Genomic DNA, 109,883 nt, shown 5'->3' on the forward strand with positions numbered 1-109,883 from the left:
GACGCTCGCCGGGTTGGCCGCCTTGTCGGTGGAGATGTTGACGAACTCGGCGACGTCCCGGCACGCCTCCAGCACGTTGATCGTGCCCAGGATGTTGGTCTTGATGGCCTCGCCGGGATGGCGCTGGAGCAGCGTCAGGTGCTTCAGCGCGGCGGCGTGGAACACCACGTCGGGCTGCCGGTCGGCGACCACCCGGGCGATGCCCTCGGCGTCGCGGATGTCGGCCAGGATCAGCTCCGGCCCGTCCAGCAGCGCCCGCCCGTGCAGCGACATCTGCAGCGCGTGCAGCGCCGACTCGTCCCGGTCGAGCATCATCAGCTCGTCCGGCTCGCAGCGGGCGATCTGCCGGCACAGCTCCGAGCCGATCGAGCCGCCCGCGCCGGTCACGAGCACCCGCCGGCCGGCCAGCCCGCCCCGCTCCACGCTCAGCTCCGCCACCCGGTGCGCCCGGCCCAGCAGATCGGTGAGCTGGACGTCGCGTACGTCGGTGGCGGCGACCGGCCGGTCGAGCAGCTCGCGCACCGGCGGCAGCACCTTGAACGCCGCGCCGGCCTCCAGGGTGCGGGTGCGCACGTCGCGCAGCAGCTGCCGGTCCGAGCCGCTCATCGAGAAGATGACCATGTTCGCCCCGGTGGCCCGGACGGCGTCGCCGACCTGCTCGCGGCCGCCCAGCACGCGCAGCCCTTCCAGCCGCAGGCCGCGGCTGTCGGGCGCGTCGTCGAGCAGGCCGACCGGCCGGTAGCTGCTGTCGGGATCCTGCAACAGCACCCGGACGAGCCGCTCGCTGGCGGCGTCCACCCCGTAGACCAGGCAGCGCTCGGCGTGCCGTGCGGCCGGTGGCCGGCGGTCGGCGCGCGCCCGCCAGAGCCCGCGGGCGGCCGCCATCACCACCAGCGCCACCGCGCCGCCGACGAGCGGCGTGCTGGCCGGGACCGGATGCCGCGTCCACGGCATCACGGCGAGGGCGCCGACGGCCGCGACGATCGCGACGGTGACGGCCAGCCCTTGCGCGTCGCCGGAGCTGCCGATCGGGTACCGGCCGTAGATCCGGGAGCGGAGCAGCGTGAGCGCGGCGTACAGCGCGGCGCAGGCCAGCGCCAGGCCGAGCGTACGGGCGGTGGCGGCGGCGGTCAGGTCGAACTCGTACCGGGTCCAGGCGGCGCCGAGAAAACCTCCGCACCACGCGGCCGTGTCCAGCGTTAACAGGGAAAGGGTGGCGGCGCGGTGGGTGATCCGGCGGTGCGGTCGCACTGCTGTGCTGGCTTCACGATCCATGGGCTGCCCTCTGTGTCCTATCCGGATTGAAAGGATTAGACCTTCTGTGCCTGTTCGGTCGTTTACATTCGTCCAGTCACGTAACGTCGTGAATAGGCGATTCGATCCTGGCACGGGTACTGGGGTTTTTAGGGGGCTTTCGTGCAGTTTCATCGGCAGACCGGCGTGTCGCGAGGGAGGGCGTGATGGACGTTCTCGGCTACCTGCGCCTGGTCCGACGCCACTGGTGGATCGTGTTGGTGACGGTGATGCTCGCCCTGGGCACCGCCGCGCTGGTGACGGTCCGGACAGCGCCTCGGTACGAGGCCTCGGTGACGTTCTTCGTCACCACGCCCAGCCAGGGGGTCACCGACGCCTACCAGGGCAGCCTCTTCCTCCAGCAGCGGGTGAAGTCCTACGGTGACCTGCTCACCAGCGACCGGCTGGCGCAGAGCGTGGTGGCCGACGCGCCGCTCGGCCTCACCGCCGACCAGGTGCGCAACCGGATCCGTACCGCCAGCACCACCGGCACGGTCCTGCTCAAGGCGACGATCACCGACACCGACCAGACCCGGGCGCTGAAGACCACCGAGACGCTCGCGACGAAGTTCACCGAGCTGGTGCGCAAGGTGGAGACGCCGCCGGACGGCAAGGCCCCGCCGATCAAGATCGAGGTCGTCAGCGGTCCCCGGGTGACGTCCAACCCGGTCTCCCCGCAGCCCACGCGTAATCTCGTCATGGGCGGTCTGCTGGGCCTGCTGCTCGGCGCCGCGCTGGCCGTGCTGCGCGGGCTGGCCGACGTCCGGATGCGCGACGGCGTCGCGCTGCAACGGGTGACCGGCAGTCCGCTGCTCGGCGAGATCCCGTACGAGACCGGCGCGAAGGCGGCGCCGCTGATCGTCGGCGCGGCGGCCACCTCCGCCCGGGCCGAGGCGGTCCGCAAACTGCGCACCAACCTGCGCTTCGTGGACGTGCACGAACCGGCCCGGGTCATCGCGGTGACGAGCGCGCTGCAGGGCGAGGGGAAGACCACGATGGCCTGCAACACCGCCATCGCGCTGGCCGAGGCGGGCTGGCGGGTCCTGCTCATCGACGCCGACCTGCGCCGCCCGAAGGTGGCCGACTACCTCGGCCTCGACGGCGGCGTCGGCCTCACCGACGTGCTGGTCGGCGACGTCCAGGTCGGCGACGTGGTGCAGCGCTGGGGTGAGAAGTCCCTGCTGGTGCTGCCCAGTGGCGCGACCCCGCCCAACCCGAGCGAGCTGCTCGGCTCGAAGTCCATGGCGGACCTGCTGGTGGCGCTGCGGGACTCGGCGGACATCGTGGTGATCGACACCGCTCCGCTGCTGGCCGTCACCGACGGCGTGGTGGTGGCCGTGCAGGCCGACGGCGCGCTCCTGGTCACCCAGCAGGGCCGGACCTCGCGCAGCCAGGTGGCGGCGGCGGCGAACGCGCTCAGCTCGGTCTCGGTGCGCCTGCTCGGCTGCGTGCTCAACATGGCCAAGGTGGCCAAGTCGGACGCCTATCAGTACGAGGCGTACAAGGTGGTCCTGCCGCCGGCCGCGCCCTCGGTGCCGGCCGACCGGGCCGGCTCCCGCCGGGGCGCCAAGGCCGTCAAGGGCGACCGGACGCAGGAACTCACCCGGCTGTCGCGATGAGCGCGAGCACGGGGCGGATCGACCGCTCGATCTCCTCCGCGCACCGCCGGAAGTCGGCCGGCGAGCCGCCGATCGGGTCGCGCAGGTCGTCCACGTCGGGGGCGGCGGGTTGCAGCCGCCCCCGGGCGCGGACGGCGGCCGACACCGCCGCCCGCAGCGGCGTGCCCGCCTCCGCCTCGCCCGCCCGGGCCTCGGTGGCCAGCCGGGCGAACTGCCGGAGCGTGAACGTCCGGGCCAGCGTGGCCGGGGCCATCGCGGTGCAGGCCGAGCGCTGGCGGCGGGTCGCGGTCAGCACCAGCGCCGCGCCGGTCAGGTGCTCGGGGCGCAGCCGCCGGGTGCGGAAGGCCGCCGGGTCCGCGCCGGTCCGGGCGGCCACCTCGACCGCGTACGGGTGCATCGCGGCCCCGTCGATCGCGTCGGTGCCCGCGCTGGCGACCGCCAGCGGCAGGCCGGCCAGCATCCGGCGGGCGATGAACTCCGCCATCGGTGACCGGCACATGTTCGCGTGGCAGACGAAGAGGACCTCGTCGACCATCTGCACCCCTCTCGTCGGCACGGTCGCGGCGCAGAGTGCCGCGACGGCGTTCTTCCGGCGGTCGCGGCCGGACGCAGAGGGGTTGCCGGAATCGTACGCGTCGCGCCGCGCGCCCGTGCGGCAAGCCGCGCCGGGAGCGTGGACATGAGGATCGGCATCCTGTCCTACCACTTCCCGCCGGAGCCGGCGTTCGTCCCGGGCAGCCTGGCCGAGGAGCTGGTCGCCCGGGGCCACGACGTGCGGGTGCTCACCGGGTTCCCGGACTACCCGGGTGGCCACGTCTATCCCGGCTGGCGGCAGCGCTGGCGGCACCAGACGCACAGCGAGCGGCTGACCGTACGCCGGGTGCCCCGGTACGCCGGGGGCGACGGCTCTCCCCGCAGCCGTACCGCGAGCTGGCTCTCCTTCGCCGGCAGCGCCGCGCTCGCCGGGCCGGGCCTGCTGCGCGGCGTCGACGCGCTCTACGTCTTCGGTCACCCGGCGGTCACGTTCGCGGCGTCCGGGCTGCTGCGGCTGCTCGGCCGTACGCCCACAGTCCTGCACGTGCAGGACGTCTGGGCCGAGCACGAGCCGGACCCGGAGCGGAGCCGTCGGGAACCGGCCCGGCTGGAGGCCGCCACGCGCCGGCTCTACCGGGAGGCGGCGCTGGTGGCGGTCAGCTCGCCGTCCATGGGAGATCTGGTTCGCGCCCGCGGGGTCGAACCGGCGCGGGTGCGCACGGTGCTCAACTGGACCGACGAGCGCATCTTCCGCCCGACCCAGGCGGGTCCGGCCGTCCGTCGGATGGTCCGCCGGGACGACCGCTGCGTGGTGATGCACGCCGGGACGATCGGCGCGCGCCAGGGCCTGGAGACGGCGGTCCGCGCGGCGGCGGCGCTCGGTGACCGGATGGACCTGGTGCTGGTCGGCTCCGGCCCGCAGGAGCGGCGGGTGCGGGGGCTCGCCGCCGACCTCGGCGCGGACAACGTCCGGTTCGTGGAGCGGCGGTCCGCCGTGGACATGCCGCAGCTCTACGCGGCCGCGGACTATCAGCTCGTCGCGCAGCGCGACCGGCCCGAGCTGCGGGGGACCGTGCCCGCCAAGCTCCAGGCCGCGCTCTCCTGTGCCGCGCCGGTGGTCGCCTCCGCCGGTGGGGAGACGGCGGAGCTGGTCGAGCGGGCCCGTGCCGGGCTGTCCTGCCCGCCGGAGGACTGGGCCGCGCTCGCCGACCGCTTCTGGCTGGCCGCCGCCATCCCGGTGGCCGCCCGGATCGACATGGGCAGGCGGGGCCGGGGCGTGTACCTGCGGGAGATGTCGATGCGGGCCGGCGTGGACCGGATCGAGGCCCTGCTGCACGAGGCGGCGGGCATGGCGCCGAGCCGAGGAAAACTCGCAGAAGCGATGTAAAGCACCAGAGTGGCTGAACAGCCCACTTACTTGCGCTTTTCCATGTTAGAAAGCAACTCGATTGCGGAAAGTGTCTTATTCGTCCCGTAGGAGGATTCTGTGTCCGGACCCGGTCCTTCGCCCGGCCGGCGGCGGCGCTCGCGGGGGCGCCGGCGCGCCCGGGTCCGCCGGATCCTGCTGACCGGGCTGGTCGTCGTCTCGGTCCTGCTCAGCGCCGGCGGCTGGGTCGCGTTCCGGGGTTGGCAGGCCCGCGCCCACCTGGTCAACGCCGCCGGGCTGGCCAAGGAGCTCAGCGCCCAGGTGCTCGACGGCGACGTGGCCCGGGCGCAGCGCACGCTCGCCGCGTTGCAGGAGCAGGCGGCCGCCGCGCGCGGCGCGACCGGGGACCCGGTCTGGTGGGCCGGCCAGCAGACCCCGTACGCGGGGGACAACCTGGCGGCGGTGCGGCAGATCTCGGTGGCGGTGGACGACCTGGGCCGGCTCGCGTTCCCCACGCTGCTGCGGGTCGACCTCGCCTCGCTGGTGCCCAAGCAGGGCCGGCTGGACCTGGCCCGCCTGCGCGCGGTCTCGGCCGAGGTCGCGGCGGCCGACCAGGCGGTCCGGACCACCGCCGAGCGGTTGCGGCGGGTGCCGGTGGACGGCCTCGTGGCGCAGGTGCGCGACGCGGTCACCGCGCTGCGCGCGGAGCTGGACAAACTGGGCGAGCTGACCTCGGCGGCGGATCGGGGCGCGCGGCTGCTGCCGCCGCTGCTCGGCGCGGACGGGCCACGCAGTTACCTGCTCGTCTCGCAGAATCCGGCCGAGCTGCGTGCCACCGGCGGCATGTTCGGCGCGTACGCGGTGCTGCGGGCCGAGGGCGGCCGGGTCCGCCTGGTGAAGCAGGGCAGCTCGTCGGACCTGCGGTTCTTCGACCCACCACTCAAGATCGGCGCCGAGGCGAAGCGGCTCTGGGGCGACCTGCCGGGCATCTTTCCGGCGGACGTGAACCTCAGCCCGGACTTCCCGGCCGCCGCCGCGCTCTACCGGGACATGGTGCGCCGCCGTACCGACATCACTGTGGACGGCGTGCTGGCGGTGGACCCCGTGGTCCTGTCGTACCTGCTCGGCGTGGTCGGCCCGGTGAAGGTGCCGGACGGGCCGTCGCTGGCCGCCGCCACCGCCGTACGGACGCTGTTGAGTGACTCGTACCGGGACCTGGACACGAAGGACCAGGACGTGTTCTTCGCCCGGGCCGCATCCGGCGTGTTCGACACGTTGTTCACCAAGACGGTCGACCCTCGGTCTCTTTTGACCGTTTTTAGCCGTTCCATCAATGAACGTCGGATATTGTTCTGGAGTGTCCGATCCGATGAGCAGCGCGCGCTGGCCGACACCCGGCTGGCGGGTCAGCTCCCGGAGAAGGACACCGTGCCGACTGTCGGCGTGTTCCTCAACGACGGCAGCGGCGCGAAGCTCGGTTACTACCTCAGGTTCTCGGCCACCGTGACGGTCGGCGAATGCCATCCGGACGGGCGCCGCGAGCTGCGGCTGAAGGTCACGGTGCACTCCACCGCCCCGAAGTCGGGCCTGACCAAGTCGGTGACCGGGCTGGCCCTGTCCGGCGACAAGTACACCGCACGCACCTTCGTCTCCGTGCACACGCCCACCGGGGGCGCCGTCCTCACCGGGCGGCTCGACGGACGGGACACCGCGATGGGCAGCGGCACCGACGGCCGCCGCCAGGTGGCGGTGGCGAAGGTCGAGACCGGCCCCGGGCAGACCCGGACGCTCGACGTCACGGTGCTCACCGGCCAGACCGGCGCCGGGACGGCCGAGCTGGTGCACACGCCAACCGTCACCCCATGGACCACCCAAGTAGTCAACGCACCAAGCTGTGAACAGTAGGAGGGAAACCATCATGCGGCTATCCCGCATCATCATGGCGCTCACGGTGGGCCTGGCCGTAGCGGCCGTGCCGACCGCGGCCGGGGCGGCGCAGCCGCAGCCCCCGGTCTACCCGCCAAACGGCGCGTCGCTGACCGTCTCACCGACCACCATCCGGCTCGGCGAGACGTTCACCCTGCGGGGTTCGGGCTTCGCGCCGAACGAGACGGTCCGCATCGACGTGGCGATCTCGGGCCTGCCCGTGGCCGCCCCGGCCGAGGGGACCGCGCGGCGCAGCGACGGCAGCACGGTGGCGATGGCGCCTGTCGCCTACACGCCCAACCGGGCCCAGCCGCAGCCCGCGCCGACCACGTTCACCGTGACGGCCGACGCCAGCGGCAACTTCACCGTCCCCTACCGCCCGACCCGGCCGGGCCGCTACACGTTCACCGCCACCGGTCTGACGTCGGGTCTGATCGCCAGCGCCACCGGCACCGTCCTGCCGCCGAGGCCGACCAAGTCCCCGCACCACGGCGGGCTGCCGGTGACCGGTGACAGCATCGGCGCGCCGCTGAAGCTCGGTGGGGGCCTCGCCGCCGCCGGTGCGGTGCTGCTGCTGGCCTCCATGGCCTGGCGTCGCCGTCGCCTCGGCTGATCCGAGGTGTGCCGGGGACGACCCGGCTCGATCGTGAGTGCCCGCCGGACGCGTCCGGCGGGCACTCACGTGTCCCGGCGCCGGGACAGAATGAGCCATGGACGCGACACCGTGGACCGACCGGACCGGCCTGCTCACGCTGCCCGGGGGCGCCACCGTCCGCGGGCGCCGGGTCGCCGAGCCCGCCTCGCCCGCCGACTTCGCCCTGCTGCTGGCGCCCGGCCCCGAGCCGAAGTGGCCGGTCCGGCGCGTCCGCTGGCCCGACTTCTGGATCCCGGCCGACCGCGCCGACGCGCTCGACGCGCTGCGGGAGGCGTGGCGGCGCGCGTACGCCGGACAACGCGTCGAGGTGGCCTGCCACGGCGGCGTGGGGCGCACCGGCACCGCGCTCGCCGCGCTCGCCGTACTGGACGGGCTGCCGCCCGCGCGGGCGGTCGCCTGGGTCCGGTCCCGCTACCACCGGCGGGCGGTGGAGACGCCGTGGCAACGATGGTGGTTGCACGGCGTCCGCTGACCCGCGGCCGGTCACCGAGCGGGGCCGGGTGATCAGCGCCGCGTCACCGACCCGGTGAGCCATCCGAACCTGATCAACAAGCTCGGTATGGTGCCTTCTCATGAGAGCCCGGGTCCTGGCCGCCGTCACCGCCGTCACCCTGCTCGCCGCCGGGACACCCGTACCGGCATCGGCCGCCCCCGGGCCGGCCCCCGCGCCCGGCGCCACCGCGCCCTGCCCCCGGCTGCCCGCGCCGAAGGTGAGCCGGCCACCCCGCCCGACACCGCCGGCCACGACGCCCGACCAGGCGGCCGTGGGCGGGGCGGCGCTGGCCGCCCCCGGGCTGGTCACGCCGCCGGGCAGTCCCGCGCCACCGGCGGTCACCGCCACCACCTGGCTGGTGGCGGACCTGGACACCGGCGCCGTCCTGGGCGCGTGCGGGCCGCACGTCCCCGGCACCCCGGCCAGCACCCAGAAGCTGCTGCTGGCCGCCACCATGCTGAGCCGGCTGGACCCCAAGCAGGTCGCCGTCGCCACCCGCGCCGACCTGGACATCGAGCCGGGCAGCTCGGCCGTCGGGCTGCTCGTCGGCGGCCGCTACAGCGTGGAGACGCTCTGGCTGGGCCTGATCCTGCAGTCCGGCAACGACGCGGCGAACATGCTGGCCCGCCTCGGCGCCGGCAGCACGCAGGCCGGCGTCGCCGAGATGAACACCGAGGCCCGGCGGCTCGGCGCCGGCCAGACCCACGCCGTCACGCCGTCCGGGCTGGACGGTCCCGGGCAGTTCACCAGCGCGTACGACCTGGCGCTGATCGCGCGGGCGTGCTTCGCCGACGACGCTTTCCGCCGGTACGCGCTCACCGAACGCACGCAGATCCCGGCCCAGCCGGCCCTGAAGAAGGGCGGGTTCCAGATCCAGAATGAGAACCAGCTGATCTACCGCTATCCCGGCGCGCTCGGCGGCAAGACCGGCTTCACCGAGCTGGCCCGGCACAGCTACGTCGGCGCCGCGCAACGCGACGGACGCCGTCTCGTGGTGACGCTGCTCGGCGCCGAGGCCCGCCCGGTGCGCGGCTGGCAGCAGGGCGCCCAGTTGCTCGACTGGGGCTTCGGGCTGCCCCGGGAGGCCTCGGTCGGCCGGCTGGTGGAGCCGGGCGAGCGGGACGCCGAGGCGGCGCAACCCCGGCAGGCGGCGGCCGCCGAGCCGAAACGTACCGCCGCCCCGCCGTGGCGTGGACCGGCCGGGACGGCGCTGCAACGCATCGGCGACGGGGACTGGCGGATGATCGTGCCGGTCGCCGCGCTGCTGGCGCTCACGGTGGGCGGGGTGGCGGCGGTTCTCGCCGCCCGCCGGAACCGCCGGGTGGGTGTGCTCGCCGCCCGCCGGAGCCGCACTCGCCGCCGCGGACGCCGTCGCGCCTGACGCTTTGTCGGTACGGACGCTGCGGTGCCGGCCTGTCGCGGCGCGCGGAACGCCGCCCGGCGGACCGTCGAGCCTACCGCGGTACCCGGGAGCCGGGGCCCGAATCCCGGAGCCGGTGACCCGTTCGGGTCGGCGTGGCTAGCGTCCGGGGCATGAGGACCTGGGGACCCTTCGTGGCGCTGGCCGCTGCCCTGCTGGTGCCGGTGTCGGCGACACCCGCCGTGGCGGGCGTCCGCACGCCCGCACGCCGGCTGCCGTCCGCGCCGCCCTGCCCGAACGTGCCGCCCCCGGCGACCCGGCCGCCGCAGCCGCCACCCGCGCCCGACCCGGCCGCGCGGGCGGTCGGTGGCGCGGCGCTGGACACCGCCGGGCTGGTCGTCCCGCCCGCGTCGTCCGTGCCGCCGGCGGTGACCGCCACCTCCTGGGTGGTCGCCGACCTCGACAGCGGCGCGGTGCTCGGCGGCTGCGGCCCGCACGAGTACGGCGTGCCCGCGAGCGTCCAGAAGCTGCTGCTGGCGGCCACGATGCTGCCCCGGCTGGACCCGAACCGGGAGGTCACCGTGACCGCCGGGGACCTCGCGGTGGAACCCGGCAGCTCGGCGGTCGGACTGGTCGAGGGCGGGCGGTACCGGATCGAGACGATCTGGCTCGGCCTGCTGCTGCGCTCCGGCAACGAGGCGGCGAACGCGCTGGCCCGCCTCGGCGGCGGACCGGACGGGCTGACCGGCGGGGTACGGGCGATGAACGAGGAGGCGCACCGGCTCGGCGCCCGGCAGACCCACGCGGTCACCCCGTCCGGGCTGGACGGTCCGGGCCAGTTCACCAGCGCGTACGACCTGGCGCTGATCGCGCGGGCGTGCTTCGCGAACCCGGCCTTCCGCCGGTACGCCGCCACCCGCACGGCGCAGATACCGGCCCAGCCGACGCTGCGGAAGAAGGCGTTCGCGATCTCCAACGACAACATGCTGCTGGACCAGTACCCGGGCGCGATCGGCGGCAAGACCGGCTTCACCGACCTGGCCCGGCACACGTACGTCGGCGCCGCCGAACGCGGCGGGCGGCGGCTCGTGGTCACGCTGCTCGGCGCCGAGGTGACCACCCAGCGGGGCTGGCAGCAGGGCGCCGCGTTGCTGGACTGGGGCTTCACGCAGCCCCGGGACGCCTCGGTCGGGCGGCTGGTCGAGCCGGGTGAGCTGGACCGTACCGCGCCACCGGCGGGCGGCGGGGCGTCGGCCCTGGCCGGGCACGCCGACCTGCGCGGCGGCGCGGCGGGCCCCGGCACTGCGCCCGGCGCCGGTGTCACCGTGGCGGTGGGCGCGGTGCTGACGGCCGGGGGAGCGCTGCTGCTGGCCCGGCGTCGCCGGCACGCCGCGGCGGCGGCCGCCGCCATGTCGACCGGGCCGGTTCTGCGCGAGCCGGAAATTCCGGAACAGGACTGAAAAGGAGTGGTCCGGGTCAGCGGCAGGCGGGCCCCGCGGTGCTGTCGCGCACCACGAGTTCGGTGGCCAGCTCGACCCGGGGCGAGTCGATCTCCTCGCCCTGGGCCAGCCGCAGCACGGTACGCGCGGCGAGCCGGCCCATCTCCACGAGCGGCTGGCGCACGGTGGTCAGCGGCGGGGAGGCCCACCGCGCCTCGGGCAGGTCGTCGAAGCCCACCACGCTCACGTCGTCGCAGACCCGCAGGCCGCGCCGGCGCACCGCCTCGTACACCCCGAACGCCATCTGGTCGCTGGCCGCGAAGATGGCCGTCGGCGGGTCGTCGAGGTCGAGCAGCGCGCCACCGGCGGTGAAGCCGGAGGCGTGGTAGAAGTCGCCGGGCTGCACCAGCCGGTCGTCGGCGGCCACACCGGCGGCGGCCAGCGCGGCGCGGTAGCCGTCCAGCCGGGCCCGGCTGCACAGCAGGTGCGGCGGGCCGGCAACGAAACCGATGCGGCGGTGGCCGAGCTTGAGCAGGTGCTCGGTGGCGGCCAGGCCGCCGGTCCAGTTGGTGGCGCCGATCGCCGGCACGTCCGTGGCGGCCACGCCGGCGGCCGGGTCGACCACCACCACCGGCACGTTGAGGCGGCGCAACTGGGCCTGCACCGCCGCGCTCAGGTGCGAGGTCACCACGATCACGCCGTCCGACGCGCGGGCGCGCAGGTTGTGCAGCCACTGCCGGGTGGAGCTGGACTCGCGGTGGATCGCGGAGACGACGGTGCCCACGCCGGCGGCGTGGCTGACGTCCTCGACACCGCGGATGATCTCCACGGCCCAGGGACTGTCCAGGTCGTTGAAGACCAGGTCGACCAGATCCGCCCGGCGCACCGTACGGCTGCCCCGGCGCCGGTAGCCGTGGTGGCGCAGCAGCTCCTCGACCCGCTCCCGGGTGTCCGGCGCGACGTCGGACCGCCCGTTGAGCACTCGCGACACGGTCGGGACCGAGACGCCGGCCTCCCGTGCGATCGCGGTGATGGTCACCCTGCGCTCGTCGTCCGCGCTCACCCGTGTTCCCTTCGCCGGCTGCCGGAACCGACCGGTAGACCGTCCCGCCCCACGCACATCTTGCCGTACGCCGAGCCCTTGACGACAGGCCGGACCGGCCCTAGCGTTCGCACGAGTTGCGGAAACTTTCCGGAAATGCCCCCGTCATCTCCCGACGGCTCGCCGTCCACCCCCGACGAACGACGAGGAAAACCGAGGCGTGTTCACCGACCTGACCGAGGCCGAACTCCGTACCTACCGCAGCGACCTGCACGAGCCGCCGGACTTCGACGCTTTCTGGGCTGACACTCTGGCACAGGCGCGCTCGTGCGGCGACCCCGTGTCGGCGACCCCGCTGCCGACCCCGCTGATCGGCGTCGACGTCTTCGACGTGACCTTCCCGGGCTTCGCCGGCCAGCCGATCCGCGCGTGGCTGCGGGTGCCGCGCGGCGCGTCCGGCCCGCTGCCCACGATCGTGCAGTACGTCGGGTACGGCGGCGGGCGCGGCCACGCGCTGGAGAACCTGCTCTGGTCCGCCGCCGGGTTCGCCCACCTCCAGATGGACACGCGCGGCCAGGGCTCCGGGTGGAGCCGGGGCGACACCCCGGACGTGGCCGCCGCCGGGCCGCAGGCGCCGGGCATGGCCACCCGCGGCATCGAGGACCCGAACAGGTACTACTACCGACGTTTCCTCACCGACGCGGTCCGCGCCGTGGACGCCGCGCGCGAGCTGCCGGCCGTCGACCCGGACCGGATCGCCGTACTCGGTCACAGCCAGGGCGGGGCCGCCGCGCTCGCCGCCGCCGCGCTGGCGCCGTCGGTACGCGCGGCGGTGGCGTACGTGCCGTTCCTCTGCGACATCCCGCGCGCGATCACGATCACCGACACCGCGCCGTTCCGGGAGATCCGGGACTACCTCGCCGTGCACCGGGACCTCGAGGAGCAGGCGCTGCGCACGCTCGGCTACGTCGACGGCGTCGCGTTCGCCCGCCGCGCCACGGCGCCCGCCCGGTTCTCCGTCGCGCTGATGGACGACATCGTCCCGCCGTCCACGGTCTACGCCGCCTACCACGACTACCGCGGCGACAAGGACCTGACGGTGTGGCGGTTCAACGGCCACGAGGCGGGCGGCATCGACGACGACGCCGCCGCTGTCGACTTCCTCCGTACCACGCTGGGCGGCTGACCACCGGTTCCGCCGATGCCGGCCCGCCGGGGCTGGTAGACACGGCGGGTGGGCACCGGCAGACGCGCGACGGCGGTCCTCGCCGTGGCGGCCACGCTGCTCGCCGCCGCCTGCCAGCGGCCGTCCCCGTCGCCGTCGCCGTCCGCGCCGCCGTCACCCACCCCGACCGGGCCGAGCGCGCCGGCGGACATCGTGGACCTGAGCGCCGTCGACGCCACCGTCCGCACCGACATCCGGTACGCGGGCCCGCACAACTTCGTCGGCCGCCCGATCGACGGGTACGCCGAACCACGCTGCCTGCTCACCCGGCCCGCCGCGCAGGCGCTGCACCGGGTGCAGACCGCCGCGCTCGCCGGCGGGCACAGCCTCAAGGTGTACGACTGCTACCGGCCGCAGCGCGCGGCGGACGACTTCGTCGCCTGGGCGAAACTCCCCGGCGACCAGCTGATGAAAGGCGAGTTCTACCCCGCCGTGCCCAAGGACCGGCTGTTCGCCGACGGGTACATCGGCGCGCCCACCGCGCACAGCCGGGGCAGCACCGTCGACCTGACCCTGGTGCCGGTGTCCGGGCCGACGCAGGCCGCGTACACGCCGGGCCAGCCGCTGGTGCCCTGCACCGACCCGGCCGGCCGCCGCTTCGCCGACGACTCGATCGACATGGGCACCGGGTTCGACTGCTTCGACCCGCGCGCCCACACCGCCGACGCGCGGATCAGCGACACCGCCCGGACCAACCGGGACCTGCTGCGCCGGCTGATGTCCGCGCAGGGCTTCGAGAACTATCCGCTGGAGTGGTGGCACTACCGGTACGTCGACGAGCCGTACCCGGACACCTGGTTCGACTTCCCGGTGGCCGGCTCGTCACTGCGGTGACGCGGTCGTTCCACCAAGATCGATCGCAGCTAGGCTGGGCGTTCATGGAGACCGAACGGATCGGACCGCCGCTGCTCGGCGGGGAGCGGGAGTCACTGCGCGCGTTCCTCGACTTCCACCGGGCCACGCTGGCCCTCAAGTGCGAGGGGCTGACCGACGAGCAGTTGCGCAGGCCGGCGTCCCCGCCGTCCACGCTGTCCCTGCTCGGCCTGGTCCGGCACATGGCGGAGGTGGAGCGCACCTGGTTCCGCCGGGTCATCGCCGCCGAGGACGTGCCGCTGGTGTGGTCGGACAGCGGCGACTTCCAGCAGGCGTACGACGCCCGCGACGCCGACGTGGCGGAGGCGTTCGCGGCGTGGCGGCGGGAGATCGAGCACGCCCGGCGCATCGAGCGGGAGGCCGCCTCGCTCGACGTGACAGGTCACCAGGCCCGCTGGGGCGAGGACGTGTCGCTGCGCCTGGTCATGCTGCACATGCTGCACGAGTACGCCCGGCACAACGGGCACGCCGACCTCATCCGGGAGGCGATCGACGGCGCCGTCGGCGTCTGAGCCCGCCGGTCAGCGCCCGCGCAGCGGCAGCCAGGCCAGCACGTCGGAGATGCGCGCGTCCCAGTACGCCCAGTCGTGGTCACCCGGACCGAAGTCGACGGTGACCGGCACGTCGCGCTTCCGGGCCGCGTCGAGGAACCGCAGGTTGTCCTCGTACAGGAAGTCCTCGGTGCCGCAGGCGACGTAGAGCGCCGGCCGGTCGTTGCCGGAGCGCTCCAGCAGCCCCACCGTGTCGTCGTCGGCGGGCACCGGGTCGTCGCCCCAGACCGTGTGCCACACCGCCGGGTCGACCGGGTGGGTCGGATGGTGGCGGCGGCGGGTCACGTCCAGCGCCCCGGACAGGCTGGCGGCCGCCGCGAACCGCTCCGGCCGGCGCAGCGCCCACTTCACCGCGCCGTAGCCGCCCATCGACAGGCCCGCGACGAACGTGTCCTCCCGCCGGTCGGACAGCCGGAACAACGACCGGCACACCTCGGGCAACTCCTCGCTGAGGAACGTCCAGTAGCGGTTGCCGTGCGCCTCGTCGCAGTAGAAGCTGCGCTGCGCCTGCGGCATCACCACGGCCAGTCCCAGCGGCGCCACGTACCGCTCGATCGACGTGCGGCGGGTCCACACCGTGTCGTCGTCGGTCAGGCCGTGCAGCAGGTAGAGCACCGGCGGGTCACCGTCCGCGCCGGAACCCGCCATGCCGATCCCGGCGGCGCCCCGGTCGGGCAGCAGCACCGTCATCGAGGTACCCACGCCGAGCGCCTCGGAGAAGAAGTCACACCGGATGTGCGCCATGAGGCGGCAGCGTACCCCGCAGGGGTTCGATGAGGGCGTTCCTATTGCCCCGGGACGGTCGTACGGGAAAGGATGGCCGTGCGTGCCGGTAACACACCCGTAACCTGCGCGCTGCTGGTCTCTGTCACAAGGAAGTGGGAGTCAGGCATGAGCGACGTGTCCGCCGCACTGGGTGTGCGCCTCTACCCGGACCTGGTCGAGCCGGGCGGTCTCGCGCCCGCGCTCGTGGCGACCGCCGCTGCGCACCAGCTCGACGTCGGCGAGGTCACCGCGCCCGAGCAGGGGCGCAGCCGCTTCACCTGCGCCGAGATGACCTCCCCCCGGGGCGTGGTCTGCGTGAGCCTCGGTTCCCAGGCCCGCTACTTCATGATCGACCTGCGGGTGGACGGCGACGTCCAGGCCCGCGGTGACGCCACCGACCTGCTCCAGGTCGCGCAGGTGGCGGCCGCCTGGCGCGCCGGCATCACGCTCGCCGAGCTGACCGCGCGTTACCCGTTCATGGAGGAGATGCGCCGCCACCCGGTCGCCCACGCCGGTTGAGGCCGGGCACCTTCGCCCCTGCCCGATCCAGGCCGACCGCCGCTCCCGGACGCTCGGCCTCGTCATACGCGAGATCGAGATGTCCGTCCGGGAGCGACGGCGATCCGATGGACGGGCGCTGTCGCGCGCGGACTACACGGCGACGGCGGTGAGCCCGGCCAACATGCTCCGATATGCAGTGGGGTGGACGATCGGAATGCCGTACTGGCGGGCCTTCTTGGCCTTCCCCGACATGGTGTCCGGATCGGCGGCGATCAGCAGGCGGGTCTTCTTCGTGATGTTGCTACCGACATCGAGACCCGCAGTCCGGGCCTCCTCCTCCCACTTCTCCCGTGCCGGCTCCATCGCGCCGGTGAAAACAACGACGTCACCAGGCTGAAGCCGCCATTCGCCACCCCGGCGCTGTCCGGGGATGACGGTCGGCGCTGCCGCCAGGGCCTTGTCGACGTCCGATCGTCCGAGACCGAGCAGCCCTGATACCAGATCCAGGTCCCGGCGCTCAGCCGGGGTCAGAATGCCGTCTTCGAGCGCTATCTGAGCAAGGCTCGCAAGGTAGGTCAGATGCAAGTGCTCGACGTCGACGCGGGCGAGCCCGAGCGACTCGGCGGTGGCCACGAGCGCATCGGCCTCGGTGGCGGAGATGTGGCGGTCAAGGAGCGCTTGGTCGAGGACATCCAAGTAGGCGTCTCCTTGCGGCTCGTGCAGCCGTGGCAGCCGGTCGACAAGGCGGGCCAGAAAGTGCTGTTCACGCTCGCCGGGGGCGCGTCGTAGAACGGCCTTCACTGGCTGCGCATTGATCGCTGGCCAGGGCGCTCGGACGGCAGCCGCTACAGCAGCATTCCACGGGGGCGGACTACCGGCTGCCGCAAGGTAGTGAGTCAGGAGTTGAGCGGCGGCGCGGGCGTCGTGCAGCGCCGAATGTGCCTGATGCGCCGGCAGCCCAGCCGCATGGCAGCAGTCGCGCAGGCTGCGGCCGGCTGAGGGCAGGAAATGCGATGCCAACTGCATCGTGCAGAGGCCGGCGGTGTGTCGGATCGGTGTGCGGATCCCTGCTCGTTCGTACTCGGAGTCGAGAAAGGGGGCGTCGAAATGAAAGTTGTGGGCGACGAGGACCCGGCCGCGCAGCATCGTGGCGAGGTGTCCGGCCACCTGATCGAAGCGCGGTGCGCGTCGTGCTTCTGCTGCCGAGATCCCGTGAATGGCCTGCGTTCCGAGATCGCGGTCGGGGTTGATCAGGCTGCACCACTCGTCAGTGATACGGCCGTTCTCGTCGAGCTGGACGACTGCCACTTCGACGATCCGGTCATGCCAGCTCGTCCGAAGACCAGTGGTTTCAAGGTCGATGACTGCGTACACGTCGCCCCCTACACCGACACCAGGGATGAGCTGCCCACGGCCTTACGCAGTTCAGCCAGCCATCGCGGCGGCAACGGCTGAGGGTCTCCCAACGAGCGCAAGTAGGTCCGGCGGTACCGGGCCTGCTCGGTGTCTTGCCACAGTTGCGCGGTTCTGGCGACGGCCGCGGCCAGCGTCAGAGCTGTGCCAGCGACAGGTGACGCCGCTGTGGACTGGGCGCGGGAGGCCCAGGCGATCAGTTCCTGCTGTTCCGGGACCTCGGTGGGCCACGCGAGAGGTGCCAGTTTGGACTTGGTGCGCGCCCTTTGCTGTTCGACCGCAGCGGAGTAGGCGGCTCTGTGCTCGCTGATCTCTGCCAGGAGTTCAGGGAGGACGAGAATGTGTGCCCGGAGATCGGAGAGCGTTTCGGCGGGCAGAAACTCGGCGAATCTCGCCAGGACGCCCTCAATGGTTTTACTGTCCCAGTCGACGACACATCGGCCCTGCAGCATCGACATGATCCGGATCAACCGCTCGGGCTCGCGTTCGACCTCGTCGAACCGTTCCACCCATGCTCCACCGGCGCGCCCTGTGGGGCTGAGGCGCCACATCGCCATTGCGTCACGGCCGTCCGTGTCGCGACCAACGGCGAGAACTGTATGACCGCGAGCGCCAGGCACGTAGTCAACCGGTATGGACAGCTCGTTTTCCGATGCCTCCAAGCCGAAGCTCCTTGTCAGGTTCCAATTGTTGACAGCGAAAGGATCAAGCTAGTCGGCGGCCGTGATATCGAGACTCGGCCATTCGGTCCATTCGACTGCCCGAATCGGGCGACGGCCTCGCACCGCTGTCCACCTCGCCAGTCCTTGCCAGGGGAATCGCCCCAGGTCGGCCGGCGCAGCGTGTACCGCAATTCGTGTTGCGGCCCATGGGAAGCGGCCGTACGGTGAGCGGGCAACGTCGATCTGGTCCACCAGGGGAGCCCACCGTGTCGCAGCAGAACCGCACCCGCGCCGAGCGGCAAGCGCCGCGCGCCGGTGCCCTGCTGCCCGAACCGGGCACGGGCCGGGAACGGCAGTGGCAACCAGGGTGGTGGCGCGTCTAGCGCCGGCGCGACGATCCGCGCGAACCGCCCGTCCCGAGACCGGAGCCGGGCGGTTCTCCGTTTCCGGGGCAGCTCCGCCGACGGCGTACGCCGTCCTGGGCCGTTGGAGCAACTGGCAGCTCACCCGGCTCTCAACCGGGAGGCTACGGGTTCGAGTCCCGTACGGCCTACGTCAGACGGAAACGAGCAAGGAGACGACGATGGGTTTCACCCCGCTGGCCGGTACCCGGGCGCCGGTCCGGGTCTGGACCGACCCGTACACGATCGAGGCGCAGGCGGCCCGGCAGCTGCGCAACATCGGCGCGCTGCCGTGGGTGCAGGGTGTCGCGGTGATGCCGGACGTGCACTTCGGCAAGGGCGCCACTGTCGGCTCGGTGATCGCGATGCGGCAGGCTGTGTCGCCGGCCGCGGTCGGCGTCGACATCGGCTGCGGCATGTCCGCGGTGCGGACCTCGCTGACCGCCGCCGACCTGCCCGACGACCTCGCGCCGCTGCGCTCGGCGATCGAGGCGGCGATTCCGGTCGGCTTCGCGATGCGCGACGACGCTGTCGACCCGCGCCGGGTCCGTGGCCTGGAGCAGGCGGGCTGGGACGAATTCTGGCGGCGGTTCGGCACGCTGGACCGGAAGGTGGCCCAGCTTCAGACGCGGGCGCAGCGTCAGCTGGGCACGCTCGGCGGCGGCAACCACTTCATCGAGGTCTGCCTGGAGCAGGGTGGCCCGGACGACGGCCGGGTCTGGCTGATGCTGCACTCCGGTTCCCGCAACATCGGCAAGGAGCTGGCCGAGCGGCACATGGCGGTGGCGCGCGGGCTGCCGCACAACACCGACCTGCCGGACCGGGACCTCGCGGTGTTCCTCGCCGGCACGCCGGAGATGGACGCGTACCGGCGGGACCTGTGGTGGGCGCAGGAGTACGCCCGTCGCAACCGGGCGGTCATGCTCGCCCTGCTGAGCCAGGTGGTCCGGGACGCGTTCCCGCACGTCGGCTACGACGAGCCGATCTCCTGCCACCACAACTACGTGGCGGAGGAGAGCTACGACGGAATGGACGTGCTGGTGACCCGCAAGGGCGCGATCCGGGCCGGCAAGGGGGACCTGGGCATCATTCCCGGCTCGATGGGGACCGGCTCGTACATCGTGCGCGGCAAGGGCAACGTCGACGCGTACTGCTCGGCGTCGCACGGGGCCGGGCGGCGGATGTCGCGGGGGCAGGCGAAGCGGACGTACAGCACGGCGGATCTGGCCGCGCAGACCGCCGGTGTGGAGTGCCGCAAGGACGCCGGTGTGGTCGACGAGATTCCCGGCGCGTACAAGGACATCACCGAGGTGATGGCGCAGCAGAACGACCTGGTCGAGGTGGTCGCCCACCTCAAGCAGGTCGTCTGCGTGAAGGGCTGAGCGGCAGGGCCGGCGTCGAGGGGGGCGCCGGCCCTACCGGGTACGCCGGGCGACGCGTACGCCGATGGCGACCGCGCCGATGACGAGCAGCGCGGACAGGAGTTGGAGGCCGGGGGAGTCGTCGGCCTCGCCGTACACGAAGCCGGCGACGCCGAGCGCGACGGCGAGCAGGGCCACGGCGGCGAGCAGGTATCTCATGGTTCCTCCTCGTCGGGGACCCATTCGAGCAGGTCGCCGGGCTGGCAGTCGAGCACCCGGCACATGGCCTCCAGGGTGCTGAACCGGACGGCCTTGGCACGGCCGTTCTTGAGCACGGCGACGTTGGCCGGGGTGAGCCCGACGCGCTCGGCGAACTCGCCGACGCTCATCTTGCGCTTGGCCAGTTCGACGTCGATGCGCACGACGATCGGCATCAGATCACCGCTTCCATGTCGGTGCGCAGCGTGGTGGCCTGGCGCAACAGTGCGCGCAGCACGACCATCAGCAGCCCCAGCACGCTGACGCCGGTGACCAGCAGGAACAGCAGCAGCGGCAGTCCGGGGTCGTCGGCGTTGAAGCCGACGTAGAGGAACACGCCGACGAGCACCGCCCAGGCGGCGGCGACCGCCCAGACGATCCCGTCGACCCAGCCCAGGGACGCCTCGGTGAAGATGCGGTCGCGCTTGACCAGGGTGAGCAGCTGCCAGGTGCAGACGATCACCACCTGCACGCACAGCACCCAGAAGATCGTCACCGCGGTGGCGGGCCATCGCAGGTACGCCATGTCCGGGTCTTCCCGGGCCATGTGGGCGAACTGGCCGGGCAGCGACATGGTCTGGAACAGCACCAGGATCGCGAACAGCAGGACCAGGAAGGCGCGGAGTGGTGTCACCGCGCGCTGAGCAGTAAGCATGCATCGACTATCGCGCGGAACCTATCGAAAGTCAATCGGTATCGCTCGCGCGGCGGCCGACGGCGTAGCGGACGTGCACCGCGTACCGCGAGTGGTGCACCGCGCGGATCTCCAGATCGATGTCCCGGTCGAAGCCCTCGAAGAGCCGCTTCCCGCCACCGAGGATCACCGGCGCGGTGGACAGGCCCAGCTCGTCGACCACGCCGGCCGCGAGCGCCTGCCGGATCACGTCCGCGCCCCCGCCGATGACCACCGCGCCGTCACCGGCCGTACGCCGGGCCGCCGCCAGCGCCGCGTCGAACCCGTCGACCATGAGGAAACCGGCGCTCGGGTCGGGCTGGTCGGCGGTGTGGTGGGTGAGCACGACCAGAGGCGCCTGGAACGGGTTCCGGCCGCCCCAGGCGCCGGCGGCGTCGTACATGCCCCGGCCGCACAGCGCGGCGCCGACGCCCGCCAGCAGCTCGTCGAAGTACGCGCGGTCCTCGCCGGTCATGCCGGTGCCGGGTTCACGTGGCGAGTCGTACGTCCACGGCCCGCCCATCACCCAGTGGTGCAGCCGCTCGCCGCCGACGCCGAGCCCTTGGCCGGGGTGGTCGTCCGGACCGGTGACGTAGCCGTCCAGGGACACGGTGACGAACGCCCGCACCCGGCCCCGCGCTTCGCTGGTGCTCATGTTTCCTCCCGGAGATCGGAGAACAACGACTCCGGGAAGACCGCCCTCGTGCGCCGGACTCATCGCCGTCTTCGGTCCGGCGTCAGCCGTACACCGGGTGTTCGGCCTGGAACGCCAGCCGGCGGTCCGCGCCCGCGGCCAGCTCGGCGAGCACGTCGTCCAGCTCCAGGAACGTCTGCCAGCGCTCCTGGCCGGTGATGGCGGCCAGCCGGTCGACCACGAGCTGCTCCAGATCGGTGACCCGGCGGCCCTTCCACACCTTGTCGGCGAGGCTGACCAGCAGGTCCTCCAGCTGCACACCGGGGGAGTGCCAGGCGGCGTGGGTGACGGCGAAGCGGGCCCGCTCCTCGGGTACGCCGAAGCGCAGCAGCAACTGGTAGCCCGCCTCCTCGTGCGCGGAGCCCGGGCCGGTCAGCTCGGCGGGATGCTCGACCTTGCCGAAGTCGTGCACCGCGGCGCCGAACAGCACCGCCTGCCTGTCGAACGGCACCGCGGCGAACCGGTCGGCGAACGCGGCGGTCAGGTGCCAGGCGACGTCGTGCACCAGCCGCAGGTGTGCGCCCAGGCGCGGCGGGGCGGCGACGGCGGCCAGCAGTTCGACCGCGACGCCGGGCAGCGGGAGCAGCGGCGGGTCACCCGGCTCGGTGAGGGCGCGGCGCAGGGCGTCAGAGGTCATCGGAGCGAGCGTACCGGTCCTCGCCGCTCTCACCGGCGGTGATGGCCGAGCAGCCGAACGTGAAGCGGCCGCTCGTCCGATTCCGGTCGATCGATCCACTCGCGAGGGTGAGGGCCACGTCTCTCACGGGGGTTGTCGAATGACAGCAATGAATCGTCGTGCCCTGCTGCGTACCGCCGCGCTGACCGGGGTCGCGGCCGCGACCGGGCTGGCCGCCACGTCCACCGCCGGGGCCGCCACGTCCACCGCCGGGGCCGCCGCGCCCGCCGCCGAGGCGGTCAACGGGCCGTGGCTGGTCAGCGTCGGGTGGGGTGTGCTCCAGGTCGACCCGGGCCGCACCACTCCACGGGAGCTGCTGCCGAACGGGGACCACGCCAAGACCTCGCCGGACGGCCGGTACGTGGCCTGGGTCAACACGGCCCGCTCGGGCGACGGCTCGCTGGAGCCGTTCGTGGCGGTGTACGACCGGACCACCGGCCAGAAGCGCACGCTGCTCGCCGACCCGTTCGGCGTCCACTACGGCGCGCCGACCTGGTCGCCGGACGGCACCGAGATCGCCCTGGTCACCGGCGAGAACAACGACCGGCTGATCGCTGTCGACGTCGCCACCGGCGCCACCCGCGTGCTGATCCAGGGGCACCCCATGGCCGACCCGGACTGGTCCCGGGACGGCTCCATGATCGCCCTGCGGTGGCACAGCCGTTCGGAGGGCCCGCAACTGCGCGTGCTCGAACTGGCGACCGGCACGGCGCGGCGGCTCTACACGCCCGGGGCGCCGGGCGAGCTCTTCGGCTCGCCGGTCTTCATGCCCGACTCCGGGCGCGTGGTGTTCCGCACCGACCGCTGGTATCCCGACCTGGAGTCCAGCAACCACTCGCTGGCGTCGGTGCGGATCGGAGGCACCGGCCTGAAGAGGCTCACCGGCGAACCCCGGTTCTACCTGTCGCCGGTGTTCTCCCCGGACGGCCGGTACTGCGCCGCGCTGTCGGTCCCGCCGGAGAACGAGTACCCCGACGGCGGCAACATCATTGTGTCCACCAGCGGCTTCGGCGAGCAGTGGTGGATCCCCGGCGACGAGTACGACGACAGCACCCGGCTGGACTGGGCGCGCGCGCTCTGACGCCCGCCCCCACGCCCGGCGGTGCGGATGTGCGCGCCGCCGGGCGCGACCGGTGCGAGGCTTGGTGCGGACGCCGCCGACGGGGCCGGAGTCCGCTGTGGAGGGATGATGGCCGAGCCGCCGACCGGGACGTCGTCGCACCGCGCGCTGGCGCACGGCCGGCACGCCAACCACCGCCGGTACCACGACGGCGCGGAGGTCGACGGGTACGTCGACGACCCGTACCACCGGGTGCGCCGCGCCGTCGCGGCCCGGCTGATGGCCGAGGGGGTGACCGGCGGCGGGCCGGTGCTGGAACTGGGCTGCGGGCCGCGCGGCATGCTCGACCCCGACGCGCTGCCCGGCCCGCTCGTGCTCGCCGACATGGCCGAGGCGGCGCTGGGCACGGCCCGCGCGGTGACCGGCGGCCGGGCGCTGCCGGTCTGCCTGGACGCCACCCGCGGGCTGCCGTTCCGCGCCGGCAGCTTCGCCGGGCTTCTCGCCGGGGAGCTGATCGAGCACGTGTACGACCCCCTGGCGCTGCTGCGGGAGTGTCACCGGGTGCTGGCGCCGGACGGGCTGCTGGTGCTCACCACGCCGAATCTGGCGCCGGTGCAGGACCGGCTGGCGTTCCTCGCCGGCCGGGCGCCGCGCCAGGTGGACCCGCTGCACCCCTATCTGTGGCTGCACATCCGCCCGTTCACCGCCTCGCTGCTGCGCCGGACGCTGCGCCGGGCCGGGTTCACGCCGGTGGCCCTGCACTCCAACGAGGTCGGCTGGCGGCTGCCCGGCGGGCGGTGGGTGGCCTCGCGCCGGCTGGCCCGCGCCGCGCCCGGGCTCGGCGGCTCCCTGATCTGCGCCGCCCGCCGGCAGGGCGGGCCGCCACCGGCCGGAAACAGGGTGTGATGGCGATATTGACAGCGGGCTATCATGGAGGTTCCGTCGTCGACCGGGGGATGTCATGACGCGCCTGCTCGCCTGGGTCGTGACCAATCTCGACGCGTTCATCGGCCTGGTGCTGGCGCTCACGGTGTCCGTGCTCGGCCTGACCAACGCGGTCGACCAGGAGGTCGTCAACAGCGCGATCCTGCTGGTCCTGGGTCTGCTCGCACAGGCGATGCTGCGCGACCGGCTGCGCCGGCGCACCACCGAGCGGGAGGTCCGCCAGGTCATCTCGGACACCCGCGACCGGCTGACCGACCTGGTGCCGCAGATGCAGGAGATCACCGGCCCGGAAGGCGCGCTGAACCGGGCCCGCGAGGCCATCGACAGCGTGTCCATGGTGCGGGTCCTGCACGGCAGCGAGGTCGGGCAGGCGCTCGCCGACGCGCGGCGGCACACCGACCAGTGGAGCTTCAAGGGCGGCACCGGCACCTTCCTGCGCGCGGTCACGCTGCCGGACTGCCTGGAACACGCCCGGCGGCGCAACGCCACGCTCACCGTCGCGATCGAGATCATCGACCCGACCGACGAGGAGGTCTGCGAGCGGTACGCGCGGTTCCGGCGCAGCCTCGACCCGGACGCGCCGGGCGAGCCGTGGACCGTCGACCGCACCCGCAAGGAGTCCTACGCGACGGTGCTGGCCGCCTGCTGGCACCTGCAACGCTCCGGCCTGCTCACCGTCGACGTCCGGCTCTCCGCGCAGATGACCACGTTCCGCTACGACCTCTCCTCCTCCTGCGTCGTCATCACCCAGGAGAACCCGCAGACGCCCGCGCTGCGCATCGACCGCGGCGAGGTCTACTACAACCGCTTCAACATCGAGCTGGACTACAGCCGCCGGCAGAGCCGGCGCGTGCCGATCGAGGCCGCGGCCCAGGTCAAGCTCGACGACGAGCCGTCGGTCGAGCAGGTACGGCGGTTGTTCGCCGCGCTCGGCCTCACGCTGCCCCGCTCCTTCGGCGACCGCGAGGTGGCCGACATCATCGGCAAAGCCGTCCAGGCGAGGAATCCGTACTCATGACCAGTTACACCGACCTCGAACGGGAGATCGACCGGGGCACCCGGCCGGAGCTCCTACGCGGCTGGGTGCTGGACGTGCTCGACGACGTCGCCGAGGGGCGGCGCCCGCTGCGCGCGGTCCGGCACCCGCTCGGCTTCACCTGCCTGCCGGTCGAACGCGACGGCCCCGACGGCGTCTGCGTGCACGCCTGGCCCGCCGACCCGCCGCAGGTGCGCCCGACCACCTCCACCATGCACTCGCACAGCTGGGACCTGCTCAGCCACGTGCTGCACGGCACCGTCCGCAACGAGCTGATCGAGGTCGACGACGCGCCCGCCGACCCGTCCTGGCGGGTCTACGAAGTGCGCAGCCTCGGCGAGGTGGACGAGATGGCCGCCACCGACCGGCTGGTCACCGCGATGACCGCCACTGTGGAGACGCACTCGGCCGGCGACTCGTACGCGCTGCGCGCCGGCGGCTTCCACACCTCGGAGGTCGACGCCGGTGAACCGGCGGTGACAGTGGCGCTCGGCCGGACCACTCCCGGCACGTGCGACCTGAGCCTCGGCGCGGTGGACGGGCACAGCCACCGGGTACGCCGGGACCGATGCGACGCGGCCGAGACCGCGCGGATGGCGCGGGCGATCGCGCGACTTGTGGCACGGGGCTGACTGGCTGGAGGAGCCATGGACGTGGAGCCGAGCAGAGGCGGGCCCGACCTGCGCGAGGCGCACCGGTTCGCGGTGGAGGCCGCCCAGGCGGCGGGCCGGCTGCTGCGCCGGGGCACCCGGAGGGAGGTGCACGCCCGGGCCAAGAACGACACCGGCGACCTGGTCACCGACCTCGACCTGGCGGCCGAGCGGCTGATCGTCGACCGGATCCGGGCCCGCTGGCCGGAGCACGGCGTGATCGCCGAGGAGGGCGGCGAGTACGCCCCGGACACCGCCTTCGCGTGGCTTGTCGACCCGCTCGACGGTACCAACAACGTGGCGATCGGGCTGCCCGCGTACGTGGTCGGGATCGCCCTGTGCGACAACGGCTCGCCGGTGCTCGGCGTGGTCCACGACCCGGTCGCCGGCCGTACCTGGTCGGCGGTGCGGGGCCGGGGCGCGTTCGTGCACACCTCCGGACCGGCCGCCCGTCCGCTGCGCGCCGCGCACCGGCCGGTGCCGGCCGCGCCGGTGCTGGCCTGGACCCAGGGGCACGAGGTACGCCGGGACGACAGCACCGCCCGCGCGCTGAAGGTGGTGCTCGACACGACCGCCCGCCGGGTGCTGCAACTGTGGGCGCCGCTGCTGTCCTGGGTGATGCTGGCCCGCGGCGACATCGACGGCATCGTCGGCTACCGGCCCGAGGCGGTCGACCTGCCCGCCGGGATGCTGCTCGCCGCCGAGGCCGGCATGGCGGTACGCGCGCTCGACGGCGGCACGTTCGACGACAGGTACGGCTGCCCCGCGGACCGGCGCAGTTTCGTGGCCGGGCCGCCGGAGACCATCGACCGGCTGGTCAAGCTGGTCACCGCGGCACAGTGGATCGAGCCGCAGGTGCGCCGCCTCACCCCGGTCAGCCTCGGCTCGGTCGGCTGGTGAGGCGCGATCCGCTAGCCTCGGCCGGATGGCCGCCAGACAGCTCAAGCTCGGGCTCCGGGTCCGCGACCTGGACCGCTCCCACCGGCTCTACCGGCGACTCGGCTTCAAGGAGATCCCGAACGCCGAGCAGACGAACCTGCGCTACCTGACCTTCGGTCACACCTGGCTGATCCTGTCCGACCTGCACCGCCACGGCCACCACAACGCGCAGCGGGAACGCGACGTCAAGGCCGGGCCGCCGGGGCTCGGTGTCGTGCTCACCGTGCCCACCGCGGACCTGGACGCCACGTACGCGCTGTGGTGCGACGAGGGGCTGCCGGTCACGCTCGAACCCGAGGACGTGGGCTGGGCGCGGATCTTCTACGGGCTCGACCCGGACGGCTACGAGGTGATGTTCGAGCAGTTCCGTCCGGCGTCGCGCTCCGCCGACGCCTGACGGGCGTCGCGGCGGGTCAGGGCCTTGACGCCGTCCGGGCGGCCAGGAAGTCCGCCCAGGTCCGCACGCCTCTCGCGGCGCCCGGCCGGGCCAGGTTCACGCCCTGGCGGTACGCCCGGCCGGCCCGCCCGGGGATGCGGACCGGCAGTCGCGCACGGCGCTTCCCGGTGGCCGCCAGGTAGCCGGTCAGCAGCTCACCGATCCCGTACGTGTGCGGCCCGGCCAGATCCGGCACCAGCCCGGCGGGCGCGCCCAGCGTCAGCTCGGCCAGCCGCGCCGCGACCTCGGCGGCGTCGACCGGCTGCAACCGCAGCCCGCCCGGCACCGGCGTCACCGGCAGCCGGGTCATCGCCGTCAGCATGGTCAGCACCAGGTCGTGCGCCTGCGCGGCGCGCAGCACCGTCCACGGGACGCCGGAGTCCGCCACCGCGCGTTCGGCGTCGAGCTTGGACCGCATCCAGGCCAGCGGCACCCGGTCGGCGCCGGTCACCGAGATGTGCACCAGATGCGTCACCCCGGCCCGGCGTGCGGCCCGGACCAGGTGGGCGGCGGCACGGTCGTCGCCCTTCGCGCCGCCGGCCAGGTGCAGCACCGTGCGCACGCCGCGCAGGGCGGGGCCGAGGTCGGCGCCGCTGAGCAGGTCGGCGGTCACGTGGGTGACGCCGTCGCCGGACCGCCCGCCGCGCCGGCTGAGCACCCGCACGGGGTGCCCGGCGGCGCGCAGCAGCGGTACGACGTGCCGGCCGATAGTGCCGGTGCCGCCGGTGACCAGGATGTGTGGGTTCATCGTCTTTCCCTCCGTCGCCTGTGCTGTCACGTCGACCCGCGCCGACCCGTCGACGTGACAGGTGTGACGGTGGTCACCTCCGGTCACCTCGGTCGGTCGTGGCGGGTCGAGACGACGTGCGGGAGGGGAGGCTCAGGTGATGGACCACGGGCTGGCGGAGCGGTTCGAGCGGGAGCGGCCGCGGCTGCGCGCGGTGGCCTACCGGCTGCTCGGCTCGCTCACCGACGCCGAGGACGCCGTGCAGGAGACCTGGCTGCGGCTGGCCCGTACCGACGCCGCCACGGTGGACAACCTGGACGCCTGGCTCACCACTGTGGTCGCCCGGGTCAGCCTGAACACGCTGCGGTCCCGCGTCGCCCGACGGGAGGACTCCCTCGACGTCCGCCTGCCCGACCCGGTGGTGGACACCGGCGCCGACGACCCGGCGCACGCCGCGGTCCTCGCCGACTCGGTGGGGCTGGCGCTGCTCGTGGTTCTGGACACGCTGAGCCCGGCCGAGCGGCTCGCGTTCGTGCTGCACGACATGTTCGGCGTGCCGTTCGACGAGATCGGCCCGCTCGTCGACCGCTCACCGGCAGCGGCCCGGCAGCTCGCCAGCCGGGCCCGCCGCCGGGTACGCGGACAGGCGCCCACGCCCGATCCCGACCTGACCCGGCAGCGGGCGGTGGTGGACGCATTCCTCGCCGCCGCCCGCGACGGCGACCTCGACGCGCTGATCGCGGTGCTGCACCCGGACGTGGTGCTGCGTTCCGACGCGGGGACCGCCCGCGCCCGCCACACGGTCGTGCTCACCGGCGCGACGACTGTGGCGGCGCAGGCCACCACGTTCGGGCGGCTGTTCCCGCACGCCCGGCCGGTGCTGGTCAACGGCGCCGCCGGGGTGCTGGTGAGCGCCGGGGACCGTCCGCTGTCGGTGATGGCGTTCACCGTCACCGGCGGGCGGATCGCCGCCGTGGACGTGATCGCCGACCCGCGCCGGCTGGCCGCGCTCGGTCTCGCCGGCTGACCCGGAGCCGTCTCAGTCGACCAGAACCAGGTTGGCCATGTCGACCACCGGCCGGAAACCCAGCCCGGCATAGAGCCGGTTCGACACCGGGTTGGCCTGGTCGGTGAACAGGCACACGCGCGCGCCCTCTGCCGTGAGCAGCCGGCACACCTCGGCTACCGCGTTGCCGGCCCAGCCGCGCCCACGCTGCTCGGGTGGCGTGTAGACCGGCCCGATCCGGGCCACGCCGAACGACGGCGGGTTGGCGGCGGTCAGGTGCACCGGGACGCCCGACCCGTCGGTCCAGAACCAGACCCGCCCGTCCCGGATGCGGCGCAGCAACTCGGCGCGGTCGGGCGTCTCGTGTGCGCTGGTGCCGGGCGGGCGGCCCGCCTGCTCGTCGGCGTCGGCCGTGAACGCGCCGAACCACGCGGCGACCAGGTCGACCTCGTCGGGCCCGGCGGCCCGCAGCGCGCCGGGCACCGGGGCCGGTGGCGCCAACTGGTCCAGCACGTGCAGCCGGGTGTGCTGGCCGACCTCGACCCGGCCGCCGTCGAGGCGTGCGACCTCGTCGGCGCAGGCGCGCGCGGCGGGCAGCGCGCCGTTGACCGCGCGGATCCGTTCGCCGCGCCGGTGCCACGCACGGGCCAGCGCCACGGCGGCCTCCGGCGGCATCGGCAGCAGGAACGCCGGCCGCGGCGGGAACGGCGCGGTACGCATCGCGGCGCCCACCACCGCGCCGGAGGCGTCCCGCACCACCAGCCACCAGTCGTCCTCGGGCAGCGCGACGCCCTCGGCGCGGCGGGCTGCCATCCGGCGCGTGACGCTGGCGACGACGGTGTTGATCACCGGGTCGGCGGCCAGGTACGCCTCGGCGGCGGCGAGGAACTCGTCCGGGTCGGTGCAGAAGTGCAGGGTGGGCGCGGCGGTCATGCGGGCACCGTAGTCACTGCCCTCGGCCGGGTCGTAGCGGTTTTCCCGCCCCCTGCTCAGGGGGCGATGCGCAGCCGGCGGATGTGGGTGTCGTCGTACTCCTCGAACCGGAACCGCAGCCCGGCGAACGGGCTGCCGGGGAAGTCGCCGCTGATCGTCGCCGTCACCACCGTGCCGGCCGGCGTCTGCTCGACGTCGGTGATCTCGTACGACACCAGCGGCGTGCCGCTGCGCCAGGCGCGGATCTCCGCGATCCCGCGGTGGGTGCGGCCCTCGTCCTCGACCACCGCGTCGTCGGCGAACAGCGCCAGGTAGGGCTCCTTGTCGGCCTGGCCGGCGAGCGCGAAGTAGCGGCGGACGATCTCGGGCGGGTTGCTCATGGGCGCGATGCTAGGCGCCGGGACCGACAAGAAGCGCCGTGACGGTGGCGGCGGTGGCCAGCACGGCGAGCACGGCGCTGGTCGCCACGAACCGGCCCAGCGGCACGGCCACCCCGGCGGCCCGGCAGCGCTCGTACCAGATCAGTGTCGCCAGCGACGCCCACGGCGTGGCCAGCGGACCCACGTTCGTACCGATCAGCAGCGCCAGCAACTGGGTGTGCCGGTCGGCCGCGATGACCGCCTCGCCGGCCAGGTACGCGGGCAGGTTGTTCACCACGTTGCTGAACAGCGCGCCGACCGCGCCCGCCCGCAGCGCGCCCTCCGCGCCCGGGTCGGTGCCGATGAGCGTGCCCATCACGGTGTCCAGGCCGAACCGGCCGATGGTCTGCACCACCAGGAACAGCCCGGTCACGAAGACCAGCAGCCGCCACGGCACCAGCGCGAGCCGCAGCCGGTGCCGGGCCCGCACCGCGAAGCCGGCGACCAGGATCGCGGCGGCCACCCCGGAGGCGACGCCGATCTCGACCCCGGCGAGGATCCCGGCGACGAACAGCAGGCAGGCGGCGAGCGCGGTGCGGTAGAGCGCCCGGTCCGGCGGCACGTACGGCGGCGGCGGGTCGAACGGGTCGGCCCCGGCGCGCGCGGGACGCCAGTACCACCACCACAGCAGCAGCGCGGTCACCGCCACGGCGACGAGCTGCGGCCACCACATCCGGGCCGCCCACGGCACCGGGTCCAGGTCGACCCGGTCACTGGCCAGGATGTTCGTCAGGTTGGACACCGGCAGCAGCAGGCTCGCCGTGTTCGCCAGCCACACGGTGGTCATGGCCAGCGGCGTCGGCGGCACGTTCAGCGCCCGGGCCAGCGCGATCATCACCGGCGTGAGCAGGACCGCCGTGGTGTCCAGGTTGAGCGCGATGGTGGTCACCGAGGCGAAGCCGACACAGAGCCAGAACAGGGCCCGGAAGCTGCCCCGCGCGGTCACCGCTACCCGGGTCGCGAGCGCGTCGAACACCCCGGCCACAGCGGTCAGCTCGGCCAGCACCACCACCGTGCCGAGGAAGATCAGGATGGGGACGATCCGCCGCATGGTCGCCTCGGCGTCGGCGCGGGGCAGCAGTCCGGTGAGCACGCACACCAGCCCGACCACGGCCAGCCCGACAGCGATCCAGTCCAGCACGTGCAGGCGGCCCCAGCGGGAACGGTCGGGCACGGCGTTCGGCGGATCGCCGGGGGTCTCCACGAGTGATGATCCTCGCACACGGTGGTGCGGGCGCAGGAGCCCGACGCGGTCGCGATCCGGGCTGCCGAGGGTGTCGATCTGTTGACCGTCGGTGGCCATAATGACCATGTGGCTGTAGGCGCGCACCCCACCCGGTCCGACCGCCCCATCGACTTCTTCATCAGTTACTCCCCGGCCGACGAACGCTGGGCGACGTGGCTGGCGTGGGAGTTCGAGGCGGCCGGTTACCGCACGCTGCTGCAGGCGTGGGACTTCGTGGCCGGCACCAACTTCATCGACTTCATGGACCGTGGCGTCCGTGAGGCCGAGGTGGTGGTGGCGGTACTGTCCGAACGCTACCTGCACTCCACCTACGGCAAGCTGGAGTGGCAGGCCGCGCTGCGCGCCGACCCGGACGGCACCGGCAACAAGCTCGTCACGGTACGCGTCGAGGACTGCCCGATCGACGGGCTGCTCGCCACCATCACCTATGTGGACCTGGTCGGTGTGGACGACCCGGCGCAGGCCCGCAACCGGGTGCTCGACCGCATCCGGGAGGCGCTCGACGGCCGGGCCAAACCGATGCGGCAGCCGGCGTTCCCGCACCACCCGGCCGACCCGCACGGGGTGCTCGCCGCGCCGGCCGCCGGAGCGCCCGCGCCCCGCCGCGCCCGGCGTACCCCGATCAACCCGCCGCCGTTCCCGCCGGCCGCGGTGGCGCCGCCGACCGCCCGGGACACCGTCACGGTGCTCCAGGTCGCCGGGCCGCGCTTCGGCCGGGGCGTGATCACCCCCGGTGCGCCGGTCACCCCCGGCGAGGTGCAGGAACACCTGATGGGCGACCTCACGCTGCTGATGAACGACGGCGTGCCCCGGCCGGACCTGCTCGTCGTCGCCGGCAACCTGACCGAGTCGGGCAGCCCGCGCGAGTTCTCCGACGCGCTGAGCTTCCTCACCGGCCTGCGGGTGCTGCTCGGGCTGGAGCCGCACCGCCTCGTCGTGGTGCCCGGTCCGCGTGACGTGACCATGGCGGCCTGCCGCGCGTACTTCGCCACCTGCGAGGCCGACGACGTCGACCCGCAGCCGCCGTACTGGCCGAAGTGGCGGCACTACGCACGCCTGTTCGACGACCTCTACCAGGGGCTCGACGACCGGATCTTCGACAGCGAGCAGCCCTGGACGCTGTTCGGTGTACCGGACCTGCGGGTGGTGGTGGCCGGGCTGAACTCCACCATCGCCATCACCCACCGCGAGGAGGACCGGTACGGCTTCCTCGGCGAGGCGCAGTCCAGCTGGTTCGCCCAGCGGCTGCGCCACTACCAGCAGTCCGGCTGGCTGCGGCTGGGCGCGATGGCGCACGCGCCCGGGGCGCGCAGCCCGTACGCCGACGAGGTGCCGCCGGACCCGGTGTCGCTGCGCGACCGGGGCGCGGTCAACCGGCTGGTCGGCCCGATGCTCAACCTGCTGCTCTCCGACGCTGCGCCGTCGGCGCGGGTGGACCCGGTGGTGCCGCTGGCCGCGGCTCCCCGCGACGGCCGGGCGCAGGTGCTGCGGCTCGGTGGCGACGGCATGACCCGCTGGGTGCTCGGCCGCGACGACCGCCTCGACTCCGGAGCGGTGACGGCGGTGAACTGGCCGAATGCCGAGGCCACCTTCGGCGCGTCCGGTCCGGCCCAGGTGCCGGACCCGCGCCGCCCGGTCGCCGTCGAGGGAGCCACCCAGGGCGCGGCGGCGGCCGCCGCGCCGGTCGCCCCGGTGCAGCGCCTGCTGGACCGGCTCGCCGAGGTCTGCGAGGCCCGCTACGACCGGGTGGTGGTACGCCGCGTGGACACCGACCCGCCGCACCTGTACATCAGCTACCGCTCCGACGGCGTGGTCCGCCAGCAGCGGGTCGGCGCGCACGTGGGCACCCCCACCGCGGCCGACGTGGACGTCTTCGCCCGCCGGGTGCACGCCACCGACCCGGACATCGCCTCCGAGCTGGTCTACGACGGTGACCGGGTGCCGCGCGGACTGGCCGAGGAGGCGCAACGCCGGGGCGTGCGCGTACTGCACCTGACCGAGTTCCAGGGCCTGCTCGACCTGCGCGAGTACGTCGCCGCGCAGACCGCCCGCCTGCAGGCCGACCGGCACTACCCGCCCGGGCAGTACGTGCCGCAGCGCTACCGCCACCTCGTCGGCGCCGACCAGCGCGTGCGCGACGACGTGGTGGACGAGCTGCTGGAGACCGTCTCCGCGCCGGACGGCCGGTTCGTGCTGGTGCTCGGCGACTTCGGCCGGGGCAAGACGTTCGCGTTGCGGGAGGTGGCCCGGCGGCTGCCGACCGCCGCACCGGACCTGATCCCGATCCTGGTGGAGCTGCGCGCGCTGGACAAGGCGCACTCCGTGGACGGCCTGGTCGCCGCGCACCTGGCCAACCACGGCGAGCAGGTGATCGACCTCAAGGCGTTCCGCTACATGCTGCGCCAGGGCCGCATCGTGCTGCTGTTCGACGGGTTCGACGAGCTGGTCGCCCGGGTGACCTACGACCGGGCGGCCGACCATCTGGAGACGCTGCTGCAGGCTGCCGAGGGCAACGCGAAGATCGTGGTGAGCAGCCGGACCCAGCACTTCAAGACCAACTCGCAGGTGCTGACCGCGCTCGGCGAGCGGGTCGGCCTGCTGCCGCACCGGCGCGTACTCGCGGTGGAGGACTTCACCCCCGGGCAGATCGAGGCGTTCCTGCGCAACCGGTACGGCGGCGACGAGCGGGCCGCCCGCGAACGGATGGACCTGCTCGCCGGGGTCAAGGACCTTCTCGGGCTCTCCCGCAACCCGCGCATGCTCGGCTTCATCGCCAACCTCGACGAGGGGCGGCTCGCCGCCGTCGCCGGCGCGGGCGGCACGTTCAGCGCCGCCGCGCTGTACCGGGAGATCCTGGAGTCCTGGCTGGACTTCGAGGAGCGCCGTACCCAGGGCATCCCCGGCGCGCCGGTGAGCCTGCGCCGCCCCGAGCTGTGGCAGGCGGTGAGCCGGCTGGCGTTCCAGCTGTGGGAGAGCGGGGAGGCGTACCTGCGGCTGGCCGAGCTGGCCGAGTCCACCGGCCAGCTCGCCGGCCGGGCCGACTCGCGGCTGTCCGGCCCGCAGGCGGCGCACGCGGTCGGCGCGGGCAGCCTGCTGGTCCGCACCGACGACGGGCTGTTCGGGTTCATCCACACCTCGGTCATGGAGTGGCTCGTCGCCGAGGGCGTGGCCGAGCAGCTCAACCGCGGTGAGGAGCCGGCCGCGCTGGCGGTGCGGTCGCTGTCCGCGCTCGCCGTGGAGTTCCTCGGCGACCTCGCCGACCCGGCCCGCTGCACCGCCTGGACCGCGCGGGTGCTCGGCGACGAGTCGGCGGGGGAGACGCTGCGCGCCAACGCGCTGCGGCTGTCCGCCCGGCTGCGCCTGCCCGACCGGGCCGACCTGCGCGGCGCGGTGCTGCGCGGCGAGGACCTGTCGCACCGCGAACTCGCCGGGGCCGACCTGACCGGCGCCGACCTGACCGACGCGCGGCTGATCGCCACCAACCTGACCGAGGCGCGGCTGGAACACGCCCGCCTGCGCGGCGCCCGCCTGGACCAGGCCCGCCTCGCCGGGGCGGACCTGCGCGACGCGGAGCTGGCCGGGGCGCGGCTGTTCCGTACCGACCTGCGCGGCGCGCGCGTCGCCGGCAGCAGCTGGCACCGCACCGCGCTCATCGACGTCAGCGCCGACGCGGCGCTGCTGCGCGCCCCGGAGCTGCGCGGCGCCGTCGTCGCGCCGGGCCGTCCGGTCGCGCCCGGCCTGGCCCCGCCCGCCGTGGGCGTCGGCTACGGCTTCGAGGTGGGCCGGCTGCCGGTGCCGGTGGCGTACAGCCCGGACGGCGCGGTGCTCGCGGTCGGCAGCGACGACGGCGGCGTGCTGCTCTGCGACACCGCCACCGGGCTGCCGGTACGCACGCTCCAGGGACACCGGTCCCGGGTGTACGCGGTCCGCTACGACGCCGCCTCCCACCAGCTCGTCACCGGCGCGGCCGACCTCACCGTACGGCTGTGGGACGCCGACCACGGCGACGTGCGGCACGTCATCGAGGACGTCTTCGCCGGCTGGGTCTGGCCGCTGCTCACCGACGGCCGCCGGGGCCGGCTGGTGGTCGGCGACGCGGCCGGCGTGGTCCGGCTGTACGACACCCGCACCGCCCGGCTGCGCCACGAGTGGCCCGGCCACGCCGCGCCGATCTGGGGCACCTCGTTCAGCCCGGACGGCCGGCGGGTCGTGGTGGCCGACAGCGCCGGCACGGTACGCGGCTGGGACATCCCCACCGGCCGGCTGGCCTTCGAGGTGCGGGAGCCGGAAGTCGTCTACCGGGTGGCGCACACGCCGGACGGGCGGCTGCTGGCCGCGGTCGGGCAGCACGGCCGGGTCTGGATCCGCCGGGCCGGCGACGGCGAGCTGCTGCGCTCGCCGCGCGGCCACGAGGCCGACGTGTACGCCCTCGACATCCACCCCGACGGCACGCTGATGGCCACCGGCGACACGCACGGCGCGCTGCGGCTGTGGGAGACCGAGACCGGCCGGCCGGTCCGGGTGCTCGGGCGGCAGCGGGGCGCCATCTACAGCGTCCGGTTCAACGGCGACGGCAGCCTGCTCGCCACCGCCGCCAGCGACGGCGCGATCCAGCTCTGGGACACCGACGACGGGCAGGTCCGGCACGAGCTGACCCGGCACCGCGGCTCGGTGTGGCCGGTGGTCTGGCGGCCGGACCAGAACCAGGTGGCCACCAGCAGCAACGACGGCACCACCCGGCTGTGGGATGTGCGCTCCGGGCAGCTCCAGCACACGCTGCGCGGGCACGGCCGCCGGGTCACCGCGCTGTCCTTCCGCGACGACGGGGAAGTGCTCGCCGCCTGCGGCAACGACGGCGTGATCCGGCTCTGGGAGCCGCGTACCGGCCGCCTGCTGCGGCAGCTCGCCAGCCCCGCCGACCGGCTGCTGTCGGTGGTGTTCTGCCCCGAGGAGTCGCTCGTCGCCTCACCCAGCGGCGACGGCGGCGTGCACCTGTGGAACACCGACACCGGCGCCGACGAGCGGGAACTCAACGTGGACACCGACCACGTCTGGGCGGTCGCGTTCAGCCCCGACGGCGACGCGCTGGCCACGGCGAACGACGACGACACGGTACGCCTGTGGTACCGGCGTACCGGCCGGCACTTCGCCACGCTCACCCCGCACCGGGGCCGGGTGCGCACTGTCGCGTTCAGCCCGGATGGCGAGACCATCGCCACCGGCTGCGACGACCAGACGGTACGGCTCTGGGACGCCGCCACCGCCACCTGCCGGATGACGCTGGAACACCACACCGACCGGGTCTACTCGGTCGGCTTCAACAGCGAGGGCACGCTGCTCGCAAGCGCCGGCAACGACGGCACGGCGGTGGTCTGGGACGTGCAGACCGGCCAGCCGCGCGTCGTGCTCACCGAGCACGACGGGCGGCTCTGGTCGTGCGCGTTCAGCCCGGACGGCAACCTGCTCGCCACCGCCGGGGACGACCTGGTGATCCGGCTGTGGGACCCGGTCACCGGCCGGCTGCACGGCACGCTGGCCGCGCACACCCGGCGGGTCTGGTCGGTGCACTTCAGCCCGGACAGCAGCCTGCTCGCCAGCGCCGGTGACGACGGCACGGTACGGCTGTGGGACGTGGCCGATCCGGAGCACGCCCAGCTGCGGACCACGCTGATCGGCCTGCCGGACGGGTGGGCGGCGGTCAGCCCGGACGGCCGCTACAAGCTGGACGGTGACCCGGGCGGCCAGTTCTGGCACGTCATCGGCACGTGCCGCTTCGAGGTGGGCGAGCTGGACCCGTACCTCACCCAGGTCCGCCGCCTACCCGTGGACGCCCCCTTCTGACCCCGCCCCCGTCCCGCCCCTGAATCTCCCGGTGATCAAGGAGTTTGTGTCCGGATCAGACGTCGTCTCCGACACGAACTCCTTGGTCAACTCCGGGCAGGCGGGGGAGGCGGGGCGGCAGGTCCGGTCCAGCGGACCTCGCCGTCCTGCCACACGTCGGTGGGGGCCAGGCCGCAGGCCGTGGCCACCGCGGCCGACGCGCGGTGGTCGGGATGGAGGTGGGCCACGAGGGTACGCACACCGCGCCGCCCCAGCCAGCCGACCATCCCACGGGCGGCCTCTGTGGCGATCCCGCGCCCCTGCCACTGTGTTCCCACCACCCAGGCGATCTCCGCGACCGGTCCCGCGGTGGCCGGTGTCGCCTCGTCGAGGTGCCGGTGCCCGACTGCCCGCGCGCCCGCCGTGGCGGTGTCCGCCACCGTCCCGTGTGGCTCGGTGACCGTGGCCTGGACGAAGCCGGTCAGCCGGCCGCAGTCCCGGAGCTGGATGACCCAGTTGCACCACGACTCGGCCGGGTCGGGCGAGCCGGCGACCAGCCGTTCGTAGCGGGCCCGCAACGCCGCCGGGGAAGCGGGCTCGCCGCCGATGAAGGTGTGCAGCGCCGGGTCGGCCAGAACGGCGGCCATCTCCTGGGCGTGCTCGACACCCAGCGGCAGCAGGTTCAGCCGTGCGGTGGGGATCGGTTCCGGCATGAACCCGCTCGTCGACGTCAGCGCGCCGGTCAGTTCATCCATGATCGCGCTTCCAGGAGATCGATGACCTGGTCTCGCGGCAGCGAAACGGACCTAACGGTATCCCAGACCGCAACGCCATTCGTGACCCCAAGCCACCCAGACCCGCTGATCTTGCAGTTTGTGCCCGGGCAGATGGGACATTCGCGTCACCGCTTGGGCCGAAAGTGCAAGATCAGCGGGGGACGGGGGTGACGCCGGGGCGGGCGGGGTGTGCCGCCCGCCCCGGGCCGGGACGCCGGTCAGCGGCGCCACTTCTGGTTGGTGGCGCCGGTGCAGTCCCAGATCTGCAGCCGGGTGCCGTCGGCCGAGCTGGGACCGGTGGCGTCCAGGCACTTGTTGGCCTGGGGGTTCACGATGTCGCCGGCCGCGCTGAACACCCACTTCTGCGCGCCGGTGCCGTTGCAGTCGTAGAGCTGCACCTTCGCGCCGCTCGCCGTGGACCCGGCGGCCACGTCGAGGCACTTGCCGAGCGCGCGTACCGAGCCGTCGGCGTTCCAGCTCCAGCGCTGGGCGGCGGTGCCGTTGCAGGTCCAGAGCTGCACGGGCGTGCCGTTGGCGGTGCTGGCACTGGCCACGTCGACGCACTTGTTGCCGTACCCGACGATCTGCCCGCCGGTGCCCCCGCCGCCGTTGTCCCAGGCCTGGACCCGGACGTAGTCGATGGTCATGGTCTGCGGGAACGTGGTGCTGCCGTCCGGCGAGCCGGGCCAGTTGCCGCCGACCGCCACGTTCATGATCATGAAGAACGGGTGGTCGAAGACCCAGCGGTTGCCGCCGATGTCGGCGGGCGTCTTGCGCGAGTACGCCACGCCGTCGAGGTACCAGGTGATCGAGTCCGGCGCCCAGTCCACAGTGAACGTGTGGAAGGCGTCGGCGAGCGCCTGCCCGCCGGGGAGCGAGGTGGACGCGCCGACGCCGCTGCCGCCGGAGTAGCCGGGGCCGTGCAGCGTGCCCCAGACGGTCGACGGCGCGTAGCCGACGTTCTCCATGATGTCGATCTCGCCGCTGCCGGGCCACGGGTTCGTGCCGATGTCGTTGCCGAGCATCCAGAACGCCGGCCACAGTCCCTGTCCACGCGGGACCTTGATGCGCGCCTCGAACCGCCCGTACGCCTGGGCGAACGTGCCGTTGGTGAGCAGGCGGGCCGAGGTGTACTGGCAGCTTCCGTACCAGCACGAGTAGCCGGCCGGGTTCTCCTTACGGGCGGTGATGACCAGGTTGCCGTTGCCGTCGAGCGCGGCGTTGCGGGTGCTGTTGGTGTAGTACTGCAGTTCGTTGTTGCCCCAGCCGCCGCCACCGATGTCGTAGCGCCACTTGCTCGCGTCGGGCGCGGCGCCGGCGGGGCCGTTGAAGTCGTCGGACCAGGTGACCGCGCCGGGTGCGGCGATCGCGGGGGAGTGGGGGACGACGGCGAGGGCGGTGGTGAGGCCGACCGCTGTCACCGCCAGGGCGGCGAGGGTACGGATGGTGCGCACGGGGCGCCTCCTGCGGGGGTGGTGGCTGTTCCCGTCACGGCGGCCGGCCCCGCCCAACGGTAAACAAACCATACAAATAGACTTCGATGAAGGTATGAACGAAGTCGGTCGATGTCAAGAGAGCGTTTCCCGCTGGCGCTCCGATGTCGGCTCCGGCTCGCGCTGCCGCACCACAGTGGGGCGGCGCATGTCCCGCCACGGGCCACCCAGCAGCGGCGTCAGCACCACCAGCAGGTAGCAGGCGCCCATCACGACCAGCGTGGACGTGGGTCCGAACCGGTCCGCGGCGAATCCCGCGCCGACCGCGCCGGCCGGCATGGCCGCCCATGCCCCCGCGCCGATCACCCCGTACACCCGGGCCCGCATGGCCGGCGGCACCCGCTCCAACTGGACCGCGCCCATCAGCGGGTTGAGCGCGCCGGCGGCCAGCCCGGCCATCGCCACCACGGCGGCCACCACCGGCAGCGGCGGCGCGGCGGCGAGCGCCCACAGTGGTGGGGCGCCGCACAGCACGTACGCGGTGACGAACGTGGCCCGGCGGGGCAGCCGGTGCCCGATCGCGCTGAACACCAGCGAGCCGACCAGCGCCCCGCCACCCATGACGCCCACCAGCAGGCCGAACGCGGCCGGCCCGCCGAGTTCCCGTTCGGCGACCACCGGTAGCAGCACGTTGCTCTTCGCCGCGTCGAACAGGTTCGTCACCAGCACCAGCAGGACCATGGCGCGCAGCAGCGGCTCGCGGACCAGGAAGCGCAGCCCGGCGGCGAACTGCCGCCAGTAGCCGCCGGTCTCCGGCTCGCTCCCGTCGTCGGACGGTCGCAGGCCACGCGGCACCAGCAGCGTCACCACGAGGGCCGACACGGCGAACGTCACCGCGTCCAGCGCAAGCACCGGCACCGCCCCGAACACACCGACCAGCAGACCGGCCACGGGTGCGCCGATCATCCGGGCGCCGCGCGAGGTCGCGTCCTCCCACCCGGCCGCCCGCTCGATCGGCACACCTGCCGCCGCCGCGGCCTCCGGCAGCAACGCGGTGCGCGCGGTCTGCCCCGGCGTGTCCAGCAGCCCGCTGACGAAGACCAGGGCCAGCAGCGCCGGGAACGGCAGGCCGACCGTGGCGTGCAACAGGGGTACGGCGGCGATGGTCACGCCGGAGACCACGTCGGCGAGCACACTCGACCGCCGGTAGCCGATCCGGTCGACGAGCACGCCGCCGAACGCGCCGCCGAGCACCACCGGCGCGGTGGCGAACGCCCCGGCCAGCCCGGTGGCGGCCGGCGAACCGGTCTCGGCCAGCACGTAGAGCGGCAGCGCGATGAGCGTGAGCACGTTGCCGGTCAGCGAGACGGCGTGCCCGATCAGCAGTCCGGCCAGGGGCCGGCGGTCGCGGGTCACTGCGGCCCCCGGTACGCCTGCCAGATCAGCGTGACCATCTCGGCGCCGGCTCGGCCGGGTGCGCCGCGCTCCTGCCAGCGCCGGCCCAGCGCGGACAGTTCGGCGCGCAGCTCGACCAGTTCCTCAGGTGTCAGGCGCAGCACGATGTCGCTGCTGGTGGTGCCGCGTACCCAGGCCGGGTCGAGGCTCGCCTCGGAATCCAGGTACGCCTGGTAGCGGTCCACGTAGCGCTGCATGGCGGCCTGACGCAGCAGGTTGCCGGCGAGCCGGCGCTCCGGGTCGTCGAGCAGTTCGAGCGGATCCCAGTCGGTGGTGGCGTGCGCAGCCCGCCACCACCGCTCGCGCCGGTCCCGGGCCAGGTCCGGGGCCTCGGTCACGAAGCCGTGCTCGGCCAGCTTGCCGACGTGGTAGCTGACCGAGCCCACCGCCTCACCGGTCCGCTCGCTGAGCATGCCGACCGTCTGCGGGCCACGCAGGCGCAGTTCGCCGAGCAGCCGCAGCCGGGTGGGGTGGGCCAGCGCCCGCATGGCTCGCGGGTCGCTCACGCGCCGGTTGCCGGTTCCGTCCGTCATGCCGCCAGGCTAGACCGACAAGGAGTGATGTACAAGGAGTCTTGTTGAATCTGGCGGGGTCTCAGTCGAGGCAGAACTCGTTGCCCTCCGGATCGGTCATCAGCACGTGCCCCGCCTCCAGCGGGGGAGCGGGCTCGTAGCGCCCGACGCGCGTCGCACCGAGTGGGACGAGCAGGTCGGCCGCCGCCTCCAGCGCCGCCATCCGGGCCTCGCCGGTCAGCCCGGGCGCTGCCCGGACGTCCAGATGAACCCGGTTCTTGACCCGCTTGGACTCCGGCACCCGCTGGAAGAACAGTCGTGGACCGGCGCCCTCCGGGTCGACCACGGCCGAGGCGTCGTTGTGCCGCTCCGGCGGAACGCCCATCGCGGTCAGCGCCTGCTCCCACGAGTCGAAGCCCTCCGGCGGGCCCTGGACCCGGTAGCCGAGGACCTCGGCCCAGAACGTCGCCAGCTTCGCCGGGTCGGCGCAGTCGATGGTGATTTGTACGTCGCGGGCCATCTCGGCTCACCTTCCGTCCGGTCCGCCGGCGAACCGGCGGCGCGTGTGATCGGTCGCCGTCCAGCCTGCCGGAGCCAGCGGACAGAGGCTGTCCTCAACACGGGACGGATCAGGCTCGGCGGCCGGTGGTCCGGCCCTTGAGCCGGCGGCCCATCTCCCGCGCGATCTCCCGCTTGGCGTCCCGTTCGGCCAGCGCCTGGCGCTTGTCGTACGACCGGCGGCCCCGGGCCAGACCCAGCTCCACCTTGGCCCAGCCGTCGGCGAAGTACATCGACAGCGGCACCAGCGTGACGCCGCCGTCGCGCAGCTTCTCCAGGATGCGGGCGATCTCCACCCGGTGCAGCAGCAGCTTGCGGGTGCGCCGGGGCGCGTGGTTGGTCCAGGTGCCGAAGCCGTACTCGGCGATGTGCAGGCCGTACAGCATGATCTCGCCGTCGCGCTCCTGGGCGAACGCGTCGACCAGCGACACCCGCCCTTCGCGCAGCGACTTGACCTCGGTGCCGGCGAGCACGATGCCCGCCTCGTACGTCTTGAGGATCTCGTAGTCGTGCCGTGCCTTCTTGTTCGAGGCGATCAGCTTGCGCCCGTTCTCCCTGGCCACGCGAGCAGGGTACCCGCGGGCGGCGACCCAGGGCCGGTCGCCGGGCGGGTCGCGGTCACCCAGCCGGTGCTGATCAGCAGCAGCGCCGCGCAGTAGGTGACCATCACCAGCAGGCCCCTCCCGGGCAGCTCGATCCCGGCCGCGCCCACGCCGATGAGCAGGTCGGAGACGAGGAAGAACGCGCCGCCCGCGGCGACCCGCGCGGACACCCCGGCCGCGGCGGCGGCCATCAGGCACAGCGCCAGGCTGTAGCCGAGCACCGGTAGCTGCAGCGGCCCGAGCATGCCCCACAGCAGCGCGTTCGCGCCGGCCCAGGCGAGCAGGTAACCGGCCCACGCCAGGGCCGGCGCACGACGGTGCCGCACGAATGCGGTGATGAACGCGACCTGGGTGACCAGGAAGAACCCCATTCCGGCCAGGAACGCGGTGTCGCCCGGCAGGAGCAGGGCGACGTCGCCCGCCGTGGCGGCGACCAGGCCGACCGCCACCGCGTCGACCCGGCGCCGGTGCGCCCAGAGGTACGCCAGCAGCACCGGCGCGAGCAGCGGCTTGGCCAGCCACTGGAGCACTGTCGAGTCCAGCGCGACCCCGACCAGTTCGACGGCGGCGACCAGTCCGAACAGGGGCAGCAGCCAGGAGCGCCTCATCGGACCGGCTGCCAGCCGGGACGGCCGAACAGGTAGCCGAGGCGGTGTCGCCAGGAGCTTGCCCGGCGTACGTCGGACCAGATCGCGGCGAACTCGTGGGTGGCCACCCGCAGCGGGTTGTAGGTGCCGATGTTCTTGGTCAGCCCGTAGCGCGCGGTGGCCCGCTCCGGCTCGAACGTGCCGAACAGCCGGTCCCAGATGATCAGGATGCCGCCGTAGTTGCGGTCCAGGTACTCGGTGTTCGAGCCGTGGTGCACCCGGTGGTGCGACGGCGTGTTGAAGATCCACTCGATCGGCCGGGGCAGCACCTTGATCCGCTCGGTGTGCAGGAAGAACTGGTAGAGCAGGCTGACCGACTGCTGGAGGAAGATCATCCACGGCGGGATGCCGAGCAGCGCCAGCGCCAGCCAGAACGGCAGCGAGGTCATCGGCGTCCAGCTCTGCCGCAACGCTGTGGAGAAGTTGTAGTGGACGCTGGAGTGGTGCACCACGTGGCTCGCCCAGAGCACGCGTACCTCGTGGTGCGAGCGGTGGAACCAGTAGTAGGCCAGGTCGTCGGCGAAGAACAGGATCACCCAGGTCCACCAGTCGCCGGGGGACAGCTGCACCGGTGCCACAGTCCACAGCGCCGCGAACAGGCCGACGGTGAGCAGCTTCCACGGGAAGCCGATGATCTGGCTGCCCAGCCCCATCGACAGGCTGGTGGTGGTGTCGCGCAGCTCGTAGCCGCGTTCGTCGTCGTCGGGCAGGAAGCGGTAGGAGACCGCCTCGACGACGATCAGGAGCAGGAACGCCGGGACGGCGTACAGCACGGCGGGGATCATGCGCGCGCTTCCCTTCCGGGGGTGGTGGGGGTGGGGGTGGTGGTGACCGGCGCGGTCAGCAGCTCCCGCGCGTGCCGGGCCGCCGCCGCGCCCTGACCGGAGGCGATCGAGGCGGCGAGACGGCGGTGCCCGGCGACGTCCAGCAGTTCGGCCGCGCGGGCGTCCGGGGGGACGTCGCCGACCGCGAACGTGCCGGCCACCAGGCTGTTGAAGGCGAGCTGGTAGGCGGTGTTCCCGCTGCCGCGCACGACCAGCCGCCAGATGGCGATGTTCGCCTCGTTCATCAGGTCCAGGTCGGGCGCCAGGTCGCCGTACTCCTCGGCGGCCCGGACCACCGCGGCGACGACTGCCGCGTCGCCGCGCTCGGCGCAGAGCCGGGCCGCGTCGATCCCGACGCAGGCCCGCATCTCCAGCATGTCGCGCACCAGCGTCTCCACCGGGAGTACGTCGCCGGAGCGGGCCAGGGACAGCGCGAGGTCCAGCCCGGCGTGCACCCGCCAGTCGAGCACCCGGGTCGCGCCGCCCTGGCTGACCCGGACCAGGCCGAGCTGTTGCAGGCGGCGCAGCGCCTCCCGGACCGCGTGCCGGTTGACGGCGAACGCGCCGGCCAGTTCCCGCTCGCCGGGCAGCGTCTCGTCCGGCGCGTACCGGCCGGAGACGATCGCGTCGCGCAGCCGGCCGAAGACGTGGTCGGAGACCGACACGCGGGGCGCGGGATCGAAGGTCATGCGCAGCAGTGTGGCCCCGCGCACGTCAACCCGTCAACTGGTTGTACCAGTCGAATTCCGGGGCGGCCGGTGCGTACCGCAGCGGTCACCCCTCGTATCCTTTCCGCCGTAGGAGCCGCCAGAGGGAAGGGAGTCGGTGTGAGCGACGGGGTCGAGACGTTGGAGTTCCAGGCCGAGGCCCGTCAGCTGCTGCAGCTGATGGTGCACTCGATTTACTCGAACAAGGACGTCTTCCTGCGCGAACTGATCTCGAACGCGTCCGACGCGCTGGACAAACTGCGGCTGGAGTCGCTGGTCGACAAGGACCTGTCGGCCGACACCTCCGACCTGCACATCGAGATCGAGGCCGACAAGGACGCCCGTACGCTCACCGTGCGGGACAACGGCATCGGCATGACCCGCGACGAGGTGGTCCGCCTGATCGGCACCATCGCCAAGTCCGGCACCGCCGAACTGCTGCGCAAGCTGCGCGAGTCCTCCGACGCCGCCGCCTCCCAGGAGCTGATCGGCCAGTTCGGCGTCGGCTTCTACGCCACGTTCATGGTCGCCGACAAGGTGACGCTGCTGACCCGCCGCGCCGGACAGTCCGGCGGCACCCGCTGGGAGTCCGCGGGCGAGGGCACGTACTCGATCGAGGAGGTCGCTGACGCGCCCCAGGGCACCTCGGTCACGCTGCACCTCAAGCCCGTCGACACCGAGGACAACCTGCACGACTACACGACCGAGTGGACGATCCGGGAGATCGTCAAGCGCTACTCCGACTTCATCTCGTGGCCGATCCGGATGACGGTCGACAAGCCCGGCGAGGACGGCGAGACCACCCGCGAGGAGCAGACGCTCAACTCGATGAAGGCGCTCTGGGCGCGTTCGCGGGACGAGGTCGACGAGGCCGAGTACAAGGAGTTCTACCGGCACGTCGCGCACGACTGGGCCGACCCCCTCGAAACCATCCACATGCGCGGCGAGGGCACCTTCGAGTACGAGGCGCTGCTGTTCGTGCCGTCGCACGCTCCGCTCGACCTGTTCTCCCCGCAGGGCCGCCGCGGCGTGCAGCTCTACGTCAAGCGCGTGTTCATCATGGACGACTGCGACGCGCTCATGCCCAACTACCTGCGCTTCGTCAAGGGCGTGGTGGACGCGCACGACCTGTCGCTGAACATCTCCCGGGAGATCCTCCAGCAGGACCGGCAGATCCGCGCTGTGCGCCGCCGGCTGGTCAAGAAGGTCCTGGCCACGCTCAAGGACATGTCCGCCGAGTCGTACCGCACGTTCTGGACCGAGTTCGGCGCGGTGGTCAAGGAGGGTCTGCTGGAGGACCTGGACAACACCGAGACGCTGCTGGAACTGGTCCGCGCCGCCAGCACCCACGACCCGGCCGAGCCGACCACGCTGCGCGCGTACGTGGAGCGGATGCGCGACGGCCAGACCGAGATCTACTACGCCACCGGCGAGAACCGGGCCACCATCGAGAACTCGCCGCACCTGGAGGCGTTCCGCGCCAAGGGCTACGAGGTGCTGATCCTCACCGACCCGGTGGACGAGGTGTGGGTCGAGCGCGTCGGCGCGTACGACGGGAAGACGCTGCGCTCGGTCGCCAAGGGCCAGGTGGACCTGGAGACCGAGGAGGAGAAGGAGAAGGCCGAGGCCGAGCGGCAGGAGTACGCCGACCTGCTCACGTTCCTCGGCGGCGCGCTCGCCGACAGCGTCAAGGAGGTGCGCTTGTCCACCCGGCTGACCACGTCACCGGCCTGCGTGGTGGGCGACGCGCACGACATGACGCCGACGCTGGAGAAGATGTACCGGGCGATGGGCCAGGAGGTGCCCCAGGTCAAGCGGATCCTGGAGCTGAACCCGGCCCACCCGCTGGTCACCGGCCTACGCAAGGCGCACGGCGAGGGCGGCGACACGGCCGCGCTGACCGAGACCGCCGAGCTGCTGTACGGCATGGCGTTGCTGGCCGAGGGCGGCGAGCTGGCCGACCCGGCCCGGTTCACCCGCATCCTGGCCGACCGACTGGCCCGCGGCCTCTAGCCTCGGCTCGGCTCGGCTCGGCCCGACCTGGCTGGCTTGATCGACTCTGTTACGCCGAGGTGGCGGTATCGGGGTGCCTCCGATGCCTCCACCTCGGCGAGCTGGTGTCGATCAAGCCTCGGGAAGTCGATGCGGGCAGTTGTCGGGTCAGTCCTTCGCCGGGCTCGTGCGGGCGGCTGGTTGCTGCTTGATCCACTCCAGCCCGCCGAAGTGGTGGTATCGGACGGGCCCTGACCCCGCCACCTCGGCGAGCTGGTGTTGATCACGCTGGGGTGTCTCAGAGTGGGGAAGATCGATCCCACCTGCAGGGATGTCAGGGGCTATGGGTGAGTGAGCGCCCTGGTGGAGATGGTGTTGCGGGCGCCCGCGTCGGCGGGGCGGCCGGGTGCGCAGGTGTGGATCGGGCGGATCGGACGGAGCACCGCTTGGCGGGCGCCGGCTGATGTCGGGGCCTTGTCGAAGGCTGTTGATCGACTGTGCCCGGGCGGTTGTCGTGGCTGCTGCTTGATCGACTCCAGTACGCCGAAGTGGCGGCATCCGACCGCCTCTGACACCGCCACCTCGCCGAACTGGAGTGGATCACGATGGGGTGTCCCAACTCTCGGTGAGTGAGCGGCCCGGTGGGGTGGTTCTACAGGCCCGTTGTGGGCCGGGGCGGATCTGGTGGAGCTGGGTGCGGCGGGTGCCAGGTTCGTGTCGGGGGGCGCTGATCGGCTGTGCCGAAGCGGCCGCCGTTGGCGGCCGGCCGGACCGAGCTCGATGCGCGCGCCGGGCAGCAGCCGCGTGGATGCCGAACATCCGCGGCTGGTGCTCGCCGGGCGGCGCGCCGAGCGTGATCGGCGCCGTCTCGCCGAGGTGACGCCGCCACCTCGGCGAGGCGGAGCGGCGGATCAGGGGAGCGCGGGATAGAGCGCGGCCACTCCGCCGGACAGGCCGGCCTGGACCCGGCGGGCCACGTCGTCGGCCAGGATCTCGTAGCTGTCGGCCTCGATGCCGTCGACAGCGAGCCGGGCGACCTCCGCCGGGTCGGCCTTCGGGCCGGGTACGGCGGCGGCCATCTCGGTGTCCATGTAGCCCACGTGCAGCCCTGCGACGCGGACGCCCCGGTCGGCCAGCTCCAGGCGCAGGGCGTTCGTCATCGACCATTCGGCGGCCTTGGCCGCGCCGTACGCGCCGACGCCGGGGAACGTGAACCAGGACAGCGCGGACAGGACGTTCAGGATTGTCCCGCCGCCGTTCGCCGCGATCCGGGGCGCGAACGCGCGTACCACCGACAGCGTGCCGAGGTAGTGCGTCTCCAGCTCCAGCCGGATCTGCGCGAGGTCCCCGTCGAGCAGGTCGGCGCCGGTGCTCACGCCGGCGTTGTTGACGAGCAGCGTCACGTCCCCGGCCCGCTCGGCGGCGGTGGCCACCGACGCGGGGTCGGTGATGTCGAGGCGTACCGGGGTGACGCCGGGCAGGTTCACGGTGTCCGGGTTGCGCGCGCCGGCCCAGACGGTGGCGCCGCGCGCGACGAGTTCGGCGGCCAGGTGCCGGCCGAAGCCACGGTTGGCGCCGGTGACCAGGGCGGTGCTTCCAGCGATCTTCATGTCTCGCTCCGAGAGGTGGTGAGGAAGAGAGGTCAGGCGGACAGCAGGCCCGGACCGGGCAGGACGGCCAGTTCGCCGGGCGGTACGTCGTGCCCGGCGTCGCAGCGCAGCCGGGCGTGCACGGCCGCGCCGCACTCGTCGTGGGTCACCCGGACCGCCGGGCCCGCCTCGTCGGCGGCGTACGTGTCGCCCCACTGCCGCAGCGCGACGAGCACCGGGATCAGGTCGCTGCCCTTGGAGGTGAGCACGTACTCGTCGCGGGTGCGCTGCCCGGGCTCGCGGTAGGGGCGCCGGTCGAGCAGCCCGTCGGCGACGAGCTGCTTGAGACGTGCGGCGGCGACGGGCTCGCTGACGCCGACCCGCCGGGCGAAGTCGTCGAAGCGGCGGGTGCCGAACGACGCCTCGCGCAGCAGGAGCAGCGTGGTGCGGTTGCCGACCACCTCCAGCGCCCGGGCGATCGAGCAGTTGGCGGTGGACCAGGAGTCACGCTGGGCAAGGAGGTCCGTCATGGCGTCGACGGTACCCCCCTGGCTTAGGGAAGCAAAAGCCAGCTACCTCACAGCTGGCCGGGGAAGAAGCCGTGCCGGGCCAGCGGCTCGACGATCTGGTGCTCCTCGTACGACAGGTGCGACAGCAGCGTGTCGGTGAGCAGGTCCACCGCCTCCTGGAGCTGCGTGAAGTCGCCGGGCCGCCGGACCAGCTCCACGAGCGCCCGGTCGACGCTCTCCACCACGCCGTGGATCACCACGTGCTCCTCCTCGAGGCGGTCCAGCACGGCCGCCAGCCCGGCCTCGGAGCGGCGCAGGTGCGGGAAGATCGAGGCGTCCTCCAGCCCGTGGTGCTGGGTGACCATGGTGCAGTACGCCGCGCAGTACGCCCCGAGCGTCCAGTTGTTCTGCCGCATGGTCATCTCGTTCAGCGCGGCCCGCGCCCGGCCCGGCGAGACAGTGCCTCGCTTGACCTGTTCCAGCAGGTCGCGCACCTGGGCCAGCTCCTGGCGCAGATGGTCGTGCACGTCCACCAGGTGCTGCCCGGCGGCCTGTCCCCGGGCCGGGTAGACCTGTCCGGCCGGTGGTGGCGGGGCGGTCGGCCGGGTCGACTCGTCCCAGGGGCGGCGCGCGCTCAGGCGTACCCCCGGGTCCGGGGTGGGGGTGACCGCCAGCGTGGCCGGGCCGCCGGTGGCGGCCGTCTCGTCGGCGACCGCGCGGGCGCCGCTGCCCGGCGCGGTGCGCTCGCCGGCGACCAGCTCCCGCACCGCGGGCGCGACCTCCTGGGCGAAGATCTGGATCGCGCGCGGCTCGTCGCTGCCGAGGATGAACGTGGTGACGCCGTGCTCCAGCGTGAGCCCGGCCAACTCCTCCACCCACTGCTCCGGCGGACCGGCCAGGAAGCCGGCCGACGAGCGGGCGAACGTGCCGTTCACGTTGAGCATGCGGCGGATCTCGGCCGGGTCGCGCCCGGCGGCCTGAGCGCCCTCGTCCACGAGCGCGTTCAGGGCGGGCAGCTCGTCGGGGCCCTTCGGCAGGTAGGACAGGGAGGGCAGCCAGCCGTCGGCGGCGCGGCCGACCAGGCGCAGCATGCGCGGCTTGTACGCGCCGACCCAGATGCCCACCTGATGCGCGGGCGCCGGGCCGCGCTTGGCGCCGACCACCCGGTAGTGCTCGCCGTCGACCCGGATCATGCCCCGGCGGTCGGTGTCCCAGACCTCGCGGATCACCCGGATCGCCTCGTCCAGGGCCTCGACCGCCGCGCCGGGGGACAGGCGCCGCCCGCCCGTCGCCTCGATCGCGTCCCAGAACGCGCCCGCGCCGAGTCCCAGCTCGACCCGCCCGCCGGTGAGCAGGTCCAGGCTGGCCACGCTGCGGGCCAGCACCACCGGCTGGCGCAGCGGCAGGTTGAGCACGTTGCCGGCCAGGCGGATGCGCTCGGTGACGGCGGCCACGTAGGACATCAGCGTCCAGGTGTCCAGGAAGCCCGGCTGGTACGGGTGGTCCTGGAACGTGACAAGGTCCAGCCCGACCTGCTCGCAGAGCGTGGCCAGCGCCACCACCTGGTCGGGCTGCCCGGCGGCGGGAGTGATGAAGCCGCCGAAGGTCAGCTCGTGTCCGTGATCGGTCATCCGTCCCGCCTCCCGTGATCTTGCTCAGCCCTGCCACCGTAGCTCCACAGGTGGTAGCCCGGCCGGGTGAACAGGGTCACAAGAAGTGGATGATCGTCGCAAACCGTCCATAGCGTCGGTTCCGTTCGCATTCGTGGACACCGTAGGCCGGAAACGCCTAGTCCCGCCGCCGGCCGCGGTTACCGGACGTCGCGCGGGAGCGGGGGAACCACACGTACCACGGTGCCTCGTCACCTCGGGGTGAAGCCGCCACCGGCGGCCGGGCTCCTCGGCCCGAACCCGACAGCTCACCTCGTCGGCGTGGAGGAATCCACATGGCAACTGAATACTCAGCCCGGGGCCGCCGTATCGCTCTCGGAGCAGTCCTGGCCGGCGCCGCCGTCGGCGCCGCGACCCTGTTCGGCCCGGCCGCGCCGGCCGGCGCCGGCGTCAACTGGGACGCGGTCGCGCGCTGCGAATCAGGCGGCAACTGGAAGATCAACACCGGCAACGGGTACTACGGCGGGCTCCAGTTCTCCCGCGCCACCTGGAACGGCTACGGCGGGCAGAAGTACGCCGCCCGGGCCGACCTGGCCAGCCGGTCCGAGCAGATCGCCGTCGCCGAGAAGGTGCTGCGCGGGCAGGGCATCGGCGCGTGGCCGGTCTGCGGCAGGAAGGGCGGCTCGGCGAGCGCCGCCGCGACCCGGTCCGAGCGGGCCACCCCGAAGAAGGCGAACCCGAAGAAGACCACCTCGAAGAAGGCCGCCCCGGAGCGGGCCGTCACGCGCAGGGCCGCGCCGGAACGGGCCGCGACGAAGGCGGCGCCGCAGCTGTCGTCCGGCGTCGGGACGTACGTGGTCCGGCGCGGGGACACGCTGTCGGAGATCGCCGTGGCGCAGCGCGTCGACGGCGGCTGGCGTGCCCTGCACGAGCGCAACCGGGCAGTGGTCGGCGACGACCCCGGCCTGATCTTCCCTGGTCAGCGGCTGCGTCTGCGCTGACCTGATCCGGACGCCCGGCCGGTTCGCCCCGGCCGGGCGTCCGGCCGTCCGCGACACGCCGTGTCGCCGATGTCCGGCCTGCTCCCGGCGCCGGGACACGGCCCGCGACGGCCGGTGATCGCGATTCGTCGGAGCCGGTTGTTAGGGTCACGATGATCGGCTAAGACGTGAAGAAAGCGCGGATATGACCAACGACCCGTTCTCGGCGGCCGCGAGCCTCGACGAGCTGCTGACCCGCACGCAGCAGGCGCTCACCGCGATGCGCTCCCGGGCCTCGGCGCACGCCGACGGCGAACCGGCCGACCTGCTGCGCGCCGAGGGCACTGCGGCCGGTGGGCGGGTCCGCGCGGTCGCCGTCCAGGGTGGCCGGCTGGATTCCGTGACGATCGACCCGGAGCTGGCCGGCGAGCCCCTCGACGTCCTCAGCGGACACCTCGTCGCCGCCGCCAACGACGCACTGTCCGAGCTGGACGCACAGGTCAGCGCGTCGGCGCGAGCCGACGCCGACGCGCTCGCCGCCCGGCTCGGCAGCATGGGTGACCAGGCCGAGCTGTTCGGCCGCGCGATGCACGAGGCGGCCGCCCGGATCCATCGTGACCGCGGCACCTCGTCCCGGGCCGGGCGCCCGGCCTGAGACGACGAGGCGGCCGGCCGCCGGGAGGACGACGACCGGCCGCGCTACGCCACGGTCAGCTCAGGGTGACCGCGGTGTCGTCGACGACGAAGGACGTCTGCAGAGAGCTGTCCTCCACGCCGCTGAACGAGATGGTCGCCGTGGTGCCTGCGAGCGACGAGATGTCGAAGGACCGCTGCACGTACCCGGTGGCCTTGTTCAGGTTGGAGTAGGTGGCCAGCGTGGTGCTGCCGGCCTTGACGGTGAGCTTGTCGTACGCGGTGCTCGTGGTCGTCTCCGCGCTGTCGATGTGCAGCCAGAAGCTCAACGTCGCCCGGCATCCGGCCGGGATCGTCACCGACTGACTGAGCGTGTCGGTGTGCGACGAGCCGTACCCGTCCAGCCACGCCTTGTACGAGCCGCCGTGCGCCGCCTGGCCGCTGTCCGTGGTGATGACGCCGGACGAGGCGGTCCAGCTCACGTTGCCCGACTCGAAGCCGGGGTTGGCGAGCTTGTTGCCGGAGCAGCCGCCCGACGGCGGGGTGGTGGTGGCGGTCGGCGTGGGCGTCGGGGTGCCGCCGGCGCAGGTCGGCTCACCCGACTGGGCCGGTACGCTGACCGCCGCCCAGGCCGCCTTGACCGCGTTGAACTCGGTGCAGCTGCTCGGGTAGAGGTTCTTCGCCGCCTGCAATGTCCAGACGCGGTACTTCAGGTAGGACGAGGACGAGGTCTTCAGCAGCATGGCGTTGTACATGATCTTGATGGCCTTCTGGATGCCCAGGCCGGTCACGCTGCTGCTGTTGCAGGTCGAGCTGGACGGCTGCCCGTTGGTCGGGCTGCTGCCGTTCGCCAGCAGGTAGAACCAGTGGTTGCCCGGCCCGGCCGCGGCGTGCACCTCGGTCGACGGGATGCTGCTGGAGTAGCAGTTCGGGTCGCCGAGCGCCGACGGGTTGTACATGTTGCGGATCGGGCCGGAGCCGACCAGGTTGATCTTCTCGCCGACCAGGAAGTCCGGCGCGTCGTAGCTGGACGGCTCGTTGGCGAACCACTCGGTGGCCGCGCCGAACGTGTCCGCCACGAACTCCTGCGTGCCGCCGCCGGAGATGCCGCCGGGGGTGTTGTCGTCGATGCCGTGGCCGATCTCGTGCGCCACCACGTCCAGCGAGCCGATCCACTGACCGGCGGTGTTCTTGCCGATCTGCACCTGGCTGCCGTCGTAGTAGGCGTTCTGGTCGTTGAGGCCCACCCGGATCGGCCAGTAGCCACCGTTGCCGTTGGCGCCGTTGCGGCCCAGCCACTGGGCGAGCATCTTGTGCTCGGTCTGCGCGGAGAACAGCGCGTCCACGCAGCCGGTCTCCTTGTTGGTGGCGGTGCCGTTGCCCCACACGTCGTCGGAGCCGCTGAACGTGGTGTTGTTCGCCGAGTCCTGGCAGCTCAGGTTGGTGACGGTCGGGTCCTTCATGGTGTACGTGGAGCCCGACTGGGTGGTGTTGAGCGTGAGCGGGCTGGGCCCGTTCCACGCGCCGGTGCCGGTGCCGCGCACCACGTGCTCCTGCTTGCGCAGGACCGCGCCGGTACGGGCGTCGACGTCGACGGTGAGCCGGCTCGGGCCGTCCGCGCTGGTGCCGCGTACCGTGGTTTCCCAGGCCAGCGCCGGTGCGGCGCCGAGCGTGTAGACCACGAGCGTGGCGCCCTCGACCGCGCTGACCGTCTTGAGCTGGGCGCGCGCCGTGGTCGCGGCGGCGGCCTGGGTCAGCGCGGGCGTGGTGGCGAGGGCGCCGATCGGCCGCTGCTGCGCGACCGAGGCGTACTTGAGGTTGCCGGCCGAGTCGGTGGCGAGCACGAAGTCGCCGCCGACCACGGGCAGGCCCTTGTACGTGCGCTCGTACGGCACGTACTGGGTTCCCTCGGAGGAGATGACCGGCTTCTGGACGAACGCGTCGTCGGCGCCGGCCTGCAGGTAGGCGGGGCGGCCGGCGACCATGGCGCGGGCCGAGTCGGCGGCGGCCGCGCGGGCCTGGGCCGGGTTGGGGGCGGCGGGCCCGGGTGGCGCGGCCTGCACGGCTGCGGCGGTGCCGGCGGCGATCACGCCGGCCGCGGCCGCGCCGGTGAGCGCGGCGAGGCGAGGTGAGAGTTTCACGGAGGTTTGCTCCTGTTCTACAGGCGCGCCGCACGAGCCCGGTGGGGACGGGCGGCGCGGTGGTGCGAGGCAGGGTGACGGCCGGTCACCGGAGCTGCCGGCGTGGCTCCGGGTCGACAGATCGACCGTCGCGAGTCGCCGGGGGTCGGCGGTTCGCTGGTGCACAATCACACGCCGCGCGAGCCGTGAGCAATGGGTGACCTGGGCAACGACTGACAGTCGGGCGTGTCGCCGCGCGCGTCGTCTCAGGCAACCATGATCTTCAATAGGCCCTGATCAGGGCGAACATCGCCGACAGTGGATGGCTGCGCGTGCAAATTGCGGACGTTGCCTATGTGCGCGAATGGCGCACATAGACGCGAGGTCGCCACCGCCCGAGCCGGCCACGCCGCGTGGGGCCCGCCCCGACCGGGGCCGGGCACCGGGCCGCGTCAGCGCGGGCCGCGGGTCCGCGTTGGCGCGACGGTGGGCGGCGGCGGCAGCGAGGGCGTCAGCGTGGGCCGCGACGTCGGCCGACCGGTCGGCTCCGGGCTCGGGCTGGGGCTCGACGGGGTCGGGCTCGGGCTCGGCGAGGCGGACGGCGTGGGCGCGGCGGTGGACGGCGGCGGCGCCGACGCGGTCGGCTCCGGGGTGTCGCCGGGGAACTTCGGCTCACCGAAGCGGTACTTGCCCGGGTCGAGCTTCATCGCCTCGGTGGCCTTGGTCATGAACTGCCGCCAGATCGGCGCGGCGCCCGTGGAGCCGTACACCTCGTAGCTGCCGCCGCTCGTCCGCAGCGGTTTGCCGTCGGTGGTGCCCAGCCACACGGCCGAGGCCAGCGCGCCGGTCCAGCCCACCATCCAGGTGTGCACGTTCTGGGTGGTGCTCTGCCCGGCCTGCCAGGTGCCGGTCTTGCCGGCGGAGTCCCAGCCGTTGTCCAGCTTGGCCGCCCGGACCCGGCGCAGCGTCCAGTCCAGCTGGTCGAGCGCCTCCCGGTCCAGCCCCAGGTCGGTGGTGCGCAGCTGCTCGGTCCACACCTCCTCGTCGTCCTTGCTCACCGACCGGACGAAGTGCGCGTCGGCGCGCTTGCCGCCGGCCGCGAACGTGGCCATCCCGTTCGCGTGGTCCTGCACGGTGATGCCGTACTGCCCGATGCCGACCTCGGTGGAGAACCGCTTCGCCACCTCGTCGGCGGGGTCGCTGCGCAGGTCGACGCGCTGCGGCCGGGGGTTGCCCCGGACCGTCTCCCACATCGACTCCACGCCCGCCTGCCGGGCCATCTCGATCACCTTGTCGGTGCCGAGCCGCTCGGTCAGCTCGAAGTAGGTGACGTTGAGCGAGGCGACAGTGGCCTCCCACAGCGCGCAGTCCGGCTGGCAGGGCGCCCGCTCGGCGTTGCGGATCGGCCCGGCCGCGCTGCCCTTGGTGCGCCCCGAGGCGGGGAACTCCTTGGTGTCCGGCGCGTCGAACCGCTCCTTCACCGAGATCCCGTCGCGTACGGCGGCGGCCAGGTCGTACACCTTGAACGACGACCCCGGCGGATGCTGGCCGAAGCCGCGGGCCTGGCCGTCCTCGTCGGAGTACCAGCCCGCGTAGTCCGCTCCCGAGCCCTTGTCGCCGCCGTAGTAGCCGAGCACCCGGCCGGTGCCCGGCTCCACCGCCACCAGCGCGGCCTGCCAGTTCCGCGGTTGCCCGCGCACCGCTCGCGGGGCGGTGTCCCGGCGGATGTCCGCCGCCGCCTCGGCCGCGTCCTGCACGCGCTTGTCGATGGTGGTGACGATGCGGTAGCCGCCGTCGCGGATCACCTCGTCCGGCTTGCCCCGGAACGGCTCGGTCCCGCGCAGCTCGGCCAGCACGTGGTTGACCACCAGGCCGGTCGGCCGGTCCAGGTCGGACCGGCCCGCGTCCTTGTCGATCGGCCGGACCGTGTCCGGGTACGCGAGGTCCGCCGCCTGCTGCGGCGTCAGGTAGCCGAGCTTGACCATGCCGTCGCGGATGTAGTTCCAGCGGTCGATCGAGTTCTGCCTGGCCAGCGCGTTGCGGCGTGGGTCGTAGCCGGGCGTGCCCTCGGGGTCGGCCGGATCCGCCTCCGGCTGCTTCACCATGGCGCAGAGCACCATCGCCTCGGCCTGGGTGAGCTGCCGCTCGGGCGGCGCGTCCCGGCGCACCGTCTTGCCGAAGTACGTCTGCGCGGCCGCCTCGATTCCGTACGCGCCCCGGCCGAACGGCACGGTGTTCAGGTAGAAGCCGAGGATCTCCTCCTTGGAGTACGCGTCGTCGAGCTTCCAGGCGATCACCGCCTCGCGCAGCTTGCGGGAGTAGGTGACCCCGCGCAGGTCGGCGGCGATGCGCGCGTACTGCTGGGTGAGCGTGGACGCGCCCTGCCGCTGGCCGCCGCTCACGTTGGCCCAGGCGGCGCGCAGCACGCCCTTGAAGTCGATGCCGCGGTTGGTCCAGAACGTCCGGTCCTCGGCCGCCACGATCGCCTGCTTGGCCGAGTCGTTCATCTGGTCGTACGGCACGATGGTGCGGTTCTGCGCGCCCAGCTTCGCCATCGGCGTGCGCCCGTCGGCGTAGTAGACCGTTGTCGACTCGGGCAGCTTCAGGTCGCTGGGCGTGGGCACGCTGTCGAAGTAGTAGCCGCCCGCGACCAGCCCGCACCCGGCCAGCAGCACGCAGACCGCGAGGACGACCGCCAGGCGCCGCCGCTTGCGCTTCGGGCTCGCGGCGGTGGCGCCGGCCGGTCCCCGGGTCTCTCCCGTTCCTCGCACCGTTACCTCCGGCTGCTCGGCGAAGTCGTGCCCGGCTCGCAGGCTAACCGAGCCGCGGCGACCGCACCGGCCGACGACGTCGGCCGGTGCGGCGGGACGGGTGTGCGCGGCCCGTAACTCCCACCGCTGAGCGGCGGCGGGCGTGGGCCGGCTGCCGGCAGTCGGCGAGCCGGAACCGGGGCGGCTGAGCGGCCGCCCCGGCCCGGGTCAACCGGTCAGCGTGCCGCCCAGCGGGCGGCCCGGCCGTCGCGGTCCGCGCGGCCGGGGCCGCGGTGGCGTACCGGCCAGCGGTCGTTGCCGCCGCCCGCACGCAACGGCGTCGACCGCCACAGCGCACGCAGCGCGGTGCCGTCCGGGGCCGCGAAGGTCTCCTGTGCGGTGTAGCCGAGCCGCCGCAGCAGGTCCTCCTGCTCCCCGGCGCACGGGTGCGCGTACGTGGGCAGGCTCAGGGTGTCCATCCGGCGCTGCGCTCCGGCGAGCGCCTCCGCCGCTCCGCCCCGGGGAGCGGCCAGCAGCGCCAGATGGTTGTGCGGCTCGACCGGACGCCGGGCGCTCAGCGCCTCACCGAGGCGGCGGAACCGCTCCTCGTGCGGGCCGGCGGCGGAGGCGAGACGATCGGCGTACCGGTGGGGCGCCGGAATCGGCCGGTAGCGGTGGAACCACACGGTGGCGGCGCTGCCGTCGGGCAGCAGGAACGCGTCGCCGAAGAGAAGCGCGTGCTCGGTCCAGATCCGGGCCACGGCGGCGAGGACCGGCAGGCGGCGCGGCGCGTCGGGGACGAGCCAGCCGGCCAGGGCGGTGGGCATCAGGGCCTCGGCGACGAGATCGGCGATGCGGCCGATGTCGCACCACCGGGCGCGTGCGACGGGCAGGGCAGTGCTCATGAACGAACTCCTGTTTCACAGGCTTGATCGGGTCGGTTGCGGGCGCCGGACGACGGCGCCGCCGCGCGAACGCGGCAGTCGGGCGGGGCGCGCCCGTGATCCGGATCGAAGGTGGTGCCTGTGGAGTCCGCTCAGGCGGGTCTGGTGCCGGGCCGCGACGTGCGGGAGGCCGGCAGGCGTTCGTGTGCCGGGCGCCCGTACTGGTGGGCGAGCGTCGGCAGCCCCCAGCGGCACGCGTCCGCGTCTGCCGCCTCGCTGTGCACCGCGCCGCCGGCGTGGCTCGCGCCGTCGAACGGCTGCGGCGCGACGGGTGTCGGCGCGAAGTCGGCCGCCGTGCGGACGGCCGGTGTGCCGGTACGGACGGCGGCCCCCCGCGGTCCGACGGCAAAGGCCCGCGTCTGCGGTCCGACGGCGAAGGCCCGCGTCTGCGGGTCGGCGGCGACCGGAACGCTGGCGCTCCCGAGGGCGGGCGCCGCCGTCGGGGCCCGTGCGGCGGGATCAGCGGGGCCCCTCGGATCAGCCGGGTCAGCGGGATCGGCCGGGTCGACCGGGTCGGCCGGATCGGGCGCCGGCGCCGCCGGTGGGTCGAGCAGATCGGTCACCGGGCTGAGCGGGTCGAGCACCGGGTCCAGCGGCGCGACCACCGGTTCCAGGCCCCGCCAGACCGGACCGAGGATCGGGCTCAGCGGCTCCACCACCGGGGACAACACGTCCGCGACCGGTTCGAGCACGTCCTCCGTGACCGGGCCGGTCAGCGGGCGCAGCGCCTCCGCGACCGGCGTGAGCAGGTGATCGCGTACCGGGTCGGTGGCCGGGCGCAGACCCTCGGTGACCGGCGTCAGCACGTGGTCGCGGACCGGCGTCACCACCGCCTCGACGACCCGGCCGGTGACCGGCGTCGCGGCGACCGGTGCCGCCTGCGGCGCGTCCGGCCCGGCCTTGGCCGGCGAGGCCGGGGCGGGCGCCGGCGCGTCGGTGCCCGCCGTGGCGTCGGAGGTGGGAGCTGTCGTGCCGGATGCCGGCGCGGCGTCGGACGTGGGCTCGACGCCGTCGGACAGGGACGCCGGCAGGCCGAGCACCGCGTCGAGCGTGTGGGTGAGCGCCTCCACGGCGGCCGTGAGCGGCGGGCGGTCGGCGGCGTGCGCGGCCGAGCCGGCCGCGGCCTCGTGCGCGCCCCAGGCGACGGCGACACCGCCGAGCAGCAGACCGAGGCGCAGCGTGTAGTGCGCCACCCACCCGGTCCGTCGCGTCATCGCACACCCTCCGGATCCGCGCCCGGCGGCGCGGATCATCGCCCGCACTGTACCGAACGTGGCCGTCCGGGCACAGTACGCCGCTGATCGATTTCGGGCGCGTCGCGTTCCGGGCGCGTCGCGCTCGGCGCAGGCGTGGGACGCGCGCCCTCCGGGTACCAGCGGGGTCATGGAGACGAGCACTGCCGAACGCCCGGACACCGCCCCCGCCGTACCTCCGTCCGGTGTGGTCGCTGTCGTCGCCCATCGGAAGAAGACGTTCGGGGGCGGCCTCGACGAGCTGCGTTCGCGGCTCGTCGGCGCCGGCGTCGGGCGGCTCCTCTGGTACGAGGTGCCGAAGAGCCGCAAGGCGCCCAAGCGGGTCCGCGCGGCGCTGGACTCCGGCGCCGAACTGGTGCTGGTGTGGGGCGGCGACGGCATGGTGCAGCGGTGCGCCGACGCGCTGGCCGGAAGCGGCGTGCCGATGGGCATCCTGCCGGCCGGCACCGCCAACCTGTTCGCGGTCAACCTCGGCATCCCGGTCGACCTGCCCGAGGCGGTACGGATCGCGCTGCACGGCCGCCGCCGCGAGCTGGACCTCGGCCGGATCAACGGGGAGCACTTCGCGGTGATGGCCGGCGCCGGGTTCGACGGCGACCTGATCCGTGACGCCGACCGGCAGCTCAAGGGCCGGTTCGGCCGGATCGCGTACGTCTGGACCGGGCTGCGGCACGTGCGCGGCGAGTGCGTACGGACCCGGATCCGGGTCGACGGCGCGGACTGGTTCGACGACGAGGCGAGCTGCGTGCTGTTCGGCAACGTCGGCACCATCACCGGCGGCATCCCGGCCTTCGACGACGCCCGCCCCGACGACGGGGCGCTGGAGGTCGGCGTGGCCACCGCCAGCGGCGCGGTGGACTGGGCGCGCACGCTGGGCCGGATGGCCGCCGGGCGCTCCGAGGAGTCGCCGTTCGTGCGGATCACCCGGGGCCGCAAGATCACGGTGCGGTTCGACGCGCCGAAGACGTACGAGCTGGACGGCGGCGCCCGGGGCAAGGCGAAACGGCTCAAGGTGAAGGTCGTCCCCGGCTCGCTGACGGTGTGCTGCCCCGACCCGCCGGACTGACCGCGCCCGACCCGGGGCAGGATGCCGGAATGCGCGACGACATCCGCGACTACCTGGCCGAACTGGTCCGCCGCTCCCGGGACGTGCTCGGTGACGACCTGGTCGGGGCGTACGCGGCCGGGTCGGTCGGGCTGGGCGCGTACCAGCCGGGGCGCAGCGACGTGGACGTGGCACTCGTGGTCGCCCGGCCGCTGCCGGCGGCGGCCAAGCGGGCGCTGGTGGACCGGCTGCGGCACGAGTCGCTGCCCTGCCCGGCGCGCGGCCTGGAGCTGGTGGTCTACCGCCGGGACGTGGCCGCCTCCGGCACCCCGGAGCCGGGCTTCGACGTCGAGCTGAACACCGGCGCCACCATGCCGTTCCGCGCCACCTACGACCCGGCCGACCGGCCCGCCGCCGACGGCCGGTTCTGGTACGCGCTGGACCGCAGCATCCTGCGCCAGTCCGGCCGGACGCTGCTCGGCCCGCCCGCCGCCGACGTGTTCGCCGACCCGTCCCCGCAGGAGCTGCGGGCGCTGCTGGCCGACGCGCTGCGCTGGTGGCTGGCGCTGCCCACGCCACCCGGCGACGAACCGGCCCCCGGCGCGGAGGACGCGGTGCTCGGCGCGTGCCGCGCGCTGGTGCGCAGCCGCGACGGCGTCTGGCTGGGCAAGGTCGACGCCGGGCTCCGGGTCGCAGCCGACGACCCGGACGCCGCGCTGATCCGGGCCTCGATCGACGCCCGCCAGGGTGGCACCCCGCCGTCCGGTCCGGCCGCCCGCGCGTTCCAGCGGCGGGTGCTGGACCGGATCACCGCGGACTGAGCCCGGCCGGGCGTGACTAGTGTGGGCCGGGGGAGGTGCGGTGATCATGATTGAGCTGAGCGCGTCCGCGCGGGCCGGGCTGGAGGCGGTGGTGCCCGGCGGCGTGGCGACCCGGGCCGCGGACCGGCTGCGGATGGCCCACGACGCCTCGCACTACCTGCTGCACCCTGGCGCGGTGATTGCCCCGTCCGACGCCGGCCAGGTCGCCGCGCTGCTGACGCACAGCCGCCGCACCGGCACGCCGCTGACGTTCCGCTCCGGCGGCACCAGCCTCAGCGGCCAGGCGGTCACCGACCGGCTGCTCGTCGACGTACGGCGGCACTTCCGCGACCTGAGCGTGCTCGACGACGGTCGGCGGGTGCGGGTGCAGCCGGGGGTGGTGCTGCGGCAGGTGAACGCCCGGCTCGCGCCGTACGGCCGCAAGCTCGGCCCCGACCCGGCCAGCGAGTCCGCGTGCACGGTCGGCGGCGTGGTCGCCAACAACTCCAGCGGCATGACCTGCGGCACCGAGTTCAACACGTACCGGACGCTGGAGTCGCTGGTGCTCGTGCTGCCCAGCGGCACCGTGCTCGACACCGGCGCCCCGGACGCCGACGCCCGGCTGCGCGCCGCCGAACCGGCACTGCACGCCGGACTGCTGCGGCTGCGCGACCGGGTACGCGGCAACAGCGACTCGGTGCGCCGCGTCCGCGCCCAGTACGCCATGAAGAACACCATGGGGTACGGCGTGAACGCGTTCCTCGACCACGACGACCCGGCCGATCTGCTCACCCGGCTCGTGGTGGGCAGCGAGGGCACGCTCGCGTTCGTCGCGTCGGCGACGTTCCGCACCGTACCCGTGCACCGGCACGCCGCGACGGGCCTGCTGGTCTTCGACTCCCTCGGCGCGGCGATGGCCGCCATGCCCGCGCTGGTGGCGGCCGGGCCGGCGGCGGTCGAGCTGCTCGACGCCGTCGCCCTGCGGGTGGCCCAGCGTGACCCGCAGGCGGACGCCGCGCTGCGTGGCCTGGCCGTGCGGGGGCACGCCGCGCTGCTCGTGGAGTGGCAGGAGTCCGACCCGCAGGCGCTGGCCGCGCGGGTCGCCGACGCCGGCCCGGTGCTCGCCGGCCTGCCGTTGAGCGCCCCGGCCCGGCTCAGCGGCGAACCCGCCGCCCGGGCCGCGCTGTGGCACATCCGCAAGGGCCTGTACGCGGCGGTGGCCGGCGCGCGCCCGTCCGGCACCACGGCGCTGCTGGAGGACATCGCCGTGCCGGTCGAGGCGCTCGCCGGCACCTGCGCGTCGCTGGCCGACCTGTTCGACCGCCACCGGTACGCCGACAGCGTCATCTTCGGCCACGCCAAGGACGGCAACCTGCACTTCATGCTCAACGAGCGGTTCGACGGCGGCGAGGCCCCGGCGCGTTATGCCGACTTCACCGAGGAGATGGTCGACCTGGTGCTCGGCCACGGCGGCACGCTCAAGGCGGAGCACGGCACCGGCCGGGTGATGGCCCCGTACGTGCGCCGCCAGTTCGGCGACGAGCTGTACGAGGTGATGCGCGAGCTGAAGACGCTCTGCGACCCGGACGGCGTGCTCAACCCGGGCGTGCTGCTCAGCGACGACCCCGAGATCCACATGCGGCACCTCAAGACCGTGCCGACGGTGGAGGAGGAGGTGGACCGCTGCGTCGAGTGCGGCTACTGCGAGCCGGTCTGCCCCAGCCGCGACCTCACCACCACGCCCCGGCAGCGCATCGTGCTGCGCCGGGAGATCGCCGCCGCGCAGGCCGCCGGCGACACCGCGCTGGGCCGGGAGCTGACCGACGCATACGACTACGACGCGGTGCAGACCTGTGCCGTCGACGGCATGTGCGCCACCGCCTGCCCGGTCCTGATCAACACCGGTGACCTGGTCAAGCGGCTGCGCGCCGCGGAACACGGCCGGGCCGCGTCGACCGGCTGGCGGGCGGCGGCCCGTCGCTGGGGCGCCACCACCCGGGGCATGGCCCGCGGGCTCGACCTGGCCGGCGCGCTGCCCGCGGCGCTGCCCGAGGCCGCCACCCGGGCCGCCCGCGCGGTGCTCGGCGCCGACCGGGTGCCGCGGTGGCAACGGGACCTGCCCCGCGGCGGCACTCCGCGCCGCCCCCACCCGGCCGACGACCCGGACGCCGTGTTCGTCCCCTCCTGCCTGGGCACGCTGTTCGCCCCGGCGCAGGGCGGCACCGGCGTGGCCGCCGCGCTGCTCACGCTCGCCGAGCGGGCCGGCGTACGCCTGCTCGTGCCCGACGGCATCGGCGACCTGTGCTGCGGCACCCCCTGGTCCTCGAAGGGACTCACCGACGGCTACCGGGCCGTGCGCGACCGGGTCCCGCCGGTGCTGCGCGCGGCGAGCCGCGACGGCGCGCTGCCGGTGATCAGCGACGCCGCGTCCTGCACGGAGGGCTTCGAGCGGCTGCTCGACGGCGCCGCGAACGTGCGGGTCGTCGACGCGGTCGCGTACACCGCCGGCACGCTGCTGCCCCGGCTGACCGTGCGCCGCCGGATCGGCTCGCTCGCGCTGCACCCGACCTGCTCTTCGGTCCGGCTCGGCCTGGACGACGCGCTGCTCACCGTGGCCCGCGCGGTCGCCGACGAGGTGGTGGTCCCGGAGGGCTGGCAGTGCTGCGGCTTCGCCGGGGACCGGGGACTGCTGCACCCGGAGCTGACCGCGTCGGCCACCCGGGCCGAGGCCGCCGCCGTCACGTCCCGGCCCTTCGACGGGTACGCCTCGGTGAACCGCACCTGCGAGATCGGGCTGGCGCGGGCCACCGGGCAGCCGTACCGGCACCTGCTGGAGCTGCTGGCGGAGGCCACCTCGCCGTAGCGGTCCGGGGGAGTGGTGTGTCGTCCTCCGCGGTCGACGCCAGCTCGGGGAGGTGGCGGGGTCCGGGTGGGTCGGACGGCAACACTTCCCCGTACTGGTGTTGACCTTGGCCCTGGTTGGGTGACTTGGTTCTCATGAGGGGGATGCCGCCACTTCGGCGAGGTGGTGTCGACCTTGGTGGCGTGGGCTCCCGGGCGCGGGCAGGTCATGCGTGATCGACACCAGCTCGGGGAAGTGGTCTGGTCGGGGTGGATTGGATATGACCACTTCCCCGTGATGGTGTTGACCTTGGCTTGGCCGGCTGCGCGTGGGGTTGCGTGATCGACACCAGGTCGGGGAAGTGGTCCGGTTCAGGCAGGTCCGATGTGACCATTTCCCCGTACTGGTGTTGGCTCTGGTGTCGGTCGAGTGCCGGTTCCTTGCGTGATCGACACCAGCCCGGGGAGGTGGTCTGGTCGGGGTGGGTTGGATGTGGCCATTTCCCCGTGGTGGTGTTGACCTTGGCTTGGCCGGGGTGGGTGGGGTTGCGTGATCGACACCAGCTCGGGGGAGTGGTCTGGTCCGGGTGGGTTGGATGTGACCAATTCCCCGTGATGGTGTTGACCTTGGCTTGGCCGGGGTGGGTGGGGTTGCGTGATCGACACCAGCTCGGGGGAGTGGTCTGGTCCGGGTGGGTTGGATGTGACCAATTCCCCGTGATGGTGTTGACCTTGGCTTGGCCGGCTGCGCGTGGGTTGGGTTGCGTGATCGACACCAGGTCGGGGGAGTGGTCTGGTCCGGGCGGGTTGGATGTGACCGTTTCCCCGTGATGGTGTTGACCTTGGCTTGGCCGGGGTGGGTGGGGTTGCGTGATCGACACCAGTTCGGGGGAGTGGTCTGGTCCGGGCGGGTTCGATGTGGCCACTTCCCCCACTGGTGTTGGCCTTGGCGTCGGTCGAGTGCCGGTTGCTTGCGTGATCGACACCAGCCCGGGGAGGTGGTCTGGTCCGGGTGGGTTGGATGTGGCCATTTCCCCGTGGTGGTGTTGACCTTGGCTTGGCCGAGGGCGGGTGGGGTTGCGTGATCGACACCAGTTCGGGGAAGTGGTCTGGTCCGGGTGGGTTGGATGTGACCGCTTCCCCGCAGTGGTGTTGACCTTGGCTTGGGGCGGGGGCGCGTGGGTTGCGTGATCGAGGCGGTGTGCCGGTTGAGGGAGGCGTCGGTGATGAGCGGTCCGGGTGCCGTGAGCTGGGCGGGCGTACCGGAGTCTCGATTGCGGGCGGGCCGGGGGCGGCAGGGCTTACGGTGCGAGAGGGGAGTCCACGGGAGGGTGACGCGGTGGCGGCGGGGATGTTGTCGGGGCGGGTCGCTGTGGTCACCGGCGCGGCACGCGGGATCGGCCGGGCCGCCGCGGTCGCGTTGGCCGAGGCGGGCGCGGACGTGGCCGGGATGGACGTCGCCGGGCCGGTCAGCCCGATCCTGGACCCACCGCCCGCCACGCCGGAGGACCTGGCCGAGACCGGCCGGCGGGTGACGGCGGCGGGCGCCCGCTGGTCGGCGCACGTGGCCGACCAGCGCGACATCGGGGCGGTACGGGCGGTGGCCGAGGCGGTCGAACGGGAGCACGGCGGCGTGGACGTGCTGTTCGCCAACGCCGGCATCCAGGCGTTCGCGCCGCTGCTGAAGATGACCGACCAGCACTGGCACGACCAGATCGACGTGAACCTCACCGGCGCCGCAAACGTGCTGCGGGTGTTCGCGCGGCTGCTGGTACGGCGCGGCGGCGGACGGATCGTCATCACGTCGTCCACCCAGGGGCAGCACGGCACCACGAACGGGTCCGCGTACTCGGCGTCCAAGTGGGGCCTGATCGGGCTGATGAAGTCCGCCGCGCTGGAACTCGGGCCGCACGGCGTGACGGTGAACGCGGTGATCCCGGGGCTGGTCGACACCGCGCTGACCCGGCACCGGGACCGTTACGTGCAGGCGCTGGTCGAGGCCGGGAAGTCACCGTCGGGTGACCTGGCCGAGGTGGAGCGCGAAGCGGTTGAGGCGCTGCGGGCGAAGACGCCGCTGGGCGTGCCGTGGGTGGAGCCGGAGGACGTCGCGCCGCTGGTGGTGTTCCTCGCCTCCGACGCGGCGCGGATGGTCAGCGGCACGTCATTCGCCGCGACAGCGGGCGACAGCGCCCACGTGACCGCCTGACCTCGCCGGGCCGCCGCCGACGGCCGGCACGGTTAGGCTCGGGCGATGCATCGATCGCGGTTGTACGCCCTGATCATCGACGCGCCGAAGGACGAGGCGGGGGAGTCCGCCGCGTTCTGGTCCGCCGCGCTCGGCGCGGACCCGCGTACCGATCCGGCCGAGCCGGAGTTCACCGGCCTGGCCGACGTGGCGCCGGGGCTGGTCACCGCCGTGCAGTCGGTCGACGACGCGCCCCGCTACCACCTCGACATCGAGACCGACGACGTGGCGGCCGAGGTCGAGCGGCTGCGTGGGCTGGGCGCCACGCCGGTGTCCCGCTGGCTCGACTGCCAGGTGCTGCGCGCGCCGGGCGGGCATCTGCTCTGCGTCATCCCGGTGGCCAGCGACGGCGAACTGTTCGAGGCCACCGCCACCCGCTGGCCGTGACCCCGGACCTGAGTCGGCGCCCCGGATGCCAACCGGCTCCCCCGAGGGCAACTGCGCCCCGGAGGGGACCCTCGGCCCGGACGTGGACCTGCGCCCCGGATGTGGACCGGCGCCCCGGCGGTGAGCCGGGGCGCCGGAACCGGTGCCGTCAGCGGTACGGCAGCGTGACCGTCGAGGTGTTGCCGACGCCGAGGGTCGTGGGCGCGCCGCCGATGGCGTTCCACACCTCGACGCGCACCGTCCCGCCCGACATGTTGCCGAGCGTGCCGGTGGCCGAGAGCAGGCCCTGGGTCTGCCGGTAACGCTCCGCGCCCGGGATCGGGTCGGTGGCGAAGTACCTGTAGGTCTCCACCCGCTCGACGCTGCCGTTGCCGGTCAGGTCGTAGGAGACCCGGATCTGGACGCCGTTACCCACCGCGGCGCCCGCGTCGACGGCCAGGTCGAACGCGGTGGCGCCGCCGGTGAACGTGCCGGTCAGCCCGGTGGCGGTGAACACCTGCGGGTTGGTCGGCGTGCCGTCGTGGTTGCCGTTCGCCGCCGCCACGTTCACCGTGCCGCTCGTGCCGGCGGTCCCGTCGAGCCCGCCGCCGGAGCGCAGGTACCGCACCGGCTTCAGCGTCGCCGGGCTGCTCGTGCTCGGGCTGGGGCTGGCGGAGGTCGGCGTCGGGCTCGCGGTGGTCGGGGTGGGGCTGGGCGTCGAGGTCGTCGGGCCGCCGGTCGGCACGGTTCCGCCGCCGGTGGCGTTGCCGCCGCTCCACGTGTACGCCCCGGAGGTGGCGGTCTTCCCGGGCGCAACGGTGAGCGTGACGCCGTTGGAGAACGTGACGGTGAGCGGGCGGGCGGTGATGTTCGACGCCACGTAGGTGCGGACGCCGTTCTTGACGAACACCTTCGCCAGCGGGTGGTTCGCGGTCACTGTGGTGTCCACGGTGCCGAGCGCGGCCAGGTTGCGGATCCAGTGGAACGTGTGCGCCTTGCTCTCGCCCTCCTCGCTGGTGAATCCGCTGTTGGCGCGGAAGTTGCGCAACGCCTGCTCGCCGTCGCCGAGGGCCAGGAACTCCCAGATGATGTCCTGCCACACCGTCGGCGGGCCGCCCTTGTTGGTGACCAGCTCGGCGTAGTTGGCCTTGACGTACTCGGGGAAGTCGCCCAGGTAGAGGTGACCACCGGTGATCGGCAGCATGTTGATGCCCTGGATCATCTCCGGCGCAGCGGAGAACCAGGTGGAGTACGACCCGCCGTCGCCCCACACCATGCCGACGGTCTTGTGCCCGAACGCGGACGGGAAGTTCTGGTCGTACACGTCGAACCAGTACTCGGAGATAGCGGCGGACTGGGTGGTCCACAGGTAGACGCCGGCGTCGCGGACGGCGGTGTCGCCGGTGGCCTGACCCCACTGGATCAGCGCGTTGGCGAAGTTCATCCCCTCCGACGAGGACTCCTGGTTGTTGCCGGCGAAGAACGGCGCCAGCCCGGAGGCCCAGTCGTGCCCGGCGTAGATGTCGAAGTCACGCAGGTAGGGGAAGCGGCTGTCCGCGCGGTCGTAGTTGTTGGCGTCGCGGATGAGCAGGTCGACCATGCCGCCGTAGCGGCTGTCGTCGGCCCAGCCGGGGTCGAACTTGGCGACCGTGGCGGCGGCGGCGATGAAGTAGCCGTAGTGGAAGTGGTGGTCGTTGAGGTCCTCGTCGGAGCCGTACGAGGCGGGGTAGCCGATCAGCGTGCCCCAGTTGCGGTCGTAGTAGAACAGCTGGCCGGACTCGCCCGAGCCCGCGGTGAGCCAGTTGGTCAGCCGGTTCTTCATCGCGGTCAGCGCGGAGTCACGGACCGAGGTCTGCCCGAGCTGGTCGGCGATCTCGGCGATCCGTGCGGCCCGGCCGAGTCCCTTGCCGGCCCAGTACGTGTCGGGGCCGCTGACGCCTTCGGGGTTGCCCTGCTCGGCGTTCAGGTAGCCGGTGACTGTGGACAGGTCCGCGCCGCTGGAGTCGCCGACGGCGGGCACCTCGGGCAGCACGCCGGTGAAGCGCATCGTGGTGGTGAACGACGGCACGCCGGTGAGGATCCGCATGGCGCCGCGCGCCGAGACGTACGTCTGGCTGATCGGGGTGGCGCCGGTGAGGCTGCGCCACTGGTGCGGGTAGAGCGCGACCACCGTCTTCGTCTCGCTGCCCTCGCGGGGCGTGGTGGTGAACGTGTACGTGGTGCGCACGGTGCCGGCGGACGGGTCGTAGGCGTAGCTCATCCGGGTGCCGGTGACGTGCGCGTGGGCGTAGCGGGCGTAGGTGTCGGCGAGAGCGGCCCGGTCGCCGCCGCCGGGCAGCGCGGCCACCGAGAAGTACCCCTTGCCGGCCAGCGTCGAGCTGATGCCGGTGCCGTTGACGGTCCAGGTCGCGCCGGTCGGCGCGTACGCGACGTAGTCATGGCCACGGACGGTGAAGCCGATGGTGGCGCCGGAGTTGCGCCAGACGGTGGGCGTGCCGGCGGCGGTGAGCTGCGCGGTGCCGCCGCTGACCGTGTAGTAGCCGATCGGCAGGCCGTGGCCGATGGTGGCGCGCATGGTGCGGCTGCCGTCGCTCCAGTCGGCGGTGACCGTCCAGTCGGTCCAGCCGGCGGCCTTGACCACCGGCGCGGCCAGGCCGGGCATCCCGACGCGCACGTCCTCGGTGTACGGGTAGTGGAACTCGCCCACGCCGGTGGCGGTGCCGCTGATCGCCGGCGTGGTGGTGTAGGACAGTCCGAGCCCGTTGTTCTCGGCCTTGTACGCCAGCGGATGCGCGTGCAGGACCTCGCTGCCCGTGCAGTTGTTGCGCTTCCAGATCAGCGAGGACCACCAGTCGTTGGTGGGGATCGCGCCGGCCGGCGCGTCGGCGGTGGTGAACGTCCTCGGGTTGGTGCTGATCGCGCCGCAGCCCTTCGGCAGCAGGGCGCCGGCCGGTCGCGTCTCGGTGTAGCTGCCCGCGCCGACGGCGCCGGCGGTGGCGGTGCCGCCACCGCCGACGACGACGCCCAGCAGGCCGGCGGCGAGCACTGACGCGGCGACGAGGGCGGCTGCCCGCCGGCCACGCCGCCGGGTCGGGGACGGGACGGGCGTCGCGGGTACGGGGTCGGGGGAGAAGTCCCGCAGGAGGGTCATGGAGGTCCCCTTCACGGAGGAGAAGCGGGGGTACGGGGTGATGGTCGATCGCTGTGAGAGCGCTCTCTTGGGAAGGGACATTAAGGTTCGGGTTACGGATCCGTCAATGTCCTGTTACCAAAGAGAGCGCTCTCCACCGCTGTGGTTGACCCTCCGCAGCAGCCTCCCGTACGCCCGGTGAGCAGGGCGGACGACCGCACACGGCGCCGCCCCCGGCCGGTGACCGGGGGCGGCGCGGCGCGTACCCGCGCTCAGGCGGCCGTGGCGGCGAGCCGCTCCGTGGCGTCAGCGGCGGCCGGCTGGCCGGTGGCGTGCGGCCGGGCGGCCGGGGCGACGGTCCCGGCGGGGCGCGACGCGATCGGGCCGGGCGCCGCGGCGGGGCGCGACGGCGTGCCGGGCCGCGGCGTCCGGGCCGTGGTGAGCGCGGTCTGGGCGGCGTTCCACGCGGCGCACGGCCAGGCGGCCCCGGCGCAGCTCGGGCTCGCGCAGACACGTTCGGCGTCGGGCTGGTGCGCGTCGGCCACCGCGGCGGCCAGGTCCCACAGCAGCGGATCGGTCACCTCCGCGGGGCGGTCGGCGACGCGGTCTGTGCTGGCTTCGGACATGATTCGGTCCCCCCTGTCGTGAACGGCCCCCACCTGTTTCCGGAATCGGCGCCCGGCAAACCTGCGTCCGGCCCGGCGCGGACATAGGCTGACCGTCGTGGCGAGGTACTACGACCTGCATCCGGACAATCCCCAGCCCCGCGTGATCCGGCAGGTGGTGGATCTGCTGCGCGCCGACGGGGTGATCGCGTACCCGACCGACTCCTGCTACGCGCTCGGCTGCCGCATCGGCAACCGCGACGGGGTGGAGCGCATCCGCGAGATCCGGCGGCTCGACGACCGGCACCCGTTCACGCTGATGTGCGCCGACTTCGCCCAGCTCGGCCAGTTCGTCAAGCTCAGCAACGCGGTCTTCCGCCAGGTCAAGTCGGTCATCCCGGGCAGCTACACGTTCCTGCTGCCGGCCACCGCCGAGGTGCCCCGGCGGCTGCAGGACCCGCGGCGGCGGGTGGTCGGGGCACGGGTGCCGAGGCACACGGTGACCCAGGCGCTGCTGGCCGAGCTGGGTGAGCCGCTGCTGTCCAGCACGCTGCTGCTGCCCGGCGAGGACGAGCCGATGACCCAGGGCTGGGAGATCAAGGAACGGCTCGACCACCTGATCGACGCCGTGGTCGACGCCGGTGACTGCGGGCTGGAGCCGACCACCGTGGTCGACCTGTCCGGCGACGAGCCGGAGATCCTGCGTCGCGGCGCCGGGGACCCGGCCCGCTTCGAGTAGCGATCACCGATTCCGCCCCGTCCGGGCGCCGTCGTGGGGCACGGTAGGGACCCGGGGGACGGTGACGGGGGTACGGCGTGGAAGCACTCCTGCTGATCACGGTGCTCGGCGCGACAGTGCTCGTCGGCACCACGATCGGCGGTCGCTACAGTGTCGCGCCGCCCGTCCTGCTGATCGCCCTGGGCGCGCTGATCGGCCTGCTGCCGCCGTTCGACAACCTGATCCTCGAACCCGAGGTCGTGCTGGTGCTGTTCCTCCCGGCGATCCTCTACCGGGAGAGCCTGGTCATCAGCCTGCGCGAGATCCGGGCCAACCTGGTCGTGATCATCGGCCTCGCCGTCGTGCTGGTGATCGTCACGATGGCCGCTGTCGCGTTCACCGCGCAGGCGCTCGGCGTGGCGGCGGCCTCCGCCTGGGTGCTCGGCGCGGTCCTGGCGCCCACCGACGCCGCCGCCGTGGCCGGCCTGGCCAAACGGATGCCGCGCGGCATCCTCACCACGCTGCGCGCGGAGAGCCTGGTCAACGACGGTACGGCGCTCGTGCTCTTCGCCGTGGCGGCGGGCGTGGTCGCGGGCGGGACGGTGCCCGGGCCGCTGTTGCTCACCGGCGAGTTCGTCGGCAAGTCGGCCGGCGGGGTGGCCGCGGGCCTGCTCGTCGGCGCGGTCGTGGTGCTGATCCGCAAGCACGTGGACGACCCGATGCGCGAGGGCGGGCTGAGCATCCTCACCCCGTTCGTCGCGTTCCTGCTCGCCGACGCGGTGCACGCCAGCGGTGTGCTGGCGGTCGTCGTGTCCGGGCTGGTGCTGTCCTACGCCGCGCCCCGGGTGATCCGGGCCCGCTCCCGGGTCACCGCGTTCGCGTTCTGGGACCTGTCCACCTTCATGGTCAACGGCGGCCTCTTCGTGCTGCTCGGCACGCAGGTGCCCCGCTCGCTGCGCGGCATCACCAGCCACTCGCCGACCGCCTCGCTCGGCATCGCGGTGCTCGTCGCGGCGGTCGTGGTGGCCATCCGGCTGGTCTGGGTGCACCTGTCGGTGTCGGTGCTGCAACGGGTGGACCGCCGCGAGTCGAGCCGGGCGCGGCACTTCGACTTCCGGATGCGTACCGCTGTGGGCTGGGCCGGGTTCCGCGGCGCCGTCTCGCTCGCCGCGGCGCTCGCCGTGCCGGTCACCATGCACGACGGCACCCCGGTGCGCGAACGCGACCTGATCATCTTCGTCACCGTCGTGGTGATCGTGCTGATCATGCTGGTGCAGGGCACGACGCTGCCGGCCGTCGTGGGCTGGGCCGGCCTGAACGGCGACCGGGAACGGGACGAGGAGGTGCGCTGGGCCCGGATCCGGGCCACCGAGGCCGCCCTGGAGGCGCTGCCGCGGGCCGCCAGCGACGTGGGCGCCACCCAGGACACCGTGGACCGGCTGCGCGCCGACTACGAGGACCACCTGGCCGACGTTCGTGACCCGGGCGGCGAGGACGCGGAGGGGGAGCGGGAGATGGCCCGCCGGCTGCGGCTGCGGGTGCTGGACCACAAGCGGCAGGAGATCACCCGGCTGCGCAACACCAGGCAGATCGACGACGCGGTGCTGCGGCAGCTCCAGGCGGCCATCGACATCGAGGAGATCCGGTTGCTCGGGCCGGAGATGGAGGAGTGAGCCGGCCGGCCGCCACCCGGACGGGGTGGCGGCCGGGGTGGCTCAGCGCGCGTCGACAGCGACGACCGTGTACGGGGTGGTCGGCGTCGGCGGGGTGGTGAACCGGCCGTTCGGCAGGTAGAGCCGGCCGAGCGCGGCGGCCACGGTGGTCGGCACGTCGAAGCCCGGGTCGGTGATGACGCCGCGCGCGACGCCGGCCGTGCCGGAGCGGTTCAGGTCGACCACGGCGACCTGGTTGAGGAAATTCTGCACCACGTACAGCGTGCGGCCGAGCAGCAGCAGGCCGTCGCCGTTGAGGAAGGTGGCGCCCGGCACCTCGACGGCGGTGGTGACGCCGGTGGCCAGGTCCACCCGGAACAGGGTGCCGGTGTTCGACTGCACGACGATCAGCGCGCGCCCGTCCGGTGTGGGCGCGATGCCGTTGAGGTTGACGCCGGTGCCGGTCTGCTGGAAGTCGCCGGTCAGCGGCAGCGTGGTGAACCCGTCGGCGGGCGGCAGCGTGCCGCCGCGTCCGAGCGGCAGGCGGTAGAGCACCGGCCGGTTCGAGTCGGTGAACCAGGCGGCGTCGCGGGTGAGCGTCACGTCGTTGACGAACGTCGGCGCCTCGGCGAACCGGTAGCTCGCGAGCACGGCGCCGGTGCGGGTGTCGATGACCCGGGCGTCCCCGGCGGTGCCGCCGGCGACGAAGAGCCGGCCCCGTGCGTCGACCTTCAGGCCGAGCGACGGGGTGCCGGTGGCGGGGCTGACCTGCTTGCCCGCCCCGGTGATCAGGTCGGCGCGGTAGATCTCACCGGTGGCCCGCGACCCGAACCAGGCGTACCGGCCGGCGGTGGCGACGCCCTCCGGCGCGAAGCCGTCCGGCAGCGCGATGACGCTCGGGCGGCGGTCGTGGGCGGCGGCGGGCGCCGGGGCGGCGGTGGTCACGAGGGTGGCGGTCAGGGCGACGCCGAGGGCGGTCCTGATGCGTCGGTTCACTGTGGTCCTTCCGGCGATGGCGGTGGGACAGGACCCACCCCACTGTACGGTCGCGGGCCGATGTCCGCCGGGGACGCGACCCGGCACGGTGCTCCCGTGCCGGGTCGCGCCGACGGTCAGCCCGCCGCGCAGGTCGGCGTGCCGGAGGGCGCGGTACCCGTGCCCTGGAATCCGAACTCGGTGGTGCCACCGGCACCGACCTGGCGGTTGTAGTCCACGTTGCGGAAGGTCACCGCACCGCTGGTGCCGCTGGCCTGGGCGCTCCAGGTGTTCGTGACCGCCGAGCCCGACGGCACGGTCAGCGACACGGCCCAGCCGTTGAGCCCGCTGGAGCCCGCGGTGATGCGGACGTTGGTGACGAAGCCGCCCGGCCACTGGTTGGTGGTGATCGTGGCGGTGCAGGCGCCGGTCGGCGGGGGAGTCGTCGGCGGCGTCGAGGTGGGCGGGGTCGAGGTGGGCGGGGTCGAGGTGGGCGGGGTCGAGGTGGGCGGGGTGCTGGTCGGCGGCGCGGTCGTGGGCGGCGGGGTGCCGCCCTCGTTGAGCGCGTTCAGCACGGCGGTGTACGCCTGCTTCTTGTTGCCGCTGCCGTCGAACAGCAGCGGGGTGCCGCTGGCCCGCCAGGAGTCGGTGTCGCGGATGCCCCACACGGTGATGCCGTTGCACCGCGCCACGGCCAGGCAGTCCCGGGTCACGTTGCCGTACGAGGTGGCCTGGCCGCTGCCGGAGCCCTCGATGTCCAGCTCGGTGATCTGCACGTCGACGCCGAGCGCGGCGAAGTTCTGCAGCGTGGTGCGGTAGTTGCTCGGGTACGGCGACCCGCTGTTGAAGTGCGACTGGAGGCCGACGCAGTCGATCGGCACGCCGCGGGACTTGAAGTCCCGCACCATGTTGTAGACGCCCTGGGTCTTGGCCCAGCTCCAGTTGTCGATGTTGTAGTCGTTGTAGCAGAGCTTGGCGCCGGGGTCGGCGGCGCGGGCGGCCCGGAACGCGGCCTCGATCCAGTCGTTGCCGGTCTGCTGGAGGTTCGAGTTGCGCCGGGCGCCGCTGTTGCCGTCGTCGAACGCCTCGTTCACCACGTCCCAGGAGTGGATCTTGCCTCGGTAGTGGGTGGCGACCTGGGTGACGTGGTTGATCATCGCGTCGCGCAGCGCGCTGCCGGACAGGCTTCCCGTCCAGCCGGGCTGCTGCTGGTGCCAGAGCAGCGCGTGGCCGCGTACCCGCATGCCGTTGGCCTGAGCGTGCGCGACGAGCCGGTCGCCGGCGCTGAAGTTGAACTGGTTCCGGGACGGCTCGGTGGCGTCCCACTTCATCTCGTTCTCGGCGGTGACCATGTTGAACTCGCGGTTCAGGATGCCGACGTACGTGCTGTCGGACAGCTTGTTCACCGCCACCGCCGTGCCGAAGTAGCGGCCCTGCTCCGCCGCCGACGCGCCGAGCGTCGTGCCGGCGCTGGCGCTGGTCGCCACCGCTATCGTGGCGGCGACCACCGCGGCCCCCGCCACCATCGCGACCACAGCGGTCCGCGGGCGTGACCGGGCTGCCGCGCTCCCGCTGCCGCGGGCGAGCAACTTGTCCATCTGAACGCCTCTCCTAGCCTGTCAAAGGGATCGGATCGCTCCGGCCACCGCCCGCCACGATGTCGGCTCCGCGCGGCCGCCCGGTGGCCGCGTCAGGTCAGGGAGTGACTCCCCGGCACATCGTGAGTGGATCGAAGCGAATCTCTGCCCGGAGCCTACCGGAAGCGTTCCGAAAACTTAATCACCTCGATGCGCCGACCTGCCGGCGCCCGGTGCCGGGGTGGAGAGGTGAAACCCCGGGCGGGGGCGGTGTGCGGGCATGGCTGCGCCGCCCGGCGCGGCTCCGGAAGTTTCGGGGCGAGCTGCTCGCGCGCGGGCCGACGACGGTGACTGCCGCTTGAGTGGATCGCGTCCCCGGGCCGATGCTTGGTGAATCGACCGTAGACGATGGAAGGGGTCCTCCGGATGCGCCGGCCCTCGCTCGTCGCACTTGCCCTCGCCGCCCTGCTGGCCGGCACCCCGGCGGTCGCCCGCGCCGGCGTCGCCGCGCCGGCCGGACCCGCCGTGCTCGCCGGGATCCGCACACCCGGCACCGCCTGGGGACACGACCCGGCCACCGGCCGGCTCACCGTCACCGCCGACGACACGGTACGCGGCAGCGAACTGTCCGCGTTGCGCCGCACGGCCGACCGGGCCGGCGCGGTCCTGCGCCACGAACCCGGGCGGCTGCGCACGCTCATCGCCGGCGGCCAGGCGATCTACGGCGGCAGCGGGCGCTGCTCACTGGGCGCGAACGTGCGCAGCGGCGCCACCTGGTACTTCGTCACCGCCGGGCACTGCACCCGCCTCGCCGCCACCTGGTACACCGACAGCGCCCGCACCACGGTGCTGGGCAGCCGGACCGGAAGCAGCTTCCCCGGCAACGACTACGGCGTGGTCCGCTACACCGGGACCGTCGCCTACCCGAGCGCGATCCACACCTACCCGGGGCAGGTCACCGTCACCGCCGCCGGCAGCGCGTACGTCGGGCAGGCGGTCTGCCGCAGCGGCGCCACCACTGGCGTGCGGTGCGGCTCGGTCACCGGGCTGAACGCGACTGTCAACTACGCCGAGGGCAGCGTCACCGGGCTCATCCGCACGAACATCTGCGCCGAGCCGGGCGACAGCGGCGGCCCGCTCTACGTGGCCGCGACCGGCACCGTCATCGGCGTCCTCTCCGGCGGCAGCGGCAACTGCGCCAGCGGCGGCACCAGCTACTACCAGCCGATCCTGGAGATCCTCGCCGCGTACGGCCTGACGATCCCCCTGACCGGCGCGCCGCGCCGCCCGCGCGTTCCCGGGCCGCGCCGTCCGGTCAGGCGTCGCCGGGTACGGCCATCTCGCCCAGGCGCGACCAGTCCTGCTGCGGCACCGTCACGTTGACGATCCGGGGCGTCTCGGCCAGGTGCGGCGGCAGCGTGCGCTGGGCGGTCCGGAAGTGCTCCGACTGCACGTGCGCCGCGCCCGCCTCGTCGTCGCGGAACGCCTCGACCAGCACGTACTCGGTCGGGTCGTCCAGGCTGCGCGACCAGTCGAACCACAGGCAGCCGGGCTCGGCCCGGGTCGCGGCGGTGAAGTCGGCGGCGATCCGCGGCCAGTTGTCGGCGTCCTCCGGGCGGACCCGGAACTTGGCGGTAATGAAGATCATGGGATCAGGCTACCCAGGGCCGGTGGTGACCCGCGCCCGATCAGCTCTTGGCCGCCGGGCCGAGCAGTTCGGCCGCCCGCCGGTCGGCGAACGCGGTGACCGCCTGCTGCCCGGCACCGAACACGATGGCCAGGCCCAGCAGCGCGGCGGTGCTGCTCACACTGGTCTCCACCAGGCCGCCGATGACCAGCATGATGCCGACCACCGCCACCAGCGGGCCGATCGCGAGCTTCAGCAGCCCCTGCTGGAACGGCAGCTTGTAGGGCAGCCCGCCGGACCGGGAGGTGATCATCGAGGGCAGCGCGCTGAGGAACGCACCGAGCGCCCCGGCGATCAGCACGAAGAACAGCAGCCGCCAGGCGGGCACGCCACCGGCGTCGGTCGGCGCCTCCAGCAGCCGCAGGTCGTGGGTGCGCCACTGCACCAGCACCACGAGGACCTCCGCCAGCAGCGCGAACACCGACAGCCCGAGCATCCGGTTGCGCAGCCGCCGCGCCGACTCGTGGAACTCGTCGGACGCGGAGTGGTAGCGAAGCAGCAGCGCCTGCACCCGGGCGCGCAGCAACTCCACGGGCACGCCGCCGGTCGCGGAGTCGAGGTCGGTGAGCACCTTGTCGTCGGCCGGCAGCACCTGCGCCGCCGCGCTGCGGTACGCGGGCAGCAGCCCGGTCAGCTCGTCCGAACTGCGCAGCGCCACCATGGCCCGCTCCACCGAGTGGATCGTCTGCCACGCGTACTCCAGGTTGCCGCCGCGCAGCCACTCGACCACGCCGCTGCGCCCGAGCACCGCCTCCACCCCGGACAGTTGCGCGCGCAGCCCCGCGACCAGCTCGGGGTCGCGGGCGGACAGCGCGGCGAGCTGCTGGTACAGGTCGTCGAGCTTGGTGCGGACGCGGACCTGCCACACCGCGCTGGGAACGGACGCGGTGGACCGCTCCCGCCGGCCCTCCGGCGTGTTCCGGGGCTCGGGTATGGCCTCCGGCTGGGTCTCCTGTTCGATCATCGCGCCCCACCTCTTTCCCCCACGCCACGCGAATCTGCTATAAGTATTCGCAGGTCAGGGCCATAATGGCTAGAGCACACCGGACAGTTGACCCGGCTCGCGACGGCGCGGGATCCGGCCCGACGGACGAGGCCGGAGCGCTCGGGCGATCGGTAACCTGAGCCGGTGACCGTCTACGCCCTCGCGCAGCTCACCATCCACGACCGGGCTCGCTACGACAGGTACGCCGCCGCCTTCCCGCCGGTGCTGGCCCGCTACGGCGGGCGGCTGCTCGCCGCCGACACCAGCCCGCGCGTGGTCGAGGGGGAGTGGCCGCACCAGAAGGCGGTTCTGCTGTCGTTCGACAGCCGGGAGGACTTCGAGCGCTGGTCCACCTCGCCGGAGTACCGGGAGATCTCCCGGGACCGGGAGGCGGCCACCGAGGGCGTGGTCCTGCTGCTCGACGGGATCGGTCACGCCTGGCCGGCCTGACCGGTCAGAGGCGGTGGCGCACCCACACGTTGGGCTCCACGTACGCGGCGTGGTCGTGGTCGACGTCGACGAGCACCGGCGTCAACGCGCCCGGCACCCGCACCGGCCCGGAGGTGTCGAACGGCAGCCCGGTCCAGCGCCGCCAGTCCGCGAGCGTGCCGGTCACCGTCATCGACCGGGGCGCGACCCGCTCGATCACCCCGCCGGCCCGTACGTGCACCCGCAGCCACGGGTCGGCCGGCAGCCCGTCCGGGCGGCGCCGGGCCGCGTACTCGGTCATCGGCACGTCCGGGGCGGCGGCCTTGCCGTTCGGGCGCACCGGCGCCACCAGCGTGTCGAACCCGGCGCGGGCCACCGCGGCGCGCATGGCGTCGAGCATCAGCCCGGACACGCCGCCGCCGCGCCGGTCCGGGCGCACGCAGATCTCCAGCGCGGACACCAGGTTGGGGGTGGACCCGGTGAGGCGGCCGAGCGTGGCCCGCTGGATCATCCGGTCCCAGCCGCCGTCGGGCAGCTCGTCGTCGGTCCAGCGCAGCGGCGCCGCGTACCCCCGGGCGACGGCCCGGCCCGGCTCGGCCGGGTCGACGGCGGCGAAGACGAACTCCGGGTAGAGGTCGTGCGCGACGCCGTAGTAGAGCGCGCCCATCGGGTCCCAGAGCATGAACGGCGGCCAGGCGCCGTCGAAGTCGGCGTCGAGCAGCGGCGCCAGGTCGGGCCGATCGGCCAGGGTCACGATCTCCAGAGTCACGCCGGGCAGGCTAGAGCCGCGCGGCCCGGACCGCACGCCGATTTGTCGGCGCCGCTGGTTAGGCTGCCGCCATGGCAGATCCGTTCCGGGTACGCGTCACCGTGCGCGGCTACGAACTCGACACGCAGGGGCACCTCAACCAGGCGGTCTACCTCCAGTACGCCGAGCACGCCCGCTGGGAGTGCCTGCGCGCGTCCGGCGTCGGCCAGGACCGGCTGCTCGCCGGCGGTGTCGGGCCGGTCGCGCTGGAGGTGACGGTGCGCTACCTGCGGGAGCTGCGCGGCGGCGACGAGGTCGACGTGACCTGCGAGTTCCACTGGGGCGAGGGCAAGACGTTCCGGATCAGCCAGGAGTTCACCCGCGCGGACGGCACGCCGGTCGCCTCGGTCAGCGGCGTCGGCGGCCTGCTCGACCTGGCCGAGCGGCGGCTGGTGCCCGACCCGCGCGAGCGGTTCCGGGCGCTGGCCACGGACCCCGTGCCGATGAGCCTGTAGCGCCGGTCAACTCTCCGCGCGCAGGTAGGCGAGCACCGCCAGCACCCGGCGGTTGGTGTCCTCGTCCGGCGGCAGGCCGAGCTTGGCCAGGATGTTGCCCACGTGCTTGCCGACGGCCGCCTCGGTGACGTACAGCCGCGCCGCGATCGCGCTGTTGGAGTGGCCCTCGGCGACCAGCCCCAGCACCTCCCGCTCACGGGGGGACAGCGCGGCGAGCGGGTCACGGGGGCGGCGCAGCAGGTGCCGCACCACGTCCGGGTCGACGGCGGTGCCGCCGGCCGCCACCCGGCGCAGCGTGCCGGCGAACTCCGCGACGTCGGCCACCCGGTCCTTGAGCAGGTAGCCGAAACGGTTGCCGTCACCGCTGTCGAGCAGCGCTGCGGCGTACCCGCTCTGCACGTGCTGGCTCAGCACCACCACGGCGAGGTCCGGGCGTTCCGCGCGTAGCGTGACCGCGGCGCGCAGGCCGTCGTCGCGGTGCTGCGGCGGCATCCGGATGTCGGTCACCAGCAGGTCGGGCCGGTGCGTGCGGACCGCGTCGAGCAGCTCCGGGGCGGAGCCGACGGCGGCGTCCACCGCGAAGCCGAACCGGGTCAGTACACCGACCAGGCCCTCCCGCAGCAGCACCTCGTCCTCGGCGAGGACGACCCGGATCACGGACGGCACGGCAGCTCCACCCGGACGAGGGTAGGCCCGCCGGGCGGGCTGGACAGCAGCAGCCGCCCGTCCACCGCCGCCACCCGGTCCGCGAGCCCGGTCAGGCCGGTGCCGCGCGCCGGGTCGGCGCCGCCCCGGCCGTCGTCGCGCACCTCCACCACCAGCCGCCGGTCGTCGCGGGTCAGCCGCACCTGCGCCCGGCCGGCCCCGGCGTGCCGGGCGACGTTGCCGAGCGTCTCGGAGACCACGTACCAGGCGGTGGTCTCCACCAGGTCGGGCACCGGGCGGGTCAGGTCCGCGCGCACGGTGACCGGTACGACCGACCGCGCGGCCAGCTCGCCGACCGCCCCGGCCAGGCCGAGTTCGGTGAGCTGCTGCGGGCGGATGCCCTGGACGATCCCGCGCAACGTCACCATCAGCTCCTTGGCCTGCTCGTGCGCCACCGCGAGCGGCTTCGCCGCCGGGGAGTCGTCCGGCACGTCGAGGCGGGCCAACCCGAGCTGAAGCGTCAGGGCGGTCAGGCGCGGCTGCGCGCCGTCGTGCATGTCCCGCTCGATGCGGCGCCGCTCCGCCTCGTAGGCGCCCACCAGGCGGGCGCGCGACCGGGTCACCTCGCGCAGGGCCGCGCCGCCGGGCGCGTCGTCGAGCAGCCGGCGGGCCACCGCCGCCTGGGCCGCGACCAGCAGCCCGGCCAGGTAGACCAGTGCTGGGACGGCCAGCAGACCGGCGAGCGCGTACGGGACCGCCTCGGCCGGGGAGTCGACGGTGGCCCAGACCAGCACGATCCGGTCCTCGCCGCCGGCCAGCCACGGACCGGCGACGAGCGCCACGTCCAGCAGCACGAGCAGGCCGAACATCCCGTACGCCAGCGGCACCGCCACCCCCAGCACGGCCAGGTACGCGCCCTCCCGCCATCCGGTGGCGGTGGTGAAACGGGCGACGAGTCCCCGCCACCTCGGCGCGGTCACCGGACGGTCGTCGACCAGGCCGAGGCGCCACCGCTCGACCGCCGCCACCGGCGCGCCAGCCAGCGGGGCGAGCGCCACCACCACCAGTGCCACCACGGCCAGCACCGCCAGCACCCCGGCGTCGACCGGGCGGCCCCGCCGCAGCGCGCTGACGACCAGCAGCAGCGGCGCGGCGACCACCGCCGCCCCGACCGCCGTCGCGCCGGCCAGGGGCAGGGTCGTGACGGCGTACGCCAGGGCCCGCCACGGCCACGCGGAGAGCAGGTAGCGGCGGCGGCGCAACGCAACGGCCAGCCCGTGATCAACTGTCATGGCCCGACGCTAGCCAGGCCCCGCCGCCCGGCCCAGCCCGCTGGACCCCGCGCTCCGGGTAGGTCTGGCCCTACCCCGAACCGGCCCGCCACCCCCCGTGCGCCGGGCCGCCCCGAGACGGTGCACTCGGCGGATGAGAAACCGCCTCGCGGGCGCATGCTGGCTGCTCGCCGCCGTGTCGTTCCTGACCGCCAACGTCCTCGTCGGCCTGGCCTGGGAGCAGCCCGGGTTCAGCTGGGCCGAGCACAACATCAGCGACCTCGGCAACGTGACCTGCGGCGTGTGGGACACCAGCCGACCGCGCCCGGTCTGCTCGCCGTGGCACCCGGCCATGAACGCCGTGTTCGTCGGCGCCGGGCTGCTGCTCGCGCTCGGCGCGTTGCTCGCACATCGGGCGCTGCGCCCGGGCCGCGCCGCGGCCGTCGCCGTCGCGTCGACAGTGGCCGCCGGGTCCGGGTACGTGCTGGCCGGCCTCTACCCGGCCGATGTGGACGAGAACCTGCACGTGCTCGGCGCGCTGCTGGTCTTCGTGTTCGGCAACACCGCGATGCTCGCCGCCGCGTTCGCCGGGCGGTCGCCGCTGCTGCGCGGGCTGCGGACCGTCAGCGCGGTCCTGGGCCTGCTCGGGCTGGCCGGCACCGTGCTGTTCCTGTCCCGGGTGGACGCCGGCATCGGCGTGGGCGGCATGGAACGCGTCGCCGTGTTCCCGCTGTTCGCCTGGGTGACGGCGGCCGGGCTCCGGCTGCTGTGGTCACGTCGGTCCCGGCCCCTATCCTGACCGGATGGAGCTGGCGTTCAGCGGCGAGGTGTGGTTCTGGCGCGGCCCGGCGCCGTACCACTTCGTCACGGTGCCCGACGAGCGGAGCGCGGCGATCGAGGCCGCCTCGGCGTCGGTCACGTACGGCTGGGGCATGATCCCGGTGACGGTGAGCATCGGCGGCACCGACTGGCGGACGTCGCTGTGGCCGAAGGACGGACGGTACGTGGTGCCGCTGCGGGTCGCGGCGCGCCGGGCCGAGGGCATCGAGCTGGGTGACCGGGTCGACGTGCGGCTGACGGTGGACGTGTGACCGGGCCGGAGCTGGCCGAGGCGGGCCGGCTGCTTGCCGCCGCGCGGCGGCCGGTGGTCTTCACCGGCGCCGGCATGTCCGCCGAGAGCGGCGTGCCGACGTTCCGGGACGCCCAGACCGGGCTCTGGCAGCGGTACGACCCGCAGGAGCTGGCGACCCCGGCGGCGTTCCGGGCCGACCCGGCGCTGGTCTGGGGCTGGTACGAGGCACGGCGGCGCGGGGTGCGCCGGGCCCGCCCGAATCCGGGGCACCGGGCGGTCGCGGCGATCGCCGCCCGGCTGCCGGAGACGGTGGTGATCACGCAGAACGTCGACGACCTGCACGAGCGCGGCGGCGTCGCCGCCCCGGTACGCCTGCACGGCAGCCTGTTCGCGCCCCGCTGCTCGGCCTGCGCACGCCCCGCGCCGCTGCCGTCCGACCCGCCGCCGTCCGCCGATCCGCCAGAGCCGCACGACGCGCCGGAGCCGCACGACGGGCCTCTGGACCCGCCGGCGTGCGGCGGATGCGGCGCGCCGGTGCGGCCCGGGGTGGTGTGGTTCGGCGAGGCGCTGCCGTCGGCGGCACTCGACGCGGCGGTCGAGGCGGCCTCCGGCTGCGATCTGCTGCTGACAGTGGGCACCTCGGCGCTCGTGCACCCGGCCGCCGAGATCCCGCTCGTGGCGGCCCGTCTCGGCGCGCCCGTGGTGCAGGTGAACCCGGTACCGACGCCGCTGGACGCGATCTGCGCGGTGAACCTGCGCGGCCCGGCCGGCGAGATGCTGCCCGCGCTGGTCCGCGCAGCCTGGCCGGACGCCGACGCCGGCTGAGCTGCCGGCCGCCGCCTGGCCCGACAGCCCGGCCGTGCCGCCCAGCGGGCACCGGTCCGGCGGACCGAGCCGGGCGTGATCGCGGGAATCACCCGATTCAACCGTCCGGGGCCGCCTACCGTCGGCGCAGGAGGTGGACCGGCGGAGGGCGGCGGACGTGGGACGCGAACGGGTGCGAGGGCGGCTGCGCGCGCCCCGGCCGGGGCCGGACCAGCGCCGGGTCACCCCCTTCGAGATCTTCTTCGACCTGGTCTTCGTCTTCGCGCTCACCCGGATCATGGCGCTGATCGAGCCGCGTCCGACCCCGGCCGGGATGGCCAAGGGCCTGCTCCTGCTCGTGCTGCTCTGGGTGGCGTGGCTGTCGTACACCTGGTTGGGCAACCACACGCCCGCCGACGTCGGAGTGGTGCGCGGCGGGTTCCTGGTCGCGATGGCCGCGTTGTTCCTTGCCGCGCTCGCCATGCCGCAGGCGTGGACGCCCGGTCCGGGGCTGGACGGGCCGTTGATCGTCGTGCTGGCCTACGTGGTGCTGCGCGTGGTGCACCTGACGCTGTTCCACTGGGCCGCGGCGGGTGACCCGGAACTGCGCGCCCGGATCCGGTTCTTCGCGTTCGTCAGCGCCGTCGGCTGGGTGCCGCTGCTGCTCGGCGCGCTGATGGACGGTGCCGCGCACGCGGCGCTGTGGGTGCTGGGCTTCGCCGTCGAGGTGGCCGGTCAACGGCTGTCGTACGCCCGCCGGGGCGCCTGGCCGCTGCGCAGCCCGACGCACTTCGCCGAGCGGTACGGCCTGGTGCTGATCATCTCGCTGGGGGAGTCGGTGGTGGCCGCGGGGGTGGGCGCGGCCTCGGCCGTCACCGAGCCTCCGGTCCTCGCCGTGGCACTCGTCGCTTTCGTGGTGACCGTCTGCCTCTGGTGGCTCTACTTCCATCGCACGTCCCCGGCGGCGGCCCGGGCGCTCGCTGCCGCACCGGCGGCGCGGCGGGATCGGATGGCCGCGGACGCCTACAGCCAGACCCATCTGCTGCTCGTCGCCGGGGTCATCTACCTGGCGCTCGGCGTCGAACAGGTGCTGGAGCACGTCGCCGACCCGGAGGCCGGGCCCCGGCTGAACCGCTCGGCGGCGGTGGCACTGTTCGGCGGCGCGGCCGTCTACCTGGCCGGACGGCTGCTGTTCCGGCGGCTGACCGGTCAGCCGGTGGGAGCGGCCCGGCTGGCCGTCGCCGGTGCGGCGTTGCCGCTGGTCGTGCTCGGGACGGTACTGCCGCCACCGCTGGCGCTGGCGGCGCTGGCCGGGCTGCTGCTGGTCGCGATCGCCGTCGATCGGCGCGGTGAGCCGTCCGCCGCCGGGCGGTCGACGGTCACCGACGCGCATCAACCGGTCTGAGGCCGGATCACCGGCCGTGGCGGGTGAGCGTCACGCGTCGCGCGGCGCCCGCTTGGGGAAGACGGTGTACGCGAGCGGCCAGAACACCAGCCAGCCCGCCATCACCACGCTGAGCCGGCCGGCCCAGGCCCACAGCTCGGCGGTGCGCTCGCCGTCGCCGACCACGGCGATGCCGGCCAGCAACACGGCGCAGGCGACCGCCCAGCCGATCATGCCCTTGCCCCACTCGCGCCACTCGTGCCGGGCCCGCGCCATCCCGTACTTCGGGGCCCGGCGCGGGGGAGGGCCGCCGGCGAACCGGTGCGCGAACCGCTCGTCGGCCCAGCGCACCATGCTGTGCCCGAACGCCACCGAGAACCCGAGGTACGCGGCGGCGAGGCCGTGGGCGAACGTGGCGGTGGCGCCCCGGCGCAGGTCGATCATCGTGGCGGCCAGCAGGACGAGGTCGACGACCGGCACGGCGATCAGCAGCGCGGCGCCGAGGCGGGGTCGCCGCAGCGGGTACCGGGCGATCAGTCCGGCGAGCAGGACCACCCAGAACGCCACCTCGCACCCGACGATCACTGCCACGAGCATGCGGCCTCCTTTTCTAGTACGCTGTGCGATAACCGTAACAGCGGCCGTCAACCAGGTCCGGAGGGGCCCGTGCCCAAGATCGTCGACCACGAGGCGCGCCGTGCCGAACTGGCGCGGGCGATGTGGCGGGTCGTCTACCGCGACGGCGTCGGCGCCGCCACCGTGCGCAGCATCGCGGCCGAGGCGGGCTGGTCACCGAGCGCGCTGCGGCACTACTTCGCGACCCAGACCGAGCTGCTGGTGTTCGCCATGGAGCACGTGCAGGCCGAGGCGGCCGAGCGGATCGCCGCCGACGACCGGACCGGCCCTCCGCGCGAGGTCGCCCAGCGGGTGCTGGAACACCTGCTGCCGCTGGACCGCCAGCGCGTCCGCGAGGCCGAGGTGTGGCTGCTGCTCGCCGCGCGCGCCCAGACCGACCCGGCCGCGCGGGCCCGGATGACCGAGGCGGACGACGGCATCCGCCGCGCCGTCGACTTCGCGGTCTGCCTCCTCACCGGGGAACCGGTGCCCGACCCCGGCGCCGCCGCGCGGCTGCACGCCCTGCTCGACGGGCTCGCGCTGCACGCGCTGACGCACCCCGAGCGGATGCCGCCCGGGCGTGCCCGCGAGCTGCTCGGCGCGTACCTGGACACGTTCGCCGCGCCCTGAGCGGTCACTGCCCGGGCGGCCGGCCCATCGCCGCGCCCAGCTCGGCGCGGCTGGCGATGCCCAGCTTGCGGTAGACCCGGGCCAGGTTCGCCTCGACCGTCTTCGGGCTGATGTAGAGCGCGTCGGCGATGAGCCGGTTCGTCTGCCCCCGGGCGGCGAGCCGGGCCACCCGCTCCTCCGTCGCGGTGAGCGTCGTCGGGGCCGGGGTGCGGGCGCCGATGCGGCCCAGCTCCGCCCGCGCCCGGTCGGCGAAGGCGGACGCGCCGAGGGCGTCGAACTCGGCCACCGCCGCGTCGAGCGCCGCCCGCGCCTCCCGCCGGCGACGCACCCGCCGGTACGCCCGGCCGGCGGCGAGCAGGCAGCGGGCCCGGTCCAGCGGCAGCACCGCCTCCGGCACGGCGGCCCGGGCCTGCGCCAGCGCGTCCAGCGCCTCGGCCGGGTCCGCTCCCGTCGCGCCGGCCAGCAGCACCCGGCTGCGGGCCAGCCCGAGCGTCGTCCACGGTCGCGGCAGCCGCCCGTGCCGGCGGGCCAGCCGGTCCAGCGCCGCGTGCGCGGTGTCCAGGTCACCGGCGCCCACGCACGCCTCGATCCAGTCCGGCTCGAACCGCTGCCCCAGCGGCTCGGCGATGCCCGAACCGTCCAGGTCGGCAGCGAGCGAGCCGTACGCCGCCGCGGCCGTGGCCCACTCGCCCGAGGCGAGCGCCACCAGCCCGGCGAGCTGGCGGTGCAGCCGGCGGCTCCACGTGTCGCCGTGGTCGTCGTCGCGGCGCAGTCCGGCCGCGGCGGCGCCCGCCCGCGCCAGCCGGCCACGGTGCGCGTCGAGCATGCCGGCCAGCCAGCTCTCGCCCACCAGGCCCGTGCCCAGCTGCTCACCCAGGTCGCGGGCGGCGGCGATGTGCGTACCGGCCTCGGCGAAACGCCCGGCCAGCAGTTCCGTCTCGCCGAGGTGGGTGAGCGCCTCGTGCCGCAGCGGATCGTCCCCGCGCGCCACCGCCCGGTCCAGCATCAGGTGCAGCCGGGCCCGCGCCCGGTCGTGGTCGTCGACGGCCTTCCACCAGATCGCCGGCACCGAACCGGCCAGGTAGGACGGCTCACCGGCCTCCAGCGCCAGCGCCCGGTCGAGCAGCCCGGTCGGCGCCTCTCCGCCGGCGCGTACCTCGTGGAAGAAGAGCAGCAGCAGCGCGGCGGTGAGCAGCGGGCGGTGGTCGTCGCGGTCGGAGAGCCGGGCGATCGCCGCCCGCGCGTGCGCCCGCGCCGTCTCCGGCCGGTCGTGGAACATCGTCAGGTGCGTGTGGATCCGCCCGGCCAGGTGCCCATCCGGTCCGGCCGCGGCGAGCGCCTGCTCGGCCACCCGCACGGCGGTGACCAGGTCGTCGGCGCACCAGGCAACGAGCGCGCGCAGCAGCAGCGCCTCACCCCGCTCGGCGCCGGCCAGCTCCGCGGCAGCGGCCTCGGCGGCCCGGCCGGCCGCCGCGTAGTCCCCGCTGTCGATGCGGCACTGCACCGCGTCCAGGCGACGCCGGTTGCGGTCGGCGGTCGCGGCCGGCGGGGTCAGCTCGGCCGCCCGCGCGTACCAGTCGGCGGCGAGCGCGGGCGCGCCGCGCATCCGCTGCCGGGCCGCCGCGGCGGCCAGGTCGGCGGCGACGTCCGCGTCCGGCGCCACAGCGCACCGGGCCAGTTGCCGGGCCCGCTCGTCCGGGTCGGCGACCGCGCGGGCGAGCACCGCGTGCAGCCGCCGCCGGGCCCCCGGCGGGATGCTCTCCCGGACCGCTGCCGCGTACCGGGGGTGCGCGAAGCTGATCCGGCTCGGCGTGACCACGACCAGCCCCGCGTCCTCCGCCGCGTCCAGCGCGCCGAGCGGTGTCCCCGCCGCCGTCAGGTCCCGCATGTCCGGCACGGTCAGCAACGCGGCCAGCCGCACCGCCTCCCGGCTCGGGCCGGGCAGCGTCCGCAGCGTCTCGGCGAGCAACCGGCGCAGCGACGACGGCACGGGCAGGTCTTCGTCGTGCGCGGGCGGGCGGGGCAGCCGCAGCACCGCCCGGGCCAGTTCGACGGCGAGCAGCGGGTTGCCGTCCGCGTCACGCGCCAGCCGCTCGACGAGCGGGCGGCTGAGCGTGCCGCCGAGGCGGGCCTGCAGGATGCGGTGCAGGTCGGGCGCGGGCAGCGGCGGTACGTCGGCGCGCAGCAGCGGGTGCCGGCCGGTCGGGTCGTCGTCCAGCCCGAGCGGCACCGGAGCCGGCGGGTTCTCGCCGGTGCGGTGGGTGGCCAGGACGGCGGGCCACCGGGACAGGCGGCGCAGCGCGAACCGCAGCGCCCGGGCGCTCGGCGGGTCCAGCCACTGCGGGTCGTCGACGGCGAGCAGGAGCCGGGGCGCGTCCGTCACCGCCGTGTCGAGCAGGGTGCGGGTGGCGGCGCCCACTGCTCGTTCGTCGACCGCCGCGCCGTCGTGCTCGCCGGTCAGGAGCACCATGTCGGCCGCGGCCCGCTGCGGCGCCGGCAGCCCTGGCAGCGCGTCGGCCAGCGGGCGGAGCACGTCGGCGAGCGCCGCGTACGGCAGCGCGGTCTCGGCCTCGGTGGGCGCGGCGGACAGCACCCGCCAGCCGGTGCGCCGGGCGTGGTCGAGCACGGCTCGCCACAGCGTCGTCTTGCCGATGCCGCTGGGACCGTCGAGCAGCACCGGAGTGCCCGCCGCCAGGGCGCGCCACACCCGCTCGACGACCGCGTCGCGGCCGACCAGTGCGGCGTCCATGGCGGGATCGTGGCACAGCGGCGCCCGCGAACCCAGCGTCGGCGCGGCCTAGCGCGGAACCTGTCCGCATATCGAGACGGGCGGGACGACCTCCTCGTCGTGGTAGACGTCGGCGCGCCAACTCGGTCCGGCGGTCGCCGCGATCGGCGGGATCCGGGGCGCCCGGGACGGGCTGAGCAGGCTGAGGAACTTGTTGATCACCTGGACGACGGGTTCCAGGATGCGGTAGCCGATGCCGAACCTCGCCCGTACGCCGAGGCCGACGCCGCGGCACACCGCGTACGGCGCGCCGAGCGCGGACCCGATCGTGGCCCCGTACGAGGTGACCAGCTCGAACCAGATGCCGGCGGTGAACAGGAACGCGCTGATGCCCATGGTGAACCGCACGCCGTGCCGGACGACCAGCCCCATCACGCCGACCGGGACGCCGGTGAGCGAGTCGAGCAGGCTCACCCGGCGCGCGAAGCCCTCCGTCACGCGCGAGCCCACCTGGCCGTTGGCGTAGCCGAAGCCGAGCTTGCCGGCCAGCGCGTACTCGCCGGCGCCGCGGAACGTGCCCAGGCGGGCGCCGAACGCGGTGGCCACCTCCAGCGTCTGGCTCACCGTGAACGACAGCGGCAGGCCGGCGACCAGCCCGATCGGGAACGCGATGTCGACAGGGATCGGGAACGTCTTGCGGTGGTTCTGCCCGCCGTCGAGGCCGGCGGTGAAGTCCACCTTGATGCCGAAGCCGCCGCCGATCTCCAGTTCGGCCCGGGTCACCCGGCCGGCGCCGATGGCCAGGTGGAACGACGCGGCCGGACGGCCGACGGTCAGCGTGACGGTGCCGGCGAGCCGGACGCCGCCGTCGTCGTACGTGAAGTGCGTGCCGACACCGCCGGCGCAGCAGAACGTCTGCACCCGGTAGCCCTGGGCGCTCGCGGCCGCCTGCCCACCCGGGGCCGGTGGCGGCTGCGCGGGCGCGACGGCGAGCGGACGGGCCCGGCCGAGGGTGCCACCGGCCGCCGCGGCGTCCCGGGTCCACGACGGCTCGCCTGCCACGTAGACGGTCGGCCGGTCGAGGGTGACGTCGTCCCCGCCGAACGTGCCGTCGCGGATCACCTCGGTGAGCGCGACCGGGCCGATCGTGACGACCAGGTCGCCGCCTTCCTCGGCCAGGTCGAGCACCCGGCCCACGCCGCGTCCGGTGAGGAACATGACCTTGCCGGGTGCGAGCCGGTCGGCGTCGCGCGCGCCGGGATCGAGCCGCCAGGTCAGCCCGTCCGGGCTCACCGACCGCACGGTGCGGCTGCCGCCGCCGACCAGCACCACGTCCGGTTGCAGCGTGACGTCCTTCCCCGGCGCCGGGGCCTGCCCGTAGCGGGGCTGCTCCCCGTCGCCCGCGTCGGCCGGGCCGGGCGTGGGCCCGGCGCAGCCGGTCACCGCGAGCAGCGCCGCCACGCCGGCCGCGAGCAGCCGACGGCCGCGCACCGGCCGCCTCACATCCGGCCGGCGACGGTACGGGCGAGCCGTTCCAGCGGCGCCCGGTTCTCCTGCGGGTCGTTGAGCCGCACCAGCCGCACCGCGACCCACAGCTCGCCCTTGCGCAGGAAGAACGCCTCCGCGGTGAACAGCGCCTCGTCGGCCACCCCGGTCAGCTCACGGATCTCGTGCTCGAGCTGGCGCTCGATGTCGAGGTACTTCTTGGCGCCCTCGCCCACGAACGACTCGACCTGGGCGGTCGGCCCGCTCGTCGGTCCCGTGTACGTGCACGACTGCCCGGCGGCGACCGGCTCGTCGAGCGGCGTGCCGGCGAGACGTTCGGCGTCGGCCTTGGACACCAGCGCGCAGGCGTCCGGCCCGGCGGCGTCGTCCACCGGTTCGGCGCTCGGCTCGGCCGGTGCCTCCCCGGTCGGGTCCGCGACCGGCGCGCCCGCGCCGGGCGCAGTGCCACCGGCGGCCGGCGGTTCGTCGTCGCCGCACCCGGCCGACGCGGTGAGCAGGGTCGCGGTCAACGCGAGCGCGATCAGTCCTCGGGTTCGCACGCCTGCCCCGCTCAGGCCGGGATCGCGTCGAGTGCGCGGCGCAGGATCTTCTCGTTGCCCGCGGTGCCGCCGCCGAAGCTGCTGATCGTCACGGTGTAGGTGCCCTTGCCGTCGATCAGCACCGCCTCACCGCTGATGTCCTTGACCGCCAGGTAGCCCCGCTCGCCGCGGTCCAGGTCGACGACCTTCTCGTACTGCTTGCCGGCCTGGTCGTACTGGTACTCGTAGGTCATCTTGCCGGCGGCCGGCGAGGCGGTGGTGACGGCCAGGCTGGCCACGCCCTTGCCGTCGCCGAACAGGCAGTTGCCGTCGTCGCGCATGCTCTGTCCGACGATCTCGGACACCTGGGCGGCGGTGAACGGGCACGGCGGATTGACGCCGCCCATCGCGCCGGCGTCCGGGTCCGCGTCCTCGGCGACGTCGGCCGCAGTGGGGTCGAGCGGGTCACCGCCGGAGGCGTCGCACCCGGCCGGCGCGAGCAGGGCGAGCAGCACCAGGGGCAGCGCCAGGCGGGCGCGGTGGAGGCGGGCGGTCCGGGCCGGTGTGAGCGCGTCAGTTGCCATGCCTGCGACGCTAGGCGCGACGTCACCGCCCGTAATCGGGGGTTTCCCTATGCGGTGACCTTGCCGACGGGCTCGTCCGCCTCGGCGGGCGGCGCGTCCGCGCCGCCGCGCCGCCCCACCCGGATGGCGAGCCGATCCACGTAGCCGACCATGAGCGCGACGAACAGCAGCACGAACAGGATCAGCATGGGCAGCGGCAGGATCAGGCCCAGCGGAAGCTCACCGCCGGCGCCGAAGGCGCGGCTGGCGACCATCTGCACCAGCGCGGGAGCGGTGAGGCTGTCCGGGCCCCGGCCCACCAGCGTCGCCCACAGCGGCGACTGGGCGTGCGCCAGCCAGGTCGGCAACGCGGTCACGGCAAGCATCGGCAGCGCCGGCAGCAGCAGCGTACGGCCGACGCTGCCGCCGGAGCGCCACCGCTCGTGCTGGCCCCGGAACAGCAGCGTGAACGCGAACAGCGCGGGCACCGAGAGCCAGGTCGGCGGCACCAGGCCGAGGAACAGGCCGAGCTGTTCGCGCTCCATCGTGCGTTCGAAATTGGCGATGGCCAGCGGGCCGGCACCGACGAACAACCAGGGCGCGAACGGCACCAGCAGCAGCTCGCTCCAGCGTCCGAGCGGTCGCAGCGCGCCGATCCCGAATCCGGCCAGCGCCGCGAGCCCCACCGCGACGAGCGTGGACAGCAGCGGCGGCACCCAGGTGTTGGCGAACAGGTTCGCTGTGTCGACGCCCCGGGGCAGGGGCCCGGTGTCGGCGGAGAAGTTCCGCAGCCACGGCAGCGACGCCCAGAGGGTCACGCCGAGGACGACGACGAGCGCGACAGCGGTCAGCCCGATGAGCAGCGGCCGGCGGCCGGAGTAGGACTCCGCCTCCCGGACGGCCGGGCGGTCCCGCCAGCCGTCGAACTCGATGCGCAGCCGGGTGGCCAGGATGAGCGCCACCGCGGCCAGCCCGAGCAGCCCGAGCAGCACCAGCAGCAGCGTCGACGTGGCCGATCCGGCGCCCAGGCGCATCGTCCGGAACGAGGTCTGCGCGGCGGTGAACACCGGCGTCGCCGTGTAGTCGCCGCGCGGCCCGCCGCCGGTCAGGATCAGCGGGGCGGTGAAGGTCTGCAGGGTGGCGGCGAGGACGCCCAGGCCGAGCAGCCCGCCGACGGCGAGCATGGCGGGCGCGGGCCGCTGGTCGGGCTCGCGGCGGCGCAGGGCGCTCAGGTAGAGAGTCGCGGCCACCGCGACGACCAGCCCGAACGTCACCTGTGCCAGCGCCGAGACGAGGAACGTCCGGGGGGACTGCAGAGCCTCGGTGAAGGTGCCGTTCTCGATGTTCTCGGCGCGGCGGCCGAGGTACACGGCGACCGGCGCGTACGCGGCCAGCGGCAGCGCCAGCACGCCCCGGGTGGCCAGGCGGGCGACCCGGCCGGCCCGGTCGGCGAGGACGGCGAGCAGCGGCGCGGCGAGCAGCGCCACCACCAGCGGGATCAGGCTGAGCAGAACCGCGAACCCGACCTGTCCGACGAACCCGGAGGCGAAGGCGCTCTCGTAGTTCGCCGCACCCGCCGACTCGCCCGAGCGGCGCGGCCCGTCACCCTCGAAGCTGCGAGCGACTGTGGACAAGGTCGGCAGGACGTACGACCAGATCCAGGCGATCACCGCCGGGACGATCAGCGCCAGCCCGATCAGGGTCCGCGCCGAGCGGTTCGGCCGGGTGGGCTGGGGCGCTGGCACTGTCGCCTGTGGCACTGCCGGCTGGCTCATCTGGACATCCATCCTCGGGGGTCGAAGATCACGGCCGCCGCGACGATAACCGACGCGGTCAATGTCGGCAGCGCAACCGGCCCACGGCCGCGCGGTGGCGGCTAGGGTCACCACCGTGCGGACCAAGCAGGAGCTGACTGCGGCGATCCGGGAACGACGGCGGGCGGCGCTGGTGGTCAACGCCCACTCCCGCCGGGGCCGGCGGCTCTACGACACCGTCCATGCGCGCCTGCGCGCGGCCGGTTTCGCGCTGCTCGGCGCGTACCCGGTGGAGCGGCCCGGCGAACTGGACCGGGTGCTCGCCGAGGCCGCCGACCTCGGGCCGGACCTGCTGGTCACCGGCGGCGGCGACGGCACCGTCGGCGCGGCCGCCCGGCTGCTCGCCCACCGGGACATCGCGATGGGCCTGCTGCCGCTGGGCACCACGAACAACTTCGCCCGCACCGTCGGCGTCCCGCTCGACCTGGACGCCGCGATCGGCGTCCTCACCGGCGGGAAGGTGATCGACGTCGACCTGGGCCTGATCGGCGACACCCGGTTCACCAACCACGTCGGGATCGGGCTGTCCGCCGACATCATGCAGGCCGCGCCACCGGGGCTGAAGCGGGTCGCCGGGCGGCTCGCGTACCCGATGACCGGGCTGGGACTGCTGGCCCGGCACCGGCCGCTGGCCGTGACGGTCCGCGCCGAGGGCCGCGAGCACACGTTCACCACGCACCAGGTGTACGTGGCCAACGGCGGCTTCCACGCCGGCCGCCCGATCACCGCCGACGCCACCGCCGACGACCGGCTGCTGGTCGCGTACCCGGTGGGCGGGCCGACCTGGCGCGGGCTGCTGCGCGAGACGGCGCGCAACGCGGCGGCCGGCCACCGTCGCACGCTCGGCGACGAGCCGTTCCTCGCGGTACGCCAGTTGTGGCTGGAGACCGACCGGCCGGCCCGCATCGAGGTCGACGGCGAGCCGTACGGGCAGACCCCGGTCCGCGTCGGCCTGGACCCGAACGCGTTGCGGCTGATGGCCCGCCCCGACAGCCCGGACCACTGACCGTCAGGCCCAGTGCTCCTCGTCGGGCAGCGGGATCTCCGTGTTCTGCTCCACCGCGTCGGCGGCGGTCAGGTCGCCGCGCACCGATTCGCCCAGGCCCGCCCGGTCGCTCGGCGGGCGCAGCACGCCCTGCTCGGCGAGGTCCGCCTCGCTCGCCTCGGGCACGGCCGTGTCGACGGTGTCGGGCGGGCCGACGAGCGTCTCGTCCTGCCGCTGTTCCTGCGCGTCGGCCTCGGGCGGGCGGCGCAGCGCGTCCTCGCTCATCACGCCCCCGTCACGCCGTGCGCCGCACGTACGGGGCGCTCTGGTCGGCCACGTCGCCGTACTCGGCCGGCAGTTGCCCGACGACCTGCGCGTACGCAGCCGGGTCGACGGCGTCGCGCAGCACGTCGAACACCGCGGTGACCCCGTCACGGGCGGCGTCCACGTCCACGTCGGCGCGCCCGCTCACCCGCTCCACGAACACGTCGATCCCGAACGGCTCGGCGGCCTCGGCCGGGCCGAACGCGTAGGCCCGCAGCGCCTCGGGCAGCTGGTCGGCCAGGTCGCGGGCCTCCCCGCCGTCGATCCGCTCGGCCAGCGTCGTCAACGTCGCCCGGGTGATCGCCGTGGCCTGCTCCGCGGACGCGCCGCACCGCTGGGCCACCGCGCCGATGAACTGATCCTGGTCCATCTCGCCGCCTTCCTCCGCCGGGACAGCGGGATTCCCGCGCTCGGCCCCGGCAAACGGGCGGGTCCCGGAGCGGAAACCCGAGGTCCTGGCCTTGCCGGGCCGGGAGTAGCGTGCGGCGGGAAACCCGACAGCGAGGAGGCCGAGACAGTGCAGCCGACGATCGTCGACGTGCCCACCCCCGACGGAACGGCGGACGCCTACCTGGCGCGGCCGGACTCCGGTGGACCCTTCCCGCCCGTCCTGCTGTTCATGGACGCCTTCGGGCTGCGGCCCCGGGTGGCGGAGATGGCCGCGACGATCGCCGAGCGCGGATACGTCGTGCTGGCGCCCAACCTGTTCCACCGTGCCGGGCGCGCCCCGCTGATCGACCTCGGCGCGCTCGCCGACGACAGCCGCCGCGGCGCCCTGTTCGAGCGGATCGGCCCGATGATGGCCGCGCTGACGCCGGAGACGGTTGCCCGGGACACCGCCGCCTACCTGGACTTCCTCGCCGCCCAGCCGGACGTCGCGCCGGGACCGGCGGCGATCACCGGGTACTGCATGGGCGGCATGAACGCGCTGCGCGCGATCGAGGCGCTGCCGGACCGGATCGCCGCGGCGGCCGCGTTCCACGCCGGGCGGGTCGTCACCGACGCGCCGGACAGCCCGCACCTGGGCGTCGGCGCGGTGACCGGTGAGCTCTACTTCGGGCACGCCGACGCCGACCCGTCGATGACCGCCGAGCAGATCGCCGTTCTGGAGAAGGCGCTGGACGCGGCCGGTGTCACCTACCGCTCCGAGGTCTACCCCGGCGCCCGCCACGGCTACACCCAGTCGGACACGCCGATGTACGACGAGCAGGCCACGAAGCGGCACTGGACCGCGCTGTTCGACCTGCTCGACCGCACCTTCGGGCGCTGATCCGGGCGCCGGCCGGACCGGGCGGACGATTCACCGCCCCGGAGGCGGGTAACCGCCGCCATGACCGACCGCCCTCGCGACACCGTCCGCTCGCCCCTGGACCGGGTGGTCGAGCGGGGCGGCAGCGCCCTCGCCCGGGCCCGTGCCGAGGGCGGCATGGCCAGCCGGAACCGGCTTCGCCAACTGGAGATCACCGTGGTGATCTCCGCGCAGGCCGGGCTGGCCGCGGCGCTCGCCTCGCTGCTCGCCCAGTGGCTGCTCGGCCCCGGCGCGCACGTCTTCGCCCCCGCCGCCGCGGTCGGCACCATCGCCACCGCGATCGGCCAGCGGGCCCGGCGCACGTTCGAGCTGCTCATCGGCGTCGGCCTCGGCATCCTTGTCGGTGACCTGCTGCGCGCCCTGCTCGGCAGCGGCTCCTGGCAGACCGGCCTGGTGGTCACGCTCGCCATCGCCACCGCGCTGCTGGTGGCCGGACGCGGTGGCGCACTGGTCGGCCAGGCCGGCGGTACGGCGGTGCTGATCGCCACGCTCGCGCCGGTGCAGCCCGGCCTGGAACTGCCCCGGCTCTTCGACGCCCTGGTGGGCGGGCTGGTCGGCCTGTTCGTGGTGGCGCTGCTGCTGCCGGTCAACCCGATCCGGGTGCTGGACAAGGCAGTGGAGCCGGTGACCACCAGGCTCACCGCGCAGCTCGACGCCGTCGCGCACGCGCTGGCCCGGCGCGACGCCGACGCGGCCCAGCGCGCGCTGGAGGGCCTGCGCGGACTGGAGCCGGACATCGGGCGGCTCAACGACGCGCTCAGCGGGGCCGAGGAGGTGGTGACCATCGCGCCCACCCGCTGGCACCGCCGGGCCCAGTTCCACAGGTACGCCGAGGCGACGCAGCACCTCGAACGGCTGGTGCTCTACGCCCGGTCGATCGCCCGCCGCTCCGCCACCGCGTTGCAGTACGACGAGCCGGTCCCGCCCGCGCTGCCGGACGCGGTGGCCCGCCTCGGCGCGGCGGCGCGGGAGCTGAACCGGGCCAGCCGCGGCGGCGACCTGGAACGCACCCGGGAGCTGGTGCGGGAGGGCGCGGAGCTGGCCGGACGCGCGTGGTCGCAGGGTGTGCGCACCTACGGCGAGGCGATGATCAGCGATCTGCGGACCGCGCAGAGCGAGCTGCTGCGGGCCACCGGCTGCCGGGCCGAGGACGCCAACGGCGTCGTGCGCCGGGCCGCCGGGGCGGGCGAGGCCGAGGCGCGCCCTCCGGCGCGGGCCCGGATGAGCCGGCCGGTCCGGCGCCGGGTGGCCGGGCGGGCCGCGCCCGGTCGGCGCCCTGACATGTTCCGCCCGCCGACCCGGGTCGGCTGAGCGCTGCCGAAGGCCACCGGGCGGCAACTGGCACCTGCCCCGGCCGGTCCGGCTCGTTAGCGTCGGCCCATGGACACCCGTCACGCCGCCCTGGTCGCGCGGTTCGCCGCGCTGACCACCGCTCACGTCGCCGACGCCTGCCTGCGCGCCGGCGTCGAGGTCCGGTGCGCTCCGGCCGCCGTACGCCCGGTGCTGCCCGGGCGGCGGCTTGCCGGGCCGGTCCGCCCGGCCCGGCACGTCGGCAGCGTGGACGTCTTCCTCGAGGCGATCGAGCAGGCCGCCGAGGGGGACGTGCTCGTCGTCGACGACGACGGGCGCACCGACCGGGCCTGCGTCGGCGACCTGGTGGTGCTGGAGGCGCGGGCCGCCGGGCTGGCCGGCCTGGTGGTGTGGGGCGCGCACCGCGACACCGTCGACCTGGTGGCGGTCGGGCTGCCGGTGTTCAGCCTCGGCGCCACCCCGAGCGGGCCGCTGGAGCTGGAGCCGCGCCCGGACGGGGCGCTGGAACAGGCGCGGGTCGGGTCGTTCACCGTCGGCCCGGGGGACCTGGCCCTGGCCGACGACGACGGTGTGCTGTTCGTGCCGGCGGACCGGGCCGGGGAGCTGTTCGACCTGGCCGAGTCCATCCGGGACACCGAGCGGCGGCAGGCCGACCGGATCCGGGCCGGGGAGTCGCTGCGGTCGCAGGTCGGGTTCGCCGCCTACCTGACGGCCCGCGCGGCCGATCCGGCGCTGACGTTCCGGGCGCACCTGCGCGCGGTGGGCGGCGCGATCGAGGAGTGAGCCGCTCAGCCGCCGCGCGCCCACAGCGCCAGGCGCACCCGGTTGGGGCTGCCGGTCTTGGTCATCAGGCTGGTGATGTGCGTCTTCACAGTGGTCACGCCGATGTGCAGCCGGTCGGCGATCTCGGTGTTCGACAGTCCGTCGGCGACCAGGTCCAGCACGTCCCGCTCGCGCGCGGTCAGCTCGGCCGCGCGCCGGGGCGCGCCGGCGCGGGCGTGCACCGCGCGCTCGACCAGCCGGCGCAGGACCTCCGGGCTGAACGGGCTGTCCCCGGCGGCGGCGCGGCGGATGCCGTCCAGCAGGTCGGCCGGGGGCGCGTCCTTGAGCAGGAACCCGCAGGCGCCCGCGGTCAGCGCCGGGTAGAGGTGGTCGTCGTCGCCGAACGTGGTGAGCACCATGACCCGGGTGGCGGGCCGGTCGGCGAGGATCCGGCTGGTCGCGGTGATGCCGTCGACGCCGGGCATCCGCAGGTCCATCACCACCACGTCCGGCCGCAGCCGGGCGGCGAGGGTGATCGCGTCCCGGCCGTTGTCGGCCTCGCCGACCACGTCGAGGTCGGGCTGGGCGTCGCAGAGCATCCGCAGGCCGGCCCGGATGAGGTGCTGGTCGTCGACCAGCAGCAGCCGGATCACGCCGGCTCCGGCGCGCCCGGGCGGGGCCGGGGAGCGGGGTGGGTGGGCGGCAGCACGGTCCGTACCCGCCAGCCGGATCCGGTGGGTCCGGCCTCCAGCCGCCCGCCGAGCACCTCCACCCGCTCCCGCATGCCGACGATGCCGTGGCCGCCGCCGGAGGGCACCCCGGCCGGCGTCGAGCCCCGCCCGTCGTCGGACACCGCCCAGTGCACCGCCCCGTCCTGGACCGACACGGTCAGCCGGGCCCGCGCCGCCGCGCCCGCGTGTTTCGCCACGTTCGTCAACGCCTCCTGGGTCAGTCGCAGCACCGCCTGGCCGCGTACCGCGTCGAGGGCGCCGACCGCCGGGTCGATGTCGGCCTCCACGACGACGCCCGCCTGCCGGGCCCGGTCCACCGCCGCGCCGAGCGCCGTCGGCAGCGCCGCCGGCTCGATCGCGGTGAGGGCGGCGTCGCCGCGTACGCCGTCCGGGTCACGCAGCACCGCCACCAGCCGCCGCAGGTCGGTCAGCGCCGCCGTGCCGGTGGCGTGCACGTCGTCGAAGACGGCGCCGACCCGCGGATCCAGGTCGGGCAGCACGTGCCGGGCCACCCCGACCCGCAGCACCATCGACGCGACGTGGTGCGCGAGCACGTCGTGCAGTTCCCGGGCGATGGCGCCCCGTTCGTCGGCGCGGGCCGCCCGGCTCTCCGACTCGCGCCGGCGCCGTTCCGCCTCGGCCCGCTCCTCGGCCTGCCGCCCCAGTTCCCGGGTGGTCCGCACGACCAGTCCGAGCAGCAGCGGCAGGCCGACGGTGACGGCCAGCCCGAACAGGCCGGTGAACGCCGCGCGGACCGGCAGCCCGATCAGGTCGGTCAGGTCGACGGCGGCGAGCAGGCCGGCACCCAGCCACACCTGGCGTGGCCGGGTGGCCCGCATGGTCAACTCCAGCAGCGCCCAGCTCGCACCGACCTGGTTGATCACCACGTCGTCGACCAGGACGAGCGCGGCGACCAGCAGGGCCGACTGGATCAGCAGGTTGAGCAGCGGCCGGCGGTGGCACAGCAGGGCCAGCAGGAACGCCGGGACCGCCAGCGCCCACTGCGTGCCGGTGGCGGCCGAGTTCCCGTGCGGACCGAAGACCAGGTAGCCGACGCCGCTGAGGTCCAGCAGCAGGATCCGCGCGAACGTGTCCCGCGCGTCGAACAGCCGACCGACCCAGCTCACCGCGTCAGCCTAGGCAACCGGTGCGGCTGGAGCCACCGCGTTCACCGGTCGCGGCCACCCGGCACGCAGTCCGAGGTGGACTGCCAGCCCGAGCGGGCCGAGCAGGATGGTGAGCAGCAGCACCGGGGCGGTGAGCAGGACCGGCAGGTCGCGCTCCCGCGCGTCCTGCCAGATCCACCGGCCGACGAACAGGTCGAAGGCGATCATGTGGGCCCAGGCCGCCGCCGCGCCGTCGGAAGTGCCGAGCAGGTCCCGCAGACCGTCGAGTGTGGGCGCTGTCACCACCGGCAGCACCGCACCGAGCGACGGGAGCACGAGGACGGCGTAGATCAGCAGCACCGGCGCCACGATCAGCGGTGAGCCGACGATCCGGGCGGTCCAGGACCAGCGCGGCGCCAGGATCATCAGCGCCCAGAACGGCGCGGCGAGCGTGAACGTCAGGCCGAACAGGATCTCGGTCATCCGACCAGCACCACCCCGGCGTTGCGGGCCCGGCGGGCGAGCACCAGCGCGGAGGCCGCCGCCGTGGCCACCACCAGCACCCCCGCCGCGGCGAGCGTGAGCGCGTCCGGGGCGAGCAGCGGCTGCCCGCGCAGGGCCTGGGCCGTCAGCAGCAGCGTGAGTCCCGCGTACGCGGCCCCGCCGACGAGCACCAGCCGGGCCCGGGTCAGCTCGTCCAGCCGGGTGCCGAGGAACCGGTCGAGCAGGATCGCCAGCAGCGGCAGCGCCTGCAGCGCGTGCATTCCGACGAAGTGCCCCACGCGCAGGTCGCCGCCGGTGGTGCTCCAGCCGAGCAGCGGCAGCCCGGGACCGCCGTCGGGCACGCCGACGCTGTGCGCGCCGCCGACCCCGGCGGGCGCGCCGGCCGGCTGCTGAGCCACCATCGGGAACGCGACGAGCATGCCGAGCAGCGACACGGCGAGGCCGAGCCGCACCGCGTACCCGCCGGCCCGGTCGGCGAGGGACCGGCGGGACAGCACGACCGCCAGCACGAGCTGGGCGGCGAACAGCACGATGATCGCCGCCCCCATGACGCTGAACAGCATTCCGTCCAGGGTCGTGGTGCCGTTGAAGTGACTGGTCGTGCCGCGCAGTACCTGACCCACGATGATCGCCATCTCCGCCACCGCCATGGCCACGATCAGTGTGGCCGCCCGCTCGGCGGCCCGGCTGCGGCGCGGCAGCAGGGAGAGCATCCAGGCGAGCGTGACGCCGTAGAGCACGAACGAGATCGCGAACTTCATCGGCTTGAGCCAGATCGGCGCGCCGGTCAGCACGCGCGGGTCGGCCACGACGCCGACCGCTGCGACGACGGTGAGCACCGCCATCGCGGACACGAGGAGCATCAGGGGGCGGTGCCATCCGGCCGCCCGGTTCCGCACTGTAGTCATGCCTGTAGATGCTGGTGGCGGACCGGGACCCGCGCGCCCGTCCGCGGGCCGCGTTCCCGGCCCCGGGTCGGAGCGCGTCTCCTACCGGGGGAGGAGGCGGACCGGTCAGTCCGGCAGCCGGGGCATCTCGACGCCCGGGTCGCGGCCGAGCAGCACCCCACGGGTCAGCGCCCGTGAGCCGAAGCGGTCCCGTACCGCGTCGACGGCGGCGTCCAGCGCCGGGCCCGGGTCGGCGGTGAACGGCAGGGCGAGCTGGGTGTGCCCGCTGCCGAGGTTGCCCACGGAGACGCCGAGCAGCGTGACGCCGCGCAGCGCGATCTGCGGCAGCGCGGCGCGCAGCAGGTCGCGGGCGGCGCAGCGCAACGGCGCGGTCTGCGCGGTCGGCTCGTCGAGCGTGTGCGACCGGGTGGCCCGGGTGTAGTCGGCGAAGCGCAGCCGCAGCGTCACTGTGCGGCCGGTGCGCCGGGCCGCGCGCATCCGCCCGGTGACCCGGTCGACCAGCCCGGCCAGCACCGCGTCCAGCTCGGCGGGGGAGTGCGGCCCGCGCCCCAGCGCGTGCTGCGCGCCCATCGAGGAGCGGCGGCGGCCCACCTGCACCGCCCGGGGGTCGCGGTTGTGGGCCAGGGCGTGCAGGTGCCGGCCCGTGCCCGCGCCGAGCAGCGACACCAGCGCGGGCTCGTCCAGCCGGGCCACCTGCCCGACGGTACGGATGCCGCGCTCGCGCAGCCGGGCGGCGGTGACTGGGCCGACGCCCCACAGCCGCTCCACGGGCAGCGGGTGCAGGAACGCCAGTTCCCGGCCCGGCTCGACCACCAGCAGCCCGTCCGGCTTGGCCACGCCGCTGGCCACCTTCGCGAGGAACTTCGTCCGGGCCACGCCGACGGTGATCGGCAGGCCGACCTCGCGGCGGACTTGCTCGCGCAGCCCGGCCGCGATGCCGGCCGGTGCCCCGGCGAGCCGCCGCAGCCCGCCCACATCGAGGAACGCCTCGTCGATGCTGAGCCCCTCGACCAGCGGGGTGGTGTGCCGGAAGATCTCGAACACCGCCCGGCTGGCGGCGGTGTACGCGGCCATCCGGGGCGGCACCACCACCGCGTCCGGGCAGAGCCGCCGCGCCTGCCGGCCGCCCATGGCACTGCGCACGCCGAACGCCTTCGCCTCGTAGCTGCACGCGAGCACCACGCCGCCGCCGACGATCACCGGCCGGCCGCGCAGCCGGGGGTCGTCGCGCTGCTCGACCGAGGCGTAGAACGCGTCCAGGTCGGCGTGCAGGATGGTGGCCTCGCTCGACACTCCGCCATCCTCGCACACATGTTCGAAAGAGCGGCGTTCACCTGCCCGGACACACGCGGCCGGCCGGCGGATGGCTCCCGCTGGCCGGCCGCGTGGGCCTCACCGCCCGTAGACCTCGAACTCGTAGAGCGAGAAGCCGTACGAGGTGGCCCGGGTGACGCCGTACATCCGCACGTAGCGGGCGCTGACCGGGGCGAACGTCACGTTGTCGACGCCGCCGTTGCCGGTGGTGGTGCTGAACACCGGCTGCCAGGAGTTGCCGTCACCGGAGACCTCGATCCGGTAACCGGTGGCGTACGCGGCCTCCCACCGCAGCACCGCCCGGCTGATCGTGCGGGCCGAGCCGAGGTCCACCCGCAGCCACTGGTTGTCGTTGTAGCTGCTGGCCCACCGGGTGCCGAGGCTGCCGTCGACCGCCTTCGCAGGGGTGTTGCTGGTCAGGAACTGCGTGCTGGACGCGGTGGCGGTACGGCCCTGCGCCAGGTTGGTCACCGTGTCGCCCCGGCGCGCCGGGAACGACACGACCTGCTGGTAGGTAGGCCGGTTCTGCCAGCCGATCAGCGGGTGGGTGATGCCGCCGAGCCCGGACTGGGCGATCGCGTCGGCGCACCACTGGTCCCCGGCCCCGCAGGAGGAGTCACCCGGGTAGACGGTGGCCGCCGGGGCCGCGGTGGCCTGGCCGAGCGTGTCCAGCAGCGCCTGCCGGCACGCGCCCAGGTTGCCGTTGCCGCAGTACGTGCGCCCGAGCCCGCCGGCCACCGGGTCGCCGAGCACCGCGCGCAGGTCCTTGTCGACGTAACCCCACCAGCCGTACTGGAACGCCGAGCCCTTGTGCGCCTGGCCCTGCGACGTCCAGCTCACGGTGCCGTCGCGGGCCGCGTTCTGCCCGCCCGAGGGCGACTCGTTGACCTGCAGCGCGTCGACCAGCGCGCCGTACAGGTCGGGGCCGAGGCCGGGCCGGAACTGCGCCGCCGCCAGCAGTGGCCACCAGGCGTCGAAGATCCGGATGGCGTCCGCGTGCTGGTAGACCTTCGAGCCCGGTGACGTCTCCACCCGGCGGGACCCGGCCTGCTGCCAGGCCCGCAGCTTGGTCACCGCGGCGGCCAGCGCCGGATCGGTGACCGGCGTGCTGTCCAGCACCCGCAGCAGCTCACCGAGGACCTGCTGGCCACGCAGGTCGGTCACCCCCGCCTCGGCGGTGATCCGGACGACGTCGGCGCGGCTGAGCTTGCGCTGGGCGATGGCCGCCTTCACCGGACCGTCGAGGAGTTGACCGCGGTGCACCGCGCCGTAGCTGAAGTTGCCGTCGGCCGCGCCGAAGTCCCGCGCCTGCTTGTTGTTCCAGCTGACGTAGTAGTCCTGGTTGACCGACTGCGGGTGGGCCGACGCCGGGGCGTAGGTGGCGTCGTTGGTGTCCGGGTTCCAGCCGACCCACTCGTACGCCGGCTCGGCCTTCATCGGCAGGTTCGGGTCGGAGGTGGAGGAGCGCACCGGGTTCGCGCCGGAGTTGTAGTACGCCGCCTCGGTCGAGTTGACGTAGAACCAGTTGAACGCGTACCCGACGTTCGCCGCGGACGCCTGGAACGCCGCCGCGCTGCCCATCGCCGCCGGGTCGTTGTACGCCTGGAAGCCGATCGCCGAGTCGGCCTCGTGGCGGTAGGTGGAGCGAAGCTTGGTGAACGCGGTCGGCTGCCCGTTCACCATGCCCCGGTAGGCGACCAGCCCGTACTTGGTGCGCAGCGCGCGCAGCGTGTACGCGCCGGCCGGGGTGGAGTCGGCGAGCGTCGGCGACCACGAGTTGCGCTTCTCCAGCACCTCCATGGCCAGGCACTGCCCGCGGTAGAGGTAGCGGTTGGAGCGCAGCGTCGGCGCGGTGCCGTCGGTGGTGCACAGCGGCACCGCGTACGTGTCGGTCAGATCCTGGGAGGCGGAGGTCGCGCTCCACGCGTAGTCCTGGCCGCGGCCGAGCAGCACGTAGAGGTTCAGTCCGGCGAACGCGGCGCCGCGCGCGCTGATCCCCGGCCCCTGCAGCTCCTGGAGCATGAGCAGTTGCGGGGCGAAGTAGCCGGTCTGCGGTCCGAACACGGCCACGGGATTGCCGGTGGTGGTGTGCCGCCCGGAGACCACGACGGCGTTGGACATGCCGTGCGTGCGCAGGGTGGACAGGCCGCCGAGCAGGTCCTTGGTGGCGGCGCTGCTGCCGGTGCGGGCGGCGGCCCCGCCGGTGGCGTCGTACGCGAGCGGCTCGGCGACCACGGTGCCGGCGTCGGGCAGCACCGCGCTGGTGGCGCCGGGCGGCGTCGCGCCGTACGGGAAGCTCTGCCCGTCGTGCAGCGTCAGCACGGTCTCCGGGTCGTTCTGGGAGCGGAACGCCGCCCAGACCCGGTCGCCCTCGGTGGCCCCGTACTTGGCGCGGGCGGCCACCCGGACCAGCGCGGACCGGACCTCGCTGCCGCCGCCTCCGCCGAACAGCCCGCCGATGACGCCGGCGGTGGCGATCAGGTCGGTCATGGTGAAGTGCTTGGGCTTGCCGGCGCCGGTGAGCACGTACTCGCCGGGGTAGTTGTCGTCGGCGATCGACTTGTCGATGTAGGCGTTGATGCCGGCGATGTAGTCGGCCACGTCGGTGTAGAGCTGCTGGCCCCGGGTGCCCTTGAGGCGCAGCGCGTCCACCTGGGCCTGGAGGTCCGCCTCGGTGTAGGGCGAGTTGGCCCAGACGCTCTGCTCCAGCTCGCGGTTGCCGGGAGCGCCGCCGGCGAACGAGCTGACGTTGCCGCGGCCGACGTGCCGCAGCAGGTCCATCACCCAGAGCCGGTCCTGGGCTCCGGCGTAGCCGGCGCCGAACATGGTGCCGGCGCGGGTGGTGCCGGTGATGTGCGGGACGCCGGTGGCCTTGTCCCGCACGATGGTGACGTCCGAGCGCGGCGAGATGGTGCTCTCGACCTGCCCGTCGGGGACGCCGAAGGAGGCGTCGTTGTAGAAGTGGGCGATCTGCTCGTCGGTCAGCCCGGCGTAGTTGTAGACCAGGTTCGCGTACTCGTCGAGCTGGTCGCTGGAGTGCGCGGGCCGGGTGCCGAGCGCCTGGTGGGCGAGGATCGCCACGAGCGTGGCGTTGCCGTTCTGCCCGGGCGGCAGGATGTCGGCGCACTGGCCGAGGCAGTAGTCGTCGGGGGTGAACGTGGTGGCGGCGAGCGCCGGTGACGGCGCGATGACCGTCAGGACGCTCGCGGTGAGGGCGGCGGCGGTGAGCGCCGCGAGGCGGGCACGGATGGCGGGTAATGGCATGGCGATCCTCCGGGGGACGCGGAGTAGGGCCGTTCGGCACGCCCGGCTGACGGCGTCTCGGCCTCCGCGCCCGGGCGTCCTGCCCGGAGGTGAGAATGACTCATATCTATCTGCGGGCAATGATCGGCGTACCACTGCCGTCCGGGATAGCCGTCGTTCACCAGCCGCCAATGCCGACGTTTCGCCGCGTTCCGTCCCGCAACGACGCGGTGGGGGTGGCGCCGTTGCCACCCCCACCGCTCTCCCCGCCGGTGCGCCGTCAGTGCTTGTGGAACGACTGGCGCACCACACCCCCCACCAGCGCGCACCAGGTGGTGGTGCTGATCTTGCCGTTGGGCGGTAGTCCGTGCAGGCGCTGGAGGTCCTTCACCGCCGTGCGGGTGGCGTGGTCGTACTCGCCGGTCTCGGTCACCTCGGCGTAGCCCTTGGAGGCGAGCATGAACTGCGCCGCGGCCACCGGGACCCCGGTGGACTTCTGGTCCAGTTCTGGCGCCAGCGTCTCCCAGGTCGGCGCGGTCAGCGTGGCGTCGACGTCGACCGGAACGCCGTTGCGCGCCTGCCAGTCCTGCACCGCCGCGACGGTGGCCGCGTCGAACACGCCGGTGACCGGCACGGTGTAGCCGCGGAACGTGAGCAGGCGCTGGGCGACCTGGACCACCGGGCCGCCGACGAAACGCCAGATGTCCGGCCAGCGCCGCGCCGGCACGTCGCCGAGCTTGGTGCCGAGCTGCTTGAACACCGCCCGGCGCAGCGCCGGGAACTCCCGGTAGAACATCGCGCCCGGGCAGAGCGTGGCCCGGAAGTCCCAGTGGCCGAAGATGTCGTGGGCGTGCAGCCCGTACTGCCGGCAGATCGTGGTGCAGAGCCGGACCAGCCCGTCGAGCAGCTCCTCCGGCGGCGTCTCGGTGACGTAGGTGCCCTCGTTCTCGATGCCGATGGCCCGCCCGTTCTCGCCCGGGCAGTGCGCGGCGATCATCTGCCGGTCGCCGGCGCGCAGCCGGTCCAGGCTGCCGTGGCGTCCCTCCAGGACGTGGCCGCCGCGGCTCACCGTGAAGTGCTGCCCGGTGTCGGACCAGCCGTTGCCGTCCATGTGCAGGTCCTGGCAGCCGCGGGCGAGCTGCTTGGCGTGCTCCTCGGAGTAGTCAGCGACGTTCGGGAACGCCATGTGGTGCACGATGATCTTGTTGGTGGGGATCGCGCTGACCGACAGCGGGTCGGCCGGCGGGCGGGCGGCCCACTCGTCGCAGCTGATGATCCAGTCGAGGTCCGCGCCCGGCGCGGCGTACGCGGCGGCGGGCCGGACGAGCTCGCTCCCGACGACCGCGACCGCGGCGGCGCCGAGGCCGGCCCGCAGCAGCGTACGGCGGTCCAACTCGGGGTGGTCGAAGTGCATTCCGCCTCCTCGATGGCCCGGCGGGGCCGGGTTATGTAAAGGAACTCCATCAGATGCGCGCGAGGTGGAGAATATTGCCAGAGCGGCGCGGCGCGCCAGAGGACAAAAGCGACGTTCGCCGTCCGCTCCTACCGCCGGAGTAGGCGATGTCACGTCCGCTGACCGGGACGGACCATGTCGCGTCGTGATCGGCCGTGGCAGCCTGGACCCGTGCAGTCGCCCAGCCCGGCCGGGATTCTCGTGCTCGTCGCGGTGCTCGCGGCCGCCACCGCGTTCGGCTGGTGGCGCCGCCGCCACGACGGCCGCCTGCGCGCCGTCCGGAAGCGCCCATCGGACGCCGCCGCGCCGCACCTCGCCACCCTCACCGCCCTCGGGGTACGCCCCGGCGAGCGCACGCTTGTGCAGTTCTCCGCCCCGGTCTGCGCGCCCTGCCGGGCCGCCCGCCGGGTCCTCGCCGACGTCGCCGCCCGCCTCGACGGGGTCACGGTGCTGGAGGTGGGCGTCGACGAGCACCTCGACGCGGCCCGGGAACTGGACGTGTGGCGTACCCCGACAGTGCTCGTGGTGGACGGCGCCGGCCGGATCGTGCGCCGGGCCGCCGGGGTGCCCGACCGGGACGAGCTGATCGCCGCGCTCACCGCCGGGGCGGCCCGATGACCGGCGTACGGCTGACCCGCCGCCGGGTGGTGGACCACGGGCGGCTCGCCACGAGCCTCTGTGCGCCGGTCCGTCCCGCCTGACCGACCGCCCCCGCACGAACGGACCACCCCATGCTGCTCGATCCTCGGGGACCGCGCTTCGCCGCCGTCCTCACCACAGTCGTCCTCGCGATCGTCCTCGGCACCGGCTCCGGGCTGCTCCTGCTCGCCCAGGCCGTCGTGTTCGCGCTCACCGCGCTCAACCCGCGCCTCGGCCCGTACGGCCTGCTGTTCCGCGCCCTGGTGGCGCCCCGGCTGGACCCGCCCGCGGAGCTGGAGCCGGTCGGGCCGGTGCGCTTCGCCCAGCTCGTCGGGCTGGGCTTCAGCGTCGTCGGCGCGGCCGGCTGGCTCGCCGGGCTGCCCGCGCTCGGCCTGGCCGCCACCGGCGCGGCGCTCGCCGCCGCCTTTCTCAACGCCGCGTTCGGGCTCTGCCTGGGCTGCGAGGCGTACCTGGCGATCCGGCGCCTGACCGGACGCCCGCTCGCCGCCCGGGTGGCGGCGCCCCCACGCTGACCGTCCGCCGTACGCTGGCCCCGGCGGGATGGGGGAGAGGCATGGCAGGTCGCGCACGGCTGGACCGGCGCAGCGTGCTCGTCGCGGCGGGCGGCCTCGCGGTGGCCGGGATCGGCGTGCCGGTCGGGCTGGCCGCCACGAACGACCGGCCGCCGCCGGCCGCGCCGCGCGGACGCCGGCCGGTCAGCATGGCGATGCACCTGCACGCCTCGTTCAGCGAGGGCGTGGCCAGCTACGCCGCCCACCTCGACCAGGCCCGCCGCAACGCCGTCGACGTGCTCTGGTGGACCGACCACGACTTCCGGGTCGCCGCCCACGACCACCGCCGGGTCGTCCACTTCGACGGCCCCGAGGAACGCGAGGGCGGCCTGGCCTGGACCTGGCAGCCGGCCACCGAGGGTCGGCTCACCGCCTCGGCCGCCGACTTCGTCGACGTCCCCGACGCCCTCGACGGCCCCGGCCGCGCGCTGCGCCTGGTCGCCGCCGGGACCGGCACCCACTGGTACGCGGGCAAGGCGTGGAACTGGACGCACACCTCCAACATCTCCGACACCACGCTGCACCTCGACGTACGCCCCGAAGCGGCCGGCCCGGACGCCACGCTCACCGTGGAGATCGCGCTGTCGCACCACCCGGCCGGACCCGGCCGCCCCGCCGGGCAGCTCGTGCTGCGCTACCGCCTCGGCGGCGTCGACGCGGTCCGGCACTCGGTCGACGGCCGTTTCGGCACCGTCGAGCGGCCCGCCCCGGCCGGCGCCTGGCGGCGGCACACCTTCGAGCTGCTCGCCGACGTGCGGCGGCTCTGGCCCGACCTGGTCGCGGGCGACAACTCGCTGCGCGGGCTGCGACTCGGCGTCACGGTGTCCGGCGGCGCGCGCGGCGCGTACCTGGTGGACCGGCTCGTCTTCGACCGTGCCCGCCGCGGCGGACAGGCGGGCGAGGAGATGCGCGCCGAGGTGCTGCGCGGCTACGACGGGGCGTACCCGGGCGTGACCCACCACCGCGCGTACGAGGTGTCCATGGTGCGGCACCTCAACTGGTTCGGCGGCGACGGCACGCTGCCGGGCTTCCCGTCCCCGCCGTACCGGGACAACGACGTGGAGGCCACCGAGAAGATGGTGGAGTTCCTGCACTCGCACGGCGGGGTGGTCTGCTGGAACCATCCGCTGGACACCGAACGCCGCGAATCACTGGCCCGGCTGCTGGTCAGCCGCAACGCGCTCGGCGTCGACCTGATCGAGATCGGGCGCCGGCCGGTCGAGGACTACCTCTGGGCGTACGACGTCGCCGCCCGCAACGCGATACCGCTGACCGCCGTCGGGGTCACCGACGACCACGACGGCACCGACTGGCGGGCCGGCCGGGACCGGAACATCACCTCCGTCTGGGCGGCCTCGACCGGCCGCGACGACCTGGTCGCGGCGCTGCGCGCCGGGCAGGCGTGGTTCGCCGACCTGGCCGGCTACCGGGGCGCGCTGGACCTGGAACTCGGTGGCCGCAGCGGCATGGGCGCCCTCGCCGTGCTCGCCGAGGACACCGTCACGGTGCGGCTGCGCGCCACCGACCTGCCCGCCGGGGCCACACTGGAGGTGGTCACCGGCGAGGTCGACCGGGCCGGTGTCGCGGATCCGACTCCGGCGGTCCGCGTCGGGCAGGTCCCGTGGCGGCAGTTGCGGCCGGGCTGGCACGACCTGCCGGTGCGCGTCGGCGCCGGCGCGTACGTACGCACCCAGGTACGCGACCGCGAGGGCGAGATAGTAGGTGCCAGCAACCCGATCTGGCTGCTCCGCACCCCTCCACCGGCAGGCATCCCCCCACCCCGCCGCTTCTGACCCCCGCCCTCCTCCCGGCCCCTCCCTCTGCTCCGTCGATCATGAAGTTGACGGCGACATCGGTCCGGCGGGGTCAAGGGGTGAGTGCAATCGTCAGGTGGTGATGAGTTGTGCGAGGCGTTGGGCTGGTGTGTTCCAGCCCAGCGTTTCGCGGGGTCGGGTGTTGAGTT

100 protein-coding genes, 1 tRNA gene and 1 riboswitch (1 of these 102 cut by a window edge) are annotated in these 109,883 nt (G+C 74.1%); of the genes, 46 read left to right on the forward strand and 55 right to left on the reverse strand.

The features are described from left to right. Positions 1 to 1,275, reverse strand: the 5' portion of a protein-coding gene (locus AMK25_RS12475; RefSeq protein WP_073828508.1) for a nucleoside-diphosphate sugar epimerase/dehydratase. 573 nt of this gene lie to the left of the window's left edge; 1,275 of the gene's 1,848 nt are visible here — the first part of the coding sequence; its start codon is at positions 1,273 to 1,275; its stop codon lies beyond the left edge, outside the window. A 185-nt stretch (positions 1,276 to 1,460) separates the two neighbouring features. Between AMK25_RS12475 and AMK25_RS12480 the strand changes: the two genes are divergently transcribed. Beyond that, positions 1,461 to 2,912: a polysaccharide biosynthesis tyrosine autokinase gene (locus AMK25_RS12480; protein ID WP_073828509.1), complete on the forward strand. Its 1,452-nt coding sequence runs from the start codon at positions 1,461 to 1,463 to the stop codon at positions 2,910 to 2,912. Here the strand turns inward: AMK25_RS12480 and AMK25_RS12485 are convergent. Then, positions 2,893 to 3,447: an arsenate reductase/protein-tyrosine-phosphatase family protein gene (locus tag AMK25_RS12485; RefSeq protein ID WP_073828649.1), complete on the reverse strand. Its 555-nt coding sequence runs from the start codon at positions 3,445 to 3,447 to the stop codon at positions 2,893 to 2,895. The genes AMK25_RS12480 and AMK25_RS12485 overlap by 20 nt on opposite strands. A gap of 144 nt (positions 3,448 to 3,591) precedes the next feature. Between AMK25_RS12485 and AMK25_RS12490 the strand changes: the two genes are divergently transcribed. The 6 genes from AMK25_RS12490 (at position 3,592) to AMK25_RS12515 (ending at position 10,706) form a co-directional block, all read left to right on the forward strand. Beyond that, positions 3,592 to 4,833 (forward strand): glycosyltransferase family 4 protein, encoded by a 1,242-nt coding sequence (locus AMK25_RS12490; RefSeq protein WP_073828510.1) that lies wholly within the window; start codon positions 3,592 to 3,594, stop codon positions 4,831 to 4,833. Between the two features lie 99 nt (positions 4,834 to 4,932). Then, positions 4,933 to 6,717, forward strand: a complete 1,785-nt coding sequence (locus AMK25_RS12495; protein ID WP_073828511.1) for a DUF4012 domain-containing protein — start codon at positions 4,933 to 4,935, stop codon at positions 6,715 to 6,717. Between the two features lie 13 nt (positions 6,718 to 6,730). After that, positions 6,731 to 7,351 carry a hypothetical protein gene (locus AMK25_RS12500; RefSeq protein WP_073828512.1) on the forward strand — a complete coding sequence of 207 codons (621 nt, stop codon included), beginning with the start codon at positions 6,731 to 6,733 and terminating at the stop codon, positions 7,349 to 7,351. A gap of 97 nt (positions 7,352 to 7,448) precedes the next feature. Continuing rightward, positions 7,449 to 7,865 carry a protein-tyrosine phosphatase family protein gene (locus AMK25_RS12505; RefSeq protein WP_073828513.1) on the forward strand — a complete coding sequence of 139 codons (417 nt, stop codon included), beginning with the start codon at positions 7,449 to 7,451 and terminating at the stop codon, positions 7,863 to 7,865. Between the two features lie 100 nt (positions 7,866 to 7,965). Then, complete coding sequence (locus AMK25_RS12510) at positions 7,966 to 9,267, forward strand: D-alanyl-D-alanine carboxypeptidase family protein (protein WP_073828514.1); 1,302 nt, start codon at positions 7,966 to 7,968, stop codon at positions 9,265 to 9,267. A gap of 152 nt (positions 9,268 to 9,419) precedes the next feature. Beyond that, entirely contained in the window at positions 9,420 to 10,706 is a 1,287-nt protein-coding gene (locus AMK25_RS12515; RefSeq protein ID WP_073828515.1) for a D-alanyl-D-alanine carboxypeptidase family protein, read from the forward strand. Positions 10,707 to 10,722: 16 nt separating this feature from the next. Here the strand turns inward: AMK25_RS12515 and AMK25_RS12520 are convergent, their stop codons facing one another. Then, a complete protein-coding gene (locus AMK25_RS12520) occupies positions 10,723 to 11,748 on the reverse strand; it encodes a LacI family DNA-binding transcriptional regulator (RefSeq protein WP_073828516.1) in 1,026 nt (341 codons plus the stop codon). A gap of 199 nt (positions 11,749 to 11,947) precedes the next feature. On the opposite strand from AMK25_RS12520, the gene AMK25_RS12525 reads away from it, so the two are divergent. Genes AMK25_RS12525 through AMK25_RS12535 form a run of 3 tightly spaced genes read left to right on the forward strand, consistent with a single transcriptional unit; the run spans position 11,948 to position 14,337 of the window. Continuing rightward, positions 11,948 to 12,913, forward strand: coding sequence for an acetylxylan esterase (locus AMK25_RS12525; RefSeq protein ID WP_073828517.1), 966 nt, complete (start codon positions 11,948 to 11,950; stop codon positions 12,911 to 12,913). Positions 12,914 to 12,961: 48 nt separating this feature from the next. Further along, a complete protein-coding gene (locus AMK25_RS12530; RefSeq protein WP_073828518.1) occupies positions 12,962 to 13,786 on the forward strand; it encodes a M15 family metallopeptidase in 825 nt (274 codons plus the stop codon). Between the two features lie 44 nt (positions 13,787 to 13,830). After that, positions 13,831 to 14,337, forward strand: coding sequence for a DinB family protein (locus tag AMK25_RS12535; protein WP_073828519.1), 507 nt, complete (start codon positions 13,831 to 13,833; stop codon positions 14,335 to 14,337). Between the two features lie 9 nt (positions 14,338 to 14,346). Here AMK25_RS12535 and AMK25_RS12540 read toward each other — a convergent pair whose 3' ends face one another. Then, positions 14,347 to 15,120 (reverse strand): alpha/beta hydrolase, encoded by a 774-nt coding sequence (locus AMK25_RS12540; RefSeq protein ID WP_073828520.1) that lies wholly within the window; start codon positions 15,118 to 15,120, stop codon positions 14,347 to 14,349. Positions 15,121 to 15,267: 147 nt separating this feature from the next. Between AMK25_RS12540 and AMK25_RS12545 the strand changes: the two genes are divergently transcribed. Continuing rightward, a complete protein-coding gene (locus tag AMK25_RS12545; RefSeq protein WP_073828521.1) occupies positions 15,268 to 15,660 on the forward strand; it encodes a hypothetical protein in 393 nt (130 codons plus the stop codon). Positions 15,661 to 15,792: 132 nt separating this feature from the next. Here AMK25_RS12545 and AMK25_RS12550 read toward each other — a convergent pair whose 3' ends face one another. Both AMK25_RS12550 and AMK25_RS12555 read right to left on the reverse strand, forming a co-directional pair. Further along, a complete protein-coding gene (locus AMK25_RS12550; RefSeq protein WP_073828522.1) occupies positions 15,793 to 17,016 on the reverse strand; it encodes an exonuclease domain-containing protein in 1,224 nt (407 codons plus the stop codon). 8 nt (positions 17,017 to 17,024) lie between these two features. After that, the gene (locus AMK25_RS12555; RefSeq protein ID WP_274534159.1) at positions 17,025 to 17,717 is read right to left on the reverse strand and encodes a DUF6218 family protein; all 693 of its coding nucleotides are present in this window, start codon (positions 17,715 to 17,717) and stop codon (positions 17,025 to 17,027) included. Positions 17,718 to 18,197: 480 nt separating this feature from the next. Between AMK25_RS12555 and AMK25_RS12560 the strand changes: the two genes are divergently transcribed. Both AMK25_RS12560 and AMK25_RS12565 read left to right on the forward strand, forming a co-directional pair. Next, positions 18,198 to 18,270 (forward strand) — tRNA-Glu (locus tag AMK25_RS12560). A gap of 30 nt (positions 18,271 to 18,300) precedes the next feature. Beyond that, positions 18,301 to 19,500, forward strand: a complete 1,200-nt coding sequence (locus AMK25_RS12565) for an RtcB family protein (RefSeq protein ID WP_073828524.1) — start codon at positions 18,301 to 18,303, stop codon at positions 19,498 to 19,500. A gap of 33 nt (positions 19,501 to 19,533) precedes the next feature. Here AMK25_RS12565 and AMK25_RS32385 read toward each other — a convergent pair whose 3' ends face one another. From AMK25_RS32385 to AMK25_RS12585, 5 genes are all read right to left on the reverse strand, one after another. Beyond that, positions 19,534 to 19,698 (reverse strand): hypothetical protein, encoded by a 165-nt coding sequence (locus tag AMK25_RS32385; protein ID WP_198937507.1) that lies wholly within the window; start codon positions 19,696 to 19,698, stop codon positions 19,534 to 19,536. Then, positions 19,695 to 19,913, reverse strand: coding sequence for a helix-turn-helix domain-containing protein (locus AMK25_RS12570; RefSeq protein WP_073828525.1), 219 nt, complete (start codon positions 19,911 to 19,913; stop codon positions 19,695 to 19,697). Before AMK25_RS12570 ends, AMK25_RS32385 begins: the two co-directional genes overlap by 4 nt. Continuing rightward, positions 19,913 to 20,392, reverse strand: a complete 480-nt coding sequence (locus tag AMK25_RS12575) for a DUF2975 domain-containing protein (RefSeq protein WP_073828526.1) — start codon at positions 20,390 to 20,392, stop codon at positions 19,913 to 19,915. Before AMK25_RS12575 ends, AMK25_RS12570 begins: the two co-directional genes overlap by 1 nt. A 31-nt stretch (positions 20,393 to 20,423) precedes the next feature. Continuing rightward, positions 20,424 to 21,065, reverse strand: coding sequence for a dihydrofolate reductase family protein (locus tag AMK25_RS12580; RefSeq protein WP_073828527.1), 642 nt, complete (start codon positions 21,063 to 21,065; stop codon positions 20,424 to 20,426). 82 nt (positions 21,066 to 21,147) lie between these two features. After that, positions 21,148 to 21,741, reverse strand: coding sequence for an HD domain-containing protein (locus AMK25_RS12585; protein ID WP_073828528.1), 594 nt, complete (start codon positions 21,739 to 21,741; stop codon positions 21,148 to 21,150). Between the two features lie 148 nt (positions 21,742 to 21,889). On the opposite strand from AMK25_RS12585, the gene AMK25_RS32390 reads away from it, so the two are divergent. The 6 genes from AMK25_RS32390 (at position 21,890) to AMK25_RS12615 (ending at position 26,807) form a co-directional block, all read left to right on the forward strand. Then, complete coding sequence (locus tag AMK25_RS32390) at positions 21,890 to 22,861, forward strand: LpqB family beta-propeller domain-containing protein (protein WP_241826341.1); 972 nt, start codon at positions 21,890 to 21,892, stop codon at positions 22,859 to 22,861. Between the two features lie 108 nt (positions 22,862 to 22,969). Next, the gene (locus AMK25_RS12595) at positions 22,970 to 23,746 is read left to right on the forward strand and encodes a class I SAM-dependent methyltransferase (RefSeq protein ID WP_073828650.1); all 777 of its coding nucleotides are present in this window, start codon (positions 22,970 to 22,972) and stop codon (positions 23,744 to 23,746) included. Positions 23,747 to 23,801: 55 nt separating this feature from the next. Next, on the forward strand, positions 23,802 to 24,803 hold the full coding sequence (locus AMK25_RS12600; protein ID WP_073828530.1) for a hypothetical protein: 1,002 nt from the start codon (positions 23,802 to 23,804) through the stop codon (positions 24,801 to 24,803). Beyond that, a complete protein-coding gene (locus tag AMK25_RS12605) occupies positions 24,800 to 25,453 on the forward strand; it encodes a hypothetical protein (RefSeq protein WP_073828531.1) in 654 nt (217 codons plus the stop codon). Before AMK25_RS12600 ends, AMK25_RS12605 begins: the two co-directional genes overlap by 4 nt. Positions 25,454 to 25,468: 15 nt before the next feature. After that, positions 25,469 to 26,371: an inositol monophosphatase family protein gene (locus tag AMK25_RS12610; protein WP_073828532.1), complete on the forward strand. Its 903-nt coding sequence runs from the start codon at positions 25,469 to 25,471 to the stop codon at positions 26,369 to 26,371. A 25-nt stretch (positions 26,372 to 26,396) separates the two neighbouring features. Beyond that, complete coding sequence (locus AMK25_RS12615) at positions 26,397 to 26,807, forward strand: VOC family protein (protein ID WP_073828533.1); 411 nt, start codon at positions 26,397 to 26,399, stop codon at positions 26,805 to 26,807. A gap of 16 nt (positions 26,808 to 26,823) precedes the next feature. On the opposite strand, the gene AMK25_RS12620 is transcribed toward AMK25_RS12615, so the two are convergent. Beyond that, a complete protein-coding gene (locus AMK25_RS12620) occupies positions 26,824 to 27,594 on the reverse strand; it encodes an SDR family oxidoreductase (RefSeq protein WP_073828534.1) in 771 nt (256 codons plus the stop codon). A gap of 139 nt (positions 27,595 to 27,733) precedes the next feature. On the opposite strand from AMK25_RS12620, the gene sigJ reads away from it, so the two are divergent. Beyond that, on the forward strand, positions 27,734 to 28,600 hold the full coding sequence (sigJ, locus tag AMK25_RS12625) for an RNA polymerase sigma factor SigJ (RefSeq protein ID WP_073828535.1): 867 nt from the start codon (positions 27,734 to 27,736) through the stop codon (positions 28,598 to 28,600). 12 nt (positions 28,601 to 28,612) lie between these two features. On the opposite strand, the gene AMK25_RS12630 is transcribed toward sigJ, so the two are convergent. Genes AMK25_RS12630 through AMK25_RS12640 form a run of 3 tightly spaced genes read right to left on the reverse strand, consistent with a single transcriptional unit; the run spans position 28,613 to position 31,135 of the window. Further along, positions 28,613 to 29,512, reverse strand: a complete 900-nt coding sequence (locus tag AMK25_RS12630; RefSeq protein WP_073828536.1) for a GNAT family N-acetyltransferase — start codon at positions 29,510 to 29,512, stop codon at positions 28,613 to 28,615. Between the two features lie 56 nt (positions 29,513 to 29,568). Next, positions 29,569 to 29,892, reverse strand: a complete 324-nt coding sequence (locus AMK25_RS12635) for a nuclear transport factor 2 family protein (protein ID WP_073828537.1) — start codon at positions 29,890 to 29,892, stop codon at positions 29,569 to 29,571. Between the two features lie 10 nt (positions 29,893 to 29,902). Beyond that, positions 29,903 to 31,135 carry an SLC13 family permease gene (locus AMK25_RS12640; protein ID WP_073828538.1) on the reverse strand — a complete coding sequence of 411 codons (1,233 nt, stop codon included), beginning with the start codon at positions 31,133 to 31,135 and terminating at the stop codon, positions 29,903 to 29,905. A 108-nt stretch (positions 31,136 to 31,243) separates the two neighbouring features. Here AMK25_RS12640 and AMK25_RS12645 point away from each other — a divergent pair, with 108 nt between their 5' ends. Beyond that, positions 31,244 to 37,018 (forward strand): TIR domain-containing protein, encoded by a 5,775-nt coding sequence (locus AMK25_RS12645; RefSeq protein WP_073828539.1) that lies wholly within the window; start codon positions 31,244 to 31,246, stop codon positions 37,016 to 37,018. Positions 37,019 to 37,104: 86 nt separating this feature from the next. Here AMK25_RS12645 and AMK25_RS12650 read toward each other — a convergent pair whose 3' ends face one another. From AMK25_RS12650 to AMK25_RS12690, 9 genes are all read right to left on the reverse strand, one after another. Then, positions 37,105 to 37,752, reverse strand: coding sequence for a GNAT family N-acetyltransferase (locus tag AMK25_RS12650; protein ID WP_073828540.1), 648 nt, complete (start codon positions 37,750 to 37,752; stop codon positions 37,105 to 37,107). Between the two features lie 239 nt (positions 37,753 to 37,991). Beyond that, positions 37,992 to 39,227 carry a glycoside hydrolase family 16 protein gene (locus AMK25_RS12655; RefSeq protein WP_073828541.1) on the reverse strand — a complete coding sequence of 412 codons (1,236 nt, stop codon included), beginning with the start codon at positions 39,225 to 39,227 and terminating at the stop codon, positions 37,992 to 37,994. A 114-nt stretch (positions 39,228 to 39,341) separates the two neighbouring features. After that, positions 39,342 to 40,622, reverse strand: a complete 1,281-nt coding sequence (locus AMK25_RS12660) for an MFS transporter (protein WP_073828542.1) — start codon at positions 40,620 to 40,622, stop codon at positions 39,342 to 39,344. Continuing rightward, the gene (locus AMK25_RS12665; protein WP_073828543.1) at positions 40,619 to 41,194 is read right to left on the reverse strand and encodes a helix-turn-helix domain-containing protein; all 576 of its coding nucleotides are present in this window, start codon (positions 41,192 to 41,194) and stop codon (positions 40,619 to 40,621) included. Before AMK25_RS12665 ends, AMK25_RS12660 begins: the two co-directional genes overlap by 4 nt. Positions 41,195 to 41,255: 61 nt before the next feature. Beyond that, positions 41,256 to 41,693: a VOC family protein gene (locus AMK25_RS12670; protein ID WP_073828544.1), complete on the reverse strand. Its 438-nt coding sequence runs from the start codon at positions 41,691 to 41,693 to the stop codon at positions 41,256 to 41,258. A 109-nt stretch (positions 41,694 to 41,802) separates the two neighbouring features. Further along, positions 41,803 to 42,294, reverse strand: a complete 492-nt coding sequence (gene smpB, locus AMK25_RS12675) for an SsrA-binding protein SmpB (RefSeq protein ID WP_073828545.1) — start codon at positions 42,292 to 42,294, stop codon at positions 41,803 to 41,805. After that, complete coding sequence (locus AMK25_RS12680) at positions 42,267 to 42,941, reverse strand: lysoplasmalogenase (RefSeq protein ID WP_073828546.1); 675 nt, start codon at positions 42,939 to 42,941, stop codon at positions 42,267 to 42,269. Before AMK25_RS12680 ends, smpB begins: the two co-directional genes overlap by 28 nt. Further along, positions 42,938 to 43,765, reverse strand: a complete 828-nt coding sequence (locus tag AMK25_RS12685; protein WP_073828547.1) for a sterol desaturase family protein — start codon at positions 43,763 to 43,765, stop codon at positions 42,938 to 42,940. Before AMK25_RS12685 ends, AMK25_RS12680 begins: the two co-directional genes overlap by 4 nt. Further along, a complete protein-coding gene (locus AMK25_RS12690) occupies positions 43,762 to 44,493 on the reverse strand; it encodes a FadR/GntR family transcriptional regulator (RefSeq protein ID WP_073828651.1) in 732 nt (243 codons plus the stop codon). Before AMK25_RS12690 ends, AMK25_RS12685 begins: the two co-directional genes overlap by 4 nt. A gap of 138 nt (positions 44,494 to 44,631) precedes the next feature. On the opposite strand from AMK25_RS12690, the gene htpG reads away from it, so the two are divergent. Beyond that, positions 44,632 to 46,524: a molecular chaperone HtpG gene (htpG, locus tag AMK25_RS12695; protein WP_073828548.1), complete on the forward strand. Its 1,893-nt coding sequence runs from the start codon at positions 44,632 to 44,634 to the stop codon at positions 46,522 to 46,524. An 890-nt stretch (positions 46,525 to 47,414) separates the two neighbouring features. Here htpG and AMK25_RS12700 read toward each other — a convergent pair. From AMK25_RS12700 to AMK25_RS12710, 3 genes are read right to left on the reverse strand one after another with little or no spacing between them, the layout of a single operon-like run. Continuing rightward, entirely contained in the window at positions 47,415 to 48,113 is a 699-nt protein-coding gene (locus AMK25_RS12700) for an SDR family oxidoreductase (RefSeq protein ID WP_073828549.1), read from the reverse strand. Between the two features lie 32 nt (positions 48,114 to 48,145). Further along, positions 48,146 to 48,622 (reverse strand): winged helix-turn-helix transcriptional regulator, encoded by a 477-nt coding sequence (locus AMK25_RS12705; RefSeq protein ID WP_073828550.1) that lies wholly within the window; start codon positions 48,620 to 48,622, stop codon positions 48,146 to 48,148. Positions 48,623 to 48,669: 47 nt separating this feature from the next. Continuing rightward, positions 48,670 to 50,232, reverse strand: a complete 1,563-nt coding sequence (locus tag AMK25_RS12710; protein ID WP_073828551.1) for an LLM class flavin-dependent oxidoreductase — start codon at positions 50,230 to 50,232, stop codon at positions 48,670 to 48,672. Between the two features lie 144 nt (positions 50,233 to 50,376). Then, positions 50,377 to 50,548: riboswitch (cyclic di-AMP (ydaO/yuaA leader) on the forward strand. Between AMK25_RS12710 and AMK25_RS12715 the strand changes: the two genes are divergently transcribed. After that, a complete protein-coding gene (locus AMK25_RS12715) occupies positions 50,547 to 51,212 on the forward strand; it encodes a LysM peptidoglycan-binding domain-containing protein (RefSeq protein ID WP_073828552.1) in 666 nt (221 codons plus the stop codon). It overlaps the preceding riboswitch by 2 nt. A 184-nt stretch (positions 51,213 to 51,396) precedes the next feature. Beyond that, the gene (locus tag AMK25_RS12720; RefSeq protein WP_073828553.1) at positions 51,397 to 51,846 is read left to right on the forward strand and encodes a YbaB/EbfC family nucleoid-associated protein; all 450 of its coding nucleotides are present in this window, start codon (positions 51,397 to 51,399) and stop codon (positions 51,844 to 51,846) included. Positions 51,847 to 51,901: 55 nt separating this feature from the next. Here the strand turns inward: AMK25_RS12720 and AMK25_RS12725 are convergent, their stop codons facing one another. From AMK25_RS12725 to AMK25_RS12740, 4 genes are all read right to left on the reverse strand, one after another. After that, positions 51,902 to 53,965 (reverse strand): M4 family metallopeptidase, encoded by a 2,064-nt coding sequence (locus AMK25_RS12725; protein WP_073828554.1) that lies wholly within the window; start codon positions 53,963 to 53,965, stop codon positions 51,902 to 51,904. Between the two features lie 431 nt (positions 53,966 to 54,396). Beyond that, positions 54,397 to 56,715 (reverse strand): transglycosylase domain-containing protein, encoded by a 2,319-nt coding sequence (locus AMK25_RS12730; RefSeq protein ID WP_073828555.1) that lies wholly within the window; start codon positions 56,713 to 56,715, stop codon positions 54,397 to 54,399. Positions 56,716 to 56,930: 215 nt separating this feature from the next. After that, positions 56,931 to 57,599: a hypothetical protein gene (locus AMK25_RS12735; protein ID WP_073828556.1), complete on the reverse strand. Its 669-nt coding sequence runs from the start codon at positions 57,597 to 57,599 to the stop codon at positions 56,931 to 56,933. 131 nt (positions 57,600 to 57,730) lie between these two features. Beyond that, positions 57,731 to 58,852, reverse strand: a complete 1,122-nt coding sequence (locus tag AMK25_RS12740; protein WP_241826342.1) for a hypothetical protein — start codon at positions 58,850 to 58,852, stop codon at positions 57,731 to 57,733. Between the two features lie 169 nt (positions 58,853 to 59,021). On the opposite strand from AMK25_RS12740, the gene AMK25_RS12745 reads away from it, so the two are divergent. From AMK25_RS12745 to AMK25_RS12765, 5 genes are all read left to right on the forward strand, one after another. Continuing rightward, positions 59,022 to 59,957 (forward strand): diacylglycerol/lipid kinase family protein, encoded by a 936-nt coding sequence (locus AMK25_RS12745; RefSeq protein ID WP_073828557.1) that lies wholly within the window; start codon positions 59,022 to 59,024, stop codon positions 59,955 to 59,957. A gap of 29 nt (positions 59,958 to 59,986) precedes the next feature. After that, positions 59,987 to 60,757 carry a nucleotidyltransferase gene (locus AMK25_RS12750; protein WP_073828558.1) on the forward strand — a complete coding sequence of 257 codons (771 nt, stop codon included), beginning with the start codon at positions 59,987 to 59,989 and terminating at the stop codon, positions 60,755 to 60,757. A 46-nt stretch (positions 60,758 to 60,803) separates the two neighbouring features. Beyond that, complete coding sequence (locus AMK25_RS12755) at positions 60,804 to 63,599, forward strand: FAD-binding and (Fe-S)-binding domain-containing protein (RefSeq protein WP_073828653.1); 2,796 nt, start codon at positions 60,804 to 60,806, stop codon at positions 63,597 to 63,599. Positions 63,600 to 64,916: 1,317 nt separating this feature from the next. Further along, on the forward strand, positions 64,917 to 65,783 hold the full coding sequence (locus tag AMK25_RS12760; protein ID WP_241826343.1) for an SDR family NAD(P)-dependent oxidoreductase: 867 nt from the start codon (positions 64,917 to 64,919) through the stop codon (positions 65,781 to 65,783). A 45-nt stretch (positions 65,784 to 65,828) separates the two neighbouring features. Further along, on the forward strand, positions 65,829 to 66,209 hold the full coding sequence (locus tag AMK25_RS12765; RefSeq protein ID WP_073828560.1) for a VOC family protein: 381 nt from the start codon (positions 65,829 to 65,831) through the stop codon (positions 66,207 to 66,209). Between the two features lie 148 nt (positions 66,210 to 66,357). Here AMK25_RS12765 and AMK25_RS12770 read toward each other — a convergent pair whose 3' ends face one another. Then, positions 66,358 to 69,339 carry a glycosyl hydrolase gene (locus tag AMK25_RS12770; RefSeq protein ID WP_073828561.1) on the reverse strand — a complete coding sequence of 994 codons (2,982 nt, stop codon included), beginning with the start codon at positions 69,337 to 69,339 and terminating at the stop codon, positions 66,358 to 66,360. A 251-nt stretch (positions 69,340 to 69,590) separates the two neighbouring features. Beyond that, on the reverse strand, positions 69,591 to 69,944 hold the full coding sequence (locus tag AMK25_RS12780) for a hypothetical protein (protein WP_073828563.1): 354 nt from the start codon (positions 69,942 to 69,944) through the stop codon (positions 69,591 to 69,593). Positions 69,945 to 70,041: 97 nt separating this feature from the next. On the opposite strand from AMK25_RS12780, the gene AMK25_RS12785 reads away from it, so the two are divergent. Beyond that, positions 70,042 to 70,662 (forward strand): L-threonylcarbamoyladenylate synthase, encoded by a 621-nt coding sequence (locus AMK25_RS12785; RefSeq protein ID WP_073828564.1) that lies wholly within the window; start codon positions 70,042 to 70,044, stop codon positions 70,660 to 70,662. Positions 70,663 to 70,739: 77 nt separating this feature from the next. Then, complete coding sequence (locus AMK25_RS12790) at positions 70,740 to 72,314, forward strand: Na+/H+ antiporter (RefSeq protein WP_241826344.1); 1,575 nt, start codon at positions 70,740 to 70,742, stop codon at positions 72,312 to 72,314. A gap of 42 nt (positions 72,315 to 72,356) precedes the next feature. Here the strand turns inward: AMK25_RS12790 and AMK25_RS12795 are convergent, their stop codons facing one another. Further along, the gene (locus tag AMK25_RS12795) at positions 72,357 to 73,289 is read right to left on the reverse strand and encodes a superoxide dismutase (protein WP_073828565.1); all 933 of its coding nucleotides are present in this window, start codon (positions 73,287 to 73,289) and stop codon (positions 72,357 to 72,359) included. 116 nt (positions 73,290 to 73,405) lie between these two features. After that, positions 73,406 to 74,866 carry an endo-1,4-beta-xylanase gene (locus tag AMK25_RS12800; RefSeq protein ID WP_073828566.1) on the reverse strand — a complete coding sequence of 487 codons (1,461 nt, stop codon included), beginning with the start codon at positions 74,864 to 74,866 and terminating at the stop codon, positions 73,406 to 73,408. Positions 74,867 to 75,271: 405 nt separating this feature from the next. Between AMK25_RS12800 and AMK25_RS12805 the strand changes: the two genes are divergently transcribed. Continuing rightward, a complete protein-coding gene (locus tag AMK25_RS12805; RefSeq protein ID WP_241826345.1) occupies positions 75,272 to 76,228 on the forward strand; it encodes a S1 family peptidase in 957 nt (318 codons plus the stop codon). Here AMK25_RS12805 and AMK25_RS12810 read toward each other — a convergent pair. Then, entirely contained in the window at positions 76,161 to 76,493 is a 333-nt protein-coding gene (locus AMK25_RS12810; protein ID WP_073828567.1) for a putative quinol monooxygenase, read from the reverse strand. The genes AMK25_RS12805 and AMK25_RS12810 overlap by 68 nt on opposite strands. A gap of 40 nt (positions 76,494 to 76,533) precedes the next feature. Continuing rightward, positions 76,534 to 77,496, reverse strand: a complete 963-nt coding sequence (locus AMK25_RS12815; protein WP_073828568.1) for a hypothetical protein — start codon at positions 77,494 to 77,496, stop codon at positions 76,534 to 76,536. Positions 77,497 to 77,661: 165 nt separating this feature from the next. Here AMK25_RS12815 and AMK25_RS12820 point away from each other — a divergent pair, with 165 nt between their 5' ends. Continuing rightward, complete coding sequence (locus AMK25_RS12820) at positions 77,662 to 77,967, forward strand: DUF1330 domain-containing protein (RefSeq protein WP_030500037.1); 306 nt, start codon at positions 77,662 to 77,664, stop codon at positions 77,965 to 77,967. Between the two features lie 4 nt (positions 77,968 to 77,971). Here AMK25_RS12820 and AMK25_RS12825 read toward each other — a convergent pair whose 3' ends face one another. Further along, positions 77,972 to 78,715, reverse strand: coding sequence for an N-acetyltransferase (locus AMK25_RS12825; protein ID WP_073828569.1), 744 nt, complete (start codon positions 78,713 to 78,715; stop codon positions 77,972 to 77,974). A gap of 71 nt (positions 78,716 to 78,786) precedes the next feature. Between AMK25_RS12825 and AMK25_RS12830 the strand changes: the two genes are divergently transcribed. Then, positions 78,787 to 79,209 carry an acyl-CoA thioesterase gene (locus tag AMK25_RS12830; RefSeq protein WP_073828570.1) on the forward strand — a complete coding sequence of 141 codons (423 nt, stop codon included), beginning with the start codon at positions 78,787 to 78,789 and terminating at the stop codon, positions 79,207 to 79,209. 6 nt (positions 79,210 to 79,215) lie between these two features. On the opposite strand, the gene AMK25_RS12835 is transcribed toward AMK25_RS12830, so the two are convergent. Continuing rightward, entirely contained in the window at positions 79,216 to 79,875 is a 660-nt protein-coding gene (locus tag AMK25_RS12835; RefSeq protein ID WP_073828571.1) for a response regulator transcription factor, read from the reverse strand. Beyond that, on the reverse strand, positions 79,863 to 81,146 hold the full coding sequence (locus AMK25_RS12840; protein ID WP_073828572.1) for a sensor histidine kinase: 1,284 nt from the start codon (positions 81,144 to 81,146) through the stop codon (positions 79,863 to 79,865). Before AMK25_RS12840 ends, AMK25_RS12835 begins: the two co-directional genes overlap by 13 nt. A 133-nt stretch (positions 81,147 to 81,279) precedes the next feature. Between AMK25_RS12840 and AMK25_RS12845 the strand changes: the two genes are divergently transcribed. From AMK25_RS12845 to AMK25_RS12860, 4 genes are all read left to right on the forward strand, one after another. Then, complete coding sequence (locus tag AMK25_RS12845) at positions 81,280 to 81,924, forward strand: DUF998 domain-containing protein (RefSeq protein WP_073828573.1); 645 nt, start codon at positions 81,280 to 81,282, stop codon at positions 81,922 to 81,924. 4 nt (positions 81,925 to 81,928) lie between these two features. Further along, complete coding sequence (locus tag AMK25_RS12850) at positions 81,929 to 82,216, forward strand: DUF1905 domain-containing protein (RefSeq protein WP_073828574.1); 288 nt, start codon at positions 81,929 to 81,931, stop codon at positions 82,214 to 82,216. Further along, positions 82,213 to 83,022 carry an SIR2 family NAD-dependent protein deacylase gene (locus AMK25_RS12855; protein ID WP_073828575.1) on the forward strand — a complete coding sequence of 270 codons (810 nt, stop codon included), beginning with the start codon at positions 82,213 to 82,215 and terminating at the stop codon, positions 83,020 to 83,022. Before AMK25_RS12850 ends, AMK25_RS12855 begins: the two co-directional genes overlap by 4 nt. Positions 83,023 to 83,179: 157 nt before the next feature. Then, the gene (locus AMK25_RS12860; protein ID WP_073828576.1) at positions 83,180 to 84,406 is read left to right on the forward strand and encodes a low temperature requirement protein A; all 1,227 of its coding nucleotides are present in this window, start codon (positions 83,180 to 83,182) and stop codon (positions 84,404 to 84,406) included. A gap of 30 nt (positions 84,407 to 84,436) precedes the next feature. On the opposite strand, the gene AMK25_RS12865 is transcribed toward AMK25_RS12860, so the two are convergent. Next, on the reverse strand, positions 84,437 to 84,982 hold the full coding sequence (locus tag AMK25_RS12865) for a hypothetical protein (RefSeq protein ID WP_073828577.1): 546 nt from the start codon (positions 84,980 to 84,982) through the stop codon (positions 84,437 to 84,439). A 69-nt stretch (positions 84,983 to 85,051) separates the two neighbouring features. Between AMK25_RS12865 and AMK25_RS12870 the strand changes: the two genes are divergently transcribed. Then, complete coding sequence (locus tag AMK25_RS12870) at positions 85,052 to 85,630, forward strand: TetR/AcrR family transcriptional regulator (RefSeq protein WP_073828578.1); 579 nt, start codon at positions 85,052 to 85,054, stop codon at positions 85,628 to 85,630. A 4-nt stretch (positions 85,631 to 85,634) separates the two neighbouring features. On the opposite strand, the gene AMK25_RS12875 is transcribed toward AMK25_RS12870, so the two are convergent. The 5 genes from AMK25_RS12875 to AMK25_RS12895 are packed head-to-tail and all read right to left on the reverse strand — an operon-like array spanning position 85,635 to position 92,720. Next, the gene (locus AMK25_RS12875) at positions 85,635 to 88,379 is read right to left on the reverse strand and encodes an ATP-binding protein (RefSeq protein ID WP_073828579.1); all 2,745 of its coding nucleotides are present in this window, start codon (positions 88,377 to 88,379) and stop codon (positions 85,635 to 85,637) included. A 48-nt stretch (positions 88,380 to 88,427) separates the two neighbouring features. After that, on the reverse strand, positions 88,428 to 89,849 hold the full coding sequence (locus AMK25_RS12880) for a hypothetical protein (RefSeq protein WP_073828580.1): 1,422 nt from the start codon (positions 89,847 to 89,849) through the stop codon (positions 88,428 to 88,430). An 8-nt stretch (positions 89,850 to 89,857) separates the two neighbouring features. Next, complete coding sequence (locus AMK25_RS12885) at positions 89,858 to 90,403, reverse strand: hypothetical protein (RefSeq protein ID WP_073828581.1); 546 nt, start codon at positions 90,401 to 90,403, stop codon at positions 89,858 to 89,860. Positions 90,404 to 90,414: 11 nt separating this feature from the next. Beyond that, on the reverse strand, positions 90,415 to 90,966 hold the full coding sequence (locus AMK25_RS12890) for a hypothetical protein (RefSeq protein WP_073828582.1): 552 nt from the start codon (positions 90,964 to 90,966) through the stop codon (positions 90,415 to 90,417). A 47-nt stretch (positions 90,967 to 91,013) separates the two neighbouring features. Further along, positions 91,014 to 92,720: a sugar ABC transporter permease gene (locus tag AMK25_RS12895; protein WP_073828583.1), complete on the reverse strand. Its 1,707-nt coding sequence runs from the start codon at positions 92,718 to 92,720 to the stop codon at positions 91,014 to 91,016. A 115-nt stretch (positions 92,721 to 92,835) separates the two neighbouring features. On the opposite strand from AMK25_RS12895, the gene AMK25_RS12900 reads away from it, so the two are divergent. Further along, positions 92,836 to 93,765 carry a diacylglycerol/lipid kinase family protein gene (locus AMK25_RS12900; RefSeq protein ID WP_073828655.1) on the forward strand — a complete coding sequence of 310 codons (930 nt, stop codon included), beginning with the start codon at positions 92,836 to 92,838 and terminating at the stop codon, positions 93,763 to 93,765. 3 nt (positions 93,766 to 93,768) lie between these two features. On the opposite strand, the gene AMK25_RS12905 is transcribed toward AMK25_RS12900, so the two are convergent. Together AMK25_RS12905 and AMK25_RS12910 are read right to left on the reverse strand one after the other, a co-directional pair. Beyond that, positions 93,769 to 94,029, reverse strand: a complete 261-nt coding sequence (locus tag AMK25_RS12905; RefSeq protein WP_073828584.1) for a hypothetical protein — start codon at positions 94,027 to 94,029, stop codon at positions 93,769 to 93,771. Positions 94,030 to 94,039: 10 nt separating this feature from the next. Next, entirely contained in the window at positions 94,040 to 94,438 is a 399-nt protein-coding gene (locus AMK25_RS12910; RefSeq protein ID WP_073828585.1) for a DUF2267 domain-containing protein, read from the reverse strand. A 147-nt stretch (positions 94,439 to 94,585) separates the two neighbouring features. Here AMK25_RS12910 and AMK25_RS12915 point away from each other — a divergent pair, with 147 nt between their 5' ends. The 3 genes from AMK25_RS12915 (at position 94,586) to AMK25_RS12925 (ending at position 97,471) form a co-directional block, all read left to right on the forward strand. Continuing rightward, positions 94,586 to 95,338: a dienelactone hydrolase family protein gene (locus AMK25_RS12915; RefSeq protein WP_073828586.1), complete on the forward strand. Its 753-nt coding sequence runs from the start codon at positions 94,586 to 94,588 to the stop codon at positions 95,336 to 95,338. 60 nt (positions 95,339 to 95,398) lie between these two features. After that, the gene (locus AMK25_RS12920) at positions 95,399 to 96,688 is read left to right on the forward strand and encodes an FUSC family protein (protein WP_073828587.1); all 1,290 of its coding nucleotides are present in this window, start codon (positions 95,399 to 95,401) and stop codon (positions 96,686 to 96,688) included. 69 nt (positions 96,689 to 96,757) lie between these two features. Further along, on the forward strand, positions 96,758 to 97,471 hold the full coding sequence (locus AMK25_RS12925) for an RraA family protein (protein WP_073828588.1): 714 nt from the start codon (positions 96,758 to 96,760) through the stop codon (positions 97,469 to 97,471). A gap of 5 nt (positions 97,472 to 97,476) precedes the next feature. On the opposite strand, the gene AMK25_RS12930 is transcribed toward AMK25_RS12925, so the two are convergent. The 7 genes from AMK25_RS12930 to AMK25_RS12960 form a co-directional block, all read right to left on the reverse strand. Further along, positions 97,477 to 98,103, reverse strand: a complete 627-nt coding sequence (locus AMK25_RS12930; protein WP_073828589.1) for a response regulator — start codon at positions 98,101 to 98,103, stop codon at positions 97,477 to 97,479. Further along, on the reverse strand, positions 98,100 to 99,308 hold the full coding sequence (locus AMK25_RS12935) for a sensor histidine kinase (RefSeq protein WP_073828590.1): 1,209 nt from the start codon (positions 99,306 to 99,308) through the stop codon (positions 98,100 to 98,102). The genes AMK25_RS12930 and AMK25_RS12935 overlap by 4 nt, the downstream gene beginning before the upstream one ends. A gap of 9 nt (positions 99,309 to 99,317) precedes the next feature. After that, entirely contained in the window at positions 99,318 to 99,770 is a 453-nt protein-coding gene (locus tag AMK25_RS12940) for an ABA4-like family protein (protein ID WP_073828591.1), read from the reverse strand. Further along, complete coding sequence (locus AMK25_RS12945; protein ID WP_073828592.1) at positions 99,767 to 100,699, reverse strand: hypothetical protein; 933 nt, start codon at positions 100,697 to 100,699, stop codon at positions 99,767 to 99,769. Before AMK25_RS12945 ends, AMK25_RS12940 begins: the two co-directional genes overlap by 4 nt. Positions 100,700 to 100,804: 105 nt before the next feature. Beyond that, positions 100,805 to 101,992 (reverse strand): DNA polymerase IV, encoded by a 1,188-nt coding sequence (gene dinB / locus AMK25_RS12950; protein WP_073828593.1) that lies wholly within the window; start codon positions 101,990 to 101,992, stop codon positions 100,805 to 100,807. Between the two features lie 99 nt (positions 101,993 to 102,091). Then, the gene (locus tag AMK25_RS12955; protein ID WP_073828594.1) at positions 102,092 to 105,277 is read right to left on the reverse strand and encodes a penicillin acylase family protein; all 3,186 of its coding nucleotides are present in this window, start codon (positions 105,275 to 105,277) and stop codon (positions 102,092 to 102,094) included. A gap of 259 nt (positions 105,278 to 105,536) precedes the next feature. Then, entirely contained in the window at positions 105,537 to 106,670 is a 1,134-nt protein-coding gene (locus tag AMK25_RS12960; protein WP_073828595.1) for a peptidoglycan recognition protein family protein, read from the reverse strand. A 210-nt stretch (positions 106,671 to 106,880) separates the two neighbouring features. Between AMK25_RS12960 and AMK25_RS12965 the strand changes: the two genes are divergently transcribed. The 3 genes from AMK25_RS12965 to AMK25_RS12975 all read left to right on the forward strand — a co-directional run bounded on the left by AMK25_RS12965 (position 106,881) and on the right by AMK25_RS12975 (position 109,713). Continuing rightward, positions 106,881 to 107,327, forward strand: coding sequence for a thioredoxin family protein (locus tag AMK25_RS12965; protein ID WP_241826346.1), 447 nt, complete (start codon positions 106,881 to 106,883; stop codon positions 107,325 to 107,327). 113 nt (positions 107,328 to 107,440) lie between these two features. Further along, positions 107,441 to 107,881 (forward strand): DUF4395 domain-containing protein, encoded by a 441-nt coding sequence (locus AMK25_RS12970; protein WP_073828597.1) that lies wholly within the window; start codon positions 107,441 to 107,443, stop codon positions 107,879 to 107,881. Positions 107,882 to 107,922: 41 nt separating this feature from the next. Continuing rightward, positions 107,923 to 109,713, forward strand: a complete 1,791-nt coding sequence (locus AMK25_RS12975) for a hypothetical protein (protein ID WP_073828598.1) — start codon at positions 107,923 to 107,925, stop codon at positions 109,711 to 109,713. The last annotated feature ends 170 nt before the right edge of the window (positions 109,714 to 109,883 follow it).

Origin of the sequence: Micromonospora sp. TSRI0369, assembly GCF_001905625.1 — a bacterium.
Classification (GTDB): domain Bacteria; phylum Actinomycetota; class Actinomycetes; order Mycobacteriales; family Micromonosporaceae; genus Micromonospora; species Micromonospora echinospora_A.

Bases quoted from the DNA above. Each gene is read 5' to 3' on its own strand.
- AMK25_RS12480 (WP_073828509.1), top strand. From the start codon at position 1,461: ATGGACGTTCTCGGCTACCTGCGCCTGGTCCGACGCCACTGGTGGATC.
- AMK25_RS12485 (WP_073828649.1), bottom strand. From the start codon at position 3,447: ATGGTCGACGAGGTCCTCTTCGTCTGCCACGCGAACATGTGCCGGTCA.
- AMK25_RS12490 (WP_073828510.1), top strand. From the start codon at position 3,592: ATGAGGATCGGCATCCTGTCCTACCACTTCCCGCCGGAGCCGGCGTTC.
- AMK25_RS12500 (WP_073828512.1), top strand. From the start codon at position 6,731: ATGCGGCTATCCCGCATCATCATGGCGCTCACGGTGGGCCTGGCCGTA.
- AMK25_RS12505 (WP_073828513.1), top strand. From the start codon at position 7,449: ATGGACGCGACACCGTGGACCGACCGGACCGGCCTGCTCACGCTGCCC.
- AMK25_RS12510 (WP_073828514.1), top strand. From the start codon at position 7,966: ATGAGAGCCCGGGTCCTGGCCGCCGTCACCGCCGTCACCCTGCTCGCC.
- AMK25_RS12515 (WP_073828515.1), top strand. From the start codon at position 9,420: ATGAGGACCTGGGGACCCTTCGTGGCGCTGGCCGCTGCCCTGCTGGTG.
- AMK25_RS12535 (WP_073828519.1), top strand. From the start codon at position 13,831: ATGGAGACCGAACGGATCGGACCGCCGCTGCTCGGCGGGGAGCGGGAG.
- AMK25_RS12540 (WP_073828520.1), bottom strand. From the start codon at position 15,120: ATGGCGCACATCCGGTGTGACTTCTTCTCCGAGGCGCTCGGCGTGGGT.
- AMK25_RS12545 (WP_073828521.1), top strand. From the start codon at position 15,268: ATGAGCGACGTGTCCGCCGCACTGGGTGTGCGCCTCTACCCGGACCTG.
- AMK25_RS12565 (WP_073828524.1), top strand. From the start codon at position 18,301: ATGGGTTTCACCCCGCTGGCCGGTACCCGGGCGCCGGTCCGGGTCTGG.
- AMK25_RS32385 (WP_198937507.1), bottom strand. From the start codon at position 19,698: ATGAGATACCTGCTCGCCGCCGTGGCCCTGCTCGCCGTCGCGCTCGGC.
- AMK25_RS12570 (WP_073828525.1), bottom strand. From the start codon at position 19,913: ATGCCGATCGTCGTGCGCATCGACGTCGAACTGGCCAAGCGCAAGATG.
- AMK25_RS12575 (WP_073828526.1), bottom strand. From the start codon at position 20,392: ATGCTTACTGCTCAGCGCGCGGTGACACCACTCCGCGCCTTCCTGGTC.
- AMK25_RS12580 (WP_073828527.1), bottom strand. From the start codon at position 21,065: ATGAGCACCAGCGAAGCGCGGGGCCGGGTGCGGGCGTTCGTCACCGTG.
- AMK25_RS12585 (WP_073828528.1), bottom strand. From the start codon at position 21,741: ATGACCTCTGACGCCCTGCGCCGCGCCCTCACCGAGCCGGGTGACCCG.
- AMK25_RS32390 (WP_241826341.1), top strand. From the start codon at position 21,890: ATGAATCGTCGTGCCCTGCTGCGTACCGCCGCGCTGACCGGGGTCGCG.
- AMK25_RS12595 (WP_073828650.1), top strand. From the start codon at position 22,970: ATGGCCGAGCCGCCGACCGGGACGTCGTCGCACCGCGCGCTGGCGCAC.
- AMK25_RS12600 (WP_073828530.1), top strand. From the start codon at position 23,802: ATGACGCGCCTGCTCGCCTGGGTCGTGACCAATCTCGACGCGTTCATC.
- AMK25_RS12605 (WP_073828531.1), top strand. From the start codon at position 24,800: ATGACCAGTTACACCGACCTCGAACGGGAGATCGACCGGGGCACCCGG.
- AMK25_RS12610 (WP_073828532.1), top strand. From the start codon at position 25,469: ATGGACGTGGAGCCGAGCAGAGGCGGGCCCGACCTGCGCGAGGCGCAC.
- AMK25_RS12615 (WP_073828533.1), top strand. From the start codon at position 26,397: ATGGCCGCCAGACAGCTCAAGCTCGGGCTCCGGGTCCGCGACCTGGAC.
- AMK25_RS12620 (WP_073828534.1), bottom strand. From the start codon at position 27,594: ATGAACCCACACATCCTGGTCACCGGCGGCACCGGCACTATCGGCCGG.
- sigJ (WP_073828535.1), top strand. From the start codon at position 27,734: ATGGACCACGGGCTGGCGGAGCGGTTCGAGCGGGAGCGGCCGCGGCTG.
- AMK25_RS12630 (WP_073828536.1), bottom strand. From the start codon at position 29,512: ATGACCGCCGCGCCCACCCTGCACTTCTGCACCGACCCGGACGAGTTC.
- AMK25_RS12635 (WP_073828537.1), bottom strand. From the start codon at position 29,892: ATGAGCAACCCGCCCGAGATCGTCCGCCGCTACTTCGCGCTCGCCGGC.
- AMK25_RS12650 (WP_073828540.1), bottom strand. From the start codon at position 37,752: ATGGATGAACTGACCGGCGCGCTGACGTCGACGAGCGGGTTCATGCCG.
- AMK25_RS12665 (WP_073828543.1), bottom strand. From the start codon at position 41,194: ATGACGGACGGAACCGGCAACCGGCGCGTGAGCGACCCGCGAGCCATG.
- AMK25_RS12670 (WP_073828544.1), bottom strand. From the start codon at position 41,693: ATGGCCCGCGACGTACAAATCACCATCGACTGCGCCGACCCGGCGAAG.
- AMK25_RS12680 (WP_073828546.1), bottom strand. From the start codon at position 42,941: ATGAGGCGCTCCTGGCTGCTGCCCCTGTTCGGACTGGTCGCCGCCGTC.
- AMK25_RS12685 (WP_073828547.1), bottom strand. From the start codon at position 43,765: ATGATCCCCGCCGTGCTGTACGCCGTCCCGGCGTTCCTGCTCCTGATC.
- AMK25_RS12690 (WP_073828651.1), bottom strand. From the start codon at position 44,493: ATGACCTTCGATCCCGCGCCCCGCGTGTCGGTCTCCGACCACGTCTTC.
- AMK25_RS12700 (WP_073828549.1), bottom strand. From the start codon at position 48,113: ATGAAGATCGCTGGAAGCACCGCCCTGGTCACCGGCGCCAACCGTGGC.
- AMK25_RS12705 (WP_073828550.1), bottom strand. From the start codon at position 48,622: ATGACGGACCTCCTTGCCCAGCGTGACTCCTGGTCCACCGCCAACTGC.
- AMK25_RS12710 (WP_073828551.1), bottom strand. From the start codon at position 50,232: ATGACCGATCACGGACACGAGCTGACCTTCGGCGGCTTCATCACTCCC.
- AMK25_RS12715 (WP_073828552.1), top strand. From the start codon at position 50,547: ATGGCAACTGAATACTCAGCCCGGGGCCGCCGTATCGCTCTCGGAGCA.
- AMK25_RS12720 (WP_073828553.1), top strand. From the start codon at position 51,397: ATGACCAACGACCCGTTCTCGGCGGCCGCGAGCCTCGACGAGCTGCTG.
- AMK25_RS12735 (WP_073828556.1), bottom strand. From the start codon at position 57,599: ATGAGCACTGCCCTGCCCGTCGCACGCGCCCGGTGGTGCGACATCGGC.
- AMK25_RS12740 (WP_241826342.1), bottom strand. From the start codon at position 58,852: ATGACGCGACGGACCGGGTGGGTGGCGCACTACACGCTGCGCCTCGGT.
- AMK25_RS12745 (WP_073828557.1), top strand. From the start codon at position 59,022: ATGGAGACGAGCACTGCCGAACGCCCGGACACCGCCCCCGCCGTACCT.
- AMK25_RS12750 (WP_073828558.1), top strand. From the start codon at position 59,987: ATGCGCGACGACATCCGCGACTACCTGGCCGAACTGGTCCGCCGCTCC.
- AMK25_RS12755 (WP_073828653.1), top strand. From the start codon at position 60,804: ATGATTGAGCTGAGCGCGTCCGCGCGGGCCGGGCTGGAGGCGGTGGTG.
- AMK25_RS12765 (WP_073828560.1), top strand. From the start codon at position 65,829: ATGCATCGATCGCGGTTGTACGCCCTGATCATCGACGCGCCGAAGGAC.
- AMK25_RS12770 (WP_073828561.1), bottom strand. From the start codon at position 69,339: ATGACCCTCCTGCGGGACTTCTCCCCCGACCCCGTACCCGCGACGCCC.
- AMK25_RS12780 (WP_073828563.1), bottom strand. From the start codon at position 69,944: ATGTCCGAAGCCAGCACAGACCGCGTCGCCGACCGCCCCGCGGAGGTG.
- AMK25_RS12800 (WP_073828566.1), bottom strand. From the start codon at position 74,866: ATGGACAAGTTGCTCGCCCGCGGCAGCGGGAGCGCGGCAGCCCGGTCA.
- AMK25_RS12805 (WP_241826345.1), top strand. From the start codon at position 75,272: ATGCGCCGGCCCTCGCTCGTCGCACTTGCCCTCGCCGCCCTGCTGGCC.
- AMK25_RS12810 (WP_073828567.1), bottom strand. From the start codon at position 76,493: ATGATCTTCATTACCGCCAAGTTCCGGGTCCGCCCGGAGGACGCCGAC.
- AMK25_RS12815 (WP_073828568.1), bottom strand. From the start codon at position 77,496: ATGATCGAACAGGAGACCCAGCCGGAGGCCATACCCGAGCCCCGGAAC.
- AMK25_RS12830 (WP_073828570.1), top strand. From the start codon at position 78,787: ATGGCAGATCCGTTCCGGGTACGCGTCACCGTGCGCGGCTACGAACTC.
- AMK25_RS12840 (WP_073828572.1), bottom strand. From the start codon at position 81,146: ATGACAGTTGATCACGGGCTGGCCGTTGCGTTGCGCCGCCGCCGCTAC.
- AMK25_RS12845 (WP_073828573.1), top strand. From the start codon at position 81,280: ATGAGAAACCGCCTCGCGGGCGCATGCTGGCTGCTCGCCGCCGTGTCG.
- AMK25_RS12850 (WP_073828574.1), top strand. From the start codon at position 81,929: ATGGAGCTGGCGTTCAGCGGCGAGGTGTGGTTCTGGCGCGGCCCGGCG.
- AMK25_RS12865 (WP_073828577.1), bottom strand. From the start codon at position 84,982: ATGCTCGTGGCAGTGATCGTCGGGTGCGAGGTGGCGTTCTGGGTGGTC.
- AMK25_RS12875 (WP_073828579.1), bottom strand. From the start codon at position 88,379: ATGGACGCCGCACTGGTCGGCCGCGACGCGGTCGTCGAGCGGGTGTGG.
- AMK25_RS12890 (WP_073828582.1), bottom strand. From the start codon at position 90,966: ATGGCAACTGACGCGCTCACACCGGCCCGGACCGCCCGCCTCCACCGC.
- AMK25_RS12895 (WP_073828583.1), bottom strand. From the start codon at position 92,720: ATGAGCCAGCCGGCAGTGCCACAGGCGACAGTGCCAGCGCCCCAGCCC.
- AMK25_RS12905 (WP_073828584.1), bottom strand. From the start codon at position 94,029: ATGAGCGAGGACGCGCTGCGCCGCCCGCCCGAGGCCGACGCGCAGGAA.
- AMK25_RS12910 (WP_073828585.1), bottom strand. From the start codon at position 94,438: ATGGACCAGGATCAGTTCATCGGCGCGGTGGCCCAGCGGTGCGGCGCG.
- AMK25_RS12920 (WP_073828587.1), top strand. From the start codon at position 95,399: ATGACCGACCGCCCTCGCGACACCGTCCGCTCGCCCCTGGACCGGGTG.
- AMK25_RS12925 (WP_073828588.1), top strand. From the start codon at position 96,758: ATGGACACCCGTCACGCCGCCCTGGTCGCGCGGTTCGCCGCGCTGACC.
- AMK25_RS12940 (WP_073828591.1), bottom strand. From the start codon at position 99,770: ATGACCGAGATCCTGTTCGGCCTGACGTTCACGCTCGCCGCGCCGTTC.
- AMK25_RS12945 (WP_073828592.1), bottom strand. From the start codon at position 100,699: ATGACTACAGTGCGGAACCGGGCGGCCGGATGGCACCGCCCCCTGATG.
- AMK25_RS12955 (WP_073828594.1), bottom strand. From the start codon at position 105,277: ATGCCATTACCCGCCATCCGTGCCCGCCTCGCGGCGCTCACCGCCGCC.
- AMK25_RS12960 (WP_073828595.1), bottom strand. From the start codon at position 106,670: ATGCACTTCGACCACCCCGAGTTGGACCGCCGTACGCTGCTGCGGGCC.
- AMK25_RS12970 (WP_073828597.1), top strand. From the start codon at position 107,441: ATGCTGCTCGATCCTCGGGGACCGCGCTTCGCCGCCGTCCTCACCACA.
- AMK25_RS12975 (WP_073828598.1), top strand. From the start codon at position 107,923: ATGGCAGGTCGCGCACGGCTGGACCGGCGCAGCGTGCTCGTCGCGGCG.